102 protein-coding genes, 4 tRNA genes and 1 riboswitch (2 of these 107 only partly in view) are annotated in these 115,343 nt (G+C 72.5%); of the genes, 63 read left to right on the top strand and 43 right to left on the bottom strand.

The window, feature by feature from the left end:
• The 16 genes from J3P41_RS14035 to J3P41_RS14110 form a co-directional block, all read left to right on the top strand.
• Positions 1-127: the final stretch of a hypothetical protein gene (locus J3P41_RS14035; RefSeq protein WP_210650993.1), read on the top strand. It extends 182 nt beyond the left edge of the window; only the last 127 of its 309 coding nucleotides appear in the window; its start codon lies beyond the left edge, outside the window; the stop codon is at positions 125-127.
• A 418-nt stretch (positions 128-545) separates the two neighbouring features.
• Complete coding sequence (dnaN, locus tag J3P41_RS14040; protein ID WP_210650994.1) at positions 546-1,682, top strand: DNA polymerase III subunit beta; 1,137 nt, start codon at positions 546-548, stop codon at positions 1,680-1,682.
• Positions 1,683-1,713: 31 nt separating this feature from the next.
• Positions 1,714-2,724 carry a phosphogluconate dehydrogenase (NAD(+)-dependent, decarboxylating) gene (gene gnd, locus J3P41_RS14045; RefSeq protein ID WP_307861998.1) on the top strand — a complete coding sequence of 337 codons (1,011 nt, stop codon included), beginning with the start codon at positions 1,714-1,716 and terminating at the stop codon, positions 2,722-2,724.
• 3 nt (positions 2,725-2,727) lie between these two features.
• Complete coding sequence (recF, locus tag J3P41_RS14050) at positions 2,728-3,855, top strand: DNA replication/repair protein RecF (protein WP_210650996.1); 1,128 nt, start codon at positions 2,728-2,730, stop codon at positions 3,853-3,855.
• Positions 3,845-4,420, top strand: coding sequence for a DUF721 domain-containing protein (locus tag J3P41_RS14055; RefSeq protein ID WP_210650997.1), 576 nt, complete (start codon positions 3,845-3,847; stop codon positions 4,418-4,420). The genes recF and J3P41_RS14055 overlap by 11 nt, the downstream gene beginning before the upstream one ends.
• Positions 4,421-4,709: 289 nt before the next feature.
• Positions 4,710-6,902: a DNA topoisomerase (ATP-hydrolyzing) subunit B gene (gene gyrB, locus J3P41_RS14060; RefSeq protein ID WP_246862228.1), complete on the top strand. Its 2,193-nt coding sequence runs from the start codon at positions 4,710-4,712 to the stop codon at positions 6,900-6,902.
• A 153-nt stretch (positions 6,903-7,055) separates the two neighbouring features.
• Positions 7,056-9,689 carry a DNA gyrase subunit A gene (gene gyrA / locus J3P41_RS14065; RefSeq protein WP_246862273.1) on the top strand — a complete coding sequence of 878 codons (2,634 nt, stop codon included), beginning with the start codon at positions 7,056-7,058 and terminating at the stop codon, positions 9,687-9,689.
• Between the two features lie 7 nt (positions 9,690-9,696).
• On the top strand, positions 9,697-10,242 hold the full coding sequence (locus J3P41_RS14070) for a DUF3566 domain-containing protein (protein ID WP_210650999.1): 546 nt from the start codon (positions 9,697-9,699) through the stop codon (positions 10,240-10,242).
• Positions 10,243-10,339: 97 nt separating this feature from the next.
• Positions 10,340-10,413, top strand: a tRNA-Ile gene (locus J3P41_RS14075).
• 36 nt (positions 10,414-10,449) lie between these two features.
• Entirely contained in the window at positions 10,450-10,575 is a 126-nt protein-coding gene (locus J3P41_RS14080; protein WP_210651000.1) for a DLW-39 family protein, read from the top strand.
• Between the two features lie 28 nt (positions 10,576-10,603).
• Positions 10,604-10,679 (top strand) — tRNA-Ala (locus tag J3P41_RS14085).
• A gap of 157 nt (positions 10,680-10,836) precedes the next feature.
• Entirely contained in the window at positions 10,837-13,938 is a 3,102-nt protein-coding gene (locus tag J3P41_RS14090; protein WP_374192888.1) for a DUF3427 domain-containing protein, read from the top strand.
• A gap of 339 nt (positions 13,939-14,277) precedes the next feature.
• A complete protein-coding gene (locus tag J3P41_RS14095) occupies positions 14,278-14,865 on the top strand; it encodes a hypothetical protein (RefSeq protein WP_210651001.1) in 588 nt (195 codons plus the stop codon).
• Positions 14,866-15,091: 226 nt separating this feature from the next.
• The gene (locus tag J3P41_RS14100; protein ID WP_307861999.1) at positions 15,092-15,886 is read left to right on the top strand and encodes a siderophore-interacting protein; all 795 of its coding nucleotides are present in this window, start codon (positions 15,092-15,094) and stop codon (positions 15,884-15,886) included.
• 52 nt (positions 15,887-15,938) lie between these two features.
• Positions 15,939-16,667, top strand: coding sequence for an SURF1 family protein (locus J3P41_RS14105; RefSeq protein ID WP_210651002.1), 729 nt, complete (start codon positions 15,939-15,941; stop codon positions 16,665-16,667).
• Between the two features lie 10 nt (positions 16,668-16,677).
• The gene (locus tag J3P41_RS14110) at positions 16,678-17,058 is read left to right on the top strand and encodes a DUF3817 domain-containing protein (RefSeq protein ID WP_210651003.1); all 381 of its coding nucleotides are present in this window, start codon (positions 16,678-16,680) and stop codon (positions 17,056-17,058) included.
• Positions 17,059-17,164: 106 nt separating this feature from the next.
• Here the strand turns inward: J3P41_RS14110 and J3P41_RS14115 are convergent, their stop codons facing one another.
• A complete protein-coding gene (locus J3P41_RS14115; protein ID WP_210651004.1) occupies positions 17,165-17,953 on the bottom strand; it encodes a hypothetical protein in 789 nt (262 codons plus the stop codon).
• 188 nt (positions 17,954-18,141) lie between these two features.
• On the opposite strand from J3P41_RS14115, the gene J3P41_RS14120 reads away from it, so the two are divergent.
• Positions 18,142-18,654 carry a peptidylprolyl isomerase gene (locus J3P41_RS14120; RefSeq protein ID WP_210651005.1) on the top strand — a complete coding sequence of 171 codons (513 nt, stop codon included), beginning with the start codon at positions 18,142-18,144 and terminating at the stop codon, positions 18,652-18,654.
• Positions 18,655-18,728: 74 nt separating this feature from the next.
• On the top strand, positions 18,729-19,673 hold the full coding sequence (locus tag J3P41_RS14125) for a rhomboid family intramembrane serine protease (RefSeq protein ID WP_210651006.1): 945 nt from the start codon (positions 18,729-18,731) through the stop codon (positions 19,671-19,673).
• A 318-nt stretch (positions 19,674-19,991) separates the two neighbouring features.
• On the opposite strand, the gene J3P41_RS14130 is transcribed toward J3P41_RS14125, so the two are convergent.
• The gene (locus J3P41_RS14130) at positions 19,992-20,555 is read right to left on the bottom strand and encodes a cell division protein CrgA (protein WP_307862000.1); all 564 of its coding nucleotides are present in this window, start codon (positions 20,553-20,555) and stop codon (positions 19,992-19,994) included.
• On the opposite strand from J3P41_RS14130, the gene J3P41_RS14135 reads away from it, so the two are divergent.
• Positions 20,538-21,290 carry a DUF881 domain-containing protein gene (locus J3P41_RS14135; protein ID WP_210651008.1) on the top strand — a complete coding sequence of 251 codons (753 nt, stop codon included), beginning with the start codon at positions 20,538-20,540 and terminating at the stop codon, positions 21,288-21,290. The two genes, J3P41_RS14130 and J3P41_RS14135, sit on opposite strands and share 18 nt — an antisense overlap.
• A 39-nt stretch (positions 21,291-21,329) precedes the next feature.
• Here the strand turns inward: J3P41_RS14135 and pknB are convergent, their stop codons facing one another.
• From pknB to J3P41_RS14170, 7 genes are read right to left on the bottom strand one after another with little or no spacing between them, the layout of a single operon-like run.
• Positions 21,330-23,147, bottom strand: coding sequence for a Stk1 family PASTA domain-containing Ser/Thr kinase (pknB, locus tag J3P41_RS14140; protein WP_210651009.1), 1,818 nt, complete (start codon positions 23,145-23,147; stop codon positions 21,330-21,332).
• Complete coding sequence (locus J3P41_RS14145; RefSeq protein ID WP_210651010.1) at positions 23,144-24,607, bottom strand: serine/threonine-protein kinase; 1,464 nt, start codon at positions 24,605-24,607, stop codon at positions 23,144-23,146. The genes pknB and J3P41_RS14145 overlap by 4 nt, the downstream gene beginning before the upstream one ends.
• Positions 24,604-26,064, bottom strand: a complete 1,461-nt coding sequence (locus tag J3P41_RS14150) for a penicillin-binding protein 2 (protein ID WP_210651011.1) — start codon at positions 26,062-26,064, stop codon at positions 24,604-24,606. The genes J3P41_RS14145 and J3P41_RS14150 overlap by 4 nt, the downstream gene beginning before the upstream one ends.
• Positions 26,061-27,467: an FtsW/RodA/SpoVE family cell cycle protein gene (locus tag J3P41_RS14155; protein ID WP_210651012.1), complete on the bottom strand. Its 1,407-nt coding sequence runs from the start codon at positions 27,465-27,467 to the stop codon at positions 26,061-26,063. The genes J3P41_RS14150 and J3P41_RS14155 overlap by 4 nt, the downstream gene beginning before the upstream one ends.
• Positions 27,468-27,486: 19 nt before the next feature.
• On the bottom strand, positions 27,487-28,728 hold the full coding sequence (locus J3P41_RS14160; protein ID WP_210651013.1) for a PP2C family serine/threonine-protein phosphatase: 1,242 nt from the start codon (positions 28,726-28,728) through the stop codon (positions 27,487-27,489).
• Positions 28,728-29,195 carry an FHA domain-containing protein gene (locus tag J3P41_RS14165; protein ID WP_210651014.1) on the bottom strand — a complete coding sequence of 156 codons (468 nt, stop codon included), beginning with the start codon at positions 29,193-29,195 and terminating at the stop codon, positions 28,728-28,730. The genes J3P41_RS14160 and J3P41_RS14165 overlap by 1 nt, the downstream gene beginning before the upstream one ends.
• Positions 29,188-29,907 (bottom strand): DUF3662 and FHA domain-containing protein, encoded by a 720-nt coding sequence (locus J3P41_RS14170; protein ID WP_210651015.1) that lies wholly within the window; start codon positions 29,905-29,907, stop codon positions 29,188-29,190. Before J3P41_RS14170 ends, J3P41_RS14165 begins: the two co-directional genes overlap by 8 nt.
• Positions 29,908-30,242: 335 nt before the next feature.
• Between J3P41_RS14170 and J3P41_RS14175 the strand changes: the two genes are divergently transcribed.
• A tRNA-Leu gene (locus J3P41_RS14175) sits at positions 30,243-30,326 on the top strand.
• Positions 30,327-30,404: 78 nt separating this feature from the next.
• On the opposite strand, the gene J3P41_RS14180 is transcribed toward J3P41_RS14175, so the two are convergent.
• Positions 30,405-31,634, bottom strand: a complete 1,230-nt coding sequence (locus J3P41_RS14180; protein WP_210651016.1) for an MFS transporter — start codon at positions 31,632-31,634, stop codon at positions 30,405-30,407.
• A gap of 95 nt (positions 31,635-31,729) precedes the next feature.
• Here J3P41_RS14180 and J3P41_RS14185 point away from each other — a divergent pair, with 95 nt between their 5' ends.
• Positions 31,730-32,203: a MarR family winged helix-turn-helix transcriptional regulator gene (locus J3P41_RS14185; protein WP_210651017.1), complete on the top strand. Its 474-nt coding sequence runs from the start codon at positions 31,730-31,732 to the stop codon at positions 32,201-32,203.
• Here the strand turns inward: J3P41_RS14185 and J3P41_RS14190 are convergent.
• Together J3P41_RS14190 and J3P41_RS14195 are read right to left on the bottom strand one after the other, a co-directional pair.
• Positions 32,195-32,806, bottom strand: a complete 612-nt coding sequence (locus tag J3P41_RS14190) for a flavodoxin family protein (RefSeq protein WP_210651018.1) — start codon at positions 32,804-32,806, stop codon at positions 32,195-32,197. The two genes, J3P41_RS14185 and J3P41_RS14190, sit on opposite strands and share 9 nt — an antisense overlap.
• A 32-nt stretch (positions 32,807-32,838) precedes the next feature.
• A complete protein-coding gene (locus J3P41_RS14195) occupies positions 32,839-33,114 on the bottom strand; it encodes a hypothetical protein (RefSeq protein WP_210651019.1) in 276 nt (91 codons plus the stop codon).
• A 180-nt stretch (positions 33,115-33,294) separates the two neighbouring features.
• Between J3P41_RS14195 and J3P41_RS14200 the strand changes: the two genes are divergently transcribed.
• Genes J3P41_RS14200 through J3P41_RS14210 form a run of 3 tightly spaced genes read left to right on the top strand, consistent with a single transcriptional unit; the run spans position 33,295 to position 36,716 of the window.
• Complete coding sequence (locus J3P41_RS14200) at positions 33,295-33,696, top strand: four-helix bundle copper-binding protein (protein WP_307862001.1); 402 nt, start codon at positions 33,295-33,297, stop codon at positions 33,694-33,696.
• A gap of 36 nt (positions 33,697-33,732) precedes the next feature.
• Complete coding sequence (locus J3P41_RS14205) at positions 33,733-36,198, top strand: molybdopterin oxidoreductase family protein (RefSeq protein ID WP_246862231.1); 2,466 nt, start codon at positions 33,733-33,735, stop codon at positions 36,196-36,198.
• Positions 36,195-36,716 (top strand): hypothetical protein, encoded by a 522-nt coding sequence (locus tag J3P41_RS14210; RefSeq protein ID WP_210651021.1) that lies wholly within the window; start codon positions 36,195-36,197, stop codon positions 36,714-36,716. Before J3P41_RS14205 ends, J3P41_RS14210 begins: the two co-directional genes overlap by 4 nt.
• Positions 36,717-36,737: 21 nt before the next feature.
• Here J3P41_RS14210 and J3P41_RS14215 read toward each other — a convergent pair whose 3' ends face one another.
• Both J3P41_RS14215 and J3P41_RS14220 read right to left on the bottom strand, forming a co-directional pair.
• The gene (locus J3P41_RS14215) at positions 36,738-37,394 is read right to left on the bottom strand and encodes a hypothetical protein (RefSeq protein WP_210651022.1); all 657 of its coding nucleotides are present in this window, start codon (positions 37,392-37,394) and stop codon (positions 36,738-36,740) included.
• On the bottom strand, positions 37,391-37,981 hold the full coding sequence (locus J3P41_RS14220) for a SigE family RNA polymerase sigma factor (protein ID WP_210651023.1): 591 nt from the start codon (positions 37,979-37,981) through the stop codon (positions 37,391-37,393). Before J3P41_RS14220 ends, J3P41_RS14215 begins: the two co-directional genes overlap by 4 nt.
• Positions 37,982-38,085: 104 nt before the next feature.
• On the opposite strand from J3P41_RS14220, the gene J3P41_RS19330 reads away from it, so the two are divergent.
• Both J3P41_RS19330 and J3P41_RS14230 read left to right on the top strand, forming a co-directional pair.
• Entirely contained in the window at positions 38,086-38,865 is a 780-nt protein-coding gene (locus J3P41_RS19330; RefSeq protein WP_210651024.1) for a M15 family metallopeptidase, read from the top strand.
• Positions 38,866-39,008: 143 nt separating this feature from the next.
• The gene (locus tag J3P41_RS14230; RefSeq protein ID WP_210651025.1) at positions 39,009-40,949 is read left to right on the top strand and encodes a hypothetical protein; all 1,941 of its coding nucleotides are present in this window, start codon (positions 39,009-39,011) and stop codon (positions 40,947-40,949) included.
• Positions 40,950-40,979: 30 nt separating this feature from the next.
• Here the strand turns inward: J3P41_RS14230 and thiC are convergent, their stop codons facing one another.
• The 8 genes from thiC to J3P41_RS14270 form a co-directional block, all read right to left on the bottom strand.
• On the bottom strand, positions 40,980-42,650 hold the full coding sequence (gene thiC, locus J3P41_RS14235) for a phosphomethylpyrimidine synthase ThiC (RefSeq protein WP_210651026.1): 1,671 nt from the start codon (positions 42,648-42,650) through the stop codon (positions 40,980-40,982).
• A complete protein-coding gene (gene thiD, locus J3P41_RS14240; RefSeq protein WP_210651027.1) occupies positions 42,647-43,444 on the bottom strand; it encodes a bifunctional hydroxymethylpyrimidine kinase/phosphomethylpyrimidine kinase in 798 nt (265 codons plus the stop codon). The genes thiC and thiD overlap by 4 nt, the downstream gene beginning before the upstream one ends.
• Positions 43,441-44,007: a thiamine phosphate synthase gene (locus J3P41_RS14245; protein ID WP_210651028.1), complete on the bottom strand. Its 567-nt coding sequence runs from the start codon at positions 44,005-44,007 to the stop codon at positions 43,441-43,443. Before J3P41_RS14245 ends, thiD begins: the two co-directional genes overlap by 4 nt.
• Entirely contained in the window at positions 44,004-44,777 is a 774-nt protein-coding gene (locus J3P41_RS14250; protein WP_210651029.1) for a thiazole synthase, read from the bottom strand. Before J3P41_RS14250 ends, J3P41_RS14245 begins: the two co-directional genes overlap by 4 nt.
• Complete coding sequence (gene thiS / locus J3P41_RS14255) at positions 44,774-44,983, bottom strand: sulfur carrier protein ThiS (protein ID WP_210651030.1); 210 nt, start codon at positions 44,981-44,983, stop codon at positions 44,774-44,776. The genes J3P41_RS14250 and thiS overlap by 4 nt, the downstream gene beginning before the upstream one ends.
• Positions 44,974-45,987 (bottom strand): FAD-dependent oxidoreductase, encoded by a 1,014-nt coding sequence (locus tag J3P41_RS14260; RefSeq protein WP_210651031.1) that lies wholly within the window; start codon positions 45,985-45,987, stop codon positions 44,974-44,976. Before J3P41_RS14260 ends, thiS begins: the two co-directional genes overlap by 10 nt.
• The gene (gene thiE / locus J3P41_RS14265; protein WP_210651032.1) at positions 45,987-46,577 is read right to left on the bottom strand and encodes a thiamine phosphate synthase; all 591 of its coding nucleotides are present in this window, start codon (positions 46,575-46,577) and stop codon (positions 45,987-45,989) included. Before thiE ends, J3P41_RS14260 begins: the two co-directional genes overlap by 1 nt.
• Positions 46,576-46,685: riboswitch (TPP riboswitch) on the bottom strand. (Overlaps the previous gene by 2 nt.)
• Positions 46,686-46,767: 82 nt before the next feature.
• Entirely contained in the window at positions 46,768-48,969 is a 2,202-nt protein-coding gene (locus tag J3P41_RS14270; protein WP_210651033.1) for a glycoside hydrolase family 15 protein, read from the bottom strand.
• Positions 48,970-49,074: 105 nt separating this feature from the next.
• On the opposite strand from J3P41_RS14270, the gene J3P41_RS14275 reads away from it, so the two are divergent.
• The 3 genes from J3P41_RS14275 (at position 49,075) to J3P41_RS14285 (ending at position 50,600) form a co-directional block, all read left to right on the top strand.
• Complete coding sequence (locus J3P41_RS14275; RefSeq protein ID WP_210651034.1) at positions 49,075-49,374, top strand: hypothetical protein; 300 nt, start codon at positions 49,075-49,077, stop codon at positions 49,372-49,374.
• Positions 49,375-49,449: 75 nt separating this feature from the next.
• Entirely contained in the window at positions 49,450-50,112 is a 663-nt protein-coding gene (locus tag J3P41_RS14280) for a nitroreductase family protein (RefSeq protein WP_307862002.1), read from the top strand.
• Entirely contained in the window at positions 50,109-50,600 is a 492-nt protein-coding gene (locus J3P41_RS14285) for a glutathione peroxidase (RefSeq protein WP_210651036.1), read from the top strand. Before J3P41_RS14280 ends, J3P41_RS14285 begins: the two co-directional genes overlap by 4 nt.
• Here the strand turns inward: J3P41_RS14285 and J3P41_RS14290 are convergent.
• The 5 genes from J3P41_RS14290 to J3P41_RS14310 form a co-directional block, all read right to left on the bottom strand.
• Positions 50,597-51,862: a glutathionylspermidine synthase family protein gene (locus tag J3P41_RS14290; RefSeq protein ID WP_210651037.1), complete on the bottom strand. Its 1,266-nt coding sequence runs from the start codon at positions 51,860-51,862 to the stop codon at positions 50,597-50,599. The two genes, J3P41_RS14285 and J3P41_RS14290, sit on opposite strands and share 4 nt — an antisense overlap.
• Complete coding sequence (locus tag J3P41_RS14295) at positions 51,862-52,320, bottom strand: DUF350 domain-containing protein (RefSeq protein WP_210651038.1); 459 nt, start codon at positions 52,318-52,320, stop codon at positions 51,862-51,864. The genes J3P41_RS14290 and J3P41_RS14295 overlap by 1 nt, the downstream gene beginning before the upstream one ends.
• Positions 52,321-52,380: 60 nt before the next feature.
• On the bottom strand, positions 52,381-52,770 hold the full coding sequence (locus J3P41_RS14300; protein ID WP_210651039.1) for a hypothetical protein: 390 nt from the start codon (positions 52,768-52,770) through the stop codon (positions 52,381-52,383).
• A complete protein-coding gene (locus tag J3P41_RS18985; protein WP_210651040.1) occupies positions 52,767-53,315 on the bottom strand; it encodes a potassium channel family protein in 549 nt (182 codons plus the stop codon). The genes J3P41_RS14300 and J3P41_RS18985 overlap by 4 nt, the downstream gene beginning before the upstream one ends.
• Positions 53,316-53,394: 79 nt before the next feature.
• The gene (locus J3P41_RS14310) at positions 53,395-53,673 is read right to left on the bottom strand and encodes a GNAT family N-acetyltransferase (protein WP_210651041.1); all 279 of its coding nucleotides are present in this window, start codon (positions 53,671-53,673) and stop codon (positions 53,395-53,397) included.
• 61 nt (positions 53,674-53,734) lie between these two features.
• Here J3P41_RS14310 and J3P41_RS14315 point away from each other — a divergent pair, with 61 nt between their 5' ends.
• Positions 53,735-55,114 carry an NAD-dependent malic enzyme gene (locus J3P41_RS14315; protein WP_210651042.1) on the top strand — a complete coding sequence of 460 codons (1,380 nt, stop codon included), beginning with the start codon at positions 53,735-53,737 and terminating at the stop codon, positions 55,112-55,114.
• 42 nt (positions 55,115-55,156) lie between these two features.
• On the opposite strand, the gene J3P41_RS14320 is transcribed toward J3P41_RS14315, so the two are convergent.
• Positions 55,157-57,202 (bottom strand): MMPL family transporter, encoded by a 2,046-nt coding sequence (locus tag J3P41_RS14320; protein WP_210651043.1) that lies wholly within the window; start codon positions 57,200-57,202, stop codon positions 55,157-55,159.
• A 186-nt stretch (positions 57,203-57,388) separates the two neighbouring features.
• Between J3P41_RS14320 and J3P41_RS14325 the strand changes: the two genes are divergently transcribed.
• On the top strand, positions 57,389-57,877 hold the full coding sequence (locus J3P41_RS14325; protein WP_210651044.1) for a MarR family winged helix-turn-helix transcriptional regulator: 489 nt from the start codon (positions 57,389-57,391) through the stop codon (positions 57,875-57,877).
• 31 nt (positions 57,878-57,908) lie between these two features.
• Here the strand turns inward: J3P41_RS14325 and J3P41_RS14330 are convergent, their stop codons facing one another.
• From J3P41_RS14330 to J3P41_RS14350, 5 genes are all read right to left on the bottom strand, one after another.
• Positions 57,909-62,183, bottom strand: a complete 4,275-nt coding sequence (locus J3P41_RS14330) for a LamG-like jellyroll fold domain-containing protein (protein WP_210651045.1) — start codon at positions 62,181-62,183, stop codon at positions 57,909-57,911.
• Between the two features lie 168 nt (positions 62,184-62,351).
• On the bottom strand, positions 62,352-63,107 hold the full coding sequence (ppgK, locus tag J3P41_RS14335; protein ID WP_210651046.1) for a polyphosphate--glucose phosphotransferase: 756 nt from the start codon (positions 63,105-63,107) through the stop codon (positions 62,352-62,354).
• A 157-nt stretch (positions 63,108-63,264) separates the two neighbouring features.
• A complete protein-coding gene (locus tag J3P41_RS14340) occupies positions 63,265-65,013 on the bottom strand; it encodes a selenocysteine-specific translation elongation factor (RefSeq protein ID WP_210651047.1) in 1,749 nt (582 codons plus the stop codon).
• Positions 65,013-66,290, bottom strand: a complete 1,278-nt coding sequence (selA, locus tag J3P41_RS14345; RefSeq protein WP_307862003.1) for an L-seryl-tRNA(Sec) selenium transferase — start codon at positions 66,288-66,290, stop codon at positions 65,013-65,015. Before selA ends, J3P41_RS14340 begins: the two co-directional genes overlap by 1 nt.
• A 42-nt stretch (positions 66,291-66,332) precedes the next feature.
• A tRNA-Sec gene (locus J3P41_RS14350) sits at positions 66,333-66,427 on the bottom strand.
• A 37-nt stretch (positions 66,428-66,464) separates the two neighbouring features.
• Between J3P41_RS14350 and selD the strand changes: the two genes are divergently transcribed.
• The 9 genes from selD (at position 66,465) to J3P41_RS14400 (ending at position 79,926) form a co-directional block, all read left to right on the top strand.
• On the top strand, positions 66,465-67,472 hold the full coding sequence (gene selD, locus J3P41_RS14355) for a selenide, water dikinase SelD (RefSeq protein WP_210651049.1): 1,008 nt from the start codon (positions 66,465-66,467) through the stop codon (positions 67,470-67,472).
• 125 nt (positions 67,473-67,597) lie between these two features.
• Positions 67,598-70,984 carry a formate dehydrogenase gene (gene fdh, locus J3P41_RS14365; protein ID WP_307862004.1) on the top strand — a complete coding sequence of 1,129 codons (3,387 nt, stop codon included), beginning with the start codon at positions 67,598-67,600 and terminating at the stop codon, positions 70,982-70,984.
• A complete protein-coding gene (locus J3P41_RS19335; RefSeq protein ID WP_210651051.1) occupies positions 70,981-71,916 on the top strand; it encodes a 4Fe-4S dicluster domain-containing protein in 936 nt (311 codons plus the stop codon). The genes fdh and J3P41_RS19335 overlap by 4 nt, the downstream gene beginning before the upstream one ends.
• Positions 71,913-72,923: an NrfD/PsrC family molybdoenzyme membrane anchor subunit gene (gene nrfD / locus J3P41_RS14375; protein ID WP_210651052.1), complete on the top strand. Its 1,011-nt coding sequence runs from the start codon at positions 71,913-71,915 to the stop codon at positions 72,921-72,923. The genes J3P41_RS19335 and nrfD overlap by 4 nt, the downstream gene beginning before the upstream one ends.
• A 32-nt stretch (positions 72,924-72,955) precedes the next feature.
• A complete protein-coding gene (locus J3P41_RS14380; RefSeq protein WP_210651053.1) occupies positions 72,956-74,239 on the top strand; it encodes an OFA family MFS transporter in 1,284 nt (427 codons plus the stop codon).
• 69 nt (positions 74,240-74,308) lie between these two features.
• Positions 74,309-75,697, top strand: a complete 1,389-nt coding sequence (locus J3P41_RS14385) for an MFS transporter (protein ID WP_307862005.1) — start codon at positions 74,309-74,311, stop codon at positions 75,695-75,697.
• A gap of 9 nt (positions 75,698-75,706) precedes the next feature.
• The gene (locus J3P41_RS14390; protein ID WP_210651054.1) at positions 75,707-76,942 is read left to right on the top strand and encodes a M15 family metallopeptidase; all 1,236 of its coding nucleotides are present in this window, start codon (positions 75,707-75,709) and stop codon (positions 76,940-76,942) included.
• 13 nt (positions 76,943-76,955) lie between these two features.
• Complete coding sequence (locus J3P41_RS14395; RefSeq protein WP_210651055.1) at positions 76,956-77,933, top strand: NADPH:quinone oxidoreductase family protein; 978 nt, start codon at positions 76,956-76,958, stop codon at positions 77,931-77,933.
• Between the two features lie 49 nt (positions 77,934-77,982).
• Positions 77,983-79,926 (top strand): M13-type metalloendopeptidase, encoded by a 1,944-nt coding sequence (locus J3P41_RS14400; protein WP_307862006.1) that lies wholly within the window; start codon positions 77,983-77,985, stop codon positions 79,924-79,926.
• Positions 79,927-79,991: 65 nt separating this feature from the next.
• Here the strand turns inward: J3P41_RS14400 and J3P41_RS14405 are convergent, their stop codons facing one another.
• Positions 79,992-80,576: a hypothetical protein gene (locus tag J3P41_RS14405; RefSeq protein ID WP_210651056.1), complete on the bottom strand. Its 585-nt coding sequence runs from the start codon at positions 80,574-80,576 to the stop codon at positions 79,992-79,994.
• Between the two features lie 120 nt (positions 80,577-80,696).
• On the opposite strand from J3P41_RS14405, the gene J3P41_RS14410 reads away from it, so the two are divergent.
• From J3P41_RS14410 to J3P41_RS14420, 3 genes are all read left to right on the top strand, one after another.
• The gene (locus J3P41_RS14410; protein ID WP_307862007.1) at positions 80,697-81,497 is read left to right on the top strand and encodes a 2-phosphosulfolactate phosphatase; all 801 of its coding nucleotides are present in this window, start codon (positions 80,697-80,699) and stop codon (positions 81,495-81,497) included.
• Positions 81,498-81,604: 107 nt separating this feature from the next.
• Complete coding sequence (locus J3P41_RS14415) at positions 81,605-81,985, top strand: DUF4406 domain-containing protein (protein WP_210651057.1); 381 nt, start codon at positions 81,605-81,607, stop codon at positions 81,983-81,985.
• Positions 81,982-82,725, top strand: coding sequence for an NUDIX domain-containing protein (locus tag J3P41_RS14420; RefSeq protein WP_210651058.1), 744 nt, complete (start codon positions 81,982-81,984; stop codon positions 82,723-82,725). Before J3P41_RS14415 ends, J3P41_RS14420 begins: the two co-directional genes overlap by 4 nt.
• On the opposite strand, the gene J3P41_RS14425 is transcribed toward J3P41_RS14420, so the two are convergent.
• Positions 82,657-83,427 (bottom strand): DeoR/GlpR family DNA-binding transcription regulator, encoded by a 771-nt coding sequence (locus J3P41_RS14425; RefSeq protein ID WP_210651059.1) that lies wholly within the window; start codon positions 83,425-83,427, stop codon positions 82,657-82,659. The two genes, J3P41_RS14420 and J3P41_RS14425, sit on opposite strands and share 69 nt — an antisense overlap.
• 200 nt (positions 83,428-83,627) lie before the next feature.
• On the opposite strand from J3P41_RS14425, the gene J3P41_RS14430 reads away from it, so the two are divergent.
• The 3 genes from J3P41_RS14430 to J3P41_RS14440 all read left to right on the top strand — a co-directional run bounded on the left by J3P41_RS14430 (position 83,628) and on the right by J3P41_RS14440 (position 89,512).
• Positions 83,628-86,498: a BTAD domain-containing putative transcriptional regulator gene (locus J3P41_RS14430; protein WP_210651060.1), complete on the top strand. Its 2,871-nt coding sequence runs from the start codon at positions 83,628-83,630 to the stop codon at positions 86,496-86,498.
• A gap of 127 nt (positions 86,499-86,625) precedes the next feature.
• Positions 86,626-87,240, top strand: a complete 615-nt coding sequence (locus J3P41_RS14435) for a GNAT family N-acetyltransferase (RefSeq protein WP_210651061.1) — start codon at positions 86,626-86,628, stop codon at positions 87,238-87,240.
• A 139-nt stretch (positions 87,241-87,379) separates the two neighbouring features.
• Positions 87,380-89,512 carry an ATP-dependent DNA helicase RecQ gene (locus J3P41_RS14440; RefSeq protein WP_210651062.1) on the top strand — a complete coding sequence of 711 codons (2,133 nt, stop codon included), beginning with the start codon at positions 87,380-87,382 and terminating at the stop codon, positions 89,510-89,512.
• 97 nt (positions 89,513-89,609) lie between these two features.
• Here the strand turns inward: J3P41_RS14440 and J3P41_RS14445 are convergent, their stop codons facing one another.
• Positions 89,610-91,181 (bottom strand): DHA2 family efflux MFS transporter permease subunit, encoded by a 1,572-nt coding sequence (locus J3P41_RS14445; protein ID WP_307862008.1) that lies wholly within the window; start codon positions 91,179-91,181, stop codon positions 89,610-89,612.
• Between the two features lie 188 nt (positions 91,182-91,369).
• Here J3P41_RS14445 and J3P41_RS14450 point away from each other — a divergent pair, with 188 nt between their 5' ends.
• Complete coding sequence (locus J3P41_RS14450) at positions 91,370-94,072, top strand: DEAD/DEAH box helicase (RefSeq protein ID WP_210651063.1); 2,703 nt, start codon at positions 91,370-91,372, stop codon at positions 94,070-94,072.
• Positions 94,069-94,749 (top strand): SWIM zinc finger family protein, encoded by a 681-nt coding sequence (locus J3P41_RS14455; RefSeq protein WP_210651064.1) that lies wholly within the window; start codon positions 94,069-94,071, stop codon positions 94,747-94,749. Before J3P41_RS14450 ends, J3P41_RS14455 begins: the two co-directional genes overlap by 4 nt.
• Before the next feature lie 29 nt (positions 94,750-94,778).
• Here J3P41_RS14455 and J3P41_RS14460 read toward each other — a convergent pair whose 3' ends face one another.
• Both J3P41_RS14460 and J3P41_RS14465 read right to left on the bottom strand, forming a co-directional pair.
• Positions 94,779-95,294 (bottom strand): ferritin, encoded by a 516-nt coding sequence (locus tag J3P41_RS14460; RefSeq protein ID WP_210651065.1) that lies wholly within the window; start codon positions 95,292-95,294, stop codon positions 94,779-94,781.
• A gap of 39 nt (positions 95,295-95,333) precedes the next feature.
• A complete protein-coding gene (locus J3P41_RS14465; protein ID WP_210651066.1) occupies positions 95,334-95,888 on the bottom strand; it encodes a TetR/AcrR family transcriptional regulator in 555 nt (184 codons plus the stop codon).
• Between the two features lie 106 nt (positions 95,889-95,994).
• Here J3P41_RS14465 and J3P41_RS14470 point away from each other — a divergent pair, with 106 nt between their 5' ends.
• The 6 genes from J3P41_RS14470 (at position 95,995) to J3P41_RS14495 (ending at position 103,944) form a co-directional block, all read left to right on the top strand.
• Positions 95,995-97,530 carry a carboxyl transferase domain-containing protein gene (locus tag J3P41_RS14470; protein ID WP_210651263.1) on the top strand — a complete coding sequence of 512 codons (1,536 nt, stop codon included), beginning with the start codon at positions 95,995-95,997 and terminating at the stop codon, positions 97,528-97,530.
• A gap of 5 nt (positions 97,531-97,535) precedes the next feature.
• Entirely contained in the window at positions 97,536-99,455 is a 1,920-nt protein-coding gene (locus J3P41_RS14475; RefSeq protein ID WP_210651067.1) for a biotin carboxylase N-terminal domain-containing protein, read from the top strand.
• On the top strand, positions 99,448-100,383 hold the full coding sequence (locus J3P41_RS14480; RefSeq protein WP_210651068.1) for a hydroxymethylglutaryl-CoA lyase: 936 nt from the start codon (positions 99,448-99,450) through the stop codon (positions 100,381-100,383). The genes J3P41_RS14475 and J3P41_RS14480 overlap by 8 nt, the downstream gene beginning before the upstream one ends.
• A gap of 152 nt (positions 100,384-100,535) precedes the next feature.
• Positions 100,536-101,621 carry a hypothetical protein gene (locus J3P41_RS14485; protein WP_210651069.1) on the top strand — a complete coding sequence of 362 codons (1,086 nt, stop codon included), beginning with the start codon at positions 100,536-100,538 and terminating at the stop codon, positions 101,619-101,621.
• Complete coding sequence (locus J3P41_RS14490; protein ID WP_210651070.1) at positions 101,618-102,745, top strand: hypothetical protein; 1,128 nt, start codon at positions 101,618-101,620, stop codon at positions 102,743-102,745. Before J3P41_RS14485 ends, J3P41_RS14490 begins: the two co-directional genes overlap by 4 nt.
• A complete protein-coding gene (locus J3P41_RS14495; RefSeq protein ID WP_210651071.1) occupies positions 102,742-103,944 on the top strand; it encodes a hypothetical protein in 1,203 nt (400 codons plus the stop codon). Before J3P41_RS14490 ends, J3P41_RS14495 begins: the two co-directional genes overlap by 4 nt.
• Positions 103,945-103,958: 14 nt before the next feature.
• Here J3P41_RS14495 and J3P41_RS14500 read toward each other — a convergent pair whose 3' ends face one another.
• A complete protein-coding gene (locus J3P41_RS14500; RefSeq protein WP_210651072.1) occupies positions 103,959-104,636 on the bottom strand; it encodes an EcsC family protein in 678 nt (225 codons plus the stop codon).
• Positions 104,637-104,714: 78 nt separating this feature from the next.
• Here J3P41_RS14500 and aat point away from each other — a divergent pair, with 78 nt between their 5' ends.
• The 3 genes from aat (at position 104,715) to J3P41_RS14515 (ending at position 106,437) form a co-directional block, all read left to right on the top strand.
• Complete coding sequence (gene aat, locus J3P41_RS14505; RefSeq protein WP_307862009.1) at positions 104,715-105,401, top strand: leucyl/phenylalanyl-tRNA--protein transferase; 687 nt, start codon at positions 104,715-104,717, stop codon at positions 105,399-105,401.
• Positions 105,402-105,475: 74 nt separating this feature from the next.
• Positions 105,476-105,964: a hypothetical protein gene (locus tag J3P41_RS14510; RefSeq protein ID WP_210651073.1), complete on the top strand. Its 489-nt coding sequence runs from the start codon at positions 105,476-105,478 to the stop codon at positions 105,962-105,964.
• Between the two features lie 83 nt (positions 105,965-106,047).
• Positions 106,048-106,437: a hypothetical protein gene (locus J3P41_RS14515; RefSeq protein WP_210651074.1), complete on the top strand. Its 390-nt coding sequence runs from the start codon at positions 106,048-106,050 to the stop codon at positions 106,435-106,437.
• 108 nt (positions 106,438-106,545) lie between these two features.
• Here J3P41_RS14515 and J3P41_RS14520 read toward each other — a convergent pair whose 3' ends face one another.
• Positions 106,546-107,427: an Fpg/Nei family DNA glycosylase gene (locus tag J3P41_RS14520; RefSeq protein ID WP_210651075.1), complete on the bottom strand. Its 882-nt coding sequence runs from the start codon at positions 107,425-107,427 to the stop codon at positions 106,546-106,548.
• 57 nt (positions 107,428-107,484) lie between these two features.
• Between J3P41_RS14520 and J3P41_RS14525 the strand changes: the two genes are divergently transcribed.
• A complete protein-coding gene (locus J3P41_RS14525; protein WP_210651076.1) occupies positions 107,485-107,748 on the top strand; it encodes a hypothetical protein in 264 nt (87 codons plus the stop codon).
• 190 nt (positions 107,749-107,938) lie between these two features.
• Positions 107,939-109,147: an ATP-binding protein gene (locus tag J3P41_RS14530; protein ID WP_210651077.1), complete on the top strand. Its 1,209-nt coding sequence runs from the start codon at positions 107,939-107,941 to the stop codon at positions 109,145-109,147.
• 222 nt (positions 109,148-109,369) lie between these two features.
• On the opposite strand, the gene J3P41_RS14535 is transcribed toward J3P41_RS14530, so the two are convergent.
• Entirely contained in the window at positions 109,370-110,785 is a 1,416-nt protein-coding gene (locus J3P41_RS14535; protein ID WP_210651078.1) for an NAD(P)/FAD-dependent oxidoreductase, read from the bottom strand.
• 173 nt (positions 110,786-110,958) lie between these two features.
• Between J3P41_RS14535 and J3P41_RS14540 the strand changes: the two genes are divergently transcribed.
• The gene (locus tag J3P41_RS14540) at positions 110,959-111,960 is read left to right on the top strand and encodes a TerC family protein (protein ID WP_210651079.1); all 1,002 of its coding nucleotides are present in this window, start codon (positions 110,959-110,961) and stop codon (positions 111,958-111,960) included.
• Positions 111,961-111,994: 34 nt separating this feature from the next.
• On the opposite strand, the gene J3P41_RS14545 is transcribed toward J3P41_RS14540, so the two are convergent.
• Both J3P41_RS14545 and J3P41_RS14550 read right to left on the bottom strand, forming a co-directional pair.
• On the bottom strand, positions 111,995-112,753 hold the full coding sequence (locus tag J3P41_RS14545) for an endo alpha-1,4 polygalactosaminidase (protein WP_210651080.1): 759 nt from the start codon (positions 112,751-112,753) through the stop codon (positions 111,995-111,997).
• 20 nt (positions 112,754-112,773) lie between these two features.
• Complete coding sequence (locus tag J3P41_RS14550) at positions 112,774-113,397, bottom strand: LysE family translocator (protein ID WP_210651081.1); 624 nt, start codon at positions 113,395-113,397, stop codon at positions 112,774-112,776.
• Between the two features lie 462 nt (positions 113,398-113,859).
• Between J3P41_RS14550 and J3P41_RS14555 the strand changes: the two genes are divergently transcribed.
• From J3P41_RS14555 to J3P41_RS14565, 3 genes are all read left to right on the top strand, one after another.
• A complete protein-coding gene (locus J3P41_RS14555; RefSeq protein WP_210651082.1) occupies positions 113,860-114,114 on the top strand; it encodes a DUF2087 domain-containing protein in 255 nt (84 codons plus the stop codon).
• 17 nt (positions 114,115-114,131) lie between these two features.
• Entirely contained in the window at positions 114,132-114,473 is a 342-nt protein-coding gene (locus J3P41_RS14560) for a UBP-type zinc finger domain-containing protein (protein WP_210651083.1), read from the top strand.
• A 289-nt stretch (positions 114,474-114,762) separates the two neighbouring features.
• A protein-coding gene (locus J3P41_RS14565) for a DUF5926 family protein (protein ID WP_210651084.1) crosses the window boundary here: on the top strand, positions 114,763-115,343 show its 5' portion. The gene runs 352 nt beyond the window's last position; the window shows 581 of its 933 coding nt (coding positions 1-581); the start codon lies at positions 114,763-114,765; its stop codon lies off the right edge, out of view.

The raw sequence follows: 115,343 nt of genomic DNA on the forward strand, positions 1-115,343 counted from the left end.
CGACCCGCTCTCGACCGACGCAGTGGTGCCCGCCGAGACCTGCAGAGAGGCGCGGCGGGTGGCAACCACCGTCATCGAGGCGACCGGGACCGAGCCAGCTGCGGCCAAGAGCGTGCCCGAGTGGTAGGCAGGAACGAGAAGCACGCGACAGCAGCGTCCAGGTGTGGAGAAGTTGTGGTTCGGATCGGCGCTTCGTCCCCAGACCTTGTGGAAGCCTCGAGACGAACTACCGAGAAAGCGTGGCCGTCCACACGGGTCGTCGGGTTGACCCCGCTGCTTCCCCACACGTCGTCCACAGGCAAACCGTCGCCTGACCTGCACGAACAGGGATTGTCCACAGTTTCCACGGACCCTATGACGACTATGAACCTCAAGATTGGTCCGATCTCCCACCAACATCGAACCGCCCTCCCTCTGGGGAGAACCCTGCCGACTGCTCGTCCACGCGTGGCAGGATGCACATCCCACGCGCGTGCGTGTGGTTCCTGCTCGCCTGCCCTGCCGCACACCCGTTGCTCGTCCCATCCCTCGTCGAGGAGACCCCTGTGAAGTTCCGCGTCGAACGCGACGTCTTCGCCGATGCCGTTGCCTGGGCTGCTCGCAGCCTGCCCGTCCGCCCCAGCTCCCCGGTCCTGGCCGGTCTGCTGATCGAGGCGAGCGACGCCGGCCTGGTGCTCTCCACCTTCGACTACGAGACGTCGGCGCGGGCCACGCTCACCGCCGAGGTCAACGACGAGGGCCGGGCCCTGGTGAGCGGCCGGCTCCTGGCCGACATCTGCCGGAGCCTGCCCGCCAAGCCGGTCGAGCTCACTCTCGACGGACCGCGGGTCTCGCTCACCTGCGGCTCGGCGCGCTTCAGCCTCCAGACCATGCCGGTCGACGACTACCCGACGCTGCCGCAGATGCCCTCGGCCACCGGCACCGTCTCCAGCGCCGACTTCGCGCACGCGGTGTCCCAGGCGGTCACCGCCGCCGGGCGCGACGACATGCTCCCGGTGCTGACCGGCGTACGGATCGAGATCGACGGCTCCACGATGGCGCTGCTCGCCACCGACCGCTTCCGTCTCTCCCACCGCGAGCTGACCTGGAACCCGCAGTCCCCCGACGAGTCGGTGGCCGCACTCGTGCCGGCCAAGGTTCTCGGCGACACGGCCAAGTCGCTGACCTCCGGCGCCGAGGTGACGATCGCGCTGAGCGCGGGCGGCACCGGTGAGGGCCTCATCGGCTTCGAGGGCACCGGGCTGGGCGGCGTACGCCGCACCACCACCCGGCTCCTCGACGGAGAGTTCCCCAAGGTCCGCTCCCTGTTCCCGGCCGAGCACCTCACCGTCGCCAAGGTCAACAAGGCCGAGCTCATCGAGACCGTCAAGCGCGTCGCCCTGGTGGCCGAGCGCAACACCGCCGTGCAGATGAAGTTCGGCGACAACCAGATCGTGCTCGACGCCGGCTCCGGCGACGAGGCGATGGCGACCGAGGCCGTCGACGCCGACATCACCGGCGACGACCTGACGACCGGGTTCAACCCGCAGTTCCTGCTCGACGGCCTCACCGCCATCGACGGCGAGTTCGTCGACCTCGCCTTCACCCAGGCGACCAAGCCGGTGGTCATCTCCGGCACCGACGCCGACGACGACACCCACTCGTTCCGCTACCTGCTGATGCCGCGCCGCCTGCTGTCGTAGGTCGCGGCGACGCGGTCCGGCCGACACGACGGTGCCGTGTTCCGCCGGCACGGCTAGGCTCCGGACCATGGACATCGGACTCATCGGGCTGGGCAAGATGGGCGGCAACATGCGCGAGCGCATGCGCCGCGCGGGACTGACGGTCGTCGGCTACGACCGCAATCCCGAGGTCAGCGACGTGGACTCGCTGCCGGCGCTCGTCGACGCGCTGCCGAGCCCGAAGGTCGTGTGGGTCATGGTGCCCGCCGGCGAGCCGACCCGTGCGACGGTGCGGGAGCTCTCCGAGCTCCTCGGCGAGGGCGACGTGGTCGTCGACGGCGGCAACTCCCGTTGGACCGACGACCTCGCCAACGCCGAGCTGCTCGCGCAGAAGGGCATCGGCTACGTCGACTGCGGCGTCTCCGGCGGCGTGTGGGGGCTCGAGAACGGCTACGCCCTGATGTACGGCGGCGACGCCGACGACGTCGCGAAGGTCCAGCCGGCCTTCGACGCGTTGCGTCCCGAGGGCGAGTTCGGGTCGGTCCACGCCGGCAAGGTCGGCGCCGGCCACTTCTCCAAGATGGTCCACAACGGCATCGAGTACGCGATCATGCAGGCCTACGCGGAGGGCTACGAGCTGCTCGAGAAGGCCGAGCTCACCGACAACGTCACCGAGGTGTTCCGCTCCTGGCGTGAGGGAACGGTCATCCGCTCGTGGCTGCTCGACCTCATGGTCGCCGCCCTCGACGAGGACCCCGGCCTCAGCAAGATCGCCGGCTACGCCGAGGACTCCGGCGAGGGACGCTGGACCGTCGAGGCCGGCATCGAGAACGCGGTCGCCACGCCGGCGATCACCGCGGCGCTCTACGCCCGCTTCGTCTCCCGGCAGGACGACTCGCCGACGATGAAGGCGGTGGCCGCGATGCGCAACCAGTTCGGTGGCCACGCGGTCCGCACCCCGGCTCCCAAGGGCGGCGACGTCGCGGACGGCGGCCGCGCCGACCAGACGGAGACGGCACAGAAGGCCGGCGCCGGCAGCGCCGAGGAGCCCAGCGAGAGCTGACTCGTGCATGTCGCCCACCTGACCCTGCACAACTTCCGCTCCTACGGCGACCTCGACGTCGCGCTCGAGCCGGGGGCGACGGCGTTCATCGGCCGCAACGGCCAGGGGAAGACCAACCTCGTCGAGGCGATCGACTACCTCTCGCGGCTCTCCTCGCACCGGGTCGCGACCGACGCTCCCCTCGTCCGAGCGGGCGCGGACCAGGCGATCGTCCGCGCGTCGGTGGTCAAGGAGGGCCGGACGGCCCTGCTCGAGGTCGAGCTCAACCCCGGGCGCGCCAACCGCGCCCGGATCAACCGCTCGGCGTTGCCGCGCCCGCGCGAGATCGTCGGGCTGGTGCGCACCGTGGTGTTCGCCCCCGACGACCTGACGCTGGTCAAGGGCGACCCGTCGGACCGGCGCAAGTTCCTCGACGACCTGCTCGTCCTGCGCACACCGCGGCTGGCCGGCGTGCGCTCGGACTACGACCGGATCCTGCGCCAGCGCAACAGCCTGCTCAAGACGGCGGGGGTCGCGCGGGGCTCCTCGCGCGACGCCGCGATGTCGACGCTCGAGATCTGGGACGACAACCTGGCGCGCGTGGGCGCCGAGCTGCTCGGTGCCCGGCTGCGACTCGTGGAGGACCTGCGCCCCTACCTCGGCAAGGCCTACGAGGCCGTCGCTCGCGGGGCCAGCCGTGACGACGCCGACCTGGAGTACCGCGCGAGCGTCGAGGTCGCCGACGACCTCCCCGCCGCCCTCCTCGAGGCGATCGCCTCGCGACGCAACGAGGAGCTCGACCGCGGGATCTCCCTGGTCGGGCCGCACCGCGACGAGCTCCTGCTCACCCTCGGCAACGCCGAGCTGCGGCTGCCGGTCAAGGGGTACGCCTCGCACGGCGAGTCATGGTCGTTCGCACTGGCCCTGCGCCTGGCGTCGTACGACCTGCTGCGGGCGGACGGCGACGACCCCATCCTGGTCCTCGACGACGTCTTCGCCGAGCTCGACGCCGAGCGCCGCACCCAGCTGGCCCAGCTGGTCGCCGGCGCCGAGCAGGTCCTCGTCACCGCGGCGGTCGCCGCGGACGTGCCGAAGTCGCTGCAGGGTGTGCGCTACCTGGTGGCCGACGGGCAGGTGACCCGTGACGAGTGACGACCAGCCGGCCGAGGACAGCGCGGCGGAGGACGGCACGCCGACGCCGTCCGCCGAGCAGCCCGCGCACAACCCCGACGGACTCGACCTCGCGCGTGCGGCCGCGCGCGCCGCGGCGGCGAGCCCGGGTACGCCGCCCGCGCGCCGGAAGTCCGCGCCCGCGCGGCGGCGTACGGTGCCGCGGGCGTCCGGAGCCCGCCCCGACGACCGCGACCCGCAGCCGCTCGATCAGGCGATGGGCCGGCTGATCGCCAGCCACGGGTGGGAGCTCGACCTCAAGGTGCAGGGTGTCTTCGGACGCTGGGCCGAGCTGGTCGGCGCGGAGATCGCGGACCACTGCACGCCGGAGTCGCTGACCGACGGCCGGCTGGTGGTGCGCACCGACTCCACGGCCTGGGCCACCCAGCTCAAGCTGCTCGCACCGACCGTCGTGCGCCGCCTCAACGAGGAGCTCGGCCACGGCACCGTCACCGTCCTCGACGTGCTGGGTCCGCACCTGCCGAGCTGGCGCAAGGGCAGGCTGTCCAGCCGGGACGGCCGGGGTCCGCGCGACACCTACGGCTGAGGTCCGGCATCCGTCGGGTCGGGCGCAGGAGCCCCGATCTGCCGATCTGGGAGTCGTTCGACCGTATGGGGGCCCATCTGCCCCCCTGTTCGTCCGGCTGGAGGGGCCCCACGGGCCTGCTGAGGGCATGTTTCCTCAGGGATCCATCCACATCCCGGGGTGTGTCCTTCGTTCCAGGGCCGTTGACGGGTAGCATGGGCGTACGAGTCGCACGCCGTGTTGCCACCGCAACCGCCGCGACTCGACTCATGTCGAGCGCCCCCGCGGGCGAAGAGAAGAAGGCCGTGCCTTGAGCGAAGAGAACACCGAGTTCCCCGCACCTTCGACCCCCGACTCGTCCGCTGACTCCTCAGCCGCCTCGCCCGCCGAGGCCATCGCCGAGTCGGTCGCCGAGTCCGGCACCGCGACGGTGAAGCGGTCCAACACCGCCGTGGACTCCGGGGTGGAGTACGACGCCTCCGCGATCCAGGTGCTCGAGGGCCTCGAGGCGGTGCGCAAGCGCCCGGGCATGTACATCGGCTCCACCGGCGAGCGCGGCCTGCACCACCTGATCTGGGAGATCGTGGACAACGGCGTCGACGAGGCGCTGGCCGGCTTCGCGACGCGGATCTGCCTCACCCTGCAGGCCGACGGCGGCGTGCGTGTCGAGGACGACGGGCGCGGCATCCCCACCGACACCGCGCCGGGACAGGAGATGCCCGCGCTCACCATGGCGCTGACGATGCTCCACGCCGGCGGCAAGTTCGGCGGCGGCGGCTACAAGGTGTCCGGCGGCCTCCACGGCGTCGGCGTGTCGGTCGTGAACGCGCTGTCCACCCGGCTCGTCGCCGAGGTCAAGAACCGCGGCCACCTGTGGCGGCAGTCCTTCCAGCTCGGGGTCCCCGACGCCGACCTGGAGCAGGTCCGCCCGCTCGAGCCCGGCGAGGGCACCGGCACGACCGTGACGTGGTACGCCTCCGACGACATCTTCGAGAGCCTGCACTACAACTTCGAGACCATCACCTCGCGCCTGCGCGAGATGGCGTTCCTCAACAAGGGCGTCGAGTTCGTCGTGCGCGACGAGCGCGCGCAGGCCGAGGCGATCGTCGACGCCGTCGAGGACGACACCATCGCCGCGGAGGTCGACAGCGCGGGGCACGACGCCATCAAGCGCGCCGAGGGCGGCGGGCTCGAGCAGGTCTTCAAGTACGACCGCGGGCTCGTCGACTACGTCGAGCACCTCAACCGTCGCAAGACCGTGGCCAACCCGACGATCATCTCGTTCGAGGCCGAGACCGCCGAGGGCGCCACCGGCCAGCACATGAGCCTCGAGATCGCGATGCAGTGGAACACCAGCTACACCGAGTCGGTGCACACGTTCGCCAACAACATCAACACCCACGAGGGCGGCACCCACGAGGAGGGCTTCCGCGCCGCCCTGACCTCCCTGGTCAACAACTGGGGCGAGGAGTGGGGACTGATCAAGAAGCGCGAGGACCGCGTCTCGGGTGACGACATCCGCGAGGGCCTCACCGCGATCGTCTCGATCAAGCTCAGCGAGCCGCAGTTCGAGGGGCAGACCAAGACCAAGCTCGGCAACACCGAGGCCAAGGGCTTCACCCAGCGCGTCGTCAACGACCAGCTCGGCGCCTGGCTGGAGCAGAACCCCGCCGAGGGTCGCGACATCGTCCGCAAGGCGCAGGCCGCCGCGACCGCGCGGATCGCGGCGCGCAAGGCGCGCGAGCTGGCTCGCAGCCGCAAGGGCCTGCTCGGCGGCGGCAGCCTGCCCGGCAAGCTCAGCGACTGCCAGTCGACCAACCCCGCCGAGTGCGAGGTGTTCATCGTCGAGGGCGACTCGGCCGGCGGCTCAGCCCGCCAAGGGCGCGACCCGCGCATCCAGGCGATCCTCCCGATCCGCGGCAAGATCCTCAACGTCGAGAAGGCGCGCATCGACAAGGTGCTCGCCAACACCGAGGTCCAGGCGATCATCTCCGCGCTGGGCACCGGCATCCAGGAGGAGTTCAGCCTGGAGAAGCTGCGCTACCACAAGATCGTGCTGATGGCCGACGCCGACGTCGACGGCCACCACATCAACACCCTGCTGCTCACCCTGCTGTTCCGCTTCATGAAGCCGCTGATCGAGCACGGCTACGTCTTCATGGCCCAGCCGCCGCTCTACCGCCTGCGGTGGAACAAGCCGGCCGAGCACGAGTTCGTCTTCTCCGACGCCGAGCGCGATGCGCTGATGCGCGACGGCCTCGCGCAGGGCAAGAAGCTGCCCAAGGAGAACCCGGTCCAGCGCTACAAGGGTCTCGGCGAGATGAACGCCGACGAGCTGTGGGAGACCACGATGGACCCGTCGGCGCGCCTGATGAAGCAGGTGACGCTGGAGGACGCCGCGCACGCCGACGAGATCTTCTCGGTGCTCATGGGCGAGGACGTCGAGCAGCGCCGCTCCTTCATCCAGCGCAACGCCAAGGACGTTCGATTCCTCGATATCTAGGTCGCTAGCCGTATCTACGACCAGCCCTAGACATCGATAGAACGCAGGAGAGAGACCCTCATGAGCGAGATCCCCACCGACATCACGACCGGTCCCGGCGACGGCGACGGCGACGGCGGCGGCCGCGTGCAGCAGGTCGAGCTGCAGCAGGTGATGCAGCAGTCCTACATCGACTACGCGATGACCGTCATCGTCGGCCGCGCGCTGCCCGACGTACGTGACGGGCTCAAGCCCGTGCACCGCCGGATCCTCTATGCGATGTACGACGGCGGCTACCGCCCCGACCGCGGCTTCTCGAAGTGCTCGCGCGTCGTGGGCGACGTGATGGGTCAGTACCACCCCCACGGCGACTCGGCGATCTACGACACCATGGTGCGCCTCGCCCAGCCGTGGGTGCTGCGCGCGCCGCTGATCAACGGCCAGGGCAACTTCGGCTCGCCGGGCAACGACTCCGCCGCCGCGATGCGATACACCGAGTGCCGGATGGCGCCGCTGGCCATGGAGATGGTCCGCGACATCGACGAGGACACCGTCGACTTCCAGCCCAACTACGACGGTCGCTCGCAGGAGCCGACCATCCTGCCCAGCCGGTTCCCCAACCTGCTGGTCAACGGCTCGGCCGGCATCGCGGTCGGCATGGCCACCAACATCCCGCCGCACAACCTCGTCGAGATCGCCGAGGGCGCCAAGTGGGCCCTCGAGCACCCCGACGCCACCAAGGAGGAGCTGCAGGAGGCCCTCCTCGAGCGGATCAAGGGTCCCGACTTCCCCAACGGCGCGCTGATCGTGGGTCGCCAGGGGATCGAGCAGGCCTACCGCACCGGTCGCGGGTCGATCACCCAGCGCGCCGTCGTCGAGATCGACGAGGACAACAAGGGCCGCACGATGCTGGTCATCAGCGAGCTGCCCTACCTCGTCAACCCCGACAACCTCGCGCTCAAGATCGCCGAGCTCGCCGACTCCGGCCGCATCCAGGGCATCTCCGACGTGCGCGACGACACCTCCTCGCGCACCGGGCAGCGCCTCGTCGTGGTCCTCAAGCGCGACGCGGTCGCCCGCGTCGTGCTCAACAACCTGTTCAAGCACACCGAGCTGCAGACCAACTTCTCGGCCAACATGCTGGCCCTGGTCGACGGCGTGCCCCGCACGCTGAGCATCGACGCCTTCATCAGCCACTGGGTCACCCATCAGATCGAGGTCATCCAGCGGCGTACGCGCTTCCGGCTGGCCGAGGCCGAGCGCCAGGCGCACGTCTACCGCGGCCTGGTCAAGGCGCTCGACGCCCTCGACGAGGTCATCGCGCTCATCCGCAGCAGCCCGGACGTGGAGCAGGCCCGCACCGGCCTGATGGATCTGCTGGAGATCGACGAGATCCAGGCCAACGCCATCCTCGAGATGCAGCTGCGCCGCCTGGCGGCCCTCGAGCGGCAGAAGATCCTCGACCGCCTCGCCGAGCTCGAGCGCGTCATCGCCGACCTCGAGGACATCCTCGCCAACGAGCAGCGGCAGCGCCAGATCGTCTCCGACGAGCTCACCGAGATCGTCGACAAGCACGGCGACGAGCGGCGTACGCAGATCATCGCCGCCGACGGCGACCTGTCGATGGAGGACCTGATCCCCGACGAGGACCTCGTCGTCTCCATCACCCGCGGCGGCTACGCCAAGCGGACCCGCGCCGACCAGTACCGCCTGCAGAAGCGCGGCGGCAAGGGCGTGCGCGGCGCCACCCTGCGCGGCGACGACGTGGTCCAGCACTTCATCGCGACCACCAACCACCACTGGCTGCTGTTCTTCACCACCGCCGGCCGGGTCTACCGGACCAAGGCCTACAACCTCCCCGAGGCCGCGCGCGACGCCAAGGGCGGCCACGTCGCCGGGCTGCTGAGCTTCCAGCCCGACGAGGACATCGCCCAGGTGCTCGCGATCCGCGACTACGACCAGGCCCCCTACCTGGTGCTGGCGACCCGCACCGGGCTGGTGAAGAAGACCAAGCTGGCCGACTACAACAGCCCGCGCCAGGCCGGCGTCATCGCGATCAACTTCCGCGAGGACGACGACGAGCTCATCGGCGCCGAGCTGGTCAACGGCGACGACGACATCCTGCTCGTCTCGCGCAAGGGCCAGTCGATCCGGTTCAAGGCCGACGACGAGCAGCTTCGCCCGATGGGCCGGGCCACGGGCGGTGTGCGCGGGATGAAGTTCCGCGACGGCGACTCGCTGCTGTCCATGTCGGTCATCCGGGCGGCGCAGATCGCGGCCGAGGAGGCCGTCGAGGGCGACGCGGCGGAGTCCGACGAGGTGAAGGAGCAGTACGTCTTCACGATCACCGACGGCGGGTTCGCCAAGCGCAGCCGGATCACGGAGTACCGCCTGCAGTCGCGCGGCGGCATCGGCATCCGGGCGATGTCGCTGTCCAACGAGGACCGCGGCGGCCTGGTCGGCGCGTTCATCGTGGAGGAGGGCGACGAGGTCCTGTCGATCACCAGCGGCGGCCAGGTCGTGCGCAGCCCCATCGACACGAACTTCCGTCCCACCGGCCGCTCGACCATGGGGGTCAAGTTCGTGACGCCGAAGGCCGGCGACACCGTGGCGGTCGTGGCGAGGTCGGTCGAGGCGCGAGCCGAGGAGGAGGTGGCCGAGCTGGCTGCCGAGTCCGCGGCGGAGGTCGAGGCCGAGGCCCGCGAGGAAGCAGCCGTTTCGCCCGACGTGGTCGACGATGCAACAATCGAGGGTCAGGACGCCGTCGAGGCACCCGTCGACGACCCCGACGCCAGCACCGAGGAGTGAGTGATCCATGTCGGAACGCACCGCGACTCCCCGTCGCAGCTCCGAGGACGAACCCGCGCGCCGGTCGCTGACGGGGCGGCTGCAGGACACCCTGTCCAGCGCCGCGCAGGAGCACCGGGCCAACGCCGGCCCGTCGACCGGCAAGACCCGGCGCCCCTCGCGTACGCCGGGACGCCAGCCGCGCCGAGCCCGGCTGCGGCTGACCCGGATCGACCCGTGGTCGGTGATGAAGACGGCGTTCCTGCTGTCGGTCGCCTTCGGCGTGGTGACGTTCGTGGCGATCTTCATGGTCTGGTCGGTGCTGGGCGCCGCGGGCGTGTGGGACTCGATCAACTCGGCGGTGGCCAGCATCGTCGAGGGCGACAGCGGCAACTCCTCCTTCGACATCACCGACTACGTCGGCATGTCCCGGGTGCTCGGCTTCACGCTGCTGGTCTCGGTGGTCGACGTGGTGCTGCTGACCGCGATCGCCACGCTGACCGCGTTCCTCTACAACCTCGCGGCCGCGCTGCTCGGCGGCATCGAGGTCACCCTGGCCGAGGACGAGCGCTGAGCCCAGTCCTCCGCGGTGCCGGCTCGATCGGCACCTCGATTGGCACCGCCTGAGGCGGGTCAGGTAATCTTCGGCGTCGCCGCAATGCGGTGAGTGCGGGCCTATAGCTCAGACGGTTAGAGCGCTTCCCTGATAAGGAAGAGGTCACAGGTTCAAGTCCTGTTAGGCCCACTCCACACTTCGATCCGCGCTCCCGAGGAGAGTCCCGTGAAGAAGCTCCTGCTGGTCCTGCTCGCCGCAGCGGGCGCCGCGGTCGCGAAGAAGAAGATGGACGAGGGCAAGCACGAGCAGGCCCTCTGGGCCGAGGCCACCGACCACGTCGAGAAGGCCTGAGCCTTCTCCACCCAGCGCTCCCGCGCTCGGGGCCTTGGCGCAATTGGTAGCGCACCTGCTTTGCAAGCAGGGGGTTAGGGGTTCGAGTCCCCTAGGCTCCACCACCGAAGCTCATTCGCGTGCGGCCATTGTTTGAGCGCGTCCCGTCGATCGCCGCTGGCCTCAGAGCCGTCGCTCGCTGCCGCAACCATTGACGGTAATCTCGGCTAACCGAGCATCAGTTTCCGCACGGACGGCTCGCAGGCGTGAGAGCTTTGCCGAGTGACAGAACAGCCGCGAATCGTGCCCGGGCTCCACGAGCGTCTGGTGACGCATGGGCTGCAGGCCGGACTCGATGACGAGGCAGTGCTTCGGGCTGAGTTCGCGAAGGTCGACCCGGCCGACCAACCACACGTGCTGGCTCGGCACATCTACGAGCTCACCCGTCATGCATTGGAAGGCCGGACTGATCCGGACGGTCGGCTTCAGCTCCTGAATGACCTCGTTGACCTACTTGAGGCTCCTGATGCTCAAGTCGCCGCGCCGGCGCGACACCTACGCCGCCTTGCGATGGATCCTGGTCCGGGCGTGGTCGATATTGAATCAGTTCGGCCCAAGACGCCACTGTCGGAAGCAGCGCTCCTCACGAATAGCGTGGGCGAGCCGAACCTCGCGGCCGAGTTGCGCGCAGAGGTCGATACCTCGGACGAGGTCGACCTGCTGTGCGCGTTCGTGAAGTGGCACGGTCTCCGCCTCTTGGAGGACGAGCTGGCGAGGCTGCGCCGCCGCAAAGCTCCTCTTCGAGTGATCACGACGACTTACATGGGAGCCACTGAGCGGGCCGCGCTGGACCGCCTTGTGCGAGAGCTCGGCGCAGAGGTACGAATCCAGTACGACGCCGCTCGCACCCGCCTGCACGCCAAGGCTTGGATGTTCCGCCGCCGGACGCAATTCGACACGGCCTACGTCGGCTCCTCGAATCTCTCCCGCGCCGCCCTCCTCGATGGCGTGGAATGGAACGTCCGGTTGTCCCGAGTCGCAACCCCCTCGCTGCTGGACAAGTTCCACGGCACCTTCGACACGTACTGGAACGACGCGAGTTTTGAGCTGTACGACCCGGACGTCGATCGCGACCGCTTGGACGATGCGCTCGCCGAAGCTTCGGGACGGCGACAGCACGACCGCGTGACGATCAGTCTTTCTGGACTCGAGGTCCGCCCCTTCAACTATCAGCAACAAATGCTCGACGAGCTCTCCGTCGAGCGCGATGTGCACAATCGCCACCGAAATCTGGTCGTCGCAGCCACCGGTACGGGCAAGACAGTGGTCGCCGCGCTTGATTACCGCCGGCTGTGTGGGCCTACGCCAGCCGACCGGCCGCGGCTTCTGTTCATCGCGCACCGCAAGGAAATTCTCGAGCAGTCACTGCGGACCTATCGAGAGGTCCTTGCCGACCAGGCGTTCGGTGAGCTCTACGTCGCCGGTGCGCGGCCGGAACGTTGGGACCATGTCTTTGCCAGCGTGCAGTCCCTGCAGTCGTACGGCGTCATGAATGTTCCTGCTGACACCTACGACATCGTGGTCATCGACGAGTTCCACCACGCCCACGCGCCGACGTACCGACGAATACTCGACCACCTGACGCCGCGCGAACTGCTCGGCCTCACCGCAACCCCGGAGCGCGCCGACGGCATCGACGTCCGCGCCGAGTTTTTCGAGGGACGCACTGCGACAGAGCTGCGATTGTGGGACGCCCTCGGCAAGGATCTGCTCTGTCCTTTTCACTACTTCGCCGTCGCGGACGGCACCGACCTACGACGCATCAGTTGGAGCCGGGGCCAATACGACGAGGGCGAGCTCTCGCACATCTACACCGGCAACCAGGCGCGGGCGGCGATCGTCCTCCAACAGCTGCGCGAGAAGGTCATAGATCCAGGATCGATGCGCGCACTCGGATTCTGCGTCGGCGTCGCTCACGCGCAGTTCATGGCCCAGACGTTCAACGCTGCAGGCATCCCGGCCCTCGCGGTGAGCGGCGAGACACCTGCGGCAGATCGCCAGCGCGCCCTCGACGACCTCAAGTCACGACGCCTCAACGTTCTGTTCGCTGCCGACCTCTTCAACGAGGGCCTCGACCTGCCGGATGTGGACACGGTGCTCTTCCTCCGTCCCACGGAAAGCGCCACGATTTTCTTGCAACAGCTAGGTCGTGGACTTCGGCGTACGCCCGACAAGGCCGTGCTGACCGTCCTGGATTTCGTCGGTCATCAGCGTCAAGAGTTTCGTTTCGACAAGAAGCTGCGCGCGCTCACCGGGGAGACTAGACGCGGTCTCGAGCGCGAGATTGAGCGCGGGTTCCCGTTCCTGCCATCCGGCTGCCAGATCGTCATGGATCGACAAGCACAGTCGTTGATCCTCGAGAACCTGCGGACCCAAGTCGCGAATAGTTGGCGGGCGATGACCGCGGAGCTCCGGTCCTACGGGGACCTCGATCTCCAGACCTTCGTGTACGAGTCAGGCATCGAGTTGCCCGACATCCTGCGTCGCGGCCAGAGATCCTGGACTCAGCTTCGCCGAGACGCCGGCCTCGCGACGCTCAATGGAACGCCGCGTGAGGCTGAGCTGCTGAAGCGGATCCGTGCCTTCGCGCACGTCGACGATCCAGTCCGCGCGACCGGCTATGTCGGTCTGCTGACGTCCAACACGCCCTACGACGCGCTCACGCAGGCGGAACAGCGGCTAGCGCGCATGCTCTTCTTCTCAGCGTTCCCCAATGGCGGGGGGTTCTCGTCCTACGACGACGGGCTAGCCGCAATCCGTGAGGAAAGGGCCGCCGCCGACGAGCTCGGCGCTGTCGTCGACCTCGTCTTCGACGAGACTCGCCATGCCGCCTTGCCTCTGACCGGATCACTCGGGCAGGTGCCGCTCCGCGTCCACGCGTCCTACCAGCGCGAAGAGATCCTGGCGGCCATCGACTACGCCAACCTGCAACGCAAGCCGACGAGCATGATGCAGGGCGTCGCGTACTCCGAGACGCTCAACATCGATGCCTTCTTCGTCACCCTGAAGAAGTCCGAGGCTGACTATTCACCTACCACCATGTACCGCGACTACCCGATCAGCACCACGCTGTTCCACTGGGAGTCGCAGAACGCCACGTCAGTCGCTTCGCCTACGGGTCAGCGCTATATCGGGGGCACAAGCACAGTGCTGATGTTCTGCCGGATTGAGCCAAGAGGCGAGTACGACACCGCGCCCTACACGTTCCTCGGCCCGGCCTCATACGTCAGCCACATTGGCGAACGTCCTATGGCCATCACGTGGAAGCTTCAACACGCCATCCCGACCGACTTCTTCGCGAGCGCCACGCTAGCTAGCTCATAGGGAGGAGTTGGACGGTCCCGCGCGCGACATGCACACGAGTAATCCGGATGGGCCGGGACAGCCGCCCAATCAAAGTTGGCGAACTAGCCTTTACGGTTCCTCTGCGGCCCGTTCTCCGACCGATCTAACCCTCACGAAGGTCATCGGCGCACAACGCGCCGACTGTCGTCCGGAGGTCTCGTGCGTCGTCGTTCCCTCGTTGCAATCCTGCTCGCGCTCGTGCATCCGTCGCTCGCTATGTCCGCAGCCTCCGCTGAGCAGGCCAGGCGCAGGAGATTCGGGCGTCTCAGCTTGATGCGGACCTTGTAGCGGTCACCTTCGGTGACCTGACGCGGCGCCGTGAGCTTCACAGCGGACGCGGTCGCTCTCGGAGCCACGATCGAAACTTCGGTCGAAGTGTCCTACCGCGCGATTGCTGGCGGCACAGACCGCGAAACCCTTCGGGCACTGCTGCAGCCCAAGTCCGGAAGGTCATTCACTTCTAAGCCTGTCTCTGTGAATGTCTGGCACTGGTATCCACTTACGGCGTTTGACTCGTACTACGCCACCGAGGGCGTCGCCGATTACGACGGCAACCAGTTCGAAATGAGCGGCCGCACGTACATAAGCAGCTGGTCCACCTACGGAATGGCACGAAGCTGGGAATCGCGCTATACCTTGGGACGCAACTGCACGGAGATGAGGGGCACGTTCGGCGTCACGGACCGCTCAGCCGACGGATCTTCGGCGACAGTCCAAGTTCTTGCCGAGGGAGTCGAGCCCATCTACATCTCTCCGGAGCTGACACCAGGCGTGGTCGATACGGAACACACTCTTCTTTCCTCGCCCTACCGGATCAGCATCCTGGGGACCAACACATCGCCAGACAAGGTCCTTGCTTATCCAGCTGCTGGCGACCTGCAGTTCCTTTGCCACGGCCTGGGATAGACGCCCCGTATTGGCCCCAACCGTTACGTGGACCGGTGAAGTCAACCGAGGACTGCCACCCGTCCGTGCAGCAGACCCTGCGCAGGCCACGCGGAGTGGTAGGGCGCCGTCCCGGTGAGCCAGCTGGTCGAGGAGGTCGTGCCTGCTAGCCGGTGAGCGAAGGGGACGCTTGTGCCCGCCGACGTAGCCTGACCCGGTCCGCCCGCGCCCGTCGAAAGATCCCTCCGTGCCACCCACCCGCCTCACCGTCACCTCCACCGAGGACGTCACCCCGGCGATGCGCCGCGTGTGGTTCCGCTCCGAGGACCTCTCCGCCTTCGCGGGCAGCGAGGACACCGACCGCTACGTGAAGCTGGTCTTCCCGCGACCGGGCGTGGAGCTGCCGGAGGGCCTCAGCCCGCGGGAGCTGCGGGATGTCGTGGCGCCGGAGGACCTCCCTGTCGTGCGGACCTACACCGCGCTGTTCCCCGACGTCGCGTCGGGCACGCTCGCCATCGACTTCGTCGTCCACGGTGACAGTGGCGTGGCTGGCCCCTGGGCCCGGCGCGCGCGGCCCGGCGACGTGATCGAGGCCAACGGGCCCGGCGGCGGCTACCGGCCCGACCCGACCGCTGACGTGCACCTCCTCGTCGGGGACGAGTCAGCCGTACCGGCCATCACCGCCGCGCTCGCCGCGCTGCCGGCCGACGCGGTCGGCCACGCCCTGGTGCTGGTGGACTCCCCGGCCCACGAGCCGCCCCTCACCGCCCTCGAGGGCGTCACGGTGCGATTCCTCCACCGCAGCGCCGGCGACCGGCTCGCCGACGCCGTACGCGCGTGGCCGTGGCCCGAGGGCCGGGTCCAGGCCTTCGTGCACGGCGAGGCGCAGGAGGTCATGCACCGGGTGCGCCCGTACCTGCTCAAGGAGCGCGGCATCCCGCGCGCCGACGCCTCGATCTCCGGCTACTGGCGCCAGGGCCGCACCGAGGAGGGCTTCCGCGAGTGGAAGTCCGAGCTCGCCGCCCGCGAGGAGCAGTCCTGAGGCGACCGGACCGCCCGCCGCCGCGTTGTCGGCGGCTGGGACAATCGAGTCCGTGACCGCCCCCCGCCGACCCGGCCTGCTGACCGACCTCGGCGCCGCGGCGCTGGCGCTGGTCCTGGTGGGCATCGCCGGCTTCCTCGGGAAGTGGCAGTACGACGCCTGGCAGGCGCACCGCGACGCCGAGGCACGCGACCTCACCGGCGTGACGCCGGTCCCGATGACCGACGTGATGGGTAGCGACGACCCCTTCCCCGCGCCCGACCTGGGCCGGCCGGTCGAGGTGAGCGGCGAGTGGCTCGAGGGCGGCTTCTGGGTCGCCGACCGCACGCTGCAGGGCGAGCCCGGCTACTGGGCCGTGGCCCCACTCCGCACCGGAGACGCCGCCGTGCTCGTCGTACGCGGCTGGGCCCCCGATCCGGACGCCGCACTGCTCGCCGCGACGGGCGAGGCCGACGTCACCGGGTGGCTGCAGGCCCCCGAGGGCAGCATGGTCACCGACGACGACGCGAGCGACGACGTCTTCCCCGAGATCCGGGTCGCCGACGCGGTGCAGCGCGTCGACGTCGACCTCTACTCCGCCTACCTCGTCAGCCAGGAGCCCGCCGAGGGCCTGCACGCCGCCGAGCTCGAGGCGCTGCCGGAGCCCAGCCGGTTCACCGGGATCCGCAACCTTCTCTACGCCTTCGAGTGGTGGGTCTTCGGCGCCTTCGCGGCGTTCATCTGGTGGCGCTGGCGCCGGGACGCGACGGCGCCCGAGGGCGCCCTACCGAGCGCCGGATAGGTTGAGCGCCGTGTCCCGCACCCTCACCGCCTACCGCGTCATGGCCACCATCGTCGGGGTACTCCTCGTGGTGCTCTGCCTCATCGGCGTCCCGCTCGCCAACTTCGACGGCTCCCCGATGTGGGAGATCTTCGACAGCACGCCGGCGTGGGTCGCCACCGGCTCCGACGCCCAGCGCGCCGGGGAGCTCATCACGACGTACCTCGGTGTGGCGCACGGGTGGCTCTACATGATCTTCCTGTTCAGCGCGTTCCTGCTCTCGCGGCGCGACGGCTGGGACCTCCCCTTCACCCTGGTGACGCTGGTGTGCGGCACCGTCCCGCTGCTGTCGTTCTGGGCCGAGCACCGCGCCACCAAGCGGGTTCGCGCGGAGCACCCCGAGCTCGCCTGAGCGCCGGACACGACCCCGGAAACGACCCCGGACACGACTCGGGCGGCGCCCCGGCCCGCTCCGTACGTACGGAACGTGGCCGGGACACCGCCCGGGGTGGGTCCTGCTACTGCTTGCGCTGCGGGTCGTCGATGTCGATGACCTCGGCCGGGTCGTCGGGCGTCGTGGCCGGCGCGGGCTCCTCGACGGCGTCGCTGATCGCCTCGCCCGGCGCTCCGCCGCCCACGTCCTGGGTCGCCGGCGGGTCGGCGGTCACCACGTCGGCGGCGGTGACCTCGTCGGGCAGCGGGTCGGTGAGCGGGTCACCGGTCGCGGGAGCCGCGGAGGTGGCGGCCGGCGAGGCCGGAGTCGGCGGCGTCGAGGGCGCGGGCGGGGCCGGCGGGACGTAGGTCGACTGCCAGTTGGCGTCGGCGTCCTGCTTGCTGCGGAGCTTGCTGAACACGACCCCGCCGATCGCCAGGAGCGCACCGACCAGGAAGAACTTCTTGAGCCGGCCCCCCTTCTGCGGCTCCGGCTCCTGACCGCGCAGCTCGGCGACCTTAACGGCGGCGAGCTCACGGCCCACGGCCGCCTTCTCCGCAGCCAGTGCGGCGCCGACGGCCGCCTTCTCCGCGGCCAGGGCGCGGCCCTCGGTCAGCAGCGGCGCCGCCTTCTCGCGCGCCTCCGCGGCCTTGGCTGCAGCGATCGCCGCACCGGCGGCGGCCCGCTCGGCGGCGACCGTGCGACCTTCGGCGATCAGGGGCTGGGCCTTGTCGCGCGCGTCGGCCAGGGCCGGTGCGGCCTTCTCGACGGCCTGCTCCCAGGCCGACTCCAGCTGGGGGATGACGGTGTCCGAGAGCTGCTCGACGTAGTCGTGGGCCCGGTCCACGAGGGACTTCTTGCGGCCGAAAGGCATGCGTGACCTCCTCAGTGAGTGTGCCTCCATCTCACCATGCGCACCCTGAGGCGGCCAGCCCCGTCCGGACGTGCGCGAGACGCCCGCAGTCGCCCGGCGCGCCCTGGCTGGGGTGGCCGTGGGCGCCGCGTGGCAGGATCGAGGCGCACACGAGCAACCACCTGATGCACCTGAGAGGCACACATCCCATGGCGGACACCAAGGCGACCTTCAAGACCAACCGGGGCGACATCGTCGTCAACCTGTTCCCCCACCACGCTCCCGAGACCGTCGACAACTTCGTCGGCCTCGCCGAGGGCACCAAGGAGTACCGCGACGACGCCGGTCGCAGCGGCGAGCGGTACTACGACGGCCTCGGCTTCCACCGCGTGATCGACGGCTTCATGATCCAGGGCGGCTGCCCCCTCGGCACCGGCACCGGCGGTCCGGGCTACACCTTCAAGGACGAGATCCACCCCGAGCTCGTCTTCGACAAGCCCTACCTGCTCGCCATGGCCAACGCCGGTCCCGGCACCAACGGCTCGCAGTTCTTCATCACCGTCGGCGCCACCCCCTGGCTCAACCGCAAGCACACCATCTTCGGTGAGGTGGCCGACCAGTCGAGCCGCGAGGTCGTCGACGCGATCGCCACCACCGCCACCGGCGCCATGGACCGCCCGGTGGAGCCCGTGGTGATCGAGTCGGTCACGATCGAGCGCTGACCGGCTGCCCGCGAGCCTGCCCCACCCGTGCCTTCCACGACCGTGCCTCCCGTGACCGTGGCGACGCTGCTGCGATGACCCAGCCGACCGACGACCCGGCCGCGACCGGGGTGCCCACCTGCTATCGGCACCCCGATCGCGAGACCTGGATCCGCTGCCAGCGCTGCGACCGGCCGATCTGCCCGGACTGCATGCGCGACGCCGCCGTGGGCTTCCAGTGCCCCGAGTGCGTCAAGGAGGCCAACAAGGGCTCCCGGCAGAACCGCGCGCTGTACGGCGGCGAGCGCAGCGCCGACCCCCGGCTGACGACGTACGTCCTGATGGGCATCAGCGCGGTCGTGTGGCTCGCCGTCACCCTCGGCGGGAGCGGGTCCCGGCTGGCGGACCTGCTGTCGCTCACTCCAGGAGGTCGGTGCGAGCTCCTCGACGGCTCGGGGCGCTACTACCCCGGCGTGGTCGAGCAGGCCGCCTGCGCGACGCTGCCGGGCGCCGGCTGGCACGAGGGCGTCGCCAGCGGGGCGTGGTGGCAGATGGTCACCAGCATGTTCACCCACGTCGACCTCTGGCACCTGGCGCTCAACCTGATGGCCATCTACATCCTCGGTCCCGCGCTGGAGGGGATCATGGGGCGGGTCCGGTTCCTGATGGTCTACCTCGTGGGCGGGCTGGCCGGCAGCGTTCTGGTGCTGTGGCTCTCCGACTCGCAAGGGTCGACGCTGGGTGCGTCCGGCGCGCTCTACGCGATCCTCGGCGGCCTGCTGGTGACGTTCCGCAAGGCACGCCTCGACACGCAGTGGCTCATGCAGAACCTTGCCCTCGGCGTCGTCATCACCGTGGTCGGCTGGCGCTACATCTCCTGGCAGGGCCACCTCGGCGGGCTGCTCGGCGGCATGGCAGTGGCCGCGATCATCGCCTACGCACCGAAGAGCCGCCGGTCCGCCGTGCAGTGGGGCGGCGTCGGCCTGGTCACCGCCGTGCTGGTCGGGCTCTCCCTCGTGCGCGTCGGCATGCTCACCTGACGATCACCAGCTCACCGCGAGCTCACCGCCGGCTCCGCCGGCACCTCAGCAGCCCCCGCGACCCGGCGTACGACGTGCTCGTCCGCCGCGGTCCGGGGGCTGTCGTCTACCCACAGGTGTACCCACAGATGTGGACAACTACACCGGTGTAATTCTCCACAGGGGTTTTCCACAGTGTGGAGAACTGCGGCGGGATAGCCCGAAATCGACTCGAGCGGTGAGAGAGACGCCTTCCCTTCCCCAGGAAGGCGCCTCACTCACCGCTCGAGGCGCTCAGTGCCGTGCCGGCCGGTCAACGAGGACCGGCCGAGGGAGAACCTACTCCCACTTGGTCGCAAAGCTGAACCCGACCGCCATGAACGCGATGCCGACGACGAGGTTCCACTGGCCGAGGTCGTTGAGGATCCACAGGCTCGAGAGGTCGTCGGAGAAGACGTAGAACGTGCAGATCCAGATCAGGCCCACGAGGAAGCAGCCGAGCATGCCCACCACGACGCCGCGGCCGCGGCCGAGCGGCGTCGAGGGGTGCGCGGAGACCACCAGGCCGAGCATCAGCAGGCCGAAGCCGATGACGTAGTTCCACCGCTCGAGGTCGGCGACGGCCTTGGGGCTGCCCTTCACCGGCGGGAACGCCAGCGGGTTGCCCCGGGCCTGCGCGTAGTAGAAGACCAGCCAGCCGATGCCGGCCACGATCAGCAGCAGGGCGATCAGGAACCTGACGGAGAAGGTCTTGGTCTTCTCCTCGGTGGTGACCGTCGTGGACTTCGACACTGCTGCTCCTGTGGCTGGGTGGGAGGTTCTGCGGCGCCCGCGGGCGCCGGTGATGGACGGCACAGCGCCCAACGGGGGGTTAGCGTAGTCGCCATGCCGTCCGAGTCCCACGTGCGCCCCGGGCGCCGTCGCGTCTGGCGCGTCGCGACGCCGCTCGTCGTGCTGCTCAGCGGCACGCTGTTCGCGGTGAGCGCGAAGCAGAGCGACGGCATCGACCTGCGCGGCGGCCGGCTGACCGACCTGGCCTCGGTGGTCCGCGCCGAGCGCGACGAGGCCGGGGACCTGACGGCACGGGCCGCCACCCTCAACGCCGAGGTGGAGGCCCTCAGCGCCCAGCTCGGCGACCGGTCGGTGGGCCGCGTCCAGGAGCAGATCGCGACGCTCGAGGACCCGGCGGGGCTCACCGCGAAGACCGGTCCCGCCGTCCAGGTGACCCTCGACGACGCGCCGATGGAGGCGCGGCTGGCCTACGAGGGAGAGCCCAACGACCTCGTCGTCCACCAGCAGGACATCCAGGCCGTCGCCAACGCGATGTGGAACGCCGGCGCGGTGGCGGTGACCATCCAGGGCCAGCGGCTGATCTCCACCACCGGCATCAAGTGCGAGGGCAACCAGGTGACCCTCAACGGACTGCCCTACTCCCCGCCCTACGTGATCGTCGGGATCGGCGACCAGGCCCAGATGGAGGCCGAGCTCACCACCGACCCGATCCTCGCGACCTACCGCGACTACACCGCGATCCCCGGCGGGGGCGTCTCGTGGGACATGACGCCGCTCGAGTCGGCCGTGGCGCCGGCGTACACCGGGCTGCTCGACCTCACCTACGCCACGCCGATGGCGGGGTAGGCCGACCCGACCCACCAGCCCCGGGCCGTCGCGCGGCGCTCAGCGGCGGCGGGGGGCCGGGGGTGTGGTCGGTGAGTCGGTCGGGACGCCGGGTGTCTCGGTCGGGGTCTCCGTCGGCTCCGGGGTCTCGGTCGGCTCCGGGGTCTCGGTCGGCTCCGGCGTCTCCGGCTCCGGGGTCTCCGGCTCCTCGTAGGCCGAGACGAAGATCGTGACCGTGCTGCCCTGGTCGGCGGTGCCGCCGGCCGGGATCTGGTCGACGACCGTGCCCCGGGGCTCGGTCGACGTGGCGTCCGTGCGCACGTCGGGGACGAAGCCTGCCTCGCGGATCGCCCGCTCGGCCTCGCCCTGTCGCAGGCCGCGCACGTCCGGGACCCGCTCGGGACCGTCGGAGTAGACGAGCGTGACCGTGGTGCCCTCGGCGACCGACGTACCCGCCGTGGGGTCGGTGCTGATCACCTGGTTGCGGGGCTCGTCGGAGTCCTCCTCGAGGAAGCGCACCGTGAGGTTCTGCTCGAGCAGCTGCGCGCGTGCCTCCTTGCGGAGCGTGCCCACGACGAACGGCACCTCGACCTCGGGCTTGCCCGAGGACACCACGAGGTTGATCGCGTCGCCCGGGTCGGCGGGCACGTCGCGGGGAGGGTCCTGGCTGATGACCCGGTCCGCCTCGACGGTCTCGGAGGTGTCCCGTCCGACTCGCCCGACGGTGAAGCCGCCGTCGACGATCGCGAGCCGGGCCTCCTCCTCGGTGAGTCCGACGACGTTGGGCACGGCGGTGCGCTGGGGCGCTTCGTCGAAGAGCAGGTCGTTGAGCAACCACGCTCCCAGGCCCAGCAGGCCGACCATCAGGAGCCCGGCGAGGACCCACCAGCCGGCACGCCTGCGCGAGGTGCGGTCCTGTCCGGGCGGCGGGGACGACGCCATCGTGGTGGTCGCATCGGCCGGCGGGGCGGGCGGGACGTACTGCGTCTCGGGGACCGCGACGACGGCGGGCGCCTGGATCGGGTGCCCGGCCAGGTAGCGCTCGATGTCGGCCTTCATCGCCGCGGCGCTCTGGTAGCGGTCCTCGACGCGCTTGGCGAGCGACTTCAGCACGATCGCGTCGATCTCGGGGTCCAGCTCGTCGTCGAGGTCCGACGGCGGCGCCGCGGGCTCGCGGACGTGCTGGTACGCCACCGCGACGGGGCTGTCGCCGACGAACGGCGGTCGGCCGGTGAGGAGCTCGTAGAGCAGGCAGCCCGTCGAGTAGACGTCGGAGCGCGAGTCGACGGTCTCCCCGCGCGCCTGCTCGGGCGAGAGGTACTGCGCGGTGCCCACCACAGCCGCGGTCTGCGTCATCGTGGAGGACGCGTCGGAGATCGCCCGGGCGATGCCGAAGTCCATGACCTTGACGTCGCCGGACGGCGTGAGCATGACGTTGCCCGGCTTGATGTCGCGGTGGATGATCCCGGCGCGGTGGCTGTAGTCGAGGGCCGCCAGCACGCCCGCGGTGATCTCCAGCGCGCGCTCGGGCAGGATCTTGCGGCCCTCGCGCAGGATGTCGCGCAGGGTGCGTCCCTCGACGCACTCCATGACGATGTAGGGCTGGGCGACGCCCGACCCGTCGGTGGCCATCTCCTCGCCGGTGTCGTAGGTGGAGACGATCGCCGGGTGGTTGAGGGACGCCGAGGACTGCGCCTCGCGTCGGAACCTGGCCTGGAAGGTGGCGTCGCTGGCCAGGTCGGTGCGCAGGCGCTTGACGGCGACGGTGCGTCCCAGCCGCAGGTCCTTGCCCTTGCGGACCTCGGCCATGCCACCGCGCCCCAACAGCTCGCCGAGCTCGTAGCGACCGCCGATCAGTGTGGGGTTCGGTTGGGTCATCCTTCGTCCCTCCCTTCCGCGTTGCCGTTGCCGTTGCCGACGCCGTTGCTGTTGCCGAGGCCATTGCCCTGGCCCTGCCCGTTGCCGACGCCGTTGCCCCCGCCGGGCGACTCGGGCACCGCGGTCTCCGTGGGGGTCTCGGTGGGGGTCTCCGTCGGGCTCTCCGTGGGGGTCTCGGTGGGGGTCTCGGTGGGGGTCTCGGTGGGGGTCTCGGTGGGCGTTTCCGTCGGGGTTTCCGTGGGCGTTTCGGTGGGGGTCTCGGTGGGGGTCTCGGTCGGCGTCTCGGCCGGTGACTCCGAGGGAGAGGGGCTCTGCGAGGGCGACTGCTCCGGAGTGTCGGTGCGGCTGCGCCCGGGGTCGGTCGGCTCGTCCACCGGGTCGGCGCCGTCCTGGCTGGCCAGCCACATCGCGGCGGCCACCACCGCGGCGACGGCCAGCAGGCCCAGCAGCAGCGGCCACGGCGTCGTACGTCGCCGCTCGCGCGCCGGCGGGACGTCGGCCACCGGTCCCTCGGGTGCAGCGGCCGCCGCGGCGGCGACCGGTGCGACAGGCACGACCGCGGTGGCCGGCTGCTCGGCGACCGTCGTGGGCACGACCGCTGTCGCGCCACCGTCCACGGACGCGGGCGTCCGCAGCGCCGCAGCGAACGCGGCGCCGTCGGGGAACCGGTCCGCCGGGTCCTTCGACAGCGCCCGGCGTACGACGGCGGCGAGGTCGGCCGGCACCGTGCCGGGCAGCTCGGGCACCGGCTCGCGGAGGTGGGCGATCGCGGTCGCGACCGGGGTGTCGGCGGCGTAGGGCTTGCGGCCGGCCAGGCACTCGAAGGCGACGACGCCCAGGGAGTAGACGTCGGAGGCCGACGTCGCCGCTCGGCCCTCGGCCTGCTCGGGCGAGATGTAGGCGGGTGTGCCGAGGACCTGCCCGGTCTCGGTCAGCGCCACCGCGTCGGCCGCGCGCGCGATCCCGAAGTCGGTCACCTTGATCGCGCGGTCCGGCGTGACGATGAGGTTGCCGGGCTTGACGTCGCGGTGCACGATCCCGGCCGCGTGGGCGGCACCCAGCGCGTCGGCAGCCTGTGCCAGCAGGGCCTGCGCCGCGGCCGGGTCGAGCGGTGCGTCCGGTCGGAGCAGGGCCGAGAGCGGCTGCCCCTCGACGAGCTCCATCACGAGGTAGGGACGCTCGACGGCCGAGCCGTCGGCGGCCGAGCTGCGGCCGTAGTCGAAGACCGACGCGATGCCGGGGTGGTGCAGCGCCGCGGCGTGCCGGGCCTCGGTCTCGAACCGACTGCGGAAGGAGGCGTCGTCGGCGTACTCGGCCTTGAGCACCTTGACCGCGACCGGGCGGTCCAGGACGGTGTCGCGCGCCGCCCACACCTCGCCCATCCCGCCGGTGGCGATGCGCGACTCGAGGAGGTAGCGCCCGTCGTTGTCGACGTGGCCACCCGGCGTCAGCGCGGTCACTGGTTGATCACCGCCTCCATGATCGCCTTGGCGATCGGGCCGCCCAGGAGACCGCCCGCGATCTCCTCGCGCGCGGTGTCGCTGGACTGGACGAGCACGGCGACGGCGACCTGCGGGTCGTCGGCCGGCGCGAAGGACACGAACCAGGCGTAGGGCGGCTGGTCGGCGGTGGACTGCGCGGTGCCGGTCTTGCCGGCGACCTCGACGCCCGGGATCTGCGCCGGGGTCGCGGTGCCCGATTCGACCGTGGCCACCAGCATCTTGGTCAGCTCCTCGGCCGTCGAGCTCGACATCGCCTTGCTGATGCTCTGCGGGTCGGTGCGGTCGAGCACCGAGAGGTTCGGAGCGCGGACCTCGTCGACGACGTAGGGGCGCATGACGTCGCCGTCGTTGGCGATCGCCGCGGCCACCATCGCCATCTGCAGCGGGGAAGCGGTCACGCTCGCCTGGCCGATGCCGGACATCGCCGTCTGCGGCGGGTCCATGTCGCGCGGGTAGAGCGACTTCGCCTGGCCGCCGAGGTCCTCCAGCGAGGTGTCGTTGAAGCCGAACGCCTCGGCCTGCTCGGCCATCGCCTCGACGCCGAGCTCGTTGGCCAGGCTGAGGAAGGTGACGTTGCAGGAGACCTGCATCGCCTGGGTCATGGTGATGCGGCGTCCGCCGCAGTCGCCGCCGTCGTGGTTGGGGATGGAGACCGAGGACTGCGGCAGCCGGAACCGGAAGCCGCCGGGCACCATCGAGTCGGCGTCGTAGTCGCCCGACTCGATCGCGGCCGCGGCGGTGACCAGCTTGAACGTCGACCCCGGCGGGAGCGTCGTACCGATCGCGCGGTTGATCAGCGGCTCGCGGGGGTCGTTGTTGAGGCGCTTGCCGAGCTCGTCGACCGCCTCGAAGTCGTGGGAGGCGAAGCCGTTGGGGTCGAACGTCGGGGTGGACGCCATCGCGAGCACCCGCCCGGTCGTGGGCTCGAGCGCGACCACCGCGCCCTGGGCGTCGCCGGACAGGTTCTCCAAGCCGGTCCAGGCGGCGTCCTGGGCGGCCGCGTCCACGGTCAGCTGCACGTTGCCGCCCTTGGGGTCGCTGTTGCTGAGCATGTCGACCAGGCGGGTGACGAAGAGCCGGGAGTCGTCGCCGGCCAGGACGGCGTTCTGCGAGCGTTCCACCCCGGTCTGGCTGAAGCGGGAGAAGTAGCCGGTGATCGGGGCGTACTTGAACGGCTCGGAGTACGTGCGCTGGTACTTGTAGCGGTCGTCCGACGGCACGCTGCGCGCGACCGCGTCGTTGCCGACCAGGATCGCCCCGCGCTCGCGGGAGTACGCGGCGGTGATGACCCGGTTGTTGCGCGGGTCGTCGGACAGGTCGTCGGCGCGGACGTACATGAGGTAGGTCGCGTTGACCAGGAGCGCCATGAACAGCACCAGGCAGAAGACCGAGACGACGCGGATGGGCTTGTTCATCGCAGCTTCACCACCTGGGTGTGCTCGTCGTCGGCGGCCGAGTCGTCGACCGGGTCCAGCCGCGGGGCGGGTCGGCGGGCCTGGTCGGAGATGCGCAGCAGCAGCGCCACCACCACCCAGTTGGCCACCAGCGAGGACCCGCCGTAGGAGAGGAACGGGGTGGTAAGGCCGGTCAGCGGGATCAGGCCGGTGACGCCGCCGATGACCACGAAGACCTGCAGGGCGATGATCGCGGCGAGACCCACCGCCATCAGCTTGCCGAAGCCGTCGCGCGAGATCAGCGCGATGCGCAGGGCGCGCTCCACGATCAGGCCGTAGCAGAGCACGATCGCCATGACCGCGGTCAGGCCGAGCTCCTCGCCGATGGTGGACAGGATGAAGTCGGAGTACGCGAACGGCACCCGCTCGGGGAAGCCGTTGCCGAGCCCGCGCCCGATCAGCCCGCCCCAGCCCATGCCGAACAGCGCCTCCACCAGCTGCCCGCTGCCCGGCGACTCGTAGTAGTAGTCCATCGGGTGCAGCCAGAAGTCGAAGCGGTTGCGCACGTTGTCGACGAACGTGTACGCCGCCAATGCGCCGGCCGCGAACAGCAGCCCGCCGACGACCAGCCAGCCGGCCCGCTCGGTGGCGACGTAGAGCATGACCAGGAACAGCCCGAAGAACAGCAGCGAGGAGCCCAGGTCGTTCTGGGCGACCAGGATCATCATCGACACCCCGAACATCGCCAGGATCGGGCCGAGGTCGCGACCGCGCGGCAGGTCGATGAACACCACCCGCCGGCCGGCGAGGGCCAGGGCGTCGCGGTGAAGCACGAGGTAGCCGGCGAAGGCGATCACCAGGAGCACCTTGGCGACCTCGCCGGGCTGGAAGCTGAAGCCGGCGACGTTGATCCAGATCCGGGCGCCGTTGATCTTGCCGCCGATGATCGGCAGGAACGGCAGGATCAGCAGCAGGATGCCTGCCAGCCCGGAGGTGTAGGTGAAGCGCTGCAGCGAGCGGTGGTCGCGCAGCAGGAAGAGCGTCCCGACGAACAGGATGACCCCGAGGGTCATCCAGGTGAGCTGCTGTCGCGCGAAGGTGTGCTGGTCGAGTCCGTTGGCCTCGTAGGTGAGGTCGAGGCGGCGAAGCACCGCCAGCCCGAGGCCGTTGAGCGCCGCGACGAGCGGCAGCAGCACCGGGTCGGCGTACGGCGCGACGATGCGCACCGCGACGTGGGCGGCGACGATGAGCGCGGTCAGCCAGCCGCCGTAGCCGGCCAGGTCGGCCGGCACCTCGCCCTCGAGGCCGAGGCCGACGGCGGCATAGGCGCCGATGCCGACCGCGAGGGCGAGCACGAGCAGCCACAGCTCCGCGCCCCGGCGCCGCCGGTGCACGAAGCCCATCAGGGTCCCGGTCTGGCTCATCGCGGTCCGTCCGTGGCTCTCACTCGAGGTCCTGGCTCGCCGCGTAGTTGTCGACGGTCAGCCGGGCGTCGTCCAGGTCGTCGGTCTGGATGCCCTCGCGGACCTGCTCGGCCTCGATGTCGCTGAGCCGGTCGAGCTCCACGTCGGTGATCTCGTAGACGTGGGACAGGGAGATACCGGGCACGTCGGCGTCGACGCCGCGGAAGATCGCGACCCGGCCGTCCTGCTCGGCGACGTAGAACTGCTGCTGGCTCCACGACCACCCGGCCGCCAGCACGACCCAGGCGAGCCCGACGAGGACCGCGGCGAGCAGGAGTCGGCGCAGCCACGCGTAGCGGGTCGGGGCGAGAGGTGCGTAGCGTGCGGTCTCGGGGTCGATCGGGTCGGCGACGTAGGCGCCGGGCGGGACGTCCGCCGGCACCGGCGGGATCTCCCCGGTGTCGCCCTGACGGTGGCCGCGGAAGAGCCCGCCGACGGCACCGCCCAGCGGCATCCGTCGCGGGAGGTCGGCCGCGGCGCCCACGAGCAAGGGGGTCAGGTCCTCCGGCGGCGCCTCCTCGGCGACGTCGGCGACGATGCAGGTGACGTTGTCGGTGCTGCCCGCCTCGAGGCTGGCGCGCACCATCTCGACCGCGGCGTAGTCCGGCGTGCCCTGCGACAGGATCTCGGCGATCCGCTCCGGGCCGAGGGTGCCGCACGCCCCGTCGCTGCAGATGAAGATGCGATCGCCGGCCTCGGCCGGGAGCTCGAAGAGGTCGGGCTCCTCGTGGCGGATGCCGTCGAGCGCCTTGAGGATGAGGTTGCGGTGCGGGTGGGTCCGCGACTGCTCCTCGGTGATGCGGCCCTCGTCGATGAGGGACTGCACGAAGGTGTGGTCGTGGGTGAGCTGGCGCAGCTCCCCGCGCCGGTAGAGGTAGGCGCGGCTGTCGCCGATGTGGCCGAAGCCGAAGCGGGCGCCGTCGAACAGGGCGACCGTCGCGGTGGTCGACGTGCCGTTGAGCGCGGGGTCCTCCTCGACCAGCTCGGCGATGCGGTCGTCGGCGCGGTGCACCGCGCCCGCCACCTGGCCGAGCAGGTCCTCGTCGGGCTGCTGGTCGAGCTTGCGCAGCGCCTGCACCGCGGTGCTCGACGCCAGGTCCCCGCGTACGGCACCGCCGACGCCGTCGCACACCGTCAGCAGCCAGGGGCCGGCGTAGCCGCTGTCCTGGTTCTCCCGGCGTACGCGTCCCACGTCGGAGATCGCGGAGTAGTGGAGGTGCATCACTTGCGCAGCTCCAGGATGGTCTTGCCGACCCGGACCTGGACGCCCACGGCGATCGTGGTGGGCTGGGTGATGCGGACCGAGCCGACGTAGGTGCCGTTGGTCGAGCCGAGGTCCTCCACGAACCACTCGTCACCGCTCGCGGCGACGCGGGCGTGGCGGGTGGAGACGTAGTCGTCGTCGAGCTTGATGGCGGCGTCGCTGCCGCGACCGATCAGGAGCGGAGCGTCGGCGAGCTCCGCACGCGTGCCGGCGTTGTCGCCCTCGACCACCAGCAGGTGGGTGGGCGCGCCGCGCCGCGGCCTGCGGGGCTTGCGCTCGGACTGCTTGGCGGCGGCCCCGCGCGCGGCCTCGGGCACCCGCGCACCGAACATGTCGGAGCGGATCACCGAGATCGCCGACAGCACGAAGATCCACAGGATGGCGAGGAACGCCATGCGGATCAGGAAAAGGGTCAGCTCAGACATTCCAGCCCCCGGCTCCGTCGCGTCCGCTCTCGATGCGGACGGTCATGTCGGTGTGACCGATGCGGATCGTGGAGCCGTCGCGCAGCCGCGCCCGGCCGACCTTCGCGCCGTCGACCAGGATGCCGTTGGTCGAGCCGAGGTCGACGGCCTCGACGCCGTCGATGCCGACCTCCAGCTCGAGGTGGCGCCGGCTCACGCCCGGGTCGTTGATGCGCAGGTCCGCCTCGGTGCCGCGCCCGATGACCAGGCCCGGGGGGCGCAGCGGGTGGCGCGTGCCGTTGACCTCGAGCGTGGCGTGGGACGCGCGCGTACGCGTGCGGTGGTCGTTGTCGGTCACGCTGGCCTGCGCCTTGCTGCGGATCCGGAAGCGACCGGTGGTCAGGTCGTCGGCCAGCTCGAAGGCCAACGAGATCGGACCCGTGAAGACGTAGCCCTGCGCGTCGGCGTGGTCCTGGAGCTGGTCGACCAGGTCCTGCTCGAGCGCGCGACCGAGGCCGACGATGCGCTCGAGGTCGGTGGCCGACAGCTCGACGTGGAAGTCGTTGGGCACCAGGCGGCGCTGCCGGCTGAGCACCTGGGCGTTGTTGTCGCACTCGCGCTGCAGGGCCGCCGCGATCTCGACCGGCTGCACGGCGCTGCGGAAGGCGCGGGCGAAGACACCGGAGATCACCGTCTCCAGCTTCTGCTCGAAGCGTTGCAGGGGGTTGTCCACCAGGCCTCCTCTCCTCGCGCTCGCGTCACGTCGTTGTGGTGGGCATGCTGCACAGACCGCCCGGCCGGTGCGGCCGAGCGTACCGGCCGAGCGCTGGTGCGCGTCGGTGCCGCCCCGCCGTTGGGGTGGCTGTGGGGGGTTGGTTGCGATCCCCGGCTCACCGGTGACTCTGGAGGTTCGCCCCCGAAGTTTCGGGGGTGAGGCTCAAGTTTCCCCGGCTAGCCGGGGATCCCTGCACGGCCCCCCGGCCCGGATCGCGACCGGGGCGGGCGCGGACCGGGAACCGGTGCTCGATTGGGAGGGCGCGTCGGGCGTGGGGTAGCCTGAGCCCGCTCGCGCGAGTGGCGGAATAGGCAGACGCGCACGGTTCAGGTCCGTGTGTCCGAAAGGACGTGGGGGTTCAACTCCCCCCTCGCGCACGTGAGTGGCTGGCCCCGGGTCCTCGGACCCGGGGCCTCGTCCATTTCGGGGCCGCGATAGCTGGCCGTGCAGGGGAGTCAGCGCTCGGCTGTGACCGGGACCGGAGCCGTGGCGCGGGTCGCGGCGGCGTGCCCGGCGCGGCGCTCGAGTGCGGCGGACAGGAAAGCCAGGGCCAGGGCGGAGCCGGCGAGCAGGGCGCCCACCCAGTTCGGTGCGGTGTAGCTCAGGCCGGCCGCGATGACCACGCCACCGAGCCAGGCGGCGAGCGCGTTGCCGAGGTTGAAGGCGCCGATGTTGATCGCTGAGGCCAGCGTGGGCGCGCCGTGGGCCTGGTCGAGGACCCGCTTCTGCAGCGGCGGGACGGTGGCGAAGCCGAGTCCGCCGATGAGGAGAATGGTGACGGCCGCCAGGACCTTGTTGTGCGCGGTGAGCGTGAACAGGGCCAGCACGAGCGCCAGGCCGCCGAGGGTGAGGTAGAGCATCGGCATCAGTGCCCGGTCGGCGTACCTGCCGCCGAGGATGTTGCCGAGGAACATCCCCACACCGAAGAGCACCAGCAGCCAGGTGACCGAGCCCTCGGCGTAGCCCGCCACGCCGGTCATCATCGGCGCGATGTAGGTGATGGCAGCGAACACGCCGCCGAAGCCGAGCACGGTCATCGCCATGGCGAGGAGGACCTGGATGTTGCCGAGTGCGGCGACCTCGCGGCGCAGCCGGGCCCCCTCGGGGCGGGGCAGGGCGGGGACCAGGGTGGCGACGCCGATCAGGCCGATGACGCCGAGGACCGCGATGCCGCCGAACGTCATGCGCCAGCCGACGGCGTGGCCGACGTACGTCCCGAGGGGGACGCCCACGATGTTCGCGACCGTCAGCCCGGTGAACATGAAGGCGATGGCGCCGGCCTTCTTGCTGGGAGCGACCAGCTCGGCGGCCACGACGGAGCCGATGCCGAAGAAGGAGCCGTGGGCCAACGACGTGATCAGCCGGCCGAGGAGCAGCACCACGAAGGTGGGGGCCAGCGCGGCGAGCAGGTTGCCCAGCACGAAGAGGCCCATGAGGATCAGCAGCATCGTCTTGCGGCCCAGCCGGGTGCCGAGGATGGCCGTGACCGGGGCGCCGACGACGACTCCGAGCGCGTACCCGCTGACAATCCAGCCTGCGGTCGGGATGGACACGTCGTAGTCGCCGGCGATGTCGGGCAGCAGCCCCATCACGACGAATTCGGTGGTGCCGATCCCGAAGGCGCCGATGGCGAGAGCGAGGAGCGCCAGAGGGAAGGCGGGTGAGCGGCGGTCGGCTTGGTTCATGCAGACGACGTTAGTTGCAGGCGCGGGCAAAACGCAAACGCAGATACCTCCGTGCGCGCGCTATCGTGGACCACCTACGCGACTCAGGAGGAGCGATGACCCGCGAGACCACCGGCCCGGTCGGGCTGGCCGACGGCTGGTACGCCCTGTCGTTGCTGCACGGGCGGATCGAGGCGCAGGTCGAACGCGCCCTGCAGGCCGGGCACGACCTGAGCGTGCGGGAGTTCTCCTTGCTCGACGTGCTCAGTCGTCAGCACTCGGGGGAGGGCGGCCACCTGCGGATGAACGAGGTCGCCGACGCCGTCGTCCTCAGTCAGAGCGCGACGACCCGCCTCGTGACCCGGCTCGAGGATCGCGGGCTGCTCACCCGCTACCTGTGCGCGACCGACCGCCGTGGCATCTACACCGACGTCACGCCTGCAGGTCTGGCGCTGCTCGCCCAGGCGAGCCCCACGCACGATGCGGCGTTGCGGCGCTCCCTGGAAGCAGCGGCCGAGGACCCTCGCCTGACCTCGTTGGTCGAGACCGTCCAGCGGCTCAGCGGGGCGGCGGCGCCCGCGTCAGGTTGACGCGGGCGGGTAGCCCTGGCTCGACAGCAGACGAGCCAGGTGCGCCGAGTTCGCCGCCGCCGTCTGCGTCGTGGACACGGTCTTGGCCGGTTTGGGGTCCAGGTCCTGGTAGTCGGTGGCCTTCATCGCCTCGCCGACCCAGTAGGTCGACCCGTTGGCGGCGATGCTGAAGCCGGTGTCGTTGAGGGCCTGCAGCAGCTCGGCGGTGACGTGGTGGGCACCGTCCTCGTTGCCGACGACGGCGACCGCGGCGACCTTGTTGTAGGTCGACATCCGGCCCTCGTCGTCGGTCTCGCCGAGCTCGGCGTCGAGGCGCTCGAGGACCATCTTGGCGACCGACGACGGCTGGCCGAGCCAGATCGGCGTCGCGATCACGAGGATGTCGGCGCCGAGCATCTTCTCCCTGATCCGCGGCCAGGCGTCGCCGTCGCCTTCGTCGGTGGTGACGCCGAACTTGACGTCGTGGTCCACGACCCGGAGGAGCTCGCCGATGACGTCGTGGTCGCGCAGCGCGTCGAGGAACTCTTGGCCGATCAGCGTGGCGCTGGACTCGGCCGGCGACTTCTTCAGGGTGCAGGACAGCACCAGTGCGGTGAGCGGCATCGGTCAGCTCCTCCGGGCGGTCGCCGGTCGGCTCACGCGGTGGCGTTCGGGTCGGCGCCGTCCGCGACGTCGCCCTGCGGGCTGGTGTTGTCGGTGCCGCCCAGGTCGCGCAGGAACTCGTGGCAGCGGTGCGCCCGCTGGGAGTCCTGCTCCATCACCTCGCGGAAGAACTGGGCGATGTCGTCGCGGCCGGCGTTCTCGGCATCACGGACGTACTGGCCGTAGTCGTGGCCGGCCTTGAGCGAGTGGTACTGCAGCGACACGAGGTCGTAGGTGACGTCGTCGAATCCGGTTTCTCCGGTAGCCATCTTCCTGTCCCTTCAGTCGGTGATCGGTCGGCTTCCTGTACCCGCGATGCGGGAGATCAACGCAGTCGGAACAGGGCGCGGACGCAAGGTTTCGCCCCGGCCGGGTACCGCCCGTACCGAGGCGATGTGGTCCGACGGCGCTTTCCGGGCGCCCCGCGTCGCGAGACGGAGGGCTGAGTCGTGGCACACGTGCAGATGCTCGAGGCGTACCCCAAGGACCTGGGCGACGTCGACAAGGACCAGCTGGCGGAGTGCATCGATGCCTGCTTCGAGTGCGCGCAGGTCTGCACCGCCTGCGCCGATGCCTGCCTGAGCGAGGACACGGTCGCCGACCTGGTGACGTGCATCCGGACGGACCTCGACTGCGCGGACATCTGCCTCGCCACCGGCAACGCACTGTCGCGGCGCACCGGGTACGACGCAGGCCTGACCAGGGCCTTCCTCGAGGCCTGCGCGACCGCATGCAGGGCGTGCGGCGACGAGTGCGCGCGGCACGCGCAGATGCATGAGCACTGCCGGATCTGCGCCGAGGCATGTCGCCGGTGCGAAGACGCATGCCGCGCACTGATCGCCAGTCTCTGACCCACCAGCTGTCCCAACCGGATGGAGGCGGAAGGCATGACGCAGCAGATCGACCGGATAGCCGAGCCGTGGGGCACCCGGACGCCGTACGGGCCGGGTGAGGCGTGGCCGGCACGAGTCGACACCCACCTCGCCGAGGGGGTAGCGGCCGACGACGTGGACCGCTGGGTGCAGTCCGCGTCGATCCTGCACTCCAACGGCGATGCGATGGACATCGCGGTCAAGGACGGCCGCATCGTCGGCGTCCGCGGACGCGCCGTCGACCGGGTCAACCACGGACGGCTCGGACCGAAGGACCTGTACGGCTGGCAGGCCAACGGCTCGACGGACCGGTTGACGCGACCGCTGATCCGCCGCGACGGCCGACTGGTCGAGACCGACTGGGACACCGCGATGGACGCCGTCGCCGGTCGCACCAAAGAACTGCTGGAGGAGCGGGGACCGTCCGCGATCGGCTTCTACACCACCGGCCAGCTGTTCCTGGAGGAGTACTACACCCTCGGGCTCATCGCCCACGGCGGGATCGGCACCAACCACGTCGACGGCAACACCCGGCTGTGCACCGCCACCGCGGCCGCTGCGTTGAAGGAGTCCTTCGCCAGCGACGGCCAACCCGGCTCGTACACCGACATCGACCACGCCGACGTCATCTGCCTCTACGGCCACAACATGGCCGAGACCCAGACGGTGCTGTGGACCCGGATCCTGGACCGGCTCGCCGGACCGAACCCGCCGGCGATCGTGTGCGTCGATCCCCGAGAGACGCCCGTGGCCGACCACGCCACCGTGCACCTGGCACCTCGCCCTGGCACCAACGTGATGCTGATGAACGCGATCCTGCGCGAGCTGCTCGAGCACGACCGGGTCGACCACCAGTACATCGAGGCACATGCCGTCGGGTTCGCCGAGCTCGAGAAGATGCTGGAGGACTACACCGTGGAACGAGCGGCCGAGGTCTGCGGGGTCCCGGCCGCGGACCTGCGCGAGGCCGCCCGGCTGATCGGCTCCGCCGAACGCTTGATGTCGACGGTGCTGCAGGGGTTCTACCAGTCCCACCAGGCCACGGCGGCGGCGGTGCAGGTCAACAACGTCCACATCGTGCGGGGGATGCTCGGCAAGCCTGGCTGCGGGATCCTGCAGATGAACGGGCAGCCGACCGCGCAGAACACCCGCGAGTGCGGCGCCGACGGCGACCTGCCCGCGTTCCGGAACTGGTCCAACGACGCCCACATCGAGGACCTCGCACGGGTGTGGAACATCGACTCGATGCAGATCCCGCACTACACCGCTCCCACCCACCTGATGCAGATGATGCGGTACGTCGAGGACGGGTCCATCCGGTTCCTCCACGTCTCCGGCACGAACCCCGCGGTGTCCCTGCCGGAGCTGCGTCGGATCCGGTCGATCCTGTCCCAGGACCGGCTGTTCCTGGTAGTGCAGGACCTCTTCCTCACCGAGACCGCGCAGCTGGCCGACGTCGTGCTCCCGGCTGCCACCTGGGGTGAGAAGACCGGCACGTTCACCAACGCCGACCGCACCGTGCACCTGTCGGAGAAGGCCGTCGACCCGCCGGGGGAGGCTCGCCCGGACCTGGACATCCTCGTCGACTACGCCCATCGGCTCGGGCTGACGGACAAGGACGGCGCACCGCTGGTGAAGTGGACCAGCCCGGAGGAGGCGTTCGAGGCGTGGAAGGAGTGCAGCCGTGGTCGGCCGTGCGACTACACCGGGATCACCTACGACAAGCTCCGCGGCGGCAGCGGCATCCAGTGGCCGTGCAACGACGAGCATCCCGACGGCACCGAGCGCCTCTACGTCGACGGGCAGTTCTGGTCCGATCCCGACTACTGCGAGAGCTATGGGCGCGACCTGGTCACGGGCGCCCCGGTCGAGCCGACGGAGTACAAGGCGCTCAACCCGCACGGCAGGGCCGTGATCAAGGCGGCGGAGTACCTGCCACCCCACGAGCAGCCCTCGGAGGACCATCCGTTCCAGCTGATCACCGGCCGCACGCTCTACCACTTCCACACCCGCACCAAGACCGGCCGTGCGCCGCAGCTCCAGGCAGCCGCGCCGGAGGTGTGGGTCGAGGCCTCGGCCGCCGACGCGGAGGAGGAAGGATGGGAGGAGGGCGACCTCCTGGACATCACCACCCCTCGCGGTGCCGTGACCGCGCGGCTCCGGATCAGCGGCGTCCGACCCGGCGTGCTGTTCCTGCCCTTCCACTACGGCTACTGGGACACCGGGGCCGGCCACGAACCTGACGGTCAGGGCCGCGCCGCCAACGAGCTGACCCTGACCGACTGGGACCCAGCCTCCAAGCAGCCCATCTTTAAGACCGCGGCAGCAGCCGCCACCCGGATCGCGGCGTCGGGGGGCAGGTCGGCGTCCGCGCCCACGACCACCGGTTCGCGACCCGTCTCTGCCTCGGTGCCACCCACTCGTGGCGACGAGACGGCGCTGGTCAGTGAGCAGTCGTCGACCGCGGGAGGCACCCGATGAAGCTGGTCCAGACTCTGCGCACCCTGCACGGCAACAAGGTCGGTGGCGCCATCGAGGAGCTCCACCGCTCCGAGAACGACCTCGCCGGTGCCCTGCTGGACCTCTCGGACCAGCAGAAGGTCGACCACGAGATCTTCCACGTCGCCCGCGACATCGCCGCGTGGTCCCAAGAGCACGTCCGCCGCCTCGCCGAGGTAGGGCGCGACTACGACCTCGATCTCGACCCCGAGCCGGAGGACGAGGCGGCCCTGCTGGCCCGGGTCAAGCAGAAGGGTGCCGAGCTCACCGGCCGGTTCCACGAGCCCACGTTGCTGCTCCTGGCGGATCTTCGTCACCTCCACCGGATGGCCGCCGGCGTCTCGCTCGACTGGGAGGTGCTCGCCCAGACCGCGCAAGCGATGAAGGACACCGAACTGCTCACGGTCGCCCAGGACTGCCACCCGCAGACCTTGCGCCAGATGCGGTGGGCGAACGCCAAGGTCAAGGAGACGGCGGCCCAGATCATGGTCACCGGCTGAGCGGGTGCCCACGCGCGGTGATCAGCCCAGCCCGGGCTCGGCGAGCGAGGTGACCCGGACGCCGTCGAGGAACTCGAGCATCTGCGCGTCGGACCATCCGGTGTCGTCGGGGTACTGCACCCGCACGAAGCCCGCCGGCTCGGCGTCGGTCGTCCGCGTGGAGACCGTGGTGTAGCCGTCGCCGCGGCTGACGTGGAAGCTGCGGCCGTCGTACGTCGTCGGCGTGCCGTAGAGCCCGTTGCGGTCGAAGAGGATGACCAGCTTGCCGCGGAAGTCGTCGGGGTGGTCGGAGACCGAGCCGTCGGGCGGGACGATGGTCACCGACATCGGCCGCTGCCCCTGGACGACCCAGCCGTCGGGCACGCGGTCGAAGACGTACGGCGCCACGTCCAGGGGCCCGGCCACGAGCCGCACCTGCGCGGCCGTGACCGCCGCCGGTGCGTCGCCCGGGCCGGAGCCGCCCGGGGCCTCGTCGAGCGTCACGGCGAGCAGGACGGTCATCACCGCCGCCGTGGCACCGGTGGCGGCGAGGCGCGAGCGGCGCCTGGCCCGGGCCCGCGCCGACGCGCGTGCGCGGTCCAGGTCGGCCGCGGGGCCGGCGGACGGGTCGGTGTGCGCCGCCCCGGGCGTCGGCCCGTCGGCGACGAGCGACAGGGCGGAACGGAGGTCGGTGCTCATGGACAGGTCTCCTTGACGGTGGGTTCGAGATCGGGACTGGTGCGATCGGGGTCGGAGTACGGCGTGCGGTCGGGGTCGATCCGGTCGAGCGCCGTGCGGAGGTGCGCGAGAGCGCGAGCGTTCTGGGACTTCACGGTGCCGGTGGAGCAGCCGAGCACCCGGGCGGTCTGCTCGACGTCGAGGTCGTGCCAGTGCCGCAGGACGACCACGGCACGCTGCCGCGGCCCGAGCGTGGCCAGGGCCTCGACCACCAGCTCACGGAGCGCGAGGTCGTGGTCGGCGGTGTGCGGCTCGACGGTCGCCCGAGCGGGGTCGTCACTCACGGACTCGCGTCGCCGGTGGGCGCGTCCGGCCTCGTCCAGGAACACGTTGGTCAGCGCCCGCCGGGCGTAGGCGAGCGGCTGGTCGGCGCGCCGCACCCGCGACCACGCGAGGTACAGCCGGGTCAGGGTGATCTGGACGATGTCCTCGGCGTGGTCGACGTCGCCGGCACACAGCAGCCGTGCCGTACGCACCAGGTCAGCGCGGTGCGCCGCCGTGAACGCGACGAACTCCGCCGCCCGCCGGCTCTCCCTCGACTTCAGCATGCCTGTCTCCACACCCTCCTGACCGGACCGGGCCGCACCGGGGTTGCACCAGAGGGGAAGGAGGTCCGAGCAACCCGTCGCACGCCGGGACCGGTCATCTCGACGTGAGGATCCTCCCAGCAGCAACCGGCGCCGTGGCCGTCGTCGTCGCAGGTGCCGCCGTGCTCGCCACCTGGCCGCGGGCCGCCACCCCGACGGCTCCGGCAGACCCCGCGAGCCAGACGGTCCCGGCCGGTGTGACCGCACCCCCGGCGGCGAGCGGACGTGGTGCCGCCCTGCCGGCCACCGCCGCGAAGCGACCCCTGCGCGGTCCCTCCGTGTCCGACCCGTCGAGCCCGTGGGTCGTGGTCAACAAGGTGCTGCCCCTCGATCCGGGCTTCCGCCCCGAGATGTCGATCGTGCGCGGCTATCAGGTCGCCACGGTCGCGGCGGGTCCGCTCGAGGAGTTGCTGGACGCCAGTGGCGCAGCGGGGCACGAGCTCAAGATCGCCAGCGCGTTCCGCTCCTACGCCTACCAGCACCAGGTGCACGAGGCCACGGCGGCGACACGTGGGCGCGAGGCGGCCGAGCGGATCTCGGCGCGTCCCGGTCACAGCGAGCACCAGACGGGGCTCGCCGTCGACGTGGTCACGCCGGCCGACCTGAGCTGCAGCCTCGCAGCGTGCTTCGCACAGCAACCGGCGGGAAGGTGGCTGGCGGCGAACGCCTGGCGGTACGGCTTCGTCGTCCGCTACCGACCGGGCGACACCGCGGTCACCGGCTTCGAGCCCGAGCCGTGGCACCTGCGCTACGTCGGGCGCCGGCTGGCCGCCGAGCTCCGGCGGACCGGCACCACGACGCTCGAGGAGTACTTCGACTTGCCGGGTGGAGACTACCGCCGGTAGCGGTCACCACTGCGCCCCTTGTCGTTCGCTTGGCCTGGCCCGGCGGCCGTGACCGCCGACGGCAAGCCGTCGCCAAGAGCGGTCGGGCTGAATGGCGCCGAACGCCGGCCCACCGAGGGCTGTGCAGACGCGAGGAGAAGACGATGTCGACAGGCACGTGGCGCCGCTTGGTGACCGCCCTGGGCTGCGTGGGGACCACCGTCGCCGCGCTCGCCGTGACGGCCGGCCCCGCCCACGCCGGTCAGGTCGGCGTGACGCCGAGGATCAAAGGCTCGGGCACCGTGGCAGTGGTCGAGGGCACCATCAACGAGGGGCCCACGTCGTGCGACCACCGGGACAACCGGGACGACCGGGTGACGCTGGGCTGTGAGCGGATGCGCAGCACGGCGGCGTTCGAGGCATGGGTGTGGCTGCGGCCCACCCCGGGCAATGCGCCCGCGGGTCACTGGCGGTTCGTCGAGTGGCAAGGGTGTGACGAGCTGCGCACCACGTCGGGCGTCCAGGAGTGCGGTGTGCACTCCGGCCCGTTCGATGGGGTCGAGCGGGCGCCGGTCGCCGTCTTCGAGGACACCGTCGCTCCGACCGTGTCGGCCATCCGCGTGGAGGCCTCGACGACCGTCGACAACACGGCGTCGTTCACCTTCTCCACCAACGAGGGGATCACGCAGTGCAGCTTCGACGGCGGCGACTTGTTCGTCCCGTGCACGTCGGGCGTGACCCGGACGTTCGCGCCGGGCGAGCACAGCATCAGGGTCTACGCCACCGATCCGTCCGGCAACTTCAGCCCCGACTCGTCCAGGTCCTTCACGATGGTGAGCACCCGGATCACCACGGGGCCGAGGAATCCCTCGCACACGCCCGACGGGCACTTCGACGTGGCGAGCGACAACCCCGGTGCGAGGTTCTGGTGCGCATTCTCCGGCGACTCCCACTACCGCGACTGCACCGCCGACGTCGGCAACGGGGTCAGCCGGATCCCGTTCACGGGCCTGGCCGACGGCGAGCACACCTTCTACGTCTACGCGCAGGTGGGCGAGTGGATCGACCGGACCCCGGCCATCCGCACCTTCACGATCGACACCGCCGGTCCCGCGGTCGAGGTGACCGCGGCGCAGGTCGAGGGGAGGCGTGCCAGCTTCACGTTCAGCGGACCGGGTGCCGCCCGGTTCACCTGCACGTTGACCCGAAGCTCCGTCCCTCGCTCCCGTGAGTGCACGTCCCCGGTCGTCTACGACGACCTCGCGGACGGGGACTACGTGTTCTCGGTGACCGGCTACTCCGCCACCGGCGCGCCGACCAACAACCCGCCGTCGCGGGCCTTCACGATCACCACGCCGACCGGCCCGACCGATCCGACCGATCCGACGGACCCGACGGACCCGACCGGCCCCACCGACCCGACGGATCCGACACCGACCGACCCGAACGGCCCCACCGGCCCGACCGGCCCCACCGGTCCGACCGGCCCGTCGGATCCGGCGCCGACCGGCCCCGTGCCGTCGCCGCAGGACATGACCGCGCCGGACACGACCCTGGCCGGCGGGCCCGCCCAGGGATCCTTCGTCCGGGCCGGCGCCACGACGTTCGCGCTGGGCTCCACCGAGAGCGGATCGGCGTGGTCCTGCACCCTGGACGGTGCCGCCGTTCCCTGCGCGACGTCGCTGCACGTGCCGAAGCTCCGGCCGGGCACCCACCGGCTCTCGGTCACCGCCGTCGACGCCGCGGGCAACCGCGACGCCACCCCCGCGACCCGGTCGTGGACCGTGGCCGCACCGGCTCGATCGTTGAGGGCGAAGGGCTGGAAGAAGGGCCCGGCCGCGGCCGTCTCCCGCAAGAAGGGCGCCACCTTGTCGACCTCCGTCACGCGGGCCACAGGTCTCGCACTGTTCGCGAGCAAGGGGAAGGGCAGGCTGACGGTCTGGGCCGGCAAACGACGGGTCGCCACGGTCTCCCTCCGGAAGGTGTCCGGCGGCCAGGTCGTGCTGCCGCGCCTCGCCGCGCCGTTCACCGGCACCGTGCGCGTGGTCGTCGCCTCCCGGGGACGGACCGTCCGGGTCCAGGGCCTCGGCGTCGAGACCGGCTGAGGGCGCCGGACGTCGTCGTTGCTGCCCGGGTCAACGCGGTGCCGGCTCCACGTAGACGGTTCCACCGAGCTCGAGGAACTCCCGCGCCTTGTCGGCCATGCCGTCGCTGGCGAAGCGCTCGCGGACGTCCTGGCTGATGCGCATCGAGCAGAACTTCGGTCCGCACATGGAGCAGAAGTGGGCGGTCTTGGCGTTCTCCGCGGGCAGGGTCTCGTCGTGGAAGGCCTGGGCGGTGTGCGGGTCGAGTGACAGCGCGAACTGGTCGTGCCAGCGGAACTCGAAGCGGGCCCGCGAGAGGGCGTCGTCCCACTCGCGGGCGCCGGGATGGCCCTTGGCGACGTCTGCGGCGTGGGCGGCGAGCTTGTAGGTGATCACTCCCGTCTTGACGTCGTCGCGGTTCGGCAGGCCGAGGTGCTCCTTGGGCGTGACGTAGCAGAGCATCGCGGTGCCGTGCATGGCGATCGCGGCGGCGCCGATCGCGGAGGTGATGTGGTCGTAGCCGGGCGCGATGTCGGTGGCGAGCGGGCCGAGGGTGTAGAACGGGGCGCCGTGGCACCACTCCTGCTGGAGGCGCACGTTCTCCTCGACCAGGTCGAGCGGGACGTGCCCGGGGCCTTCGACCATCACCTGCACGTCGTGCGCCCAGGCTCGCTCGGCGAGCTCGGCGAGGGTGCGCAGCTCGGCCAGCTGTGCGGCGTCGTTGGCGTCGGCGACGCTGCCGGGCCGCAGGCCGTCGCCCAGTGAGAAGGACACGTCGTAGGCGGCGAAGATCTTGCAGAGCTCGTCGAAGTGGGTGTGGAGGAAGTTCTCCTCGTGGTGGGCCAGGCACCACCCGGCCATGATCGAGCCACCGCGCGAGACGATGCCCGTGACCCGGCCGGCCGTGAGGGGGACGTGGCGCAGGAGCACCCCGGCGTGGATCGTCATGTAGTCCACGCCCTGCTCGCACTGCTCGACGACGGTGTCGCGGAACACCTCCCAGGTCAGCCGGTCGGCCTCGCCGCCGACCTTCTCCAGCGCCTGGTAGATCGGCACCGTGCCGATCGGCACGGGGGAGTTGCGCAGGATCCACTCGCGGGTGGTGTGGATGTCCTCGCCGGTGGACAGGTCCATCACCGTGTCGGCGCCCCACGTCGTCGCCCAGGTGAGCTTGTCGACCTCCTCCTCGATGCTCGAGGTGACCGCGCTGTTGCCGATGTTGGCGTTGACCTTCACCAGGAACCGGCGCCCGATGATCATCGGCTCGGCCTCGGGGTGGTTGACGTTGGCCGGGATGATGGCGCGTCCGGCGGCGACCTCGCTGCGGACGAGCTCGACGTCGCAGCCCTCCCGGGCGGCGACGTACTCCATCTCGGCGGTGACGACGCCGCGGCGGGCGTACGCCATCTGGGTCACGACCCGGCCCGGGAGCGCCCGGTGCGGCGCACGCCGCTCACCCGGCCACTCCTGGCGCGCCGAGCCGCGACGGAGCGCCGAGCGACCGTTGTCGAGGAGCTGAGGCTCGCGCCCGGCGTAGGCCTCGGTGTCACCGCGGGCAGCCACCCACGCCGACCGCAGCGGGGGCAGGCCGGTCGCCGGATCGCTGCCCGGTCCGGTTGTGCAGTAGCGGTCGAAGGTTTCGCCGTTGGTGAGGGCGACCCGCGTGACGGGCACGCCGAGCTCGCCGGTCTCGACGCGGGAGTGGGCGGGGTGGACGGTCATGTGTCTCCTCGGTGGATGGGGCGGGGGTCGGGGACGGTGTGGGCGACGGGCCCTCGGCCGCGGCCGAGGCGCCAGCTCCGGCCCAGGCGGAGCTGGCCGGTGGTGAAGGCGGCCGCCTGACCGGCGGCGTGGTGGAGGTCCGCTCCCCGGACCAGGTGCACCGCGAGCGCGGCACTGAACGTGCAGCCGGTCCCGTGGTCGTTGGTCGTGGGGACGGCGCGGTGGACCAGAGGGACCGGTTCCGCACCCCGGACGGCGACCCAGTCGGTGCAGGTGCCATCGGTGCCGCCGCCGGTGAGCACCACGCCGGGACACAGGTCGGTGAGGCGGCCGGCGAGGTGGGCCGGGTCGCCGACCTGGCCGAGGAGGGCGACCGCCTCGTCCAGGTTGGGCGTGACGACGCTCGCCCTCGGCAGGAGGGTCTCCCGGTAGGCCGCGGCGACCTCGGCATCCCCGAGCACGGCGCCGCTGGTGGCGACCAGCACCGGGTCGACGACGAGGGTGGTGCCGTCGAGCCGGTCGGCCACGAGCGCGACGACCTCCGCGGTGCCGAGCATGCCGGTCTTGGTCGCCGCGACCGGCAGGTCGTCGAGCACGGCGTCGAGCTGGGCGGCGACCGTGCGGAGCGGTACGGGGTGGACGTCGCGCACGCCGGTGGTGTCCTGGGCGGTCACCGCGCTCACCACGCAGGCGCCGTGGGCGCCGAGCGCGGCGAACGTGGCCAGGTCAGCGGCCAGCCCGGCGGCTCCTCCGGAATCGGTGCCCGCGACGGTCAGCACCACGGGCGGTGTCACGACACCGCCTCGAGCAGCCGGCTCACGGTCACGGCTGGACGGGCCGAGCGCATCACCTCGCCCATCACTGCGACGCCGTGGGCGCCCGCCGCCATGGCGGCTGCGGCGTTGTCGCGGGTGATGCCGCCGAGGGCGAAGACCGGCAGCGCGTGACCGGCCAGGTGCGCGGGGTCGATCGGCGGTCCGTAGCCGGGCTTGGAGCGACTGGCCGCGAACGGCGACAGGGTGGCGAGGTCCGCACCCTCGGCCGCCGCGCGCTCGACGTCGTCGATGGTGTGGCAGGAGCGACCGACGAGGCCGCTGCCCCCCTGCGCTCGGGGCGCGGTCGCGGGGAGGTGGACGCCGGCGCACCCGGGCACGGGCGTGTGGGCCGCGAGCACCGTGGCTCCGGTGCCGGCGAGCGCGCCGACCAGGGCGGCGCGACGGTCGGCGGACAGGTCGAGCTCGCGGATGACGACGTGCGTCGCCCCGGCCTCCACGCACTCGAAGAGGGTGCGCAGCAGTCCGCGACCCAGGCGGAGCTGGGAGCGGTCCGTGAGCAGCAGGAGGCGAGGGAGGGTCACGCGATCCTCCCGGCCATCGGGCTCGACGCCCGCGCGACCGACCGACGGGGGATGCGGCCGGCTCCGTGCGCGCTGCGTCCGGCCGCGACGCCCAGCCGCAGCGCGCGCGCCATGGCGACCGGGTCCGAGGCTCGGGTGACCGCTGTCGCGGCGAGCACCGCCGCGCACCCGAGCTCCATGGCGAGCGCGGCGTCGCTGGCGGTGCCGACGCCCGCGTCAAGCACCACCGGCACCGAGACGGAGGCGACGATCGCCTCGATGGCGTGGGGGTTGAGCACGCCCAGCCCCGAACCGATCGGGGCGCCGAGGGGCATCACCGCGGCGCAGCCGAGGTCCTCGAGCCGGCGCGCCAGGACCGGGTCGTCGGTCGTGTAGGGCAGGACGACGAAGCCGCGCGCCACCAGCGTCTCGGCCGCGCTGAGCAGCTCGACGGCGTCGGGTAGCAGCGAGGTCTCGTCGCCGGTCACCTCGAGCTTCACCCAGTCGGTGCCGAGTGCCTCGCGGGCGAGCTCGGCGGTCAGCACGGCCTCCCGGGCCGACAGGCAGCCGGCGGTGTTGGGCAGGACCGGCACACCGGTGGCCCGTACGGCGTCCAGCAGCCCGCCGCTGTCCGGTCCTCCGGTGCGGCGGACCGAGACGGTGAGCAGTCCCGGGTCGGCCGCGTCGACGACCGGACGCAGCAGGGACAGGCTCGGCAGGCCGCCGGTGCCGAGGAGGAGCCGGGAGGCGAGCGTGCGGCCGGCGATGTCCACGGGGTCGGTCGCGCTCATCCGCCCTGCACCGCCGTCACGATCTCGACCGCGTCGCCCGCACGCAGGTCGTGCGCGGACCACTGCGCCCGCGGAACGACGGTGTCGTTGACGGCGACGGCCACGCCCGGCGGGGCCGGGGCGCCGAGGTGCGCGGCGAGCAGGTCTGCCAGCGGTGCCGACGGGCCGTCCACCTGGACGGGCGTGCCGTTGACGGTCAGGTCCACGAGTTCTCCTCCTGGGGGGCGATCAGGCGTCGGGGGTCGAGCGCGGGGTCGGTGTGGCCGGTCTCGAGGTGGTCGGCGACGAGTCGTGCGGTGAGCGGGGCCAGCAGCACGCCGTGGCGGAAGTGGCCGGCGGCGAGGACGACGCCCGCCTGCCCGGTCGGTCCGACGAGCGGGAGGTTGTCCGGCGTACCGGGACGGTCGCGTGCGGTGACGTCGGTCAGCCCGGCCTCGTCCAGTCCCGGCACCAGCTCGCGTGCCGCCCACAGCAGCCGCGCCACGCCGCCGAGGGTGGGCGGACCGCCGGCGCGCTCCTCCTGGGTGGCGCCGATGACCACCTCGCCGTCCGGTCGCGGCACCACGTACACGTGCTGGCCGCGGACCCAGCCCCGCACGGTCCGGCTCGGAGGGTCGTCGCTGTGCGCCCGCACCACCTCACCGCGCACGCCACGCACGAGGGAGGCGTACGGAGGCGGAAGACGCGCACCGGTCGCCAGGACGGTGGCGTCGAACCGGTCTTCCGGGTCGTCCGGCCGCGTCCCGACCCGGGCCAGCAGTGCGGCGACGACGGCCCGTGGGTCGACGCTGTGGTCCTCCGGCAGCAGCGCCCCGCCGGCGACGCGCGCCAGCCGGGGCTCGAGCGCAGCGACCTCCCGCGCGTCGAGCGACTCCACGGTGGCCCCGTGGCCGAGCAGCAGGTCCACCTGCCGGTGGACGTCCTGGAGGTCGGCGTGGTCGCGGCCGACCAGCAGCGTGCCGGTCGTGTGCAGGGGTACGCCGAGGCGCTCGGCGTACGACGGCCACAGGGCCATGCTCCGCCGCCCCAGGTCGAGGACCGTTGACTCGCCGTGCCACACCTCGCCCGCGGGCGAGAGCATGCCGGCGGCGGCGTGGGAGGCTCCGCGGCCCGGCTGCGGGTCCACGACGGTGACGCGGTGGCCGCGCCGTCGCAGCTCGTCGGCGCAGGACAGGCCGACGATGCCGGCGCCGAGGACCTTGACCCGCATCACGCGAGCGCCGCGGCCAGCTCCTTCGCTGCCGAGACCGGGTCGGGTGGCTGCCAGATCGCACCGATGACCGCCACCCCGTGGGCACCGGCGTCGCGGAGGCCCCGCGCCGTCGCGGCGCTCACGCCGCCGATCGCGATGAGCGGCAGCACCCCGGCGGCGTGGCTCACCGCACCCGGTCCGAGGGGGTCGGGGAGGCCGTCCTTGCTGGTCGTGGCGTAGACCGGCCCGAAGCCGGCGTAGTCGGCACCTGCAGCGGCGGCGGCCTCGACCTGCGCCCGGTCCCGGCAGGTGACGCCGAGGAGGAGGTCGGGTGCCAGGCGCCGCGCCACCGTGGCGGGCAGGTCGTCGGCGCCGAGGTGGACGCCGTCCGCGCCGGCGGCGAGCGCGAGGTCGACGCGGTCGTTGACGATCACCGCAGCGCCGCGGGGACGTGCGGCGTCGAGGACCTGCTCGACCAGCCGTAGCGCCTCGCGATCGGTCGAGGCCTTGGCGCGCACTTCGAAGGCGTCGACGCCGGCCTCCGCGAGCGCGGGGAGCAGGGCGAGGTCGTGGTCCTCGGAGACGAGGCACAGGAGACGTGGCAGCACGGAGCGGTCCTCAACTTCCTTCGCCGGCATGACCCGGATCAGGTTCGACGGTCGGAGCGGCTCCAGCTCCCTCTCAGTCCGCTGCCGCGGACTCCCGTGTGGTCCAGGCCACCATAGCGCGGCCGCGTCGCGAGGCACAGTGCAGCGCCGCCACGTCGACCGCCGCCTCGCTGCGCTCGGCGGTGGACGCTCAGCGCAGGTAGCGGTGCGCGACGACGTCCTGCTGGTCGACCGGGGTCCCGCGCTGCATCGTCCACGCGAGCCGGACCAGGCCGGCGTGCGACCAGGTCAGCGGCGTCGCGGCGCGCGTGCCCTCGCCGGCGGGGCAGCACGCTTGCCCGGTGGGCGGGCGGCCGTCCCAGACCTGCTCGGAGATCATGTCGCCGGTGCCGGCGGCCGCGGCCATGGCGGCGAGGTACGCCGTGGCGTCCTGTCCCGCCGCGACGGCGTACTCCCCGCGCTCGCCGCTGAGCAGCGGCCAGGCGCGGCCGAGGGTGGTGCCGGTGTCGTCCTCGGTGATCTCCCACTGCCCGCCGTCTCGGGTCTCGCCGTAGCCGTCGAAGCTGAAGCGGTGCCAGAACGGCCCGTTGGGTGTGTCGACCTTCAGGTCGGCGTCGACCACCGCGAGCGTCGAGACCACGTCCGGGTCGGAGGGCGCGACCAGCCCGAGCCGGACCAGGTCGAGGAAGCTGGGGTCGACCACGCGCCGCTGGTCGACCTCCGACGGGCCTCCGTCGCCGATGGCGTACTCCGTGCCCCGGTCGGGCCGGCCGTCCTTGGTGATGCGCAGGAAGTACGGGTCGTCGCTGAGCGGGCCGGTGGACGTCAGCGTCCAGTCCTTGACCCGCGCCCGCCACCGGTCGGCGACCCGGAGCCACCGCCGCGCCGACGCCCGGTCGCCGTTCCTGCGGGCGATGTCCGCGGCGCACACGAGGCCCGCGACCTGCGTGGCGATGGAGTTGGGGGAGTAGCCCGACTGGTTCTCCCACCGCTCCTGGGGGGAGTACGGCGCTCGCCGCCCGGTCTCCTCGTCCCGGAACCGGACGAGGAAGTTCGCGGCCCTTTCGACCCCGCGGTAGGTGCGCGGCCCGACGCGGCCGACCAGTCGGGCCAGGACGATCGGGAGCGCCACCTCGTCGAGCTGCAGCTCGCCCCACACGGGGGTGCCCTCGACGTCGGAGTTCTGCGGGAACGAGCCGTCCGGCTTCTGCTGCACGTCGAAGAGCCAGTCCACCGACCGCCTCGCGGCCGCCTTGTCGCCCATCGCCCACAGCGCCGTGCCGAACTGGTAGGAGTCGCGGGACCAGACGAGGTGGTAGGCGCCCGAGGGCGAGGAGAGGTCCTTGACCTCGTCACCCCAGACCCAGGGCGCGGACGGGGAGGCGACCAGCGCCCCGGGGTTGAGCTTGTCCTCCGCGGCGGCCAGCACGAGGGCCGAGGCGAGGTACTGCCGGCGCACGGGGAGTGCGCTGTCCGGGACCCGCCTCAGCGAGCGGAGGTAGCGGTGCCACCCGCGGTCGTAGCGGCGCGCCACCGCTCGCGCGCCCGACCGGGCCGTGGCCTCGGCGGTGCGCAGCGCGTCGGGTCCGCTCGGACCGTAGCCGAGGACCAGCGTCGCGCGCTGCTGCCCGGCCAGGCCGGTCACACCGCTCACCCGGCCGGTCTGCACGATGTTGCCCGGTCCCGCGCGCCGACGGCCCTCGTCGAGGCGGTGGTCGCCCTCAAGGTCGGTCCAGCCGTCGTCGCGACCGGCGAGCCCGGTGCTCGTGCGGCTCAGGCGCGGGCGCGCCACGAGGGCGGACGCGACGGGCTCGGCCGAGTCGGTGGCGACCAGGCCGCCGCGGACGGTGCGGCCGGAGTCGTCCATGCCGGTGTTGGCCAGGGCGGGGTCGTGCACGGCGTACAGCCGGTAGCGGCCGCCGTCGAGGGACTCCAGGCGCACCCGCACCACCAGGGCGTCGCGGCGCGGGTCGGTGACGAAGGTCTTGGTGATCCGGTAACGGCCGCTGGCGGCCGTGCCGACCTGTCGGAATCGAAGGCTGCGCTCGTCGGGGCGAGTGGTCACGACGTCGACGTCGTCGGACTCGCGGTCGGTGAAGGTGCGGCCGTCGGTGACGACGAGCTCCAACGCGCGGGTGCTCGGGGTGGACAGGTCGGGGTGGAACACCTCGCTGACCCGCCCGTCCTGCAGGGTGAACCACACGTTGCTCCGCCGGGCGCGCGCCGTGCCGAAGCCGGCCTTGTCCGCCTCGGTCCACGTGCTCTTCGTGCCCCGGTCGGGGGCGACCCGCTCCGCGCTCGCGGCCGTGGCGGGCGCGGCCGTGGCGGGCGCGGCGAGGGTGGTCGCAGTCAGGACCAGCACGGTCGGGGCGACGAGGGATCGCAGGGCCATGGGTGCCTCCGTGGTCGACTCCTCCCGTCGTACTCCTCGACCCGTGGACCGGCCACACCCCGGCGGGTGCCCGCCGGGGTCGCGGCGCGCACCAGACTGGACGCCATGGCCGAGGCGACCGACGAGGAGAAGTGGCTGGTCGTCGACGGGCGGCGCTGGCGACGTACGGACCCGGCGATCCCGGCCGCCGAGCTGGCCCGCTTGAAGTCCCACCTGGGTCGCGGCCGGTCCGGCGTCCGCTCGGCCGCGGACGACGCCGCGCTCGCCGCGACCCGCCACCGCACCCAGCTGGCGAAGGTCGGGCTCGGCGAGCGGGGCACGCCGTGGTGGGAGCAGTCCGAGGAGGAGCGGCGTCACCGCTGGGAGTCGGCGCTGGCCGAGCTCGACGCCCTCGACGAGGACTGACGTCATGAGCATGCCCGGTCCGCACCGGGGATCCCCATGACGTCCGGGCGCGGGCTCCCCGGCGATACTGCGGCGGTGAGCGCGCACACCCCGTCGCCCGGTGCCGAGGGCCTCGCCGAGCCGATGCGCTCACGGTGGAGCCCGAGCGTGTACGACGACGCCCACCGGCTGGCGCCCGACGAGATCGAGACCCTCCTGCGCGCCGCCCAGTGGGCACCGAGCCGGGGCAACACCCAGCCGTGGACGTTCTTCGTCTGCGAGCGCGGCGCGCCCGCCCATGCCGCGCTGGTGACCACGCTGAGCCGCGGCAACTCCGGCTGGGTCCCGCGCGCCTCGGTGGTGTTCGTGACGGCCGCGGAGATCGGCGCGGGCGACGAGCCCGGCGAGCCGACGCCGGGCGACTACGCGAGGTACGACGTCGGCCAGGCCGCGGCGCACCTCACCCTCCAGGCCCACGCCATGGGGCTGCACGCCCACCAGTTCGCCGGGTTCGACCACGCGACCCTCGCCGCTGCGTTCGGCGTGCCGGACACCCACCGGCTGCTCACCGGCATCGCGGTCGGCGTGCCCGGCGACCCCGCCGACGTCGACGCGCGCACGGCCGCCCGCGACCACCGCACGCGGGAGCGGAGACCACTGTCGGAGTGGGCGTACGCCGGCCGCTTCGGCGAGCCCTGGCGGGCGGCGGACCCGGCCGGGACCGGGGTGTCGGACCCGGTGGCAGACTCGGAGGCATGACCTCCCTCTCCGACTTCTCGGCGGTGGCCATCGACGGCACCGACACCGACCTGTCCCGGTACGCCGGCAAGGTGGTGCTGGTCGTCAACACCGCGTCGCAGTGCGGGTTCACCGGCCAGTACCAGGGCCTGCAGCAGCTCCACGACACCTACGCCGACCGCGGCCTGGTGGTGCTCGGCTTCCCGTGCGACCAGTTCGGCGGTCAGGAGCCCGGCGACGAGGCCGAGATCTCGGAGTTCTGCGAGCGCAACTTCGGCGTGACCTTCCCGCTCTTCGCCAAGGTGGAGGTCAACGGCGAGGGGGAGCACCCGCTGTTCGGCTGGCTCAAGGACTCCAAGGGCGGGATGCTCGGCGACCGGATCAAGTGGAACTTCACCAAGTTCCTCGTCGGGCGCGACGGCCAGGTCATCGACCGCTACGCCCCGACCACCGAGCCGGAGAAAATCGCCGGCGACATCGAGCGGGCGCTGGTGGGCGACGCCCGCTAGGGCAGGCTCGGCGCGTCCGGGCCGACCCGCTCGCTCAGCCACTGCGCCACTTGCGCCTCGGTGGGGGCGAGCCCGTCGCTGATCACGTGGGGCGCGACGCGCGAGAAGTAGTCGGTGACCATCCCGTCGGACTCGCGCACCAGCATGCCCGCGGCCTGCCCGTCCACGATCCACGAGCCCAGGACGACACGGTTGCCCTCGAAGCTCGGCAGCTCGGTGTAGGCCTGGTAGACCCAGCCCTCCTCGCCGTAGGCACCGGGCATCACCACGTCCTCGAGCATGTCGTCGAGGTGGATGCGGATGTTGTCGCCCTCCCGACCGTGCAGCGGCTTGGCGACCCAGCGCTGGAGGTCGCGCGGCTCGTCGAAGTACGCCGGCAGCAGCAGGCGGTGGCGCGGATACAGCTCCCACAGCACCGGCAGCAGCGCCTTGGTGCTGAGCAGCACCTTCCACGCCGGCTCGATCCACTTGGTGGGGACGCGCTCGGTCCGGTCGACGACGAAGCGGCCGAAGGGCTCGCGCAGCATCTCCTCCCAGGCGTAGAGCTTGAAGGCGTTGAGGATCGGCTCGTCGTGCACGTCGCGGAACTCGCGGGCGTCGGGGTTCCAGCCCACCTCCGCCATCGGGTGGGCGAGGGCCAGCCAGCCCGCCTGGACGGCGGTGTCCATGAGGTAGCCGACGGTCATCTCCATCTCGCCGCCGTCGTAGCTGTCCTCGTCGCCGAGGTCGTAGAGGAAGTGCAGCCGCTGGCCGGCGAAGTGCCCCGAGCGGCGCAGCTTGCGCCACCCGGCGACCAGCCGGTCGTGCACGGAGTTCCACTGGTCCATCTCCGGCATGACGTCCTCGAGCCAGCGCCACTGCACCACGCCGGTCTCGACCAGGCCGGTGGGGGTGTCGCCGTTGATCTCGAGCATCTTGATCGAGCCGTCGGCGCCGTAGGCGAGGTCGAAGCGGGCGTAGAGCGCGGGGTCACCAGCAGCGATGGAGCGGCGTACGACGTCCAGCGAGCCCGGCGGCAGCCCGAGCCGCTCGTCGCTCATCGTGCGCGCCATGTGCGAGACGGCGTGGACGCACATCTCCCACAGCTCCTCCGTGGCGGCCTCGAGCGTCTCGACCTCCTCCATGGTCACCTCGTACCAGGCGTCCTCGTTCCAGTAGGCCACCTCGGTGCCGTCGGGGCGCGGCGTCGTGGGGAAGACCAGGCCCTGCTCGACGACCTTGGTGCGCCAGTCGGGCCGGGCGCGGGAGCGGTGGCGCCACATCAGGCGATGCTGGCGCAGACGATGGCGGCGACCGACAGCGCCGTGGCGGCGGCGACGTGCGCCAGCGGGCGTACCGGGCCCGGCGCCGTCACGATCTGGCGCAGCGATCCGGGCGTCATCGCCTCGATCGCGAAGAACATCACGGTGTTGAGGGCGATGCCGAGCGCACCGAAGGCGACCGTCCAGCCCAGCGCCCACCCCAGCGAGGTCTCGCCGTTGGTCCAGATCGCGGTGAACAGCACGAGCGCGTTGGAGACCAGCCATGCCGCGGTCACCACGCCGGCGGAGCGCGAGTGGGCGTGGACCGACTCGTCGCCGTTCTCGTCGACGCCGCGCAGGTGCGTGCCGAGGTGGCCCGGCGTCGCGAGGTCGAGGACGTAGTAGGAGACCACGAGCATGGCGCCGCCGACGACGGCGTAGGCGACGGCGTGGAGCAGGGCGTTGATCAGGTCGGTCACAGTTTCTCCTGCGGTGCGGGATACGGGGTGCGGGGACGAGTGGACGGGTCGCGGGCGGCCTCAGCCGCCGAAGCCCCGCGAGCTGCCGCCGAAGCCGCCCTTGGTGGTCGACGAGCGCACGGTGCTGCCGCCGGTGGTCGGCAGGCCGCCGCGTTGGACACTGCCGTTGAGCGTGCTGCCGCGCCAGGTGCCGCCCGTGGCGGTCTGGCCGATCGCCGGGACGCGGGAGCTGGCGCCGAGGTAGTACCAGAAGAACCCGCTGCCGACGCCGTTGTAGTCGGAGTCGTCGTCGCACTCGTCGTCGTCGACCCGCTCCTGGGTCTCGGGGTCCACGCAGACGGCGGCGTAGTCGGCGCTCGAGGAGCAGCCGGTCAGGTTGGCGGCCATCACGGCCGTGATGCCGAGCGCGACGCTCGAGGAGCGCATCCGGCGGCGTACGGTCGAGGTCATGGGCGTCCTCCAGCGGGGTCGACGTCGTTCTTCTGGGTGAACAGGGCCAGCATCGCCTCGGCGACATCGGTGCGCGAGGCGTCCGCGGCGGCGTGCTCGGCCAGCCGCTCGTCGAGCCACTCCTGGCCGTGCTGGGCGGCCAGGGAGGCGAGGGTGAGGTGCTCGAGCCGGTCGATGCGCTCGTGGACGTCCTCGAGCACCATCGCGACCGCGAGCGACTCCTTGTCGTGCACGAGGGTGGCGATGACGTGGCCGATCGCGATCGGGACGAAGACCAGCATCGAGACGATGAGCACGGCGCCGACGGCTCGCCCGACGGTCGTGGAGGGGTAGAAGTCGCCGTAGCCGACGGTCGAGCCGGTGACGATCCCCCACCAGAGCCCCTCGATCGGGCCCTTGTCCTCGAGGACCGCGTAGGTGAGCGAGCAGGCCACCCAGATCCCCACCACGAGCAGCACGAGCAGGTGCGGCGCGTTGACCAGGGAGCGCAGAGGTCGACCGACGATCGCGAGTCGGCGCGTGACGGCACTGGCCACCTCGGCCATGGACTTCCCCCTGTTCCCCGGCTGTCGGCCGGACTATAGGGCTTCCCCGGTGCGGGAGGCGCAAACCTCCGCGCGATCGTCAGCGGACGAGGTCGGCGTACTCCGGGTGCTCCTCGACGTACGAGGCGACGTAGGAGCACGACGGCACGACCGCCAGGCCCCGCGCGCGGGCCTCGTCGAGCGCGCCGCGGACCAGCGTGGCGGCGTGGCCCCGGCCCCCGTGCTCCGGCGCCACCTCGGTGTGCACCAGCTCGAGGGCGTCGCCGTCCAGGCGGTAGGCCAGGACGCCGATCAGCTCGTCGCCGGACCACAGCTCGAAGCGGTGCTGGTCGGCGGCGTCCTTGAGCTCGGTGTCCATCACTCGAGCCTAGACCGACCTGACTTGCCCGTAACCCCCGCGGGGGGAGAGGGTTCTCGGCATGGCAGCAACCGCGTCGTCCTACTCGATCACCATGCGGTTGTACACCGCCCCGGACCACAGCGTCGTCGGCGCCGTCGCGACCACCATCGCGCGCAACGGCGGGGTGGTGACCGCCATCGACGTGACCGAGTCACGCCACGACCGGCTCACCGTCGACGTCACCTGCTCGGCCTCCGACGCCGAGCACTCCCAGGAGCTGGTGGCGGCGGTCGCCGAGGTCGAGGGCGTGACGGTGCACAAGGTCAGCGACCGGACCTTCCTGCTCCACCTCGGCGGCAAGATCGAGGTGACCTCCAAGGTGCCGCTGCGCACCCGCGACGACCTGTCGATGGCGTACACCCCCGGCGTCGGCCGGGTCTCGATGGCGATCCACGACAACCCCGAGGACGTGCGCAAGCTGACCGTCAAGGGCAACTCGGTGGCCGTGGTCACCGACGGCTCGGCGGTGCTCGGCCTCGGCAACATCGGGCCCGGCGCCGCGATGCCGGTGATGGAGGGCAAGGCCGCGCTGTTCAAGCGCTTCGCCGACATCGATGCCTGGCCGATCTGCCTGGCCAGCCAGGACACCGACGAGATCGTCAAGGCGGTCGAGATGATCGCGCCGGGGTTCGGTGGCATCAACCTCGAGGACATCGCGGCGCCGCGGTGCTTCGAGATCGAGGCGCGGCTGCGCGAGTCGCTCGACATCCCGGTGTTCCACGACGACCAGCACGGCACCGCGATCGTCGTGCTGGCCGCGCTGACCAACGCCCTGCGGTGCGTGGAGAAGCAGCTCACGGACGTGCGCATCGTGGTCTCGGGCGCGGGCGCCGCGGGTACGGCGATCGTCACGCTGCTGCTGGCCGCCGGAGCGCGCGACGTGGTCGTCGTCGACCGCGAGGGCGCGCTCGCCGCCGGCGACGAGTCGCTGTCGGCCGCCCACACCGAGCTGGCGGCCGCGACCAACCCGCGCCGGGTCACCGGCTCGCTGAAGGACGTCCTGGTCGGTGCCGACGTCTTCGTCGGCGTCTCGGCGCCGCGCATCCTCGACCCGGAGTGGATCCCGACGATGGCCGACAAGCCGGTCGTCTTCGCGCTGGCGAACCCGGACCCCGAGGTCGACCCGGCCGAGGCCGACAAGTACGCCGCGGTGGTGGCGTCGGGCCGCTCGGACTACCCCAACCAGATCAACAACGTGCTGGCCTTCCCCGGCGTCTTCCGGGGCCTGCTCGACGCCGGCGCCGACGAGGTCACCATCGACATGCTGCTGCGTGCCGCCCAGGCGATCGCCGACACCGTCGGCCCCGAGGAGCTGCACCCGGCGTTCATCATCCCGAGCGTCTTCCACCCCGACGTGACCAAGCGGGTGGCCTCGGCGATCAGCGGCCGGGAGAGCTGAGTCCCGGGTCGTCGCCGCGGGCAGCCTGGCGACGGCCCGACGTCAGCCGCCGACCACCCGGCGCGGCCACCAGAACCTCTCGCCGAGCGTCAGGGCGAGGGCGGGCACCAGCACGGTGCGCACGACGAGGGTGTCGAGCAGCACGCCGACGAAGATGATCGCGCCGAGCTGAGCCAGCACCACCAGCGGCAGCACGCCCAGCACCGCGAAGACGGCCGCGAGCACGATGCCCGCGCTGGTGATCACCCCGCCGGTGGCGGTGAGGGCCCGCAGCATCCCGGTGCGGGTGCCGTGCTCAGCCGCCTCCTCGCGAGCCCGGGTGACGAGGAAGATGTTGTAGTCGACGCCGAGCGCGACCAGGAACAAGAACGCGAGCAGCGGCACCCCGCTGTCCATCGCCGCGAAGTCGAAGACGGTGCGGAAGAGCCACCACGACGCGCCCATCGCCGCGGCGTACGTCGCCACCACGGTCGCGACCAGCAGCACCGGCGCGAGCACGGAGCGGAGCAGCAGCACGAGCGCGCCCAGCACCAGGAGCAGGATGAGGGGCAGGATCAGCAGCCGGTCGCTCGCCGCGTGGTCGGCCTCGTCGACCGCCTCGGCGTCGCCGCCACCGACGTGGGTGTCGTCGAAGCCGGACACCGCCGCGCGCACGTCGGCCACGACCTCGGCGGCTCGGTCGCTGCCCGGCCGGGCGTCGGGCACGACGTCGATGCGAGCGACGTCGTCCCCGCGCGTGGTGATGCGCGCCGAGGTGGTGGCCTCGAGGCCCTCGACCGCCTCCAGGACCTCCTGGGGGTCGGCGCGGGTGACGACCTGCACCGGGTCCGTCGTACCTGCCGGGAAGGACTCCGCGAGCCGCTCACCGGCGGTGATCGCCTCCGGCTCCTGCAGGAACTGGTCGGCCGGCTCGAGCCCGGTGGTGATCGACGTGGTGCCGGCGGCCAGGACCGCCAGCGCGACGACGGTGCCGGCGACGTAGGTGCGCGGGCGCCGCGCCACCGCGTCGCCCACCCGCCGCCAGACGGAGCGCGACTCGACGAGCACCGGGTCGCCCACGCGCGGGACGCGTGGCCAGAAGACCCATCGGCCGAACAGCACGAGCGCGGCGGGCAGCACCACGAGGGCGAACGTCGCCGCGACGAGGACGCCGACGGCGCACGCCACCCCGAGGCCTCGGGTGGTGGGGATCGCCGACAGCAGCAGGGTGAGGAGCCCCAGGACCACCGTGATGGCGCTCGAGCACACCGCCTCGGTGGTGCGCGCCAGGGCGGAGGCCATCGCCTCGTGCCGGGACTCGGTGGTCTTGAGCTCGTCGCGGTAGCGCGAGATCAGCAGCAGGGCGTAGTCGGTGCCGGCGCCGAAGACCAGCACGCTGAGGATGCCGACGGTCGACTCGTCCCAGGCCAAGCCGGTCGCCTCGAGCACGTTGGTCGCGACGATGGCGGAGAGCCGGTCGGCGACGGCGACGACCACGAGCGGCACCAGCCACAGCACGGGGCTGCGGTAGGTGACGATCAGCAGCACCGCGACCACGGCCGCGGTGGCCAGCAGGAGCCGGAGGTCGGCCCCGTCGAAGACCTGGCCGATGTCGGCCTGGATGGCGGCCGGGCCGGTCACCTGCACCTCCAGGCCGTCCGGCGCGTCCTCGCGCAGTCGCTCGCGCAGCTGCTCGACCCGGTCGATGTTGTCGGTGGCCGAGGACGACACGACCGGTACGACGGCCAGCGCCGCGGTCCGGTCGTCCGCGACCACCAGCGGCGGGCCCTGCGGCCGCTCGCCGGCGGGCTGCAGCGCGGCTGCCTGCTCGGTGAGCGCGTCCGTCTCCGTCCCCCTCAGCTCACCCTCGCTCGTCCACAGCACGAGGGCGACCTGTGCCTCGTCGTCGGGGAGCCGCTCGGACAGCTCCACCGCGAGGGTGCTGTCGGCGCCGCGCGGCAGCGTGTCGGTGGCGCTCGCCTCGTGCTCGCCCTCCGGCACGAGGAGGATGGCCAGGATCGCGAGCACCAGCGGCACGAGGGCCACGACCCACGCCGTACGCCTCCCGGTGATGACGCGGGCGGGGGCGGCGGACTGGTGACCGGACACGGGGGTTCCTTAGGATCAGGTTGCTCACGCAACGGATTGCTAAGTAAGTTAGCGATTGGCGGGCGCGAGTGCAAGATCAGGAATCCCCGGTCGGCCGGGGATCCCTGAACTTGTCGGCCCATGCACCGCCTGACAAGTTCGGCGTTCCCCTGACAACCCCACGACCTACGGCGAGAGGAGACACCGATGGCCCCGACTGGTCCGCCACCAGGCTGGGACGCCTCGGCCACCCTGACGGCCTTGCGCGAGCTCGTCACCACGGGTGCGCGCGTCAACCACGTCGTCGCCCGTCGCGCGGGGATCAGCGACACCGAGCTCGTCACGCTCGAGCACCTGAGCCGCGAGCAGATCGGACCTGCGGAGGTCGCCCGGCGGCTGGAGGTGAGCACTGCGGCGGCCACGGGCATCGTGGACCGGCTGGTCTCGCGCGGGCACGTACGACGCCAGCCGCACGCCGCGGACCGTCGGCGTACGGAGCTGGTGCTGACCGAGTCCGGGCGCCGCGCCGTGGTCTCGCACCTGCTGCCGATGTTCGTCGCCCTCGACCGGCTCGACCGCGACTTCTCCGACGAGGAGCGCGCGGTGGTGGAGCGCTACCTGCGCGGTGCCACGCAGGCGTTCGAGCAGGTGCTAACAACCGGTGCACCAGATACCGACGGGCGGCCCCGGGCCTGAGCCCGGAGCCGCCCGATCGGTGCTGCTCAGGTCAGCGGCGCACGCGGATCGTGCGCGTGACCTTCGTGCGCGCGAAGCCGTCGCTGGGGAGCAGCACGGCCTTGACCCTGTGGGTGCCGACGCGGAGCCTCGGCAGCCGCACCTTCACGGTGCCGTCGGCGCGGAGCCGGACGGCGTCGACGGTGCGACGGCCGACCTTGACCACGACGGTGCCGGTCGGGACCGCCCCCGGCGCGGTGACGGTGATGGTCGCCGCAGCCCGCTTCGAGACCCTCACCACCTTCTTCAGCTTCAGCGTCGCCGTGGGCTTCACCTTGCCCACCACTGCCGTGGGGGAGGTGGCCGCCACCGGCTCCCGGCCGACGGCCCGCGCGGTGACCCGCACGCTGAGCGCGGCGCCGGAGTCGGCCGCGACGACCGTGTACTCGCCCGACGTCGCGCCCTGGATGGGCGCCCCGTCGCGAAGCCACTGGACCTCGAAGGTGGCGTTGGCGGCGTTGCTCCACCGGCCCTGGTCGGCGGTGACGACCTGGCCGACCACGGGGGTGCCGTTGATCGCCGGCCTCGCGGTGTTCACCGGCGCGGGCGCCGGCTCGACCGTGACCGTGCGGCTGGCGACCGACTGGTTCCCCGCTGCGTCGCTGACGAGGTAGACGAGCTGGTAGCGACCGGCGGTGGCGGTGTCGACCTGGCCGAGGACGGCGACGCCGCCCGTCAGGTCACCGTCGCGGTCGTCGCTGACCGAGACGCCCGCGAGCGGGTCGAACGCCGCGCCGTGGGCGACGGTGTCCGCGCCAGCCAGCCTGATGACGGGTGCCACCACATCGGCGACGCCGTCGGCGGTCGCGGTGAACAGCGCCAGCTGGGAGACCTGTCCGGGCAGCTCGTCGCCGCTCGCGGCGTCCCGGCTCACGGCCTGCCAGGCGTACGTCTCGCCGATGGTCAGGCCGTCCCAGGTGACCGACGCCGGCCAGCCGGACCGGGCCGTGTCGCTGCCGATGACCTCGTCGGTCGGGTCGAGCACCACGAGCGAGTCGGTGGCGAAGCTCGTGGCCCGGTGCTGCAGCTGGATCGGCATCTTGAAGTCGTCCTCGGTGCCGTTGTAGCGGTTGCGGTCGTCGTACTCGGTGGCCCCGAAGTTGTCGAGGAACGGTGAGTAGGTGTCGACGCTCATCTCGGACCGGTCCACGTCGAACTGCAGCAGCCGGAAGAAGGACGAGCCCATCTGCAGCAGCGTGTCCGGGGTCAACGTCCCGGTGTTGCCGAGGCCCACCTCGCCGGCGCGGACCTTGTAGAACTGGTAGTCGGCGAGCAGCTCGACGACGTGGTTACCCGGGCGTCCGAGGTTCTTGCGGACCTCGATGTTGACGCCGTGCTCGTGGCCGGAGAGGACCAGGAACACGTTGGGGTTCTCCTTGACGACCGTGTTGCGCACGCTCATCCCGTCGTACGACATGCCGCCGCCGCGGCCATCGGGGTTGGAGCTCGGCGCGATGTAGGCGTGGGTCAGCACGATCGCGTTGCGGTCGGCGTACTGCTTCAGCACGCCGTCGGCCCAGGCCGACTCCTCGGCGGTGACCCCGAAGCCCAGGCTGACGACCACGAAGTCGAGGCCGCCGGCGCTGAACAGCACGTAGTTGTTGGCGTTGTCGCCCGGCTTCCACGGCTGGTACGACGCCCGCGCCGCGGTCCACCGCGGCGCCTGGGACAGGGCGGCGTAGCGCTCGGGACCGAAGTAGTCGTTGTACAGCGCGTCGGGGCCGTTGTCCTGGCCGTACTGGTTGTCGTGGTTGCCCGGGAGCACCGTGTTGACCAGGCCCGCGTCGTCGATGATCCGCTGCGCCGCCGAAGCGACCTCGTACTCGCGCATCGCCTTGGCGCGGTCGTCGCCGAGGTTGTGCCAGTTCTCCATGATGTCGCCGGTGTGCGCGGTGAACGCGATCTTGCGCTCGTCGGTGTTGGCGACGATCCACTCGGTGATGTCGGTGTAGGTCTTGCGCCACGTGTCGCGCTCAGCCTGCGTCGGCGGCTCGTCGGCACCTTCGGAGAGGTACTGCGTGTCGGTGAGGTGCGCGAGTGAGAAGTCGTAGTCGGCCGGGTCCTCGAACGCCGGCCGGACCTCGTTGGGGATGTCGTCGGCGAAGGGGTCCTCGCCCGTCACCATGATCGGCACGACGCCGTCGTGGTGGTGGCGGGGACGGACGTCCCCGGTGAGCGCGACGGCGCCCTCCGCGAGCCCGCGAGCGGTGTCGAGCGCCTCCCACGCCTGCCCGTTCCAGGCGCGCAGCGTCACGCTGCGGGTCGGGTCGACCGTGCCGGACCAGCTGATGCGCTGGCCCTCGGCCGCGCCGACGGCGACGTCGTGGCGCTGGAAGGCGATGCCGGTGGCCGAGGGGCTGGTGGCCAGCCGGCCGTCCCCGGGCTGCAGCGGAGCCGCGAGGTCCGCAGCCTGCTCGTGGGGGAACTCGAGGGACGTCGGCAGCTCGGCGACCGAGCCCTGGAACCCGTCCGCGGCGACCTTGGCCTCGGCACGGACGAAGGTCGTGGTGACGTCGTCGCCGCTCGGGTTGGTGGCCACCGACGACAGCTGCACCGACCCGCCGGCCTGGCCGGTGCGGGTGCCGCCGCCGACGGGGATGTTGCCGGACCGGAAGGTCACGGACTCGTCGATCGGTCGGCCGAAGACGTCGCTGCCGCGCAGGGTGAGCGTGTGCTCCCCGGCGCGCAGGCCGGGGCCGATCTCGTCGCCGGGGCGGACGAGCGCGCCGTCGAGGCGGTACTCGGCCGTGCGGCCCACCGCCTGCGGCGTGGAGGTCTCGACGGACAGGGTGGTCGGCCCCGTGATGCGGCTGTCCGCGGCCGGGGTGGAACCGGTGATGGTGACCGGCGCGGTGGCGAGGCCGTCGGCCAGGACGTCGCGGCGCAGGGCCAGCACGTCGGTGCGGGTCAGCGGCTCGGAGAAGACCCGGGCGGTGGCGACGGTGGCCGGCGCGAGCAGGCTCGCGCGGTTGTTGGTGCTGGCGTCGCCGCCGATGACCATGTTGCGGGCGGTCGCGTTGGGCGGCGCGGTCAGCGTTCCGACGGCCGGTGCCTGCCGGGCGAGGACTCCGTCGACGTACAAGCTGGCCACCTGGCCGTCCCAGGTGCCGACGACGTGGTACCACCGGTCGGCGACCACCGGGACGTTCAGGTTGCGGTAGGTGCCGGCGATGTTGGGGTTGAACGACAGGTTGGGTCCGTAGAGCGTGATCGAGAAGCCGCCGGCCTCCTTGGCGCCGCAGATGTTGCCGCGCTCCTCGCCACTGGCGGGGAGGTCGTCGTCGTACTTGAACGTGCACTCGACCGCGAACCCGTCGACGAGCGAGGGGTAGTCGTCGCCGAGCGGGTAGAGGTAGGCGGAGCTGCCGTCGAACTCGCCGACGTTGCGGCCGAGGGGCACGTCGGGGCGCACGACCGGCTGGTTCCACTCGGTCACGGGCAGGCCCTGGGCGCGGTCGGCCGGAGTCCCGTCGGCGAAGTCGACGTCGAGGACGTCGGCGGTCGGGGCGACCGGCTCGGCGACGGCGGCCGCCGCCAGGGCGCCGGCGTCGTCGGCAGTGAGGGCCGAGGAGTACACCCGGGCTGTGTCGATGGTGGCAGCGGCGAAGAACCCGACGCCGTTGCTCGGCTGGGCGTCGGCGCCGAGTGCGAAGTTCTGCGCGCCCGCCGACGGAGCCTTGAACACGCCCGCCGCGGCGGTCTGGGCGACCTGCTCGCCGTTGACGTACAGCACGAGCGTGGACCCGTTCCACACGACGAGCGTGTGGTACCACTCGCCGGCCTCCATCGGGAAGCGGACGTTCTTGTAGCCGCCGCCGATGTGGGCCATGAAGCCGCCGCGTCCTCCGCTGACGTACGTCGCGAAGCCGCCGGCCTCCTTGGCGCCGCAGAAGTCCTGCTCGCTGCCGCCCAGGTCGGTGCCGTCGTAGCGGAAGCTGCACTCCACCGAGAAGCTCGAGGCCATCGCGCCGTACTGCCCCGCCATCGGGTAGAGGGCGGCGTCGTCGCCGTCGAGGGCGTACGCCGTCCGGGCGCGCGCCGCGTCGGAGACGATCTCCGGGTCCCCGAACAGCGTCGGCGAGAGGTCACGCGCCGTGTCGTCGGCCGTGCCGTCGGCGAAGTCGACGTCGAGGACGTCGGCGACGGGCAGCTCGGCCGCCGCGGCGGGCGCAGCGGTGCCGGGCACGATCGCGAGGAGCGAGCCCGACACAGCCAGGGCGGCGAGGGTTGCCAGCGTCGAGCGCCGGCGGTTGCTGTGGCGTTTCACAGAGGGTTCCTGTTCGGTTGGGTCCGATGAAGACCCGAACAGGGTGTCGGCGCGCCGTGACCGGAACATGGCGGCGAGGCAGACGCGGGATGGACCGGCGCTGGCCGGTCGGCCAGGACGCGACGCCGTCGTCCTAGAGTCGCACGCTCCGGCGGGCGTGCTCACCGCTCATCGCGCGGCGTCCGCCTTGCGCTGCGTGACGAGGGCCGCGCCGACGATCCCGGCCCGGTTCTGCAGGGTCGCCGGCACCATCTCGGTCTCGACCTCGATGAGGTGCCCGAACTTGTCCCAGGACTTGCTGACCCCACCACCGATCACGAACAGGTCGGGGGTGAAGAGCCGCTCGAGGTGGCGGAAGTAGGTGGTCAGCCGCTCGGCCCACGTCTCCCAGGAGAGGCCCTCGCGCTCGCGCGCGCTGGTGGCGGCGCGGGACTCCGCGACGGCGCCGTCGATCTCGAGGTGCCCCATCTCGGAGTTCGGCACGAGGATCCCGTCGTGGATCATCGCCGAGCCGATGCCGGTGCCGAGCGTGATGACCATGACCAGGCCGCCGCGGCCCTTCGCGGCGCCGTACTCCGCCTCCGCCAGCCCAGCGGCGTCGGCGTCGTTGACGACGTGCACCTCCCGGCCCAGCGCCTCGGTGAAGATCGCGTCGGCGTCCTCGCCGATCCACGACTTGTCGATGTTGGCGGCCGACAGCACGACGCCGCGGCGCACGATGCCGGGCACGGTGACGCCGACGGGGCTGGTCGAGGCGGGGAAGCTGTCGACGATCTGCTGGAACACCCCGGCCACTGCCTGCGGCGTGGCGGGCTTGGGGGTGTCGATGCGGACCCGGTCGTGGGCGAAGTCGCCGAGCTTCAGGTCGACCGGCGCGCCCTTGATGCCGGTGCCGCCGAAGTCGATGCCGAAGGGATGCTTCATGGCGCACAACCTAGCGCCCACCCGGCGGCTGTCCGCGAGGGGAACACCCAGTGGTCGGCAGGAGGACCGACGTCGAACGGCAGCGGACGTCATGGGCTTCCGCGGTCCGGACCGGCCGTTCCCATGACGTACGCCGCCGGGGACGCCGCCGCGCCGGTCAGACCACCTCGCGGCGGTCGTCCGGCAGCCGCCGGGTCCGGCCCGTCCGGTCGAGGTGGTCGAGCAGCGGCAGCGCGACGCGGCGGGTGGTGCCGAGCCGCTCGCGCGCCGCGCTCGTCGTGAAGGGCTGCTCGAGGTCACGCAGCAGCGTGACGGCCTCCTCGGCCGCGTCGGGCGCCAGCACGATGCCGGGACCGACGCGCTGGAGCAGGCCGCTGCGCTCCGCGGCGCCGAGCGCCCGCTCGTCGAGGCCGAGGTCGCGCAGCCGGTCGGCGGTGGGCGCGGCGAAGGGGGCGGCGGCCAGGTCGCGGCGTACGGCGTCGACGGCGGCGCGGACCGCCTCGGGGAGGGCGGCTCCGGCGGATCCGTGCACCCGGCCGTCGACCACGCGCAGCGGCGCCCGCACGAGCGGGCGCACCAGCTCCGGGGCGGGCAGCCGCAGCCGCGAGGCCAGCACGGACAGCGGCGGGGCCGGGTCGAGGGGATGGGCGCGCGCGTGCTCCTCGACGAGGCCGGGGAGCCGGTCCGCGAGCGCCTGCGCCACCCGGCGGTCCACCAGCCACGGCCCGGCGGCGAGGTGGCCGCCGGACCCGGTGGCCGGGACGGGGACGCCGAGGCGGCGCAGGTGGTCGACGTGGGCGACGCCGCGGCGGGCCAGCTCGTCCGCCAGGCGCGGCGTGCCGTCCGCCGAGGCCAGCTGCTCGGCGCGGCGGGCGCCGGCGCCTCGTCGGCGCAGGCGCGGCGGGTCCGGGTCGAGCACGTCGACGCGCCACACCTGACGGCGTCCGGGATCGCGCAGCAGCGCCCGGTCGCCGATGCGCAGCGGCAGGGGACGGTCGAGCGTGAGCCGGGCGAGCCCCGGCCCGAGGGGCCGGCAGCGCACCGCCACGTCAGCGGCACCGACGTGCAGGACGGGCGACGTGGGCGGCTCGCTGTCGCCGGTGAGCCGTACGTCCACCACCCGCGAGTGGTGCCAGGCCCCGGGCGTGACGAGCACGCTGCCGCGAGCGAGGTCGTCGGTGCGCCCGGCGAGGTTGAGCGCGACCCGGGCGACGCCGCTGACGGTGTCGCGGTCGCGCCCGAGCGCCTGCACCTCGCGCACCCGCAGCACCGTGTCGCCCAGCGCCAGGCTGTCGCCGCGGCGCACGGTGCCGGCCGGCAGCGTGCCGGTCACGACGGTGCCCGCCCCTCGCACGCTGAACCTGCGGTCGACCCACAGGCGCACGTCGGCGTCCGGGTCGGGCTCGGGCAGGGCGGCCACCATCGCCGCCATGGCGGCCCGGACCTCGGCCAGGCCGGCACCGGTGCGCGCACTGACGGCAAGCACCGGCGCGCCGGCCATCCCCGTGCGCGCGAGCTCGCCGGTGGCGCGCGCCACCGCCGGCGCGGGATCGGCGAGGTCGGAGCGCGTCACCGCCACCACTGCGTGCCGTACGCCGAGCGCGTCGAGCGCCGCCAGGTGCTCGGCGGCCTGCGGCATCCACGGGTCGTCCGCGGCGACCACGAGCAGCACGGCCGGCACCGGCCCGACCCCGGCGAGCATCGTGGTGAGGAAGCGCTCGTGCCCGGGCACGTCGACGAAGGCGATCTCACCGGCCTCCGGCCACTCGGTCCAGCAGTAGCCGAGCTCGATCGTGAGCCCGCGGCGCCGCTCCTCGGCCAGCCGGTCCGGATGGGTGCCGGTCAACGCCTCGACGAGGGCCGACTTGCCGTGGTCGACGTGGCCGGCGGTCGCGACGACGTGCATCAGGCGGGTCCCGGCGCTCGCCCGACGGCGTCGACGAGGACGACGTCCTCGTCAGGGTCGACGGCGAACAGGTCGAGCAGCAGGCGGCCGCGCTCGAGGCGGCCGACCACGGGCGGGTCGCCGGCTCGCAGCGGCTCGGCGTACGCCGGCGGCAGCGACACGGCGGCGCTCGGCAGCACGACCTCGGGGGCGCCGCCACCGCCCACCGCCGCCTCGCTGTCGACAACCACCGCACCCAGGTGCTCGGGCAGCGCGGCTGCGACGGCCTCGGCGCGGGCGCGCAGCCCGGCGACGTCCCGGGCGAGCGCGGCCGGCACGGGCGGGACCGGGCCGGTGAGGGTCGCCTCCAGCGCCGCGAGCGTCAGCTTGTCGACCCGCAGCGCGCGGGCGAAGGGGTCGCGGCGCAGCCTCTCGACGAGCGCGGACCGCCCGAGCAGCAGCCCGCACTGCGGACCGCCCAGCAGCTTGTCGCCCGATGCGGTGACTAGGTCGGCGCCCCCGCGGAGCGCGGTGGCGGCGTCGGGCTCGTCGGGCAGCCGCGGGTGGGGCCGCAGCAGGCCCGAGCCGATGTCCGCGACGACCGGCGGACCCAGCGTGACCAGGTCCGCGACCGGGACCGAGGAGGTGAAGCCGCGCACCGCGAAGTTGGAGGGATGCACCTTGAGCACGAACGCGGTGTCGTCGTCGACCGCGGCCGCGTAGTCCTCCAGCCGCACCCGGTTCGTCGTGCCGACCTCGCGCAGCCGGGCGCCGACGGACTCCATGAGCTCGGGGATGCGGAACCCGTCGCCGATCTCGACCAGCTCGCCGCGCGCGATCACCACCGAGCCGCCGTCGCGGGCGAGCACCCGCGTGACCAGGGCCAGGGCGGCGGCGCCGTTGTTGACGACGTGGACCGCCTCGGCGTCGGGGACCTCGGCGGCGAGCGCCTCGAGGGTGCCGCGACCCCGGCGACCGCGGCGGGCGGTCACGAGGTCGAGCTCGACGTCCGTCGGCCCGGCCGCGGTGCGCAGCGCCTCGACCGCCGCCGCCGAGAGCGGAGCGCGGCCGAGGTTGGTGTGCACCAGGACCCCGGTCGCGTTGACCACCCGGCGCAGCGTGGTGGCGCCGGCCGGCAGCGCGGCCACCGCCTCGTCGGCGACGTCGGTGGGAGCCAGCTCCCCGGCGCGGCAGCGCTCCTGGGCGGCGACGACGACCCGCTTGACGAGCGCCGGCCCCAGGCGTGCGGCCGCCTCGCGCAGCCGAGGGTCGGCCAGGACCTGGTCGGTGCGCGGCACGGCACGCCTCGGATCCGGCACCGCACCTCCCCGCTCAACGACTGGCGGAGGCGGACGGGAATCGAACCCGCCTGGCCCAGGTGCTGGGCCACAACGGTTTTGAGGACCGCGTCCGTCACCAGACGAGAACCGCCTCCACCGTCACCCTAGCCACCGACGACCTAGGTTGACCTCATGACGTCACCTCTCCGGCTGACCCAGTACGCCGCCGGCGGCGGATGCGCCTGCAAGGTCCCACCGGGCGAGCTCGAGCGGGTGCTGGGCAACCTGCCCGGCGGCCGCGCGCAGGAGGGGGGCGACCTCGTCGTGGGCGTCGAGCACGGCGACGACGCCGCCGCCGTACGCATCCACCCCGCGCCGGACGGCACCGGCCGCGTCGTCATCCTCACCACCGACTTCTTCACCCCGGTGGTCGACGACCCCTACGACTGGGGCCGCATCGCCGCCACCAACGCGCTCTCCGACGTCTACGCGATGGGCGGCACCCCGGTCGTCGGCGTCAACCTCCTCGGCTGGCCGCGCGAGCGGCTGCCGTTCGAGCTGGCCGCCGAGGTGATGCGCGGCGGCGCGGAGGCGTGCGCCGAGGCCGGCGCGCACCTGGCGGGCGGGCACAGCATCGACGACCCCGAGCCGAAGTATGGCCTCGCGGTCACCGGGCTGGGCGACCCCGACCGCCTGCTGCGCAACGACGCGGCCGCGCCCGGGCTGCCGCTCACCCTCACCAAGCCGCTCGGCCTGGGCGTCCTCAACAACCGGCACAAGGCGACCGGCGAGCGCTTCGAGGAGGCGGTCGCGGTGATGAGCACGCTCAACCGCGACGCCTCGGCGGCCGCGGTCGAGGCGGGGCTGCGGGCCGCCACCGACGTCACCGGCTTCGGCCTGCTCGGCCACCTCATGAAGATGATGCGCGCCAGCGGCACCTCGGCGGTCGTCGACGCGGCCGCGGTGCCGTACGTCGCCGGGGCGCGCGAGTCGCTCGCCGAGGGCTTCGTGCCGGGCGGCAGCCGGCGCAACCTCGACTGGGTCCGACCCCACCTGGACGCCGGCGTCGACGAGGACGAGCTGCTGCTGCTCGCGGACGCGCAGACCTCGGGGGGCCTGCTGGTGGTCGGGGAGCTGCCCGGGCACCCGGTCGTCGGCGAGGTGGTGCCCGCCGGCGACAGCCTGCTGACGGTCCGCTGAAGCCCACCCCCCGGGGCGGTGCACCGGCCCGGACGGCAGTCCTAGGCTGCAGCAGCACGAGACAGGAATGACGCCGGCGCTCGGGGGTACTCGGGAGCGGACGCGAAGTCGACCAGGAGGCTCGGGTGACGACGGAGAAGGCGGCACGGACCAAGCGGTCGCTCCTGCCGTGGCCCGTCCTGCGGCAGCTCGCCGACGGCGACGTCCTCGGCCGCGGCCGCTCGGTGCGCTCGAAGCGGACCGACGAGCTCGAGCCGCGCACCGCCACCGCCGACCGGGTCGCGCACAGCGTGTGCCCCTACTGCGCCGTCGGCTGCGCGCAGAAGGTGTTCGTCAAGGACGACAAGGTCGTGCAGATCGAGGGCAACCCCGAGAGCCCCGTCAACCGCGGCCGCCTCTGCCCGAAGGGCTCGGCGAGCAAGAACCTCGTCACCAGCGACCTGCGCCAGACCACGGTCCGCTACCGGGCGCCCTACGCGACCGAGTGGACCGACCTCGACCTCCACACCGCGATGGACATGGTCGCCGACCGGGTGGTCCGCTCGCGGCGCGAGAGCTGGCAGGACATCGACGAGCAGGGCCGCAAGGTCCGGCGCACGATGGGCATCGCCAGCCTGGGCGGAGCGACGCTGGACAACGAGGAGAACTACCTCATCAAGAAACTGTTCACCGCGATGGGCGCCATCCAGATCGAGAACCAGGCGCGTATTTGACACTCCGCCACCGTCCCCGGTCTGGGGACCAGCTTCGGTCGCGGCGGCGCCACGGGGTTCCAGCAGGACCTTGCCAACGCTGACTGCATCGTCATCCAGGGATCCAACATGGCCGAGGCCCACCCCGTGGGCTTCCAGTGGGTCGTGGAGGCGAAGAAGCGCGGCGCGCGGATCATCCACGTCGACCCCCGCTTCACCCGCACCAGCGCGCTCGCGCACCAGCACGTGCCGATCCGCGTGGGCAGCGACATCGCGTTCCTCGGCGGGATCATCAACCACGTCCTGCAGAACGAGCTCGACTTCCGCGAGTACGTCGTCAACTACACCAACGCCGCGAACATCATCAGCGACAAGTTCCAAGACGTCGACGACCTCGACGGGCTGTTCTCCGGCTTCGACGCCGAGACGAGGACGTACGACCCGACGAGCTGGCAGTTCGCGCAGGAGGACCAGCAGGGCGACCTGGGGCGGGCCCAAGCCGACGACGCCGGCGACACCGCGGCGCAGCGCAACACCGCCAGCGGCCTGCAGAACGAGTCCCACGGCATGCAGGTCGGCAGCCGGCCGCCCCGCGACGAGACCCTGCAGCACCCGATGTGCGTCTACCAGGTGCTCAAGCGCCACTACGCGCGCTACACCCCCGAGGTGGTCGAGCAGATCTGCGGCGTCTCCCAGGAGGACTTCCTCGAGGTCTGCCGGGCGTGGACGGAGAACTCCGGTCGCGAGCGCACCACCGCGCTGGTCTACAGCGTCGGCTGGACCCAGCACAGCGTCGGCGTGCAGTACATCCGCGCCGGCTCCATCCTCCAGCTGCTCACCGGCAACATGGGCCGCCCCGGCGGCGGGATCATGGCACTGCGCGGGCACGCCAGCATCCAGGGCTCGACCGACATCCCGACGCTGTTCAACATCCTCCCCGGCTACCTGCCGATGCCGAACGCCGAGAAGCACCAGACGCTCACGGACTGGATCGACAGCGTCCGCAACCCCGGCAGCAAGGGCTTCTGGGCCAACGCCGGCGCCTACGGCATCAACCTGCTCAAGGCCTACTGGGGCGACGCGGCGACGCCGGAAAACGACTTCTGCTTCGACTACATGCCCAGGATCACCGGCGACCACGGCACCTACCGCACCGTGCTCGACATGATCGACGGCAAGGTCCAGGGCTACTTCCTGCTCGGGCAGAACCCGGCCGTGGGGTCCGCGCACGGGCGCGCGCAGCGGCTCGGCATGGCCAACCTCGACTGGCTGGTCGTGCGCGACCTGTTCGAGATCGAGAGCGCGACCTTCTGGAAGGACTCCCCGGAGGTGGCCACCGGCGAGATCGTGCCGGAGGAGTGCCGCACGGAGGTGTTCCTCTTCCCCGCCGCCTCCCACGTGGAGAAGGAGGGCACGTTCACCCAGACGCAGCGGATGCTGCAGTGGCGCGAGAAGGCCGTCGAGCCGCCGGGCGACGCCCGCTCCGAGCTCTGGTTCTTCTACCACCTGGGCCGACTGGTGCGCGAGCGCCTGGCGGGCTCCGACGACGAGCGCGACCGCCCGCTGCTCGACCTCGCCTGGGACTACCCGGTGCACGGGAACCCCGAGGAGGTCGCCGGGGGCTGGGGCGAGCCGAGCGCCGAGGCGGTGCTCAAGGAGATCAACGGCTACGAGGTCGCCACCGGGCGTCCCCTGTCGGGCTTCCTGGAGATGAAGGACGACGGCTCCACGCTCGGGGGCTGCTGGATCTACAGCGGCGTGTACGCCGACGGCGTCAACCAGGCCGCGCGCCGCCGCTCGCGCCACGACCAGTCCTTCGTCGCGCCGGAGTGGGGCTGGGCGTGGCCGATGAACCGGCGGATCCTCTACAACCGCGCCTCGGCCGACCCCGAGGGCCGGCCCTGGAGCGAGCGCAAGGCCTACGTGTGGTGGGACGAGGACACGCAGGAGTGGACCGGCCACGACGTGCCCGACTTCGAGAAGACCAAGCCTCCGTCCTACCGCGCCCCCGAGGGCTCCGACGGCGTCGCGGCGATCGAGGGCATCGACCCGTTCATCATGCAGGGCGACGGGAAGGGTGCGCTCTACGCCCCGCAGGGCCTGATCGACGGGCCGCTGCCCACGCACTACGAGCCGGTGGAGTCGCCGTTCCGCAACCTGTTGCACGGCCAGCAGGGCAACCCCACGCGCAAGGAGTACCGCCGCGCGGACAACCCGATGAACCCCGACCCGCGGGAGACCGCGGCAGCCGACGTGTTCCCCTACGTCTTCACCACCAGCCGCCTCACCGAGCACCACACCGCAGGCGGGATGAGTCGCTACGTCGAGCACCTCGCCGAGCTGCAGCCGGAGATGTTCGTGGAGGTCTCGCCGGCGCTGGCCGCCGAGCGCGGGCTCGAGCACATGGGCTGGTGCCACGTCGTCACCGCCCGGTCCGCGATCGAGGGACGCGTGATGGTCACCGAGCGGCTGCGCCCGCTGCGCGTCGAGGGCCGCACCGTCCACCAGGTCTGGATGCCCTACCACTGGGGCCAGGGCGGCCTGGTCAGCGGCGACTCGGCCAACGACCTCTTCGGCATCTCGCTCGACCCCAACGTCCTGATCCAGGAGAGCAAGGTCGGCACCTGCGACGTCCGGCCGGGTCGACGGCCCACCGGTCCCGCGTTGCGCGAGTACGTCGAGGGGTACGCCCGCCGGGCGGGGGTCGCCGACGGCGACCAGGGCCCCGTGGTGACGGCCTCGGCCGCCGCCCAGCAGGAGTCCGCGGCCGGCCAGGACGCCGCGCAGCAGCACTCACCCCAGCAGCGGGAGGACCAGTGACCGGCCCCAACAGCCTCTTCGGACCGCTCGACCCGGCACCGGACGCCGGCTACGTCGACGCGCCGAAGCGCAAGGGCTTCTTCACCGACACCAGCGTGTGCATCGGCTGCAAGGCCTGCGAGGTGGCGTGCAAGGAGTGGAACGACGTCCCGGAGAACCTCTACCAGATGCTCGGGACCTCCTACGACAACAGCCACTCGCTCAACGCCAACCAGTGGCGTCACGTCGCGTTCATCGAGCGCCCGGGCACCACCCCGGCGCCCGACCAGCCCGCGGCCGCGCCGGTCGACATCGGGATGCCGACGGTCGGCGCCGCGCCCAGCGGCGTGCCCGACGAGGCCAAGCCGGACTTCCAGTGGCTGATGTCCTCCGACGTGTGCAAGCACTGCACCCACGCGGCCTGCCTCGACGTGTGCCCCACCGGCTCGCTGTTCCGCTCCGAGTTCGGCACCGTCGTGGTGCAGGACGACATCTGCAACGGGTGCGGCTACTGCGTGGCGGCCTGCCCCTACGGCGTCATCGACCGGCGCAAGGGTCCCGAGGGTGACTCCCGCGTGGGCATCGCCCAGAAGTGCACGCTGTGCTACGACCGGCTGACCGACAACCAGCGCCCGGCCTGCGCGCAGGCCTGCCCCACCGAGTCGATCCAGTACGGCGACGTCGACGAGCTGCGCGAGCGGGCGAGCGAGCGGGTGGCCACGCTGCACGAGCAGGGCGTGATGGACGCGCGGCTCTACGGCAACGACCCGGAGGACGGGGTGGGCGGGACCGGTGCGTTCTTCCTGCTGCTCGACGAGCCGGAGGTCTACGGCCTGCCGCCGGACCCCGTCGTGACCACCAAGGACCTCCCGCGGATGTACCAGCGCGCGGGACTCGCGGCGGCCGCCATGCTCGCCGGGGTCGCGGTGTCGTTCCTGGGACGCCGGCCGTGACGCAGACGCACGACGGCAGCCCGACCCGCAGGCGGGGCAGCCGCGGCGGCGACCGGATCATGGTGCCGGAGGCCGACTTCACCTCGTACTACGGCCGGGCCATCGTCAAGCCGGCCCCGTGGGAGAAGGACATCGCCTTCTACCTCTTCACCGGGGGTGTCGCGGCGGGCAGCTCGCTGCTGGCGGCGGGCGCCGACCTCACCGGCCGGCCGGGACTGCGCCGCGTGGCGCGCCTGGGATCGCTCGGCGGCCTCGGTCTCAGCGTCGGCTTCCTGGTGCACGACCTGGGTCGACCGAGCCGGTTCCTCAACATGCTGCGCGTGGCCAAGCTGACCTCGCCGATGTCGGTCGGCACCTGGATCCTCAGCCTGCACGGCCCCTTCGCCGCCCTGGCCTCGGCCGCCGAGGTCGTCTCGATGCTGCCGGCCGGCTGGCAGCGGATCGGTCCGCTGCGGCTGGTGGCCGTGCTGGGGCGTCCCGCCGGACTGGTGGGCGCCCTCACGGCGACCCCGGTGGCGGCCTACACCGCCGTCCTGCTCGCCGACACCGCGACGCCCGCCTGGCACTCCGCGCACGAGGAGCTGCCGTTCGTCTTCTGCGGCTCCGCCTCGGCGGCCTCGGGTGGGCTCGGGCTGCTGGGGGCTCCGGTGGCCCAGGCCGGGCCCGCCCGGGCCTTCGCCGTGGGCGGGGCGCTGGTCGAGCTGGGCGCCGAGCGCCGGATGGAGCGCTCGATGGGGCTGTCCGCGGAGACGCTGCACCACGGCAAGGCAGGACGCTGGATGCGGGCGAGCACCCTCCTGACCGCCGGCGGTGCGATCGGCGCGCTCGTCGGGCGCCGCAGCCGGCTGCTGTCCGCGGTGTCGGGTGCCGCGCTGATGGCCGGCTCGCTGTGCACCCGGATGGGCGTCTACGAAGCGGGGCTCGCCTCGGCGCGCGACCCCAAGTACACCGTCGTACCGCAGCGTGAACGGGTCGACCGGGGGGAACCGGTGCGTCACCGGCAGTAGTCCCACCCACGGGAGCAGTCAAGGAGAGCGGCATGGCACACACCAACGAGGACGTCGATCCGGCCCGGTCCGGCACCGCGACCGGCAACCGCTGGCTGCTCGTCGCAGCCGGGCTGCTGCTGCAGTTCTCGATCGGCGCGGTCTACGCGTGGTCGGTCTTCGGCGGCGCTCTCGAGGACGCCGAGCCGTGGCAGCTCAGCAAGGTGCAGGCCTCGCTGCCGTTCACCGTCACCATCGGGATGATCTTCCTCGGCAGCTTCGTCGGCGGGCGGTTGCAGGACGCTCGCGGGCCGCGCATCGTGGCGCTCGTGGGCGGCGTGGTCTACGCCGCCGGCATCCTGCTGGCGTCCCTCACCAACGGCGAGGAGGACTACTGGCTGCTGATCCTGGGCTACGGCGTGATCAGCGGCTTCGGCCTCGGCGCCGCCTACATCGTGCCGATCGCGATGCTCCAGAAGTGGTTCCCCGACAAGAAGGGGCTGATCACCGGCCTCGCGGTCGGCGGCTTCGGCTTCGGAGCGGTGCTGACGTCGCCCGTCGCGCAGTGGCTCATCGACCGCGACCCCGACGACCCGACCGGCGCGTTCCTCCCGCTCGGCCTCGCCTACCTGCTGATGTCGCTGGTCGGCGCCTCGGTCTTCCGCAACCCGCCCACCGGCTACACCGTGCCGGGCCACGAGCCCGTCACCGACGCCGGCGGCGTCTCGGGGGACGGCAAGGACTACACGCAGGGCGAGGCGCTGCGCACCCCCCAGTGGTACCTGCTGACCGCGATCCTGGCGCTCAGCGTGAGCGCCGGGATCTCGCTGATCTCGCAGGCCAAGACCAGTGCCACCGACATCGCCGGCTTCAGCGTCGGCGGGGCGGCCGCGCTCGTCGGCGTGCTGGCGATCTTCAACGGTGGCGGCAGGATCGTGTGGGCCGCGATCTCCGACTACATCGGCCGGATGCGCACGTTCGCTGCGATCCTGGTGCTGCAGGGGGTGTGCCTGATCCTGCTGCCGCACGCCGACAACGTGGCGTTCTTCGCGGTGCTCGCCGCCATCGTCTACCTCTGCTACGGCGGCACGTTCGGCACGATGCCGGCGACCGCCGGGGACTTCTTCGGGGTGCGCAACGCCGGCGCCATCTACGGCCTGATGCTCATCGGGTGGAGCGTCGGCGGCATCATCGGGCCGGTGATCGCCTCGGCCCTCATCGGCGACGACAAGGCCTACACGGTGGCCTACACCACCATCGGCGTCATCGCACTGGCCTCGGTGCTGCTCACCGTGGTGACCAAGGTCCCCGCGGGGCGGCGCGTCGACCACGGCTGAACCACGGCCGGTCACGGCCGAGCCACGTCGACGCGCAGGTCCTCGCGGGCCGAGCCCTAGGCTCTGTGCGTGAGCGCTGTCGCCTGGGGTACGCCGAGCGCGCGCGGGGTCGTGGCCGCCGCCACCCTCGGGTCGGGGCTGACCCTGCTGGACGGCACGGTCGTCAACGTCGCCCTCCGCTCGATGGGGGAGGACCTCGACGCGTCGCTGTCGCAGCTGCAGTGGATCACCAACGGCTACTTCCTCTCGCTCGCCTCGCTGATCCTCCTCGGCGGGTCGCTGGGCGACCGGCTCGGACGGCGGCGCGTCTTCGTGATCGGCACCGTCTGGTTCGCGCTCGCCTCCCTCCTGTGCGGGCTGGCCCCCAGCGCCGAGGTGCTGGTGCTCGCCCGGGTGCTGCAGGGCGTCGGCGGCGCGCTGCTCACGCCCGGCAGCCTGGCGATGATCCAGGGCGCCTTCCGACCCGAGGACCGCAGCCGGGCGATCGGCGCGTGGTCCGGTCTCGGCGGCATCGCGACCGCCCTCGGACCGCTCGTCGGCGGGCTGCTCATCGACCACGCCTCCTGGCGCTGGATCTTCCTCATCAACCTGCCGCTCGCCGTCGTGACGGTGTGGCTCGCGCAGCGCTGGGTGCCCGAGACCCGCGACCCGCGCGCCCAGGGCCGCTTCGACGTCCCCGGCGCGGTGCTCGCCTCGTTGGCGCTGGCCGGCACCACCTGGGCGCTGACCGACGCCGGCGGGGCAGCGACCTGGTGGGCGGCGGCCGTCGGGGTCACGGCCGCGGTGGCGTTCGTCGCGGTCGAACGACGGGCCGCGGAGCCGATGGTGCCCCTCCGTCTGTTCACCGAGCGCACCTTCAGCGCCGCGAACCTGATGACGCTGCTCGTCTACGCCGCCCTCGGGGCGATCCTGTTCTTCCTCGTCCTGCAGCTGCAGACCGTCGGGGGCTACAGCGCCCTCGAGGCCGGGCTGGCGACGCTGCCCGTCACCGCCTGCATGCTGCTGCTCGCCGCCAGGGGCGGTGCCCTCGGCGAGCGCATCGGACCGCGCATCCCGATGACCTTCGGGCCGGTGGTGATGGCGGCCGGCACCCTCTGGCTGCTCGCCGTGGGACCCGGCGTCACCTGGTGGCGCGACGTCGCACCGGGCCTGACCGTCTTCGGCCTCGGCCTGGCGCTCATGGTCGCTCCGCTCACCGCGACGGTGCTCGCGGCAGCCCCCGACGAGGTGGCCGGGGTGGCCAGCGGCATCAACAACGCCGTCGCGCGAGCCGGCTCCCTGCTCGCCGTCGCCGCGCTGCCCATGGCCGTCGGGCTCGCCGGCGACGACTATCGCGACCCGGCGCGGTTCGACGCGTCGTACGGCACCGCCATGACGGCCTGCGCGGTGCTGCTGATCCTCGGCGGGGCGGTCTCCTGGTTCACCATCCCCCGCCGTGTCCGTACGGCGCCTGCCTAGAGTCGTGGCATGACTGCACGACGTCGAGCAGGAGCGGCGGCCGCGGCCGCCCTCGCCCTGGTGCTCGTCGCGTGCGGCGGGTCGGCGGAGACCGGCGAGCCCGGCCCGACGCCCGGGCCGGCGACGACGAGCGCACCCACCGACGAGTCCTCGGACGGACCGCCCGCGTCCTCCACCGCGCCGATCGCGGACCCCGCGCACGCCGTCGACCTGCCGGGTCCGCGGCGAGGGCGGCTGTGGAGCGCCGACATCCTCCTCCAGTGGGACCGCCCGCTCGACGACGCGCTGGTCGAGCGGATCGAGAAGCTCGACGGGGTCGCGCACACCGAGCGCATCGGCCTGGGCCAGGTCAGCCTCGAGAACCGCGTGCTCACCGTCGCCGCGGTCGACCCGGCCGACTACCGACACTTCACCCGGGCCGACGTCGCCGACCTGCAGGAGGCCTGGGAGCGCGTCGCAGGCGGGGAGCTGGCGATCGACGAGACGGTCGCCCGGCGGCTGGCCGACGAGGACGGCACGATCCGCCTCGGCAGCGACGAGGCGGCCCCGCGCCTGCACGTGGGCGCGTACACGCCGCAGGTGCCCACCATCGACCTGGTCGTCAACACCGCCTGGGCCGAGGACATCGAGATGTCCACCGACAACGGGCTCCTGATCTCCACCGACGGCACCACGCCTGCCACCATCCGCCGGCCCCTGGAGCGGCTGGTCGGTCGCGACGTCTCGGTCCAGATGCTCGACGTGGCCTCGCGGCTGGGGCTCGACCCGGACGCCAAGCTCACCGCGATCCCCACCGGCGACACGCTCGGCAGCCTGGTCGGCACCTACCACTACCGGGTCCTCGGCGGCGGCCGGATCGCGCCCGACCCGGCGTGGGTGGCCGCCAACATCCGCACCGGGGTCGTGCCGATCCTCGGGAGCGTCACGTGCCACAAGGACCTGTTCCCGCAGCTGCGCGCCGCGCTGCTGGAGGTGCAGCAGCGTGGTCTCGCCGACGAGATCCACCCCGACGAGTACGCCGGCTGCTACTACCCGCGCTTCATCGCCGACACTACGACGCTGTCCAACCACTCCTTCGGCCTCGCGCTGGACCTCAACGTGCCGGGCAACCTGCGGGGAACGGCCGGCGCGATCGACCGCGACGTGGTCGAGATCTTCAAGACGTGGGGCTTCGCCTGGGGCGGCGACTGGAGCTGGACCGACCCGATGCACTTCGAGCTCAGCGAGGTCAAGGCGGTCGGCTAGCTAGGGTCGGCGCATGCGCGCTGTCCAGGTCGTCACGCCCACCGGTCCCGCCGACGTCGAGGTCCGCGAGGTCGACGCGCCCACCCCCGGACCGCACGACGTGCTGGTCGAGGTGCACCGCGTGGGTGTGGCGTTCCCCGACCTGCTGATGAGCCGCGGGGAGTACCAGGTCAAGCCCGAGTTGCCGTTCACCCTCGGCGTCGACTTCGCCGGGGTCGTGCTGGACCCGGGCTCCCCGGAGTCGAGCGGCTTCACCGTCGGCCAGCGCGTCGCCGGCGTCAACCTCCACGGCGGGGCGGCCGAGCAGGTCGCCAATCCGGCGATATTCACCTTCGCGCTGCCCGACGCGCTGTCGTACGACGAGGGCGCCGCGCTGCCGATGAACTACCTGACGGCGCTGTTCGCGCTCGAGGAGCGTGGGGGTCTGCGCGAGGGCGAGACCGTCCTCGTGCACGGCGCGGCGGGAGGGGTCGGCACGGCGAGCCTCCAGGTCGCCAGAGGTCTCGGCGCCCGGACCATCGCGGTGGTCAGCACCGAGGAGAAGGCGGCCTTCGCCCGCGCCGCCGGAGCCGACGAGACGGTCGTCGGCCGCGACTTCAGGGACGCGGTCCGGGACCTGACCGGCGGCAGGGGCGTCGACGTGGTGGTCGACGTGGTGGGCGGGGACGCCTTCACCGACTCCCTGCGGTGCCTGGCCGAGCAGGGCCGCGTGCTGGTCGTGGGCTTCGCCGCCGGTCAGGGGATCCCCGAGGTCAGGGTCAACCGGCTGCTGCTGGGCAACACCGACGTGCGCGGTGTCGGCTGGGGCGCGTACGCGATGACCCGTCCGGGCTACATGCAGCGGCAGTGGCACCGGCTGGCGCCGATGATCGAGTCCGGGATCGTCCGGCCCCCGATCGGCGCGACCTACGACCTCGCGGACTTCGGGCGGGCGCTCGTGGACATGGACGGGCGTCGCACCCTCGGCAAGTCGGTCGTGCGGGTGCGCTGACCCCCCGCGTCGGGCGCCCGGGTGGGTGGTCGGGGCTAGGGTCGGGCGCGTGACGATCCTCGACGCCGCCCGCGAGGGCATGAACCCCGACATCCGCCCGCAGGACGACCTCTTCGGCCACGTCAACGGCCGCTGGCTGGACGAGACGGAGATCCCGTCCGACAAGTCGAGCTGGGGTGCGTTCATCGCGCTGGCCGATGCCGCCGAGCAGCAGGTGCGCGACATCATCACCGAGCTCGCCGACCGGCCCCGTGACGAGCTCGACGACGACGAGCGCAAGATCGGGGACCTGTTCGCCTCCTTCATGGACACCGAGACGATCGAGGCCAAGGGGCTCGACCCGATCCGCGGGCTGCTCGAGCGTGCCTCCTCGATCGGCGACCTGACGGAGCTCGCGGCGTTCCTCGGCATGTACGAGCGCATCGGCGGGCCCGGCCTCTTCGGGTCCTACATCACCCCCGACCGCGCCGACGCCTCCCGCAACATCGTCTACCTCGCCCAGGGCGGCCTCGGGCTGCCCGACGAGTCCTACTACCGCGAGGACAAGTTCGCCGAGATCCGCGAGAAGTACCGCGACTACCTCACCACGCTGCTGCGGCTCAGCGAGCACGCCGACCCCGAGGGCGCGGCGGCCAGGGTGCTGGCGTACGAGACCCGGCTGGCCGAGGGCCACTGGGAGGCCGCCGAGACGCGCGACGTGCAGAAGACCACCAACCACAAGAGCCTCGACGAGCTGCGCGAGCTGTGCCCGGCGTTCGACTGGATCACCTACGTCACCGGCCTCGGCGGCACCGAGGAGATGCTGCGCACGACGATCGTCATGCAGCCCGACTTCTTCTCCCACCTCTCGACGGTGCTCGAGGAGACCCCGCTGGAGACCTGGCACGACATCCTGCACGTGCGGATCGTGCGCAGCTCCGCGGCGTACCTCCCCGACGAGTTCGTCGAGGCCAACTTCGACTTCTACGGCCGGACCCTCAACGGCACCCCCGAGCTGCGCGCCCGCTGGAAGCGCGGCGTCGACTTCGTCGAGGGCGCGATCGGCGAGGCCGTCGGCAAGGTCTACGTCTCCCGCCACTTCCCGCCGACCTCGAAGCAGATGATGGACGAGCTGGTAGCCAACCTCGTCACGGCCTACCGCCGCTCGATCGAGGCGCTGGACTGGATGGGCGAGGACACCAAGCAGAAGGCCTACGACAAGCTCGACCGCTTCTACCCCAAGATCGGCTATCCGGCGCAGTTCCGGGACTACTCCGTGCTCACGATCTCGCCCGACGACCTGATGGGCAACGTCGCGTCGGCCTCGGCGTTCGAGACCGATCGCCAGCTCGAGAAGGTCGGCCAGCCCGTCGACCGCGACGAGTGGCTGATGCTGCCGCAGACCGTCAACGCCTACTACCACCCGGGCACCAACGAGATCTGCTTCCCGGCCGCGATCCTGCAGCCCCCGTTCTTCAGCCCCGACGCGGAGCCGGCGGAGAACTACGGCGGCATCGGCGCGGTGATCGGCCACGAGATCGGGCACGGCTTCGACGACCAGGGCGCGCAGTACGACGGCGACGGCAACCTGCACGACTGGTGGACCGCCGACGACAAGACCGCCTTCGAGGCCAAGTCGCAGGCTCTGGTCGCGCAGTACGACGCCTTCGAGCCGCGCAACCTGCCCGGCGAGCACGTCAACGGCAGCCTCACGGTGGGCGAGAACATCGGCGACCTGGGCGGCCTGACCATCGCCCACAAGGCGTTCGTCCTCAGCCAGGGCGGGGAGGCCTCGGTCGAGGACCGGCGCACGCTGTTCCTCAACTGGGCGCACGTGTGGCGCACCAAGCGCCGCAAGGAGCAGGAGCTGCAGTACCTCACGATCGACCCGCACAGCCCGGCGGAGTTCCGCGCCAACATCGTGCGCAACCTCGACGAGTTCCACGAGGTGTTCGAGACCCGGCCCGGCGACGGCCTCTGGCTCGAGCCGGAGGCACGCGTCCGGATCTGGTAAGCAAGCGGTGATTCCGACGGCTCGGGCCCCGGACCCCGATGGGGTCCGGGGCCCGAGCCGTGCCGTCAGTTCGCGACGGACGCGCAGACGACGTCCAGGGTGAGGACCTGAGGCGTCACCGGCAGGGCGTTGAGACCGGTCGCGGTGAAGGCCGTCTCGCTCGTGCGGGTGACCTGGCTGAACAGCTGGTTGAGGCTGGCGAGCGGCGCAGAGCCGTAGGACGCCGTGGCCGACAGCGCCTTCTTCCCCTCCGCGCAGGCGGCCGCCACGGTCCCGGTGCCGCTGAGCGCGGGAATCGGCACGGTCCGCCGGACGACCTCGAGGCCGCTCAGCCCGGGCAGGCCGGCCAGTCCCTGGATGCCCGGGAGACCCTGGGCACCGGCAGCGCCCGCGGGCCCCGCGGGTCCCGTCGCACCGCGCGGGCCGGCCGGTCCGGCGGGGCCCGTCGAGCCCTTGAGCTTGGCGGCGGCCGCGGTCGAGAGGTCCTTGACCTTGAGCGAGCGGTTCTTCACGTCGCGGCTGGTGATCGTGCCGTCCTTGATCTGCTTGCCGGTGATCAACATCGACGCGGTGGCGCCCGCGCCGGCGGAGAGGACGAGGGCGATGACGGCGACAGCGATGGCGAGTCCGGTGCGCGATGTTGATCTCATGGGGGAACTCCGTAACAGATGTGGGGGTGATGTTGCCTGGGAGAGTAGGGCGCGCCGACGCGTGCCGCGTGTCCTTTCCCGATTTCCGCGGGCCCGCCGCCCGCGCGGTTGAATGTCGGCGTGACGCTGCCGGGACACGACCAGTCCACCTACCGCCTCCGGATGGAGTGGGGGCCGACGGGTGCGGAGGCGGTCGCGGCGGACTACGCGGTGGTCGTCGACGTGCTGTCCTTCACCACCACGCTCGACGTCGCGATCGAGCGCGGCATCGAGGTCTTCCCGTTCCGCTGGCGCGACTCCCGTGCGGCCGAGCACGCGGTGCGGCACGGCGCGGCGCTCGCGGTCGGCCGGTTCGAGGCGCTGTCGCGCGGCGACGCCCGGCACGTGTCCCTGTCCCCGGCCAGCCTCGCGGAGGTCGACGGCATCGAGCGGCTGGTGCTGCCCTCGCCCAACGGATCCAGCATCGCGTTCGCGCTGGCCGACTCGGGCGCGCAGGTCGTGGGCGCGTGCCTGCGCAACGCCGGCGCGGTCGCCCGGTGGCTGGCGCCCAAGGTGGCCGACGGTGCCAGCGTGGTCGTCGTACCCGCCGGGGAGCGGTGGTACGACGACACGCTCCGACCCGCGGCGGAGGACCTGTGGGGAGCAGGCGCCGTCCTGACGGCGCTGGACGCGGAGGTCGAGGCGAGCGCGAGCCCGGAGGCGCGCACGGCGATGGCTGCCTGGCAGGCCGCGGTCCTGCCGCTCGACCTGCTGCACTGCGCCGGTGGTCGCGAGCTCGTCGACGCCGGCTTCGCGGCCGACGTGGAGATGGCCGCCCAGCACGACGTCAGCGACGTCGTACCGGTGCTCGCCGGAGAGTCGTTCCGCGACGCCGCCGACCCGCACCCCCCCGCACCGCGGCTGCGGCGCGTCGGTCCCTGACGGGGCGGTGAGGCACGTCGGGCGTGCGACACCGCCGCCCGGGGACAAGGCGTGCCCGGCGATGCGTGTTCTTGCACGTTAATCCGTGTTTATCTATGATTCCTCGCATGACCTCCCTCCTGATTCTGATCGCCGGCCCCTACCGATCCGGCACCGGCGACGACCCCGACCGCATGGCCGCGAACCTCGCCCGCCTGGAGGAGGCCGCCTGGCCGCTGTTCCGAGCCGGACACGTCCCGATGATCGGCGAGTGGGTGGCCCTTCCCGTGCTGCGGTCGGCCGGCGCCGACGGTCCGCTGGACCCCTTCGCCGAGCAGGTGATGTACCCGACGGCCGAGCGCCTGCTGGAGCACTGCGACGCGGTGCTGCGGCTGCCCGGCGAGTCGACCGGAGCCGACCGCGACGTGGAGATCGCCCAGCAGCGGGGCCTTCCCGTGTTCCACGACCTGGCCGAGGTGCCGGGCGTCACCGTGGATGCCGCCTCGTGACCGCGAGGCGCGGCGTGCCGGGCCTCGACGTCCCGGACGCGCGCGGTCGCACGGGCCTCGACCGTGTCGGACGCGACCTCACCGGCAACGCCGACGTGGTGGTCCGCGACGTCGAGCTGCTCGCGGCCGGGTGGCACGTGCTGCGGCGCACCACCTTCGACTACCGCGACTCCCACGGTCGCTGGAGCACCCAGCAGCGCGAGACCTACGACCGCGGCGACGGCGCCACGATCCTGCTGTACGACCCCGCGCGTCGCACGGTGCTGCTGACGCGTCAGTTCCGGTTCCCGGTGTACGTCAACGGGCACCCCGACGGGCGGTTCATCGAGGCGGCGGCCGGCCTCCTCGACGCCGACGACCCGCTCACCGCGATCCGGCGCGAGACCGAGGAGGAGCTCGGCGTCACGCTCGGCGAGGTCGAGCACGTCTTCGACCTGTGGATGAGCCCCGGGTCGGTGACCGAGCGGCTGTACTTCTATGCCGCCCCGTACGCCCAGGCGGACCGGACCGGAGCCGGCGGCGGGCTCGCGGCGGAGGGCGAGGACATCGAGGTGCTCGAGCTCGACATCGACGACGCCCTCGCCCGGGTCACCAGCGGCGAGATCGCGGACGCCAAGACCGTCCTGCTGCTGCAGTGGGCGGTGCTGTCCGGTCCGTTCGGAGCCGACGCCTCAGTCCGCGTCGCCTCCGGCGTCGACGACGGGAACGCCGGCCTGCACCAGGTCCCGCACCACGCGTGAGCTCGCCGGTGCGTCGGTGACGATGCCGGTCACCCGGTCGAGCGGCAGCACCGTGAACGGCGACGCGGCGCCGATCTTCTCGACGCTGGCGAGCACGTAGGTCTCGGCCGCGCGCTCGGCCAGCAGGCGCTTCATCGCGGCCTCGTCGGCGTCGCCGGTGGTCAGGCCCGCCTCGGGGTGAACCCCCGTGACGCCGAGCAGGAACAGGTCCGCGGACACCCCGGCCGCCGCCTCGGCGGCCGCGGCCCCGCACGTCACGGCCGAGTGCTTGAACAACCGCCCGCCCAGCACCACGACCTCGACCGACGGGTGCTCCACCAGGGCGGCCGCGACGGTGACGCTGTGGGTCACGACGGTGGCGTCGAGGCCCGCGGGCAGGGCACGGGCCACCTCGAGCGCCGTGGTGCCGCCGTCCAGTAGCAGCGTGGACCCCGGCTGCACCAGCGCGACGGCGGCGGCCGCGACGCGGCGCTTGCTGTCCGGTGCGACGGTCCCGCGCGCGGCGTAGTCGCCCACGGCCGGCGAGACGGGGAGCGCGCCGCCGTACACCCGCTGGCACAGGCCGGCGGCGGCGAGCTCGCGCAGGTCGCGGCGCACCGAGTCCTCGGTGACGCCCAGCTCCGCGGCGACGTCCTTGGCGACGATCCGTCCCTCGTTGCGCAGTCGGGCGAGCAGGAAGTCCCGTCGTTGAGCGACCAGCATCGGCCGTGCTCACCCTCCTCCGTGCGGCGTCGTCGGCGTCCCACCCTCTCACGCGAGCGATGCTCGGAGCCGCAGACCTCCGGCCACCCCGACCGCGGCTGCGGCGCCTGGAGGGCTGACCGCAGACCGGAAATCGCTCGCCCGGGCCGGGGGTGCTGGCCCTAGGATTCCCGCGCACGTACATCAGGGGGAGATCGCGCGTGATCGAGGTACTGGGTCCGCTCCAGGTGAGCAGCGACGGTGAGGTCGTCGACGTCGGGTCGCCCCGGCACCGCGAGGTGCTCGCGGCCCTGGTCGTCGACTGCGGGCGCGTGGTGTCGAGCGACTCGCTGCTCGAACGGGTCTGGGGCGACGTGGGCCGCGGCGCCAGCCCGTCCAACCTCCACGCGGTCATCTCGCGCCTGCGCGGCCGGCTCGCCGCGGCCGGTCTCGGTGTGGGCATCTCGACGGTGTCGCCGGGCTACCGGCTCGACGCCGATGGGGCCGTCGACGCCGTCCGCTTCCAGGAGCTGCTCGACGGCGGCCGCGAGGCGCACGCCTCCGGCGACCTCGGCAAGGCGCAGCTGTTGCTCGAGGAGTCGCTCGGACTCTGGCGGGGTCCGGCCTACGCTGACATCCGGCTGCCGTTCGCGGAGGTCGAGTCCGCCCGGCTGGAGGGCCAGCGGCTCGCCGCCTGCGAGCTGCTCGTCGACGTCGACCTCGCCCTCGGCCGCCTCGACGCGGCGCTCGACCGGCTTCCCGCGCTGGTGGCCGAGCACCCGCTGCGCGAGGCGTTCCGGCGCCAGCAGATGCTCGCGCTCTACCGCTCCGGCCGGCAGGCCGAGGCGCTCGCGGTGTACGCCGACCTGCGCGAGCTGCTGGCCGACGAGCTGGGCATCGACCCGGGCCCCCAGCTGCAGGAGCTGCACCACCAGGTGCTGACCCAGGACTCCGGGCTGGACGCACCACCCGCGCCTCCGGTGACGCCACCGGCCGCCGGCCCGGCCCGTGCGGCCGAGCCGCTGTGGCACTCCGACGTGGTCGTGCCGGCCGACGGCCTCGTCGGTCGCCAGCACGACGTGGAGCACCTGAGCGAGCTGCTCGCCGGCTCCGGCCAGCGGCTCGTCACCGTCACGGGCATCGGCGGCGTGGGCAAGACCCGGCTCGCGCACGCGGTCGCCGAGGCGTCGCGCGGGGCGTTCGCCGACGGCGTGGTGGTCGTCTCGCTGGCGCCGGTGACCGACCCCGACCTCGTCCTGCCGGCGATCGGTCGCGCGGCCGGGCTCGCGGCGGTCGAGGGCCTGGACCCCCTCGAGGCGGTGGTCGCCCAGCTGCGCTCGCGCCACCTGCTCGTCGTCGTCGACAACCTCGAGCACCTGCTCGACGCCGCGCCGGCCCTGGCTCGATTGGTGGCCTCGTGCCCGCGGCTCAGCCTCCTCGTCACCAGCCGGACGACGCTGCGCGTGCGCGGCGAGCTGCAGTACCAGCTGCCTCCCCTCGAGCTTCCCGCCGAGGACGAGACCGACCCCGACGTGCTGGGCGCGTCGGCAGCGGTCGCGCTGTTCGTCGACCGGGCCAGGGGGGTGCAGCCCGGCCTCGTCCTCGACGGGACCACGGCCACCGCCGTGGCCGGCATCTGCCGCCGGCTGGCCGGCATCCCGCTGGCGATCGAGCTGGCCGCCGCCCGGTCGCACCTGATGCCGCCGGCGCTGATCCTCGAGCACCTCGACCGGGTGATGGCGCAGGCGGGAGCGCGCGACCTGCCGGTGCGCCAGCGCACGATGCGCGCCGCGCTCGACTGGAGCCACCAGCTCCTCGGCCCCGAGCAGCAGGCGGTCCTTCGGCGGCTGGCGGTCTTCTCCGGTGGCTTCACCCTCGACGCCGTCGAGGCGGTGCTGGGCGAGGACCCGAACCGGCCTGACGCGCTGGCGGTGCTGGAGGAGCTGGTCGCACACTCGCTCGTGCTGCGCGACGCCGACCACCCCGACGTCCTGCGCTTCCGGCTGCTCGAGCCGGTGGCGCAGTTCGTCGGCGACCTGCTGGTCGGCGAGGAGCGGCGCGCTGCCCAGGACGCTCACCTGCGGCACTTCCTGGCGCTCGCCGAGGCGACCGAGCCGAGCTTCCGGGGGCCCGGCACCGCCGAGGCGCTCGCACTGACCCAGCGCGAGCACGCCAACCTCGTCGCCGCGGCCGAGTGGGCGCTCACGTCGGGGCAGGGCGACCTGGCGGGTCGCCTCACCTGGGCGATCTGGCTGTTCTGGTGGCTGCGCGGCCACTTCCTCGAGGGACGTCGGCTCACGCAGGGCGTGGTCGAGCAGGACGTCTCGGGCCCGGTGGCGGTCCGCGCGCACGCCGTCCTGGGCGCCCTGACGTTCGCCCAGGGCGACATGCGGCTCGCCCGGAACTTCTGCCGCGCAGCCGAGCTGGGACGCGAGATCGGCGACCTCGAGGGCGAGGCGCACGGCGTCGCCGGTGAGGGGCTGATCGCGCTGGCCGAGGGCAGCGTCGACGAGGCCGAGGTGCGCTTCGTCGAGGCGGTGCGCCTCACCGAGGCGTGCGGCCTCGGTGGCGAGTGGCTGTGGACGCTGGCCCACGTCTGGCGCGCGACGGTGCGCCTGCTGGTGGGCTTCCCCGACCAGGCCGAGCCACTGCTGACGGCGGCGCTCGCCGCCGCCCGGCGACGCAACGACCCGCTCGCCACCTACGTCGCCCTGTTCACCTCCGTGCAGGTCGCGACCGCGTCCGGTGACGTCGTACGCGCCCGCGCCCAGATCGACGAGGGCGTCTCCCTCAGCGTCGAGACGGGTGACATGGCCAACCTCGCCTACTTCCTCGAAGCGCTCGCCGTCGTGGAGTCGCAGCAGGGCGCCCACGCCCGCGTCGCCGCGCTGCACGGGGCGGCCGAGCGGCTGCGCGAGACGGTCGGTGCCGACGTCTACGGCTACTACCAGCCCGACGAACGGCTCCTCGCCGACGCGCTCGCCGCGGCTCGCGACGGGCTGGCGGCGTCGTACGACGACGAGGTGGCGCGGGGCCGTGCCCTCGGGCTGGCCGAGGTCGTGGCGCTGGCCCGGTCCGGCGCGGCGTCGTAGGAGCGGCCGGCCACCCCCCGGCCGCGCTCTGCGGTGCGCGCAAGGAGACCGCAGGCCGACCGCAAGACCCGGGCGGGAGTGTGCGGGTCCCCGGCGAGGGTCGCCGGGGACAGCGAGGAAGGCCCCCATGAGCACCGACGCCATCGACACCACCGCAACCACCCCGATGACCGCCGTGGCCCCGCCCGCGACGCGCACCGACGACACGGTCGCTGCCTGGCTGCCGACCGACTGGGTGCACCCGCTGCGGGTCCAGGTGGACGGCGGGCACCACCTGCGCCCGATCCGCGCGAGCGACGTCGACATCGACCTGCCCGCGGTGAACGGCTCGCGCGAGCGACTGTGGTCCATCTACGGCCGGGCCTGGGGGTGGCCGCCGGAGGGGATGACCCGCGAGGCGGACTTCGCCGACCTGGCTCGGCACGAGGCCGAGATCGAGGCGCACGAGTCGTTCAACTACGCCCTGCTCGACACCGCCGAGACCCGACTGCTCGGTTGCGTCTACGTCGACCCGCCGGAGAAGGTCGGTGCCGACGCGGAGATCTCGTGGTGGGTCGTCGACGAGCTGGTCGGCAGCCCCCTCGAGGCTGCACTCGACGCGCTCGTACCGCACTGGATCGCGGCCGAGTGGCCGCTGCGCCGCCCGCGCTACGTCGGCCGCGACCTCAGCTGGGACGACTGGCTGGCCCTCCCCGACCTGCCCGCCGACGCCACCCGGACGGGGGAGCCGCGCCAGGACTGAGGCGGCGGACCCCTCGATCCAGCCACCCCGCGAGCACGCCGGCCGCACACCGGGCGGCAGTCGACCTCGACCGGTGCCTGGCCCGCCCCGCCCGCTGACCTCCGGCGCGGACGTCGGTGGCGGTTGGTAGACAGGTCCCATGACCACCGCCACCGACGACGTACGCCTCTCCGCCCGCGAGGCCGCCGAGCGGCACCTGCGGGCGCTGGTCGGTCGCGACGATGCGCAGCTCCGCGAGGACCAGTGGGCCGCGATCGAGGCCCTCGCGGTCGACCGGCGACGCGCGCTGGTCGTGCAGCGCACCGGCTGGGGCAAGTCGGCGGTCTACTTCGTGGCCACCAAGCTGCTGCGCGAACAGGGGGCGGGCCCGACGGTGATCGTCAGCCCGCTGCTGGCGCTGATGCGCAACCAGATCGCCGCCGCGGAGCGAGCCGGCATCCGCGCGGTCACCATCAACTCCACCAACATCGACCAGTGGCAGCCGATCCACGACCAGATCCACGCCGGCGAGGTCGACGTCCTGCTGGTGAGCCCGGAGCGGCTCAACAACCCCGGGTTCCGCGACGAGGTGCTGCCCCGGCTGGCCGCGACCTGCGGCCTGCTGGTCGTGGACGAGGCCCACTGCATCTCCGACTGGGGCCACGACTTCCGACCCGACTACCGCCGCCTGCGCACCCTGCTCGCCGAGCTGCCCGCCGGCATCCCGGTGCTCGCGACCACCGCGACCGCCAACGCGCGGGTCACCGCCGACGTCGCCGAGCAGCTGGGCGTGCACGCCGACAAGACGGCCGACTCCGCCGTGCTCGTCCAGCGCGGCACCCTCGACCGCGAGTCGCTGCGCCTCGGTGTCGTCCAGCTCACGACCCCCGAGCAGCGGCTCGCCTGGCTCGCCGACCACCTCGCCGAGCAACCCGGCTCCGGCATCGTCTACTGCCTCACCGTCGCCGCGACCCAGGAGGTCGCCGGCTACCTGCGCGAGCGCGGGCTCGAGGTCGCGGCGTACTCCGGGCAGACCGAGGCCGACGAGCGGCACGCGCTCGAGCAGGCGCTGGTCGAGGGCCGGGTCAAGGCGCTGATCGCCACCAGCGCCCTCGGCATGGGCTTCGACGCCAGCCTCGGCTTCGTGATCAACCTCGGTGCGCCGTCCTCGCCCGTCGCCTACTACCAGCAGGTCGGCCGCGCCGGCCGCGGCACCGACGACGCCACCGTCGTCCTGCTGCCCCAGATCGAGGACCGCGACATCTGGGCCTACTTCGCCTCCCTCGGCTTCCCGCGCGAGGAGCAGGTGCGCGAGACGCTGGCGGCACTCGCCGAGTCCGACCGGCCGATGTCGACCGCCACTCTCGAGACCCGGGTCGAGCTCGGCCGCAACCGGCTGGAGTCGATGCTCAAGGTGCTCGACGTCGACGGTGCCGTCCAGCGCGTGCAGGGCGGCTGGGTGGCGACCGGCCGGCCGTGGGCCTACGACGCCGAGCGCTACGCCCGGGTGGCCGAGGCGCGCGAGCGCGAGCAGCAGGCCATGCTGGGCTACCTCCGAACGACCGAGTGCCGGATGCGCTACCTGCGCGAGCAGCTCGACGATCCCGACGCCGCCGACTGCGGCCGCTGCGACAACTGCGGCGGGCTCGCCCTCTCCACCGCGATGAGCGAGACCGCCGTCGCCGAGGCCGGGCAGCGTCTGGCCCGGCCCGGGGTCGTGCTCGAGCCGCGTCGCATGTGGCCCACCGCGCTGGCCAACCTCGGCCTCGACCTCAAGGGCAAGATCGCCGACGGCGCCGAGCCGGGCCGCGCGGTCGCGCGGCTGACGGACCTCGGCCACGGTCAGGCGCTGCGCACGCTCTTCCGCGAGGACACGCCCGACGGGCCCGTGCCGCCGGGGCTCGCGCAGGCCGTGATGGAGGTGATGAAGGACTGGTCGCCCGAGTGGTCCTCGCGGCCCGACGCCGTCGTGGTCGTCGAGTCCGCCACCCGGCCCACGCTCACCCGCGACCTCGCCGAGGGACTGTCCCGCGTGATGCAGATCCCGATCGTCGGCACGTGGGCGATCCGCGACGACACCATCCCGCCGCGGGCCGGTCAGTCCAACTCCGCCCAGCGCGTCGCCGCCGTACGTCGCCGAGGCGGGCTCGCCGCCGACGTGCCTCCCGGCGCGACGGTGCTCCTCGTCGACGACCAGGTCGCGACGGGCTGGACGCTCACGGTCGCCGCCTCGGCGATCCGAGCGGCGGGCGCGAGCGCCGTACTGCCCCTGGTCCTGGCGACCCAGGGCTGAGCCGGTCCGGCCCGGCGCTCGATCGTCCGGCCGGCAGCGGAACGCACAGCGGCCCGCCCCCGGCGAGGGGACGGGCCGTCGTGGTGCTGCGCGCGGGTCAGTGACCCATCATCGCGGTCGGGTCGACCGGCGCCAGCTTCTTGCGGGGCAGGAACGCCGCCGGGATGAGGCAGCAGGCGACCAGGACCGTGGCGACGATGAAGACCGTGGCGAAGGCGTCGGCCATGTCGCTAGTGATCAGCTGCTGGAGGTTGCCCATCTCGTCCGGGGTGATCCCGAACCGCTCGAGGACCGCCGCGACCTGGGACTGGTCGTCGCCGGCCTCGGCCAGTGCCTGGCCGGCCGCGGCGAACTTCGAGTCCTTGAGCTCGTTGGTGAGGATCACCGAGAACAGCGCGGTGCCGATCGAGGCCGCGACCTGCTGGGTGATGTTGAGCAGCGTCGAGCCGCGGGCCACGTTGTGCGCGGTGAGCGTCGCGAGCGCCGCCGTCATGATCGGCATCATCGTGCCGCCCATGCCGAGGCCCATGATGAACAGCGCACCGAGGATGTAGACGTAGGACGTGTCGGCGCCGATCTGGGTGAACATCGCCATGCCGACGGTGATCACCGCGATGCCCACGAGCACGATCTTCCCGGGGCCGATCTTGTCGGCGAGGATGCCGGCGATCGGCATGGTGATCATCGCGCCGACGCCCTGCGGGGCCAGCAGCCAGCCGGTGAAGAGGGTGCCCTCGCCGCGGACCTGGATGAAGTACAGCGGGAAGAGCAGCGAGGCACCGAAGAACGCGATCGCGAAGAGGGTCATCGCCAAGATCGCGACCGTCATGTTCTTGTTCTTGAACAGGCGCAGCTCCACGAGCGGGTGGATGTTGCGCCGGGCGAGGGCCCACGGCACGAAGGCGACGATCAGCGCGAGGCCGACGACCACCGGGACGAGCACGCGGGCGGCCATCGCGGTGCCCTCCTCCGGGATGGAGCTCACGCCGTAGAGGAACGCGGCGAGGCCGGGGGACAGCAGGACCATGCCCAGCCAGTCGAAGGTCTCCGACGGCTCGACCTCGTCCTTGGGCAGCACGACCCAGGCGTAGGCGATCGCGGCGATGCCGATGGGCAGGTTGATGAGGAAGATCCAGTGCCACGACGCGCTCTCGATCAGCGCTCCGCCGATGATCGGGCCGAAGATCGGCCCGAGCAGCATCGGGATCCCGAGGACGGCCATCACGCGGCCGACGCGCTCCGGGCCCGCGGCGCGAGTGAGGATCGTCATGCCGAGCGGCATCAGCATGCCGCCGCCGAGGCCCTGCAGCACGCGGAACAGCACGAGCATCTCCAGCGACGTGGCCACGGCGCAGAGCACCGAGCCGATCGTGAACAGGAGCACGGCGAGCAGGTAGAGCCGCTTGGTGCCGAACCGGTCGGCGGCCCACCCGGTCAGCGGGATGACGCTGGCCAGGGCGAGCGTGTAGCCCGTCATCGTCCACGCGACCTCGGCCGCGGTCGCGTCGAACTCCTCCTGGAAGGTGTTGAGCGCAACGGAGACGACGGTGATGTCGAGGATCGACATGATGGCGCCGAGGACGACCACGCCGGCCACCATCAGGACGCTCTTGTCGAGCTTGTCGGAGTCCGGCTGCGTCGCGCCGGTCGGGGTCTGGGTGTCGGTCACGCGTCAACGGTATTGGTTGCGACTGACAACGACGCAATTCTTTTCGCGGTGGTCTGCATCACCCTCACGGGTGGAAAGCGATGCGTACGGTGGCCTGGTCCGTCCGAGGAGGCGGCCCCGTACGATCGGGAACTCGACGTCGGTGCCAGGCGTTAGCGTCCTGTCGCACGTCGTCGAAAGGTGCCCGCATGAGCCTGGTCCCGGTCACCGGTCCCGCCCGGCTGCTGGTGGGGGAGCCGCCCCGGGAGAGCTCGATCGAGTTCACCGACGAGCGCCGCACGATCGTGATGCCGATCCGCGGCGCGCTCCCGGTGCTGGGCAAGGTGCGCGACCAGGACGGCATCCACCCCTCGCTCGCGCTGCTCGCCGGGGCGGCCCTGATGGGGTTGCAGCTGGTGGCCTCGGGGCGGTTCGCACCCGACCCGGAGGGCCGTCACTGGCAGGTCGCGGGCCTCGACGCCGACGACGAGCGGCGCATCGCCGACCTGGCGAGGGCCCGGGCGTGGGACGGCTTCGACGAGGCCACCGCCGAGCACATGGTGCGGGGGCTGCTCGACGCGGTCGTCGACACCATGCCGCGCACGAGTCCGGGTCGCTCTCGTCGCAGCCCGCTCACACCGGTGTCCCGGCCCGCGCCGGCGCCGAGCCCCGACGACTTCAGCGACCGGCTGCAACAGCGCATCGCCCGCATTCGGGCGCGCGGGCGCGACGACCGCCCGCACCTGGTGTCGGTCTCGTTCCGCATCGAGGCCGACGAGGAGGAGCTCGTCGCCGGTGCCGTACGTCTGGTGGTGCAGGTGCATGCCGTGGACAACCCCGCCCACGTCGCCGACGCGGCTGAGCTGTGGGCCGATGCCGGGCCGGACGCCCCGCACGGCTTCGGGGAGCGCGCCCGCACGCACGCCGCCATCGCCCTCCGCTCCGCCGCCGACGCGTGGCCGGTGCTCGACCGCCTGCTCGACCTGCGCGTCCCCGACGAGATCACCCTCGACTCCGACGAGATCCTGTCGCTGCTCGACGGGGGCGCCGCCGCACTGACCGAGGCCGGCCACCCGGTCATGTGGCCGAAGTACCTCGACCGCGACGTCACCCAGCGCGTCGAGCTCGGCCCGCAGCGGGTGGCGGGCGCGCGCGAGGAGCCGCTGCAGGACGGACTCTTCGGTCCGCAGGCCCTGTTCGCCTTCGAGTGGCAGCTCTCCCTCCACGGCGAGGAGCTGACCGAGGACGAGATGGACGCGCTGGCCCGCACGACCACCCCGATCATCAAGCTGCGCGACAACTGGGTGGCGGTCGACTCGGCGGTGATCAAGCGGGCTCGCAAGCGGTTGATCCGCACGGTCACGCCGGTGCAGGCACTGGCCGCCACGCTCACCGGTGTCGTCGAGATCGAGGACTCCCCCTACCAGGCGGTCGTCGGGGCGAGCCTGCTCCGGGTGCGCGACCGCGTCCGCGACGCAGCGTCGGGCGAGCCCGTCGAGGTGCCGGCCGGGCTGCGGGCCGACCTGCGCGACTACCAGCGCCGCGGCCTGACCTGGCTGGCCGAGCTGACCGGCCTGGGCCTGGGCGGCTGCCTGGCCGACGACATGGGGCTGGGCAAGACGGTCACGCTGATCGCGCTGCACCTGCACCGCGCCGAGACCGGCACCGGTGGTCCGACGCTCGTGGTCTGTCCCGCGTCGCTGCTCGGCAACTGGGAGGCGGAGATCCGCCGCTTCGCACCGGGCGTCGACGTACGCCGTCACCACGGCAGCGCGCGCGACCTGGACCAGGTGACGGGCGGGTTAGTGCTCACGACCTACGGCACGATGCGCAACGACGCTGCGCTCCTGGCGGAGGTGCCGTGGGACCTCGTCGTCGCCGACGAGGCCCAGCACATCAAGAACTCGCGATCAGCCGCGGCCCGGTCGCTGCGCACCATCTCGAGCACCGCACGCGTGGCGCTCACCGGCACCCCCGTCGAGAACGACCTCACCGAGCTGTGGTCGATCCTGGACTGGACGATCCCCGGGCTGCTCGGCAGCCGCAACGCCTTCCGCAAGGTGTGGGCGGCGCCCATCGAGTCGGGGCTGGAGCCCACCAAGGCGCGACAGTTCGCCGACCTGATCGGGCCGTTCCTGCTGCGTCGGCGCAAGTCGGACCCCGGTGTCGCCCCGGAGCTGCCGCCGAAGACCGAGACCGACCACCTCCTCGGGTTGACCCGCGAGCAGACCGTGCTCTACGAGACGCTGGTGCGCGAGTCCATGCGCCGCATCGAGGAGGCCGACGAGGAGACGCGGCGCGGCCTGGTGCTGGCGCTGCTGACGGGCCTCAAGCAGATCTGCAACCACCCGGCCCACTTCCTGCGCCAGCCCAACCCCAAGTTGCGCGGGCGCTCGGAGAAGCTCGAGCTGCTCGACGAGCTCATCGGCACCGTCGTCGCCGAGGACGGCGCGGTCCTCGTGTTCACCCAGTACGTCGCGATGGCGCGGCTGCTCGAGCGCCACCTCGGCACCACCGGCGTGCCGCACCAGCTGCTCCACGGCGGCACCCCGGTCCGGGAGCGGGATGCGATGGTCGCGCGCTTCCAGGCGGGCGAGATCCCGGTCTTCCTGCTCTCGCTCAAGGCCGGTGGCACCGGGCTCAACCTCACTCGCGCCGACCACGTCGTGCACCTCGACCGCTGGTGGAACCCGGCCGTGGAGGACCAGGCCACCGACCGCGCCTACCGGATCGGGCAGACCCGGCCGGTGCAGGTGCACCGCTTCGTCACCCAGGGGACCATCGAGGAGCGGATCGCCGAGCTGCTGTCCCGCAAGCGGTCGCTGGCCGACTCGGTCCTCGCGCGCGGCGAGACCGCCCTGACCGAGCTCTCCGACGCCGAGCTGCGCGACCTGGTGGAGCTGCGTCGATGACCGCCCTGACCCATCCCCGCCTGCCCGCTCGTCGCGGCGGGGGCGCTGGCACGTGGTGGAGCAAGGCCGTGCTCCGAGCGGTCGAGGAGGCCGCGTTCAGCGCGGAGGACCTGCGTAAGGGACGGGCCCTGGCCCGTGCGGGCGCGGTGGGCTCGATCACCGTCGCGGAGGGCGACGCGGTCGCCGCCGTCACCGACGGGCAGGACGCGTTCACCGTCGAGGTCACCGTCCCGGTCCTCGACGACTCCGACGCGTCCGCATTCACCGAGCTCGTGGCAGCAGAGGCGGGGCGCATCGGTGCGCTGCTGGCCGGCCAGCTGCCGCACGCCCTCGTGGAGTCCGTCGAGGAGGCCGGCGTCGAGCTGCTGCCCTACGGCGGCGAGCTCGGCTCGGCCTGCACCTGCGAGGCGTGGCTGGATCCGTGCCCGCACGCTCTCGCCGTGCTCACCCAGCTGGCGTGGCTCATCCAGGCCGATCCCTTCGTGCTCACCCACCTGCGGGGGCTTCCCCGCGAGCGCGTGCTGCGCGACCTGCACCGGCTCGCCCCGCCGCAGGACGCGGTCACCGCCGAGGACGAGCCGGCGCCGGAGGTGGTCGACGATCTCGTGGTGGCCGAGGACGCGGCCGTGCGCGCGGCGCGGCTGCTGCAGCGGGACTCGCCCTTCGACGCGTGGTGACCCGGCCTCGGTGACGTCGTGCGGCGTGGTCAGCGGGTTTCGGCGGGTGCGGGCGCCGGACGAAGTCCCAGCTCCTCGTCGAGGCGCAGCAGGCCGGGCCCGTCCTCGTTGATCATCTTCACGCGGCCGACGATCTCGCTCACCGTCGCCTCCTCCTCGATCTGCTCCTCGAGGAACCAGTTGAGCAGCGGACGGGAGTCGAGGTCGCCCTCGGACTCGGCGAGGCGGTAGAGGTTGCGGATCGACTCCGACACCTTCTGCTCGTGCGCCAGTGCGGCCTGGAAGGCGTCGAGCACCGAGCCCACCTGCGCCGCGGGCGCCGCCACCGCGCCGATGCGCGGGTGGTTGTCGCGGTCCGACACGTGGTCGATGAACTTGTGCGCGTGCAGGATCTCCTCGTCGGCCTGGTGGCGGAACCACGTGGAGATGCCGGAGAGGTCCATCAGCTCGAGCTCGATGGCGAGCTGGCGGTAGACCAGCGAGGCCTGGAACTCCAGGGTGATCTGGGCGTTGAAGGCGTCCTCGAGGGTCTCGCTCAGCTTCATGGCGCTCAGCCTAGCCGCGGGCGGGCCGCGTCCGGGCCGTCAGCGGTCGAGGCCCAGGGCGCCGTGCGCCATCTCGCGCAGCACCTCGTGCAGCTGGGGGTCGGGCAGCCGGCCGCTGTGCGGCGTGGAGTTGAGCAGGCCGAACAGCACGTGGGCCCGCGTCCGCGAGGCCTCCGTGCTCAGCCGCGGGTCGAGGCGGCGTACCTCGGTGGCCCACACGTCGACGTACGCCCGCTGCAGCGCCCGCACCCGCTCGCGCGCCTCGTCCGGCAGGCTGCTCCAGTCGCGGTTGTGCACGACGATCAAGGCGCGGTGGTCGATCGCGAACCGGATGTGCCACTCGACGAGCGCCTCGAGCGCCTCGCGAGGTCCCTCGGCGTCGGCCACGCGGGTGCGGCCCTCGGCCAGCAGGGTCTCGCTGATCGTCACCAGCATCTCGGCGAGCATCGCGTCCTTGGACTCGAAGTGCTTGTAGAGGGCCGGCCCGGAGATGCCGCAGGCCGATCCGAGCTCGGCGACCGAGACGCCGTGGAACCCGCGGGCGGCGAAGAGCCCGGCTGCGATGTCGAGGATCTGCTGTCGACGAGGGGTCACCAGGTCGAGGTTAGTGGTGGCTAACCATGCGCGGTCCCGGCCGACGTACGGCGGACGACGATGGACACCTCAGGTTAACGATCGCTAACCTGGCGTCGTGGACGACATGAGGGATCTCGTCGAGGACCTGCGCGCCCGCCTGGCCCGGGTGCGCCAGGGCGGGTCGGAGAACGCCCGCCGCAAGCACACCGACCGCGGCAAGCTGCTGGTGCGCGACCGGGTGGACCGGCTGCTCGACCCGGGCAGCCCGTTCCTCGAGCTGGCGCCGCTGGCGGCCTTCGGGATGTACGGCGCGGACGGCGACGACTACGCGGTTCCCTCCGCCGGCGTGGTCAGCGGGATCGGCCGGGTGGCCGGGCGCGAGTGCGTCGTGGTGGCCAACGACGCCACCGTCAAGGGCGGGACCTACTACCCGATGACGGTCAAGAAGCACCTCCGGGCACAGACGATCGCCGGCGAGAACCGACTGCCGTGCATCTACCTGGTCGACTCCGGGGGCGCCTTCCTGCCCATGCAGGACGAGGTGTTCCCCGACCGTGAGCACTTCGGCCGCATCTTCTACAACCAGGCCAACCTGTCCGCCCGGGGCATCCCGCAGATCGCCAGCGTGATGGGCTCGTGCACCGCCGGCGGCGCCTACGTGCCGGCGATGTCGGACGAGACCGTCATCGTGCGCAACCAGGGCACGATCTTCCTCGGTGGCCCGCCACTGGTGAAGGCGGCGACCGGCGAGGTCGTCTCGGCGGAGGACCTCGGCGGCGGCGAGGTGCACGCGCGCACCTCCGGGGTCGTGGACCACCTCGCCGAGGACGACGCCCACGCTCTGGCGATCGTCCGCTCGATCGTCGACACCCTGCCGCCGGTCCGGCCCGACCGCGAGGCCGCCGACGTGGAGGAGCCGCACGAGCCGCCGGAGTCGCTCTACGACGTCGTGCCCACCGACACGCGCACCCCCTACGACGTCCGCGAGGTCGTCCGGCGCGTCGTCGACGGCAGCCGGTTCCACGAGTTCAAGAAGCTCTACGGCGACACGCTGGTGTGCGGCTTCGCGCGGATCCACGGCTACGAGGTCGGCATCGTGGCCAACAACGGCATCCTGTTCAGCGAGTCGGCGCTCAAGGGCGCGCACTTCATCGAGCTGTGCAACCAGCGCAAGATCCCGCTGGTCTTCCTGCAGAACATCAGCGGCTTCATGGTCGGGCGCGAGTACGAGAACAAGGGCATCGCCCGCGACGGCGCCAAGCTCGTCACCGCGGTGGCGTGCAGCGTGGTGCCCAAGTTCACCGTCGTCATCGGCGGCTCGTTCGGCGCCGGCAACTACGGCATGTGCGGCCGCGCCTACGACCCCCGCTTCCTCTGGATGTGGCCCAACGCTCGGATCTCGGTGATGGGCGGCGAGCAGGCCGCCGGCGTCCTCGCCACCGTGCGCACCGACCTCGAGGACGAGGCGGCGGTCGAGGCGTTCAAGGCGCCGATCCGGGAGCAGTACGAGACCCAGGGCAACCCCTACTACGCCACCGCTCGCCTCTGGGACGACGGCATCATCGACCCCGCCGACACCCGCCGGGTCCTCGGCATGGCGCTGGCCGCGACGTCGTACGTCCCGGTCCCCGAGCCGTCCTACGGCATCTTCAGGATGTGATGACCATGCTGGAGTCGACCATGCGCGTCCTCGTCGCCAACCGCGGCGAGATCGCGGTCCGCGTCGCTCGGACCTGCCGCCGGCTCGGCCTGCCGACCGTGGCGGTCTACACCGACACCGACGCCGACGCGCCGCACGTGCGGGCGTGCGACGCGGCGGGGCGCGTCGCGTCGTACCTCGACGTCGACGAGGTGGTGCGCGAGGCCAGGCGGCACGGCTGCTGGGCGGTCCACCCCGGCTACGGGTTCCTCTCCGAGCGGGCACCGTTCGCCCGCGCGCTGGCCGAGGCCGGCCTCGTCCTCGTCGGCCCGAGCGCCGACGTGATGGACGCGATGGGCCGCAAGGACGCCGCCCGCGAGATCGCCGTCGCGGCCGGCGTGCCGGTCGTGCCGTCGTACTCCCTCGACGACGACCCGGCCACGTACTCCTACCCCGTGCTGGTCAAGGCCGCCGCCGGCGGAGGCGGCAAGGGCATGCGGGTGGTGCGCTCCGCGGCGGAGTACGCCGAGGCGTTCGCCGCCGCGCAGCGCGAGGCTCGCGCCGCGTTCGGGGACGACACGATCCTGGTGGAGAAGTACGTCGAGTCCGGCCGGCACGTCGAGGTGCAGGTCATGGGCGACATGCACGGCCAGGTGGTGCACCTCTTCGAGCGCGACTGCTCCACGCAGCGGCGGCACCAGAAGGTGCTGGAGGAGGCGCCCGCGCCGACCATCACCGAGGAGCAGCGCGCCGCGATCACCGCGTCGGCGGTCGCCCTCGCCGAGCAGTGCGGCTACACCGGCGCCGGCACCGTCGAGTTCCTGCTCGACGACGCGACCGGCGAGTTCTACTTCCTGGAGATGAACACCCGCCTGCAGGTCGAGCACCCCGTCACCGAGGAGGTCGTCCGCGTGCGGGGCGAGCGGGTCGACCTCGTCGAGCTGCAGCTGCGCGTCGCCGCCGGGGAGCCGCTCGGCTTCACGCAGGACGACGTCACCCTCGAGGGGCACGCCATCGAGGCCCGCGTCTACGCCGAGGACTCGTTCAACGGCTTCCTCCCGCAGGCCGGTCGTACGTCGATCGTGCGGTGGCCGTCCGGCACCGGAGTCCGCGTCGACCACGCGCTCGAGCCCGAGCAGGAGGTCAGCACCGCCTACGACCCGATGTTGGGCAAGGTGATCGCGTGGGGTGCGGACCGCGAGTCCGCGCGCGCCGCTCTCGTCGCCGCCCTCGACGACACCGCGGTCCTCGGCATCACCACCAACACCGGGTTCCTGCGTGCGCTGGCCGCCTCCGACGAGTTCCGTGACGCGACGATCGACACCGCCTGGCTGGACCGCCACGAGGTCCGGGCACCCGACGACGGGCTCGCGCGCGTCTTCGGCGCGTGGACCGAGGTGCTGCTCGAGACCATGGGCACGAGCGGGCCGTGGCGGGCCGACGGCTGGCGGATGGGCGGCGACCCGGCACCCGACACGGTCGTCCTGGGCGACGACGCCATCGTGGTCGACCGCCATCGCGGACGGGTGGCCAGCGGCGGGCGGACCCACGACGTACGGCTCGTGTCGGCGGCCGACCACACCGTCCACCTGCTCGTCGACGGCGTCGCCGAGCACGCCGTGCTCAACGTCCGGCGCGACGTCGTGGAGGTCGTCCACCGCGGCCAGCGCTGGTCGTGGGAGCGACCCGACCCGTTCGGCGACCACGCCGCCGCGGCCGGCGACGGCACCCTGCTGGCGCCGATGCCCGGGACCGTGCTCGCCGTCACCGTCGCCGAGGGTCAGCACGTGGGCGAGGGTGAGACGCTGGGCGTGATGGAGGCGATGAAGATGGAGCTCGCGCTCAAGGCGCCGTTCGCCGGCACGGTGAGCGCGGTGGGCGCCGCTGCGGGCGACCTGGTCACGCTCGGCGCGACGCTGTTCGTGGTGGAGGCCGACGATGCGTGACCGCGAGCTCCCGATGACCGTCCGCGCCGACGGCCTGCCCGCGCGCGTCACGATCTACGAGGTCGGCCCGCGTGACGGCCTGCAGAACGAGCAAACGGTCGTCCCGGTCGGGGTCAAGGCCGAGTTCGTACGCCGCCTCGTGTCCGCCGGTCTGCCCGTCGTGGAGGCGACCAGCTTCGTGCACCCGCGGTGGGTGCCGCAGCTCGCCGACGCCGCCGAGCTGATGGCAGAGCTGGGCGAGGCGGGCCGTCGCCTCCCCGTGCTGGTGCCCAACGAGCGCGGCCTCGACCGGGCGCTCGAGCTGGGGCTCGAGCACATCGCGATCTTCGGCAGCGCCACCGAGACCTTCGCCAGCAAGAACCTCAACCGCACCTTCGACGAGCAGTTCGCGATGTTCGAGCCGACGGTGGCGCGGGCGCGCGAGGCGGGGATGGACGTGCGGGCCTACGTCTCGATGTGCTTCGGCGACCCCTGGGAGGGCGCCGTGCCGATCGAGCAGGTCGTCACCGCCGGCACCCGGCTGCTCGACCTCGGGGCCAGCGAGCTCAGCCTCGGCGACACCATCGGCGTCGCCACCGCGGCGCACGTGCAGGCCCTCGTGGCGGCGTTCGCCGCGGCGGGCGTGGGCCCCGACCGGCTCGCGATGCACTTCCACGACACCTACGGCCAGGCGCTCGCCAACACCTACGCCGCCCTGCAGGCCGGCGTCACCACCTTCGACGCCAGCGCCGGCGGCCTGGGTGGCTGCCCCTACGCGAAGTCCGCGACCGGCAACCTCGCCACCGAGGACCTGGTCTGGATGCTCACCGGGCTGGGCATCGACCACGGCGTCGACCTCGACGCCGTCGTCGCCACCAGCTCGTGGATGGCCGGCCACCTCGGCCGCCCGAGCCCCAGCGCCGTCGTACGCGCCCTGAGCGGGGGGTGAGGGGGCGGTTGGGATCCCCGGCTAGCCGGGGAAACTGGAGCCTCACCCCCGAAGTTTCGGCCGGTAACCTCGGGTTTCCCCGGCTAGCCGGGGATCGCAACATCGCCGCCCGCCCCCGCCCGCAACGCGCAGCGACTGGCACAATCAAGGCCATGAGCCGCGTCGTCCACCTGCACATCGGCGCCCCCAAGACCGGGACGACCTACCTCCAGGACCGGCTCCTGCTCAACGCGTCGTCGTTGGCCCGGCACGGCGTCACCATCCCGGCGCCGCGGTCCGGCCGCTCGGACATGTTCCACTTCCGCGCCGCCCTCGACCTGCTGGAGCAGGACTGGGGCGGCGCCCCCGGGCACGCCAAGGGCGCCTGGGACGCGATGGTCAAGCGGGTTCGGCGCGCCGAGGGCAACGTGGTGATCAGCCACGAGATCCTCGCCGGCGCGAAGCCCGACAAGATCGCCAAGGCGATGAACGACCTGGCCGGCCACGAGGTGCACGTCGTCTACTCCGCGCGCGACCTCGGCCGCCAGCTGCCGGCCGCCTGGCAGGAGTCGATCAAGCAGGGGCGCAAGTGGCCCTTCCGGCGCTTCCTCACCAAGGTCGAGCGCGGCCAGACGTGGTTCTTCCACGCCATGGACCTGCCGCGGGTGCTGTCGCAGTGGGGCGCCAAGCTGCCGCCCGAGCGCGTGCACATCGTCACCGTCCCCCACGACCGCGGCCCCAACGGCGACGAGCTGTGGCTGCGCTTCTGCCGCGCCTTCGGCATCGACCCGCTCTGGGCGCCGCTCGACTCCGAGCGCGACAACCGCTCCCTCGGCATCGCCGAGACCTCCCTGCTGCGCAAGCTCAACCGTCGCCTCGAGCTCGGCGTGTGGCGCGAGCCGTCGTACGACGCGCTCATCCGCGAGCTGCTCGCGCAGGAGGTGCTCGTCTCCCGCAAGGCCATCCCGGTGCGGCTGCCTCCCGACCGCTACGACTTCGCCGAGGAGCGCGCGGAGCTGTGGATCGACTGGATCAAGGGCAGCGGCGTCGACGTCATCGGCGACGTCGAGGACCTGCGCCCGCGCCGGCCCCCGGCCGACGAGGAGTGGCGCAATCCCGACCGGGTGCGCGCCAAGCTCGAGCTGGGTGCGGCGCTCGACGCGCTGACGGTGATGACCCAGGAGGCCGCCAACCGCGCGTCCGCCGACTCGGTGAGCGGGCTGCTGCGCGACACCGCTCGTCGGCTGCGCGACCGTTGAGCGCGGACCGCGCTGCCGCCGCGCGCGCATGGGTCGCGCACCTGCGCGAGGGCGGTACGACGCCCTGGCTGGCGTGGACCGCGGGCGAGGACCGCGGCCAGGCGACGCCCGGACCGCTGCCGGGCGCCCAGCAGCTCGAGCTGCTGCGCCGGGTCAACCTCCGGGTCCTGGCCTCCACCGCAGCTCCCGCGCAGCGGCGCACGCTCGCCGACCGGGTGCTGGCCGCGCCGGCGGCCGGGCGGGGCAAGGCCGACCTGCCGCTGGTCGGCGTGTCCGCCTCGGACTTCGGTCCCCGGCCGGTCGACCCCGCGACGGTCGGCGCGCACGAGCTGCTCCGGGTGGCCAGCGTGCTGCTGGCCGACGACCTCGTCGCGCTCGGCCCCGACCCCGTGCCCACCGCCTGGCCGCGACCCTGGCGCCGCAGGTACCGGCTGGTCGGCGACCCGGTGCTCGCCACCGGGCTGCGCGAGCACCTGCGCGCCCACGGACGCCCCGAGGGTGGGAGGCGGCCCGTCCTGGTCGCGCTCGCCGCGCCGCTCGACGAGCTCCTCGCCCGCACCTGGACCCAGCGGTGCTTCGAGACCGGCACCCGGCCGTGGCCCGAGTGGCTGCGGTTCTGGCGCGAGCGCGACCAGCTGCCCGCCCGAGCCGACCTGGCCGCGTCGGTGCGCCGCTGGCACGCGCGTCGTCCGTTCGTCCGCATCGTCACCGATCCGGACCGGCTGCCGCGCCAGCTCGGCGTACGCCACCTCCCGCAGGTGCGCGTCCCCGGCGCCGACCAGGCCGAGCTGGCTCGGCGGGTGGCGGCCGTCGTCGGCATCCGGGTCCCGGCCGCCGAGCGTCCCGCGCTGATGCGCACGCTGCAGCGGCGGATCCCCGGCAGCGGCGCCGCGCCCGTCGGCGTACCCGATGCCGAGCAGGCGTGGGTGGCCGCGTCCGCCGCCCGTACGACGCGCGAGCTGACCCGCGCTGGCTACCCTGTCGTCGGCGACCTCGCCGACCTGGCGCCGGCGCGAGCGGGCGCCACGCGCGGGGTGGCCGACGACGAGCGGGTGCTGGACCTGGCGATCCGGATGCTCGTCGATCCGAGCTGGCGGCACACGGACAGGCAGGTGGAGCGGTGAGCAGGCAGGTGCTGCTGCACGTGGGCTGCCCCAAGACGGGCACGTCGTACCTCCAGGACGTGCTGTTCCGCAACCAGCCGGTGCTGCGCGAGCACGGCGTCCTCTATCCGGCCGACCGCTTCGACGCGCACTTCCTGGCCGCGCTCGACCTGATGACGCTGCCGTGGGGCGGGCTGGAGACGGAGGCCGTCGGCGCCTGGGACCGGCTCGCCGCCGAGGTGCGGGCGTGGGACGGCACGGCGATCATCAGTCACGAGATCTTCGCCCGCGCGACCCCGGGCCAGGTGGCACGCGCGCTGGCCTCGCTCGGCGACGCCGAGGTGCACCTCGTCCTGTCGGTGCGCGACCTGGTGCGCCAGATCCCGGCCGAGTGGCAGGAGAACGTCAAGCACCGCAGCCACGTCACCTACGCGGCCTTCCTGCGGACCATCCGCGACCCCGCGCGCGAGTCGAAGATCGGCTCGTGGTTCTGGGCGGTGCAGGAGATCCCCGACATCCTCGACCGCTGGGCCGCCTCGCTGCCGCCCGAGCGTGTGCACCTCGTGACCGTGCCGCCGTCCGGGTCGGACCGCGGCGAGCTGTGGCGCCGCTTCTCCCGCACCTTCGGCCTCGACGACCTGCCCCTGGACCTGACGGCGGAGCGCGAGAACCCCTCGCTCGGGGTCCCGGAGACGTCGCTGCTGCGCACCATCAACCAGCGGGTGACCTCGGTCCTGGCGCCGCCGGACTACCGGCCGCTGGTCCGCGAGGTGCTCGCCCACCAGACGCTCTCCCGTGGCGTCGCCTCCGCGCGGCTGGGGCTCGCGCCGGCCGACCACGCGTGGGCGCAGGAGCTCTCGCGCAGCTGGGTCGCCGTGCTGGCCGAGCGCGGCTACGACGTGGCCGGCTCCCTGGACGACCTCCTCGGGCCCGAGCCCGGCGCCTTCGCCGACCCCGACACCGCGACGGCCGACGAGCTGCTGCCGCCCGCGCTCGACGCGATCAGCGCCTTGCTGGTCGAGGCCGCCCGGCTGCGCGCCGTCGAGGAGCGGCTGCACGGCGAGCTCCGCGAGGCGCACGAGGAGCGCGACCGGGCCCGCCTGACGACGTCGCACCGGCTGCGGCGGAGAGTGGTCACCACGCTGGAGGACAGCGCCGCCGGCCGCGGGACGCTCGCCGCCTACCGGCGCCTCAGGGGGCGTCCGCGCCCAGCGGCGTAGCGCCCGGGCTCGCCTCAGCGCTTGCGCGGCAGCAGCTCGCGGTCGGCGTACCGACCGATCTTCCACGTCGCGTAGCCGTCGGCGCTCGCGCCGACGACGCCGCCGACCACCGGGACCCGGCGACCGATGGTGGTCGCGAGCCGCTTGCCGGCCACGCGGGCGATGATGTCGGTGGCCACGACCGCGGCGATGGTGTCGTCGAGCCGCGGGTCGTGAGCGGGTGCCGTGGCCAGCGCCATCGGGGTGGTGGGCAGCTTCTTCTTCTTGACCAGGTCGTTGACCTGCTCCTCGCCCAGCAGCAGGGCCAGGATCGCGTTGCGCACGCGCGGGTCGGCGAGGTCGTGCCCGCGCAGGTGCGCGATCGCGGCCACCATGCGGCACTGCAGGAGCGCCAGGCCCGTGACGTTCGCCGGGATGGTGACCGCCATGGTGATCAGGCCGCCGATGTTGGTGGCGAAGCCCTGGGCGCCGGCGATGCGCACGTGGTTCTCGATGACCTCGTGGATGGCGCGGTCCACGTCGCCGCGCTGCTCCTGCAGCTGCTTGTCGGCGGCCACCGCCGCGGGTACCAACGGTCCCACACCGGCGATCGCGCGGTTGAGCGCCTCGCGCACGAAGCCGTTGGTGAGTCCGGGTGCGAGCTGGGTGATCCTCGGCGCGAGCTGGCGTCCTGCGGTCTGCTTCAGGCCCATGCCCCGATCGTACGGTCGGGACGGGAGCCGGGTGGACGGACGCTGCCCGGTCCGTGCGCGACTCGCTAGCGTGACGTCGTGCCCATCGTCCCCGCTCCGACGCCGTGGGCCTTTCCGCACCACTCGACGTGGGACCCCGATGACGACCTCGTCGCGCTCGGGGCCGACCTCGAGCCGGGCACCCTCGTCACCGCCTACGCGCTGGGCCTGTTCCCGATGCCGGTGACGCTGGACGGCGACGACCACCTCGGCTGGTTCTCGCCGGTGGAGCGGGGCGTGCTGCCGCTGGACGGGATGCGCGTCTCCCGATCGCTGCGCCGCTCGGCCCGCGACTTCGAGATCCGGGTCGACACGGCCTTCGACGAGGTGGTCGCCGAGTGCGGCGACCCCGAGCGCCCCGACGGCTGGATCACCGACAGCTTCCGCGACGCCTACGCCCGCCTGCACCGGCTCGGCTGGGCCCACTCGGTCGAGACGTGGCGCGACGGCCGGCTGGTGGGCGGGCTCTACGGCGTGAGCATCGGCGGGCTGTTCGCGGGGGAGTCGATGTTCCACCGCGAGCGCGACGCCTCGAAGGTGGCCCTGCTCGCGCTCGTGGACCTGATGCGCGACGACCACGCCGACCGCCGGCTGCTCGACGTGCAGTGGCAGACGCCCCACCTGGCCTCGCTGGGGGTCGTACGCCGACCGCGCGCGGAGTACCTCGAAGCGCTCGAGGGCTGCCTCGACGTCCCGGCGCCCGCGGCCCTGCGAATGGACGTCTGAGGACCGCTCGCGTCAGGCTGTGCCCAGTTGATCTGCACACGACGCGTCCGCGTGTCCCACCGAAGGGGGAAACCATGACCATCCGTACTCGCCTGACCCTGACCAGCGCGGCCCTGCTCGTCGGGGCGCTCACCTCGGCCTGCGGCGGCGGGGCTGCCGACGGCGCGCCGACGGATGCGAGCAAGGACGCGTTCTGCAAGGCGCAGTCGAGCCTGTTCACCGAGCTCGACATCGACTTCACCAACCCCGACGCCGAGCTGCCCACCGAGAAGGACATGGCCGATGCCATGCACTCCTGGGCCGACGAGCTCGAGGAGGTCGGCACGCCGGAGAACATCCCCGACGACGCCCGGGACGGCTTCGAGGAGACGGTGAAGGCCGCCAGCGACATCTCGGCCGAGGACCTGGAGTCGCCGGACCTCGAGGCCCTGGAGAACGACCTGTCCGAGGAGGCGCAGAAGAGCATGGAGTCCTTCTCGACCTACGTCACCGACACGTGCGGGTCGATGTTCGGCGACGTCGAGATGCCCGAGATGCCGGAGGTCCCCGGAAGCACCGAGTGAGGCCCGTCTCCTAGCCCCGCCCCGAGGCGCCGGCGTACCGCCGTCCTCGGGGCGGGTAGCATCGACGCCGAGAGGGGGTAGGCATGGCCATCTCGCGCCACGGCAAGATCTGCTCCTTCTGCGGCACGCCAGGGGGCCCCGGGACCGACCTGCCCCTCGTCGGCGGGCTCGGGGCGCAGGTGTGCTCGACGTGCGTCGACGACTTCCACGCGCTCCTGCACGACGAGAACCAGCTCGCCGGAGCGCGCGGCAGCTCGCCCTGGGACACGATGAGCGACGCCGACCTGCTCGCGACCCTGCCGCGGATCATCGCCTCCGCCGAGCAGAACGCCGCCTTCGCCCAGGAGTGGGTCGGGCTGCTGCGGGGACGCGCGATCTCCTGGGCGGAGATCGGTCGCGCCCTCGGCGTGAGCCGTCAGGCGGCCTGGGAGAGGTTCGCCAAGAAATCCGGCGACAGCAGCGCCACGGCGTGACATGATCGGGTCTCGTCAAGCTAGTCTTGACGAGACGACGGCGTCGGGCGGACCGTCACGGGGGTGGGGCCGACCGGCGCCGTCGGCGTCTCGTCGCGGCCGCTCGGCTCACTTGAGCAGCTTGGACAGCCGTCGGTCCGCGAGCGGCTTCCCGCCGGTCTGGCAGGTGGGGCAGTACTGCAGGCTGGAGTCGGCGAAGGACACCTCCCGCACCACGTCGCCGCACACCGGGCAGGCCTGGCCGGTGCGGCCGTGCACGGCCAGGTTGCTCTTCTTCTCGCCCTTCAGCTCGCTCGCCGCGAGCCCGCTGGAGCGCCGGACCGCGTCACCCAGCGTCGAGCGGATCGCGACGTACAGCGTCTGCAGGTCGTCCTCGTCCAGGCTGTTGGCGGGCTTGAACGGCGACATCCGTGCGGCGTGCAGGATCTCGTCGGAGTACGCGTTGCCGATGCCGGCGACGATCGACTGCATCCGCAGCACGCCCTTGATCTGCTTGCGCCCCTCCGCCTGGAGGATGTCCGCCAGCACGTCGCGGGTGAAGGACTCGTCGAGCGGGTCCGGGCCGAGGCGGGCGATGCCCTCGACCTCCTGCGGGTCGCGCACGACGTAGATGGCCAGGCCCTTGCGGGTGCCCGCCTCGGTGATGTCGAGCCCGGGCTGAGCGTCGAGGTCGGGGTCGTCGATCACCACGCGCGCGGCGAGCGGGTTCTTGCTGTTGGGCCGCGCCGGCGTGGCGGGGACCTCGTCGCGCCAGCGGATCCAGCCGGCGCGGGCGAGGTGGATGACCAGGTGGACGCCGCTGGCGTCGATGTCGAGGAACTTGCCCCACCGCGTGACGTCGTCCACCAGCGTCCCGTGCAGTGCGCTCAGCGGCGGGTCGAAGGTCTTCAGGGCGCTGAAGGCCGCCAGGTCGACGCGGCTGATCGCCCGGCCGACCAGGCGGCCGCGCAGGTCCTGGACGAGGGCTTCGACCTCGGGGAGCTCGGGCACGTACCCGAGTCTAGGCAGCGTCTAGGCAGACCCATGTGTTGCGGGTCACAATGGCACATGGTCCAGCCGCGCGTACCCCGCACCGGAGCGGTCTTCCTCGACCCCCGCGGAGAGGACCGCTCGCTGCGCGTCACCTGGCACGAGGAGTCGCAGCTGGTGGTGCTCTCGCTGTGGCGCGACAACGTCTGCGCCGGCACCTTCCGGCTCGCCGCCGACGAGGTCCCGGACCTGATCGCGCTGCTGCGCCGCGGGCTCGACCAGGCGTACGACGCCGCCCGCGAGCGGGTCGAGCGGGCAGAGACGCCCAGCCGGGCGGGCTGATTCGCGCTTCGCCGTTCGTCGGGGGTGCTCTGCTGCGTGTGTTGGGATCCCCGGCTAGCCGGGGAAACTGGAGGTTACCGGCCGAAACTTCGGGGGTGAGGCTCGAGGATCCCCGGCTCACCGGGGATCGCGACTCGCGGAGTATCGCTTGATCTAAGGATCGTCCTAGAGTCAGCGATACGGTCACATCATGGACCCGATCCGCAATCCGTACGCTCCGGGCGCGGGACAGCGGCCGCCGGAGCTCGCCGGCCGCGACGAGCAGCTGGCGGCGTTCGAGGTGGTCCTGGAGCGCGTGGCCAAGGGGCGGCCGGAGCGGAGCCTGGTGCTCACCGGCCTGCGCGGGGTCGGCAAGACGGTCCTGCTCAACGCGCTGCGCGGGAGCGCCGTACGGAAGGGCTGGGGCACCGGCAAGCTCGAGGCACGGCCGGGCCAGGGACTGCGACGCCCGCTCAGCAGCGCGCTGCACCAAGCCGTGCGCGAGCTCGGCCATCCCTCCGGCGACGAGGTCGACCACGTCCTCGGCGTGATCAAGTCCTTCGCCCACCGCGACGCGGGCGCGGGCGCCCGGCTCAAGGACCAGTGGAGCCCGGGCATCGACGCGCCCGCCGTACGGGGTCGCGCCGACAGCGGCGACGTCGAGATCGATCTCGTCGAGCTCTTCACCGACCTCGGCGGGCTCGCCGCCGACATCGGCAAGGGCGTCGCGATCTTCCTCGACGAGATGCAGGACCTCGGGCCCGACGACGTCTCGGCGCTGTGCGCCGCCTGTCACGAGCTGAGTCAGTCCGGGCTGCCGGTGATCGTGGTGGGTGCCGGGCTGCCGCACCTGCCGGCGGTGCTGAGCGCCAGCAAGTCGTACAGCGAGCGGCTCTTCCGCTACCAGCGGATCGACCGGCTCGCCCGCGAGGCGGCCGATCGCGCGCTCGAGGCGCCCGCGGCCGACGAGGACGCGGCGTACGAGCCCGACGCCCTGGCCGCGATGTACGACGCCACCGGCGGCTACCCGTACTTCATCCAGGCCTACGGCAAGGCGGTGTGGGACCTGGCGCCGCGCTCGCCGATCACCGCGGCGGACGTCGCCGTCGCCGCACCCGAGGCGGAGTCCGAGCTCGCCGTCGGGTTCTTCGGCTCGCGCTACGAGCGTGCGACGCCGGGGGAGCGCGACTACCTGATGGCGATGGCCGACGTCGCTGCCGAGCAGCCAGCGTCGAGCGGCGACCCTGGCGCCGATGCGGTCCTCAGCTCCGACGTCGCGGCGCGGCTGGGCAAGAAGCCGCAGTCACTCTCGCCGGCGCGCGACTCGTTGCTCAAGAAGGGCCTCGTCTACTCCGGGGAGCGCGGCCGGATCGCCTTCACGGTGCCGCATTTCGGGCGGTACCTGCGCGAGCGCGGCTGAGGTCGCGGGCGTCGGGCCGCGGCGGCCAGCGGTGAGCCAGCCACATGAGGGCGCTCGGGAATGTGGCTCACGCACCGCGAGGCCGGGCGTGGCAGCGCTCCGGCAGGCGTACGGCGGCCAGCGGTGAGCCAGCCACATGAGGGCGCTCGACAATGTGGCTCACGCACCGCTCCGGGAGCCGGGAGCCGGGCGCCGGGCGCCCGGAGAACGCGCGAAAGCAGCTCAGGACCCCGGCGGCACCCGCAGCTCGCGCGGCAGCTCCTCGAGCAGGCGCAGGTACAGCTCGCTGGCGGTGGGGTACGCCGCCACCGCGTGGCGCAGCACGTGCACCGGGACGCCGCCCACGATCGCCACCGTCGCCGCGTGCAGCAGCTCGGCGACCTCCGGCCCGACGAAGGTCGCGCCGAGCAGCGTCCGGCTGCCGCGGTCCACGACCAGCTGGGCCTCGCCGGCGACGTGGTCGCGGAGCAGGCCGGTGCCGGCGGCCGACGAGGTCGGCACGCGCGAGACCACCACGTCGTGCCCGGCCTCCCGCGCCTCCGCCTCGGTCATCCCCACGCTGGCGACCTCGGGGTCGGTGAACACGACCTGCGGGACCGGGGCCTCGCGCTCGGGCTCCCAGGCGGCGCGACCGGATGCAGCGGCGGCGATGCGTGCCCCGACCACACGCGCCTGATGCTTGCCCCAGTGGGTCAGCGGCGCACCACCGCTGGCGTCGCCCACCGCGTGCAGCCACTCGGGCATCCGTCCGCCGGTGACGTCGTCGGCGGTGAGACCCACGGCGTCCAGCGCCAGGTCGTCGAGCCGCGGCGTGCGGCCGACCGACAGCAGCAGCTCGTCGACCTCGACGTCGCCGTCCGAGGTGTGCAGGGTGACCTTGCCGCCGTGGATACGTCCGGTGCCCGTGGCCGCCGGCGAGTCCCGGTGCACGTCCTCGACGGACGTGTCGAGGCGGACCGTGATCCCGCGCTCGCGCAGCCCGGCCAGCACCGCCTCGCCGGCGAACGGCTCGCTCCGGCCGAGCAGCCGGTCGCCGCGCACGAGCAGCGTGACCTCGGAGCCGAGCGCCGCCATCCAGACCGCGGCCTCGCAGGCGACGACGCCGCCGCCGACGATCGCGAGCCTGCCCGGCACCTCGACGACGCCGGTCGCGTCGCGGGAGTCCCACGGCAGCGCGTCGGCGTACAGCTGAGGGACCCGCGCCTGGCTCCCCGTCGCGATCACGACCGCGTGCCGGGCTCGCACGAGCTGCTCACCGGAGGAGGAGGTGACCCGCACCGTGCGCTCGCCGACCAGCCGGCCCGCGCCGCGCAGCACCGCGAGACCGGCCCCCTCCGCCCAGGACACCTGGCCGGAGTCGTCGTAGTGGGAGACCCAGTAGTCGCGGCGCGCGAGGAGGCCGCCGGGCTCCACCTGCGCCGTCGAGACGCCGTCGAGGTCGCCCGTCGCGTCGGCGACGCTGATCGGGCGCAGCAGCGCCTTGCTCGGCATGCAGGCCCAATAGCTGCACTCCCCGCCGAGCAGCTCGCGCTCGACGATGGCAGCCGTCAGCTCGGTGCCCTCCACGGCGTACTGCGCGGCGTTCTCGCCCGCCGGGCCGCCGCCGAGGACCACGACGTCGTACTCCAGGTTCTCCATGTCCGCACCCTACGGCGCCCAGTTGGCGGCGCCCTTGCCCGTTCAACTACCATGAGCGCCGAGGGGAGTACCCCACCAACCTCCGTCGGTCAGTTCGGCGCCTCCACAGGCGTCCCGGCGGGGACCGGCGCAGCCGGCGGGGGAGACCTCAGGACACCATCCTGAGGAGACCCATGTCGTCCATCGCGTCCCCCACCCTGTGGCTCGTCACCATCGGAGTGGTCGTCGCCCTGCTCGTCGTCGACTTCATCGCCACCCGCCGACCCCACGAGGTCTCGATGAAGGAGGCCCTGGCCTGGTCGGCGTTCTACGTCGCGCTGCCGCTGACCTTCGGGCTGTACGTCTGGAGCGCCCACGGCGGTGACCGGGGCCTGGAGTACTACACCGGCTACCTGGTCGAGAAGACGCTGAGCGTCGACAACCTCTTCGTCTTCATGCTGCTGCTCGCTGCCTTCGCCGTTCCGGAGGTGCTCAAGCAACGGGTGCTGCTCTACGGCATCGTCGGCGCGCTCGTCCTGCGCGGGATCTTCATCGCGCTCGGCGCCGCGGCCCTGTCGGCCTTCGACTGGGTGTTCCTCGTCTTCGGCGCGATCCTGCTCGTCACCGGTCTCAAGATGCTGCGCGACGCCGTGCGCGGCGAGGAGCACCAGGTCGACGTGGGCGAGATGCGCCTGGTGAGGCTCATGCGCCGCGTCATGCCGGTGAGCGACGAGTACGACGGCCCCCGCCTCACCGTCGTCCGCGACGGAGTGCGGGCGCTGACCCCCTTCGCGCTGGTGACCGTCGCCGTGCTCGGCACCGACATCGTGTTCGCCGTCGACTCCGTGCCCGCCGTCTACGGCATCACCGGCGACCCCTACCTGGTCTTCGTCACCAACGCCTTCGCCCTGCTCGGCCTGCGGGCGCTGTACTTCGTGCTCGAGGGGGCGCTGGCCGCGCTGGTCCACCTCAGCTACGGCCTCGCCGCCATCTTGGGCTTCATCGGCTTCAAGCTCGTGCTGCACTGGGCCCACCTGGTGTGGCCGTCGGTGCCCGACGTGCCGACCCTCGCCTCGCTGTTCGTGATCGTCGGCATCCTGGCCGCGACCGTCACCACGAGCCTGCTGGCCAGTCGGCGCGAGCGCGCGCGGTCCGCGCAGGCCGACGACGAGCCCGAGGCCGTCGGCACCCACTGACCGACCGCCGCCCGACCCGGCCGGGCGGCGTACGTCAGCACCAGCGGCGTACGCCGCCCGGCGTGACGGCGCGGTCGCGCAGCACGACCGGCAGCTGGTCGTCGAAGCCGGCGCAGGTCCGTTCGAAGTCGCGGACGCGGTACTCCACGACGAGGACCTGGTCGCCGTACGCGTCGGTGTAGCGCCCGCACTCGTCGTAGCGCCCGCACTCCTCGGCGATCGCCAGGTCGAAGCCGGCGCGCGTGCCGTCCCAGCCTGCCCAGTTCTTCTGCGCGGCCGCCAGGTCGTGCTCGTGGGCGATGGAGGTCAGCAGCCGCGCGAATCGCTGCGCGTGCCTCGGCCGCAGCAGGCCGTGGCTGCGGGAGAAGGAGTCGAGGTTGTCGTACTCGACGGCGTCGAAGCCGTCGCGGGCGCAGCCAGCGACCCAGCGCCCGACGATCCGCGCGAGGCGCTCGCGCCGCTGGGGGGTGCGGATGTCGAGCAGCCACTCCCCCCACGCTTCGTCGGCGACGAGCCGGCCGCGGGCATCGGTGAGCAGCAGGTCGCGGTGCCGCCGCCAGAAGCCGCGCTCGTCGGGCTGGGTCTGGAACCCGTTGACGTAGCAGACGTTGTAGCGCCCCGGTGCGGGCGCGGCGGTGCGGTCGCGGACCACGATCCCGACGTGGTCGGGAAGGTCGGCGGCACCTCCGAGCTGGTAGTCGGCGTCCGTCCCGGCCGGCATCGGCTCGGGGTCGGCGTACGCCGGCGCGGAAAGCGCGAGCAGCAGCAGGAGCGTGGAGACGAGAATGCGCACGACGCGACCCTACGGGCGCGTCACTCCACCGTCAGCATGGTCGCGCCGAGACCGATCATCATCGTGCCCCCGGTGGCGCTGAGGGTGTCGAGGCGTGCGGGGCGGCGGGCGAACCAGGTGCGCGCCGTGCCGGCGGCCAAGGCCCAGACGCTGTCCGAGACGCCGGCCATCGCGCTGAACACCAGCCCGAGCAGCATCGTCTGCAGCGCCACGGCCCCGCCCGGGTCCGCGAACTGGGGCAGGAAGGCCACGAAGAAGACGATGGTCTTGGGGTTGGTCGCACCGACCGTGAAGCCGATCCGCACCGGGTGACCGCGCCGGGTCGGACCGGCGGCGGCCATCGCCAGCCGCGCGTCGCTGCGGTGACGGATCGCCTGCACGCCCAGCCAGATGACGTACGTCGCTCCCGCCACCTTCACGACGGTGTACGCCGTCGCGCTGGCCGCCACGACCGCGCCGAGCCCGGCCGCGACCAGGACCACCTGGGCGAGCACGCCGAGCCCGTTGCCGAGCACCGAGAGGAGCGCCTCGCGCCGGCCCACCGTGAGTGCGCGGCCGATGGTGAACAGCAGGCTGGGCCCCGGGACCTGGATGAACAGGAACGAGGCGACGAGGAATGCGACCCACTGGCTCGACGACGGCACGGACCCAGTGTGGATCCACCCCGGCGGCGCTGTCAGCCGGATTCCGCCTCGCCCCCGCGCCGGACGTCTGGCAGACTCCGTCACGAGGGCGACGTCCAGCGCCCAGCCCGCGCAACGGCCCCAGTCCGTGCGGTGGCGAAGGGGAGCAGATCCTCGGGCGGTTCCGGAATCCACATCGTTGACGCCCGCTGCAGCGGCGTACTGGGGACGCAGCGCAGTCGAAGGTGATCACGATGACCAGGAACAGTGACTTCAAGCAGGTCGTGCGCGCCCGCATGGCGGCGACCGGCGAGCCCTACACCGCCGCCCGCGCCGCGGTGCAGGCCGGCGCGGCACCCAGCGGCACGGCGTACGACGCCGCGCGCGCCGAGCAGCGGCGGCTGGTGGACCGGCTGTTCACCGACGGGCGCATCGAACGGGTGCCGGCCAGGCGCAAGGTCCGGGTCGCCGTGCTGCTCGAGGTTGCTGTCGAGGTTCGAGACCGGCCGCGAGTACTCCGAGAAGGAGGTCAACGAGATCCTGCTCGGGGTGCACGAGGACTTCGCCTACCTGCGGCGCGAGCTGGTCAACTACCGCTACCTCGAGCGGGAGGACGGCCGCTACCGCACCGCGGCGCACGCGCCGGAGCGGTCCGGGATCGAGCGTCAGGAGATCCCGGCCTGGGAGGCACACTGGCTGCCGGACTTCCTGCGCGGGCGCTGGCCAGCGAGACGCTGACGAGGCAGGCTGGGGCCATGACCGCAGGCATCGATCCCGAGGTGGCACCGTCCGGTCCCGGATGCGTGGAGTGCGATGCCGCCGGCGGCTGGTGGGTGCACCTGCGCCGGTGCGCGCAGTGCGGCCACGTCGGCTGCTGCGACACCAGCCCCGCGCAGCACGCCACCGCCCACTTCGCAGCGACCGGGCACCCGGTCATGCAGAGCTACGAGCCCGGCGAGGACTGGTTCTGGGACTTCAGCAGGTCCAAGGCCCTGGTCGGTCCGCGGTTGGCCGACCCCCAGAGCCGCCCCGCGGACCAGTCGGTCCCGGGGCCGGCCGGCCGGGTGCCGGCGGACTGGCGGGAGCACATCCACTGACGCCGGCGATCGGTAGGCGGCGCACGGTCAGCAGTCCGCGGTGCGGACGACGTCGAGGCGCGACGGCAGCACACAGTTCATAGAGATCCCCATCCCCGCGCCGCCCGGGCGTGTCCCCGCACGCACTGACGAGCGCCGCACGCCGACCATGCCAGGGCTCGCCACCGGGTCCAAGACCCTTCACGGATTTCCCGGCGAACCTTGATGATGCGTCCCCGGGACACGCCCCAGGTCCAGACCAGTGGGTGCCGGGGCGGCCCGACGAGGTGCGACGGATAGGTTCTCGACCATGGCCAAGAAGTCCCGCACCCGCACCCCGTCCGCTCCCGCCGCCACAGGCGAGGTCGGGCCCCGCCAGCCCTGCCCCTGCGGCTCGGGCAAGCGCTACAAGGCCTGCCACGGTGCGGCCGGTGGCGCCGCACCCACCTTCGTCGCACGGCCCTTCGAGGGCATGCCGAGCGAGTGCGACGTGATCGCGCTGCGTGAGCTCGTGCCCGCAGCGACGGCTCCGCTGACGCTCAAGGACGGCGACCGCCGCGTACGCCTGGCGACCCTGCTGCCCGGCGCGGCGCCCGCGATGGTCCGCGACTCCGGCGACATCTGGCTCGGCCTGCAGGTGCAGCACTCCTACGGCAACCCGGCGCGCGACCTGGGTGCCGTGCTCGAGGCCGCGCTCGCCACGGGAGAGCCGGGCGTCGTCGGTCTCAGGTCCGCTCCCGGGGAGGGCCCGGTCCTGCAGGACCTCATCAGCGACACCACCCTGGACATCACCGTCCACGACGGGTTCGACTACTGGATCGACGACATCCCGGAGCGCGACGCCAACATGGAGGCCGCGCTGGAGCAGGCCAACGGCGGCGTGATGCCGAC

The sequence above is a fragment of the Nocardioides sp. SYSU D00065 genome (assembly GCF_017916425.1).
GTDB lineage: Bacteria > Actinomycetota > Actinomycetes > Propionibacteriales > Nocardioidaceae > Nocardioides.

Coding starts and splice junctions, on each gene's coding strand:
- gyrA (WP_246862273.1), top strand. CDS start 7,056: ATGCAGCAGTCCTACATCGACTACGCGATGACCGTCATCGTCGGCCGC.
- J3P41_RS14070 (WP_210650999.1), top strand. CDS start 9,697: ATGTCGGAACGCACCGCGACTCCCCGTCGCAGCTCCGAGGACGAACCC.
- J3P41_RS14115 (WP_210651004.1), bottom strand. CDS start 17,953: ATGCCTTTCGGCCGCAAGAAGTCCCTCGTGGACCGGGCCCACGACTAC.
- J3P41_RS14120 (WP_210651005.1), top strand. CDS start 18,142: ATGGCGGACACCAAGGCGACCTTCAAGACCAACCGGGGCGACATCGTC.
- J3P41_RS14125 (WP_210651006.1), top strand. CDS start 18,729: ATGACCCAGCCGACCGACGACCCGGCCGCGACCGGGGTGCCCACCTGC.
- J3P41_RS14135 (WP_210651008.1), top strand. CDS start 20,538: ATGCCGTCCGAGTCCCACGTGCGCCCCGGGCGCCGTCGCGTCTGGCGC.
- pknB (WP_210651009.1), bottom strand. CDS start 23,147: ATGACCCAACCGAACCCCACACTGATCGGCGGTCGCTACGAGCTCGGC.
- J3P41_RS14150 (WP_210651011.1), bottom strand. CDS start 26,064: ATGAACAAGCCCATCCGCGTCGTCTCGGTCTTCTGCCTGGTGCTGTTC.
- J3P41_RS14155 (WP_210651012.1), bottom strand. CDS start 27,467: ATGAGCCAGACCGGGACCCTGATGGGCTTCGTGCACCGGCGGCGCCGG.
- J3P41_RS14160 (WP_210651013.1), bottom strand. CDS start 28,728: ATGCACCTCCACTACTCCGCGATCTCCGACGTGGGACGCGTACGCCGG.
- J3P41_RS14165 (WP_210651014.1), bottom strand. CDS start 29,195: ATGTCTGAGCTGACCCTTTTCCTGATCCGCATGGCGTTCCTCGCCATC.
- J3P41_RS14180 (WP_210651016.1), bottom strand. CDS start 31,634: ATGAACCAAGCCGACCGCCGCTCACCCGCCTTCCCTCTGGCGCTCCTC.
- J3P41_RS14185 (WP_210651017.1), top strand. CDS start 31,730: ATGACCCGCGAGACCACCGGCCCGGTCGGGCTGGCCGACGGCTGGTAC.
- J3P41_RS14190 (WP_210651018.1), bottom strand. CDS start 32,806: ATGCCGCTCACCGCACTGGTGCTGTCCTGCACCCTGAAGAAGTCGCCG.
- J3P41_RS14195 (WP_210651019.1), bottom strand. CDS start 33,114: ATGGCTACCGGAGAAACCGGATTCGACGACGTCACCTACGACCTCGTG.
- J3P41_RS14205 (WP_246862231.1), top strand. CDS start 33,733: ATGACGCAGCAGATCGACCGGATAGCCGAGCCGTGGGGCACCCGGACG.
- J3P41_RS14210 (WP_210651021.1), top strand. CDS start 36,195: ATGAAGCTGGTCCAGACTCTGCGCACCCTGCACGGCAACAAGGTCGGT.
- J3P41_RS14215 (WP_210651022.1), bottom strand. CDS start 37,394: ATGAGCACCGACCTCCGTTCCGCCCTGTCGCTCGTCGCCGACGGGCCG.
- J3P41_RS14220 (WP_210651023.1), bottom strand. CDS start 37,981: ATGCTGAAGTCGAGGGAGAGCCGGCGGGCGGCGGAGTTCGTCGCGTTC.
- J3P41_RS14230 (WP_210651025.1), top strand. CDS start 39,009: ATGTCGACAGGCACGTGGCGCCGCTTGGTGACCGCCCTGGGCTGCGTG.
- thiC (WP_210651026.1), bottom strand. CDS start 42,650: ATGACCGTCCACCCCGCCCACTCCCGCGTCGAGACCGGCGAGCTCGGC.
- J3P41_RS14250 (WP_210651029.1), bottom strand. CDS start 44,777: ATGAGCGCGACCGACCCCGTGGACATCGCCGGCCGCACGCTCGCCTCC.
- J3P41_RS14260 (WP_210651031.1), bottom strand. CDS start 45,987: ATGCGGGTCAAGGTCCTCGGCGCCGGCATCGTCGGCCTGTCCTGCGCC.
- J3P41_RS14270 (WP_210651033.1), bottom strand. CDS start 48,969: ATGGCCCTGCGATCCCTCGTCGCCCCGACCGTGCTGGTCCTGACTGCG.
- J3P41_RS14275 (WP_210651034.1), top strand. CDS start 49,075: ATGGCCGAGGCGACCGACGAGGAGAAGTGGCTGGTCGTCGACGGGCGG.
- J3P41_RS14285 (WP_210651036.1), top strand. CDS start 50,109: ATGACCTCCCTCTCCGACTTCTCGGCGGTGGCCATCGACGGCACCGAC.
- J3P41_RS14290 (WP_210651037.1), bottom strand. CDS start 51,862: ATGTGGCGCCACCGCTCCCGCGCCCGGCCCGACTGGCGCACCAAGGTC.
- J3P41_RS14300 (WP_210651039.1), bottom strand. CDS start 52,770: ATGACCTCGACCGTACGCCGCCGGATGCGCTCCTCGAGCGTCGCGCTC.
- J3P41_RS18985 (WP_210651040.1), bottom strand. CDS start 53,315: ATGGCCGAGGTGGCCAGTGCCGTCACGCGCCGACTCGCGATCGTCGGT.
- J3P41_RS14310 (WP_210651041.1), bottom strand. CDS start 53,673: ATGGACACCGAGCTCAAGGACGCCGCCGACCAGCACCGCTTCGAGCTG.
- J3P41_RS14315 (WP_210651042.1), top strand. CDS start 53,735: ATGGCAGCAACCGCGTCGTCCTACTCGATCACCATGCGGTTGTACACC.
- J3P41_RS14325 (WP_210651044.1), top strand. CDS start 57,389: ATGGCCCCGACTGGTCCGCCACCAGGCTGGGACGCCTCGGCCACCCTG.
- ppgK (WP_210651046.1), bottom strand. CDS start 63,107: ATGAAGCATCCCTTCGGCATCGACTTCGGCGGCACCGGCATCAAGGGC.
- J3P41_RS14340 (WP_210651047.1), bottom strand. CDS start 65,013: ATGCACGTCGTCGCGACCGCCGGCCACGTCGACCACGGCAAGTCGGCC.
- selD (WP_210651049.1), top strand. CDS start 66,465: ATGACGTCACCTCTCCGGCTGACCCAGTACGCCGCCGGCGGCGGATGC.
- J3P41_RS14380 (WP_210651053.1), top strand. CDS start 72,956: ATGGCACACACCAACGAGGACGTCGATCCGGCCCGGTCCGGCACCGCG.
- J3P41_RS14390 (WP_210651054.1), top strand. CDS start 75,707: ATGACTGCACGACGTCGAGCAGGAGCGGCGGCCGCGGCCGCCCTCGCC.
- J3P41_RS14395 (WP_210651055.1), top strand. CDS start 76,956: ATGCGCGCTGTCCAGGTCGTCACGCCCACCGGTCCCGCCGACGTCGAG.
- J3P41_RS14405 (WP_210651056.1), bottom strand. CDS start 80,576: ATGAGATCAACATCGCGCACCGGACTCGCCATCGCTGTCGCCGTCATC.
- J3P41_RS14415 (WP_210651057.1), top strand. CDS start 81,605: ATGACCTCCCTCCTGATTCTGATCGCCGGCCCCTACCGATCCGGCACC.
- J3P41_RS14425 (WP_210651059.1), bottom strand. CDS start 83,427: ATGCTGGTCGCTCAACGACGGGACTTCCTGCTCGCCCGACTGCGCAAC.
- J3P41_RS14435 (WP_210651061.1), top strand. CDS start 86,626: ATGAGCACCGACGCCATCGACACCACCGCAACCACCCCGATGACCGCC.
- J3P41_RS14440 (WP_210651062.1), top strand. CDS start 87,380: ATGACCACCGCCACCGACGACGTACGCCTCTCCGCCCGCGAGGCCGCC.
- J3P41_RS14450 (WP_210651063.1), top strand. CDS start 91,370: ATGAGCCTGGTCCCGGTCACCGGTCCCGCCCGGCTGCTGGTGGGGGAG.
- J3P41_RS14455 (WP_210651064.1), top strand. CDS start 94,069: ATGACCGCCCTGACCCATCCCCGCCTGCCCGCTCGTCGCGGCGGGGGC.
- J3P41_RS14460 (WP_210651065.1), bottom strand. CDS start 95,294: ATGAAGCTGAGCGAGACCCTCGAGGACGCCTTCAACGCCCAGATCACC.
- J3P41_RS14470 (WP_210651263.1), top strand. CDS start 95,995: ATGAGGGATCTCGTCGAGGACCTGCGCGCCCGCCTGGCCCGGGTGCGC.
- J3P41_RS14475 (WP_210651067.1), top strand. CDS start 97,536: ATGCTGGAGTCGACCATGCGCGTCCTCGTCGCCAACCGCGGCGAGATC.
- J3P41_RS14480 (WP_210651068.1), top strand. CDS start 99,448: ATGCGTGACCGCGAGCTCCCGATGACCGTCCGCGCCGACGGCCTGCCC.
- J3P41_RS14485 (WP_210651069.1), top strand. CDS start 100,536: ATGAGCCGCGTCGTCCACCTGCACATCGGCGCCCCCAAGACCGGGACG.
- J3P41_RS14500 (WP_210651072.1), bottom strand. CDS start 104,636: ATGGGCCTGAAGCAGACCGCAGGACGCCAGCTCGCGCCGAGGATCACC.
- J3P41_RS14510 (WP_210651073.1), top strand. CDS start 105,476: ATGACCATCCGTACTCGCCTGACCCTGACCAGCGCGGCCCTGCTCGTC.
- J3P41_RS14515 (WP_210651074.1), top strand. CDS start 106,048: ATGGCCATCTCGCGCCACGGCAAGATCTGCTCCTTCTGCGGCACGCCA.
- J3P41_RS14525 (WP_210651076.1), top strand. CDS start 107,485: ATGGTCCAGCCGCGCGTACCCCGCACCGGAGCGGTCTTCCTCGACCCC.
- J3P41_RS14530 (WP_210651077.1), top strand. CDS start 107,939: ATGGACCCGATCCGCAATCCGTACGCTCCGGGCGCGGGACAGCGGCCG.
- J3P41_RS14535 (WP_210651078.1), bottom strand. CDS start 110,785: ATGGAGAACCTGGAGTACGACGTCGTGGTCCTCGGCGGCGGCCCGGCG.
- J3P41_RS14540 (WP_210651079.1), top strand. CDS start 110,959: ATGTCGTCCATCGCGTCCCCCACCCTGTGGCTCGTCACCATCGGAGTG.
- J3P41_RS14560 (WP_210651083.1), top strand. CDS start 114,132: ATGACCGCAGGCATCGATCCCGAGGTGGCACCGTCCGGTCCCGGATGC.